Annotated in this window: 69 protein-coding genes and 1 pseudogene; 18 read left to right on the top strand and 52 right to left on the bottom strand. The window is 66.3% G+C overall.

Going from position 1 to position 81,484, the window contains the following annotated elements; all coding sequences use genetic code 11:
- The 3 genes and pseudogenes from ABZW74_RS04770 to ABZW74_RS04760 form a co-directional block, all read right to left on the bottom strand.
- Positions 1 to 245: pseudogene (locus ABZW74_RS04770) on the bottom strand (nicotinate-nucleotide diphosphorylase (carboxylating)); the annotation flags it as partial.
- A complete protein-coding gene (gene nadA / locus ABZW74_RS04765) occupies positions 238 to 1,299 on the bottom strand; it encodes a quinolinate synthase NadA (RefSeq protein ID WP_240855892.1) in 1,062 nt (353 codons plus the stop codon). The pseudogene ABZW74_RS04770 and the gene nadA, both read right to left, overlap by 8 nt.
- A gap of 785 nt (positions 1,300 to 2,084) precedes the next feature.
- Positions 2,085 to 2,345: a helix-turn-helix transcriptional regulator gene (locus ABZW74_RS04760; protein WP_240855894.1), complete on the bottom strand. Its 261-nt coding sequence runs from the start codon at positions 2,343 to 2,345 to the stop codon at positions 2,085 to 2,087.
- Between the two features lie 83 nt (positions 2,346 to 2,428).
- On the opposite strand from ABZW74_RS04760, the gene map reads away from it, so the two are divergent.
- On the top strand, positions 2,429 to 3,190 hold the full coding sequence (map, locus tag ABZW74_RS04755) for a type I methionyl aminopeptidase (protein ID WP_240855896.1): 762 nt from the start codon (positions 2,429 to 2,431) through the stop codon (positions 3,188 to 3,190).
- A gap of 38 nt (positions 3,191 to 3,228) precedes the next feature.
- Positions 3,229 to 3,942, top strand: a complete 714-nt coding sequence (locus ABZW74_RS04750) for an NUDIX domain-containing protein (protein ID WP_240855897.1) — start codon at positions 3,229 to 3,231, stop codon at positions 3,940 to 3,942.
- Positions 3,943 to 3,985: 43 nt separating this feature from the next.
- Here the strand turns inward: ABZW74_RS04750 and ABZW74_RS04745 are convergent, their stop codons facing one another.
- From ABZW74_RS04745 to ABZW74_RS04715, 7 genes are read right to left on the bottom strand one after another with little or no spacing between them, the layout of a single operon-like run.
- Positions 3,986 to 4,204: a hypothetical protein gene (locus ABZW74_RS04745; RefSeq protein WP_355274405.1), complete on the bottom strand. Its 219-nt coding sequence runs from the start codon at positions 4,202 to 4,204 to the stop codon at positions 3,986 to 3,988.
- An 11-nt stretch (positions 4,205 to 4,215) separates the two neighbouring features.
- A complete protein-coding gene (locus ABZW74_RS04740; protein ID WP_355274402.1) occupies positions 4,216 to 4,875 on the bottom strand; it encodes a DUF2567 domain-containing protein in 660 nt (219 codons plus the stop codon).
- A gap of 2 nt (positions 4,876 to 4,877) precedes the next feature.
- On the bottom strand, positions 4,878 to 5,117 hold the full coding sequence (locus ABZW74_RS04735; RefSeq protein WP_240856037.1) for a hypothetical protein: 240 nt from the start codon (positions 5,115 to 5,117) through the stop codon (positions 4,878 to 4,880).
- Between the two features lie 44 nt (positions 5,118 to 5,161).
- Complete coding sequence (bioB, locus tag ABZW74_RS04730) at positions 5,162 to 6,199, bottom strand: biotin synthase BioB (RefSeq protein ID WP_355274399.1); 1,038 nt, start codon at positions 6,197 to 6,199, stop codon at positions 5,162 to 5,164.
- Entirely contained in the window at positions 6,196 to 6,945 is a 750-nt protein-coding gene (gene bioD, locus ABZW74_RS04725; protein WP_355274396.1) for a dethiobiotin synthase, read from the bottom strand. Before bioD ends, bioB begins: the two co-directional genes overlap by 4 nt.
- A gap of 11 nt (positions 6,946 to 6,956) precedes the next feature.
- Positions 6,957 to 8,222 carry an 8-amino-7-oxononanoate synthase gene (locus ABZW74_RS04720; RefSeq protein WP_355274394.1) on the bottom strand — a complete coding sequence of 422 codons (1,266 nt, stop codon included), beginning with the start codon at positions 8,220 to 8,222 and terminating at the stop codon, positions 6,957 to 6,959.
- Complete coding sequence (locus ABZW74_RS04715; RefSeq protein ID WP_355274391.1) at positions 8,219 to 9,520, bottom strand: adenosylmethionine--8-amino-7-oxononanoate transaminase; 1,302 nt, start codon at positions 9,518 to 9,520, stop codon at positions 8,219 to 8,221. The genes ABZW74_RS04720 and ABZW74_RS04715 overlap by 4 nt, the downstream gene beginning before the upstream one ends.
- 148 nt (positions 9,521 to 9,668) lie before the next feature.
- On the opposite strand from ABZW74_RS04715, the gene ABZW74_RS04710 reads away from it, so the two are divergent.
- From ABZW74_RS04710 to treY, 4 genes are all read left to right on the top strand, one after another.
- Positions 9,669 to 10,247: a TetR family transcriptional regulator gene (locus tag ABZW74_RS04710; protein WP_240855913.1), complete on the top strand. Its 579-nt coding sequence runs from the start codon at positions 9,669 to 9,671 to the stop codon at positions 10,245 to 10,247.
- Positions 10,248 to 10,373: 126 nt separating this feature from the next.
- A complete protein-coding gene (locus ABZW74_RS04705) occupies positions 10,374 to 12,569 on the top strand; it encodes an acyltransferase family protein (RefSeq protein ID WP_240855914.1) in 2,196 nt (731 codons plus the stop codon).
- 343 nt (positions 12,570 to 12,912) lie between these two features.
- On the top strand, positions 12,913 to 15,366 hold the full coding sequence (glgX, locus tag ABZW74_RS04700) for a glycogen debranching protein GlgX (RefSeq protein WP_240856044.1): 2,454 nt from the start codon (positions 12,913 to 12,915) through the stop codon (positions 15,364 to 15,366).
- Between the two features lie 3 nt (positions 15,367 to 15,369).
- Entirely contained in the window at positions 15,370 to 17,694 is a 2,325-nt protein-coding gene (treY, locus tag ABZW74_RS04695) for a malto-oligosyltrehalose synthase (protein WP_355274387.1), read from the top strand.
- A 46-nt stretch (positions 17,695 to 17,740) separates the two neighbouring features.
- Here treY and ABZW74_RS04690 read toward each other — a convergent pair whose 3' ends face one another.
- From ABZW74_RS04690 to ABZW74_RS04650, 9 genes are all read right to left on the bottom strand, one after another.
- Positions 17,741 to 18,700, bottom strand: coding sequence for a hypothetical protein (locus tag ABZW74_RS04690; RefSeq protein WP_355274384.1), 960 nt, complete (start codon positions 18,698 to 18,700; stop codon positions 17,741 to 17,743).
- A 95-nt stretch (positions 18,701 to 18,795) separates the two neighbouring features.
- Positions 18,796 to 19,968 carry an MlaD family protein gene (locus tag ABZW74_RS04685; RefSeq protein WP_240855925.1) on the bottom strand — a complete coding sequence of 391 codons (1,173 nt, stop codon included), beginning with the start codon at positions 19,966 to 19,968 and terminating at the stop codon, positions 18,796 to 18,798.
- Positions 19,965 to 21,128, bottom strand: a complete 1,164-nt coding sequence (locus ABZW74_RS04680; protein ID WP_355274381.1) for an MlaD family protein — start codon at positions 21,126 to 21,128, stop codon at positions 19,965 to 19,967. The genes ABZW74_RS04685 and ABZW74_RS04680 overlap by 4 nt, the downstream gene beginning before the upstream one ends.
- Positions 21,125 to 22,234 carry an MCE family protein gene (locus tag ABZW74_RS04675; RefSeq protein ID WP_240855940.1) on the bottom strand — a complete coding sequence of 370 codons (1,110 nt, stop codon included), beginning with the start codon at positions 22,232 to 22,234 and terminating at the stop codon, positions 21,125 to 21,127. The genes ABZW74_RS04680 and ABZW74_RS04675 overlap by 4 nt, the downstream gene beginning before the upstream one ends.
- Entirely contained in the window at positions 22,228 to 23,208 is a 981-nt protein-coding gene (locus ABZW74_RS04670; protein ID WP_355274377.1) for an MCE family protein, read from the bottom strand. The genes ABZW74_RS04675 and ABZW74_RS04670 overlap by 7 nt, the downstream gene beginning before the upstream one ends.
- A complete protein-coding gene (locus tag ABZW74_RS04665; protein WP_240855944.1) occupies positions 23,205 to 24,239 on the bottom strand; it encodes an MCE family protein in 1,035 nt (344 codons plus the stop codon). The genes ABZW74_RS04670 and ABZW74_RS04665 overlap by 4 nt, the downstream gene beginning before the upstream one ends.
- A complete protein-coding gene (locus tag ABZW74_RS04660) occupies positions 24,236 to 25,555 on the bottom strand; it encodes an MCE family protein (RefSeq protein ID WP_240855945.1) in 1,320 nt (439 codons plus the stop codon). Before ABZW74_RS04660 ends, ABZW74_RS04665 begins: the two co-directional genes overlap by 4 nt.
- Positions 25,556 to 25,562: 7 nt before the next feature.
- Complete coding sequence (locus ABZW74_RS04655; RefSeq protein WP_240855946.1) at positions 25,563 to 26,429, bottom strand: ABC transporter permease; 867 nt, start codon at positions 26,427 to 26,429, stop codon at positions 25,563 to 25,565.
- A 1-nt stretch (position 26,430) separates the two neighbouring features.
- Positions 26,431 to 27,255 (bottom strand): ABC transporter permease, encoded by an 825-nt coding sequence (locus tag ABZW74_RS04650; RefSeq protein WP_240856046.1) that lies wholly within the window; start codon positions 27,253 to 27,255, stop codon positions 26,431 to 26,433.
- 381 nt (positions 27,256 to 27,636) lie between these two features.
- On the opposite strand from ABZW74_RS04650, the gene treZ reads away from it, so the two are divergent.
- Complete coding sequence (treZ, locus tag ABZW74_RS04645; protein ID WP_355274372.1) at positions 27,637 to 29,418, top strand: malto-oligosyltrehalose trehalohydrolase; 1,782 nt, start codon at positions 27,637 to 27,639, stop codon at positions 29,416 to 29,418.
- Here treZ and ilvA read toward each other — a convergent pair.
- A complete protein-coding gene (gene ilvA, locus ABZW74_RS04640) occupies positions 29,406 to 30,782 on the bottom strand; it encodes a threonine ammonia-lyase IlvA (protein ID WP_240855950.1) in 1,377 nt (458 codons plus the stop codon). The two genes, treZ and ilvA, sit on opposite strands and share 13 nt — an antisense overlap.
- 165 nt (positions 30,783 to 30,947) lie before the next feature.
- On the opposite strand from ilvA, the gene ABZW74_RS04635 reads away from it, so the two are divergent.
- Positions 30,948 to 31,916, top strand: a complete 969-nt coding sequence (locus ABZW74_RS04635; protein ID WP_240855951.1) for a hypothetical protein — start codon at positions 30,948 to 30,950, stop codon at positions 31,914 to 31,916.
- Between the two features lie 21 nt (positions 31,917 to 31,937).
- Here ABZW74_RS04635 and ABZW74_RS04630 read toward each other — a convergent pair whose 3' ends face one another.
- The 6 genes from ABZW74_RS04630 to lspA all read right to left on the bottom strand — a co-directional run bounded on the left by ABZW74_RS04630 (position 31,938) and on the right by lspA (position 40,986).
- Positions 31,938 to 32,201, bottom strand: a complete 264-nt coding sequence (locus tag ABZW74_RS04630) for a hypothetical protein (protein ID WP_355274368.1) — start codon at positions 32,199 to 32,201, stop codon at positions 31,938 to 31,940.
- Between the two features lie 97 nt (positions 32,202 to 32,298).
- Positions 32,299 to 33,996 carry an NAD-binding protein gene (locus ABZW74_RS04625; protein WP_240855953.1) on the bottom strand — a complete coding sequence of 566 codons (1,698 nt, stop codon included), beginning with the start codon at positions 33,994 to 33,996 and terminating at the stop codon, positions 32,299 to 32,301.
- Between the two features lie 51 nt (positions 33,997 to 34,047).
- On the bottom strand, positions 34,048 to 37,590 hold the full coding sequence (dnaE, locus tag ABZW74_RS04620; protein ID WP_240855957.1) for a DNA polymerase III subunit alpha: 3,543 nt from the start codon (positions 37,588 to 37,590) through the stop codon (positions 34,048 to 34,050).
- A 292-nt stretch (positions 37,591 to 37,882) separates the two neighbouring features.
- A complete protein-coding gene (locus ABZW74_RS04615; protein WP_355274364.1) occupies positions 37,883 to 39,376 on the bottom strand; it encodes a serine/threonine-protein kinase in 1,494 nt (497 codons plus the stop codon).
- Positions 39,377 to 39,416: 40 nt separating this feature from the next.
- Entirely contained in the window at positions 39,417 to 40,343 is a 927-nt protein-coding gene (locus tag ABZW74_RS04610; RefSeq protein WP_355274361.1) for an RluA family pseudouridine synthase, read from the bottom strand.
- Entirely contained in the window at positions 40,336 to 40,986 is a 651-nt protein-coding gene (lspA, locus tag ABZW74_RS04605) for a signal peptidase II (RefSeq protein WP_240855962.1), read from the bottom strand. The genes ABZW74_RS04610 and lspA overlap by 8 nt, the downstream gene beginning before the upstream one ends.
- Before the next feature lie 24 nt (positions 40,987 to 41,010).
- Here lspA and ABZW74_RS04600 point away from each other — a divergent pair, with 24 nt between their 5' ends.
- On the top strand, positions 41,011 to 41,955 hold the full coding sequence (locus ABZW74_RS04600; protein WP_355274359.1) for a hypothetical protein: 945 nt from the start codon (positions 41,011 to 41,013) through the stop codon (positions 41,953 to 41,955).
- Between the two features lie 256 nt (positions 41,956 to 42,211).
- Here the strand turns inward: ABZW74_RS04600 and ugpC are convergent, their stop codons facing one another.
- From ugpC to ABZW74_RS04575, 5 genes are read right to left on the bottom strand one after another with little or no spacing between them, the layout of a single operon-like run.
- Positions 42,212 to 43,318 carry a sn-glycerol-3-phosphate ABC transporter ATP-binding protein UgpC gene (gene ugpC / locus ABZW74_RS04595; RefSeq protein ID WP_240855966.1) on the bottom strand — a complete coding sequence of 369 codons (1,107 nt, stop codon included), beginning with the start codon at positions 43,316 to 43,318 and terminating at the stop codon, positions 42,212 to 42,214.
- Positions 43,319 to 43,368: 50 nt separating this feature from the next.
- Entirely contained in the window at positions 43,369 to 44,250 is an 882-nt protein-coding gene (locus ABZW74_RS04590) for a carbohydrate ABC transporter permease (protein WP_240855967.1), read from the bottom strand.
- The gene (locus ABZW74_RS04585; protein WP_240855968.1) at positions 44,250 to 45,209 is read right to left on the bottom strand and encodes a sugar ABC transporter permease; all 960 of its coding nucleotides are present in this window, start codon (positions 45,207 to 45,209) and stop codon (positions 44,250 to 44,252) included. Before ABZW74_RS04585 ends, ABZW74_RS04590 begins: the two co-directional genes overlap by 1 nt.
- A gap of 2 nt (positions 45,210 to 45,211) precedes the next feature.
- Positions 45,212 to 46,603: a sugar ABC transporter substrate-binding protein gene (locus ABZW74_RS04580; RefSeq protein WP_355274355.1), complete on the bottom strand. Its 1,392-nt coding sequence runs from the start codon at positions 46,601 to 46,603 to the stop codon at positions 45,212 to 45,214.
- Positions 46,600 to 47,640, bottom strand: coding sequence for a sugar-binding transcriptional regulator (locus ABZW74_RS04575; RefSeq protein WP_355274353.1), 1,041 nt, complete (start codon positions 47,638 to 47,640; stop codon positions 46,600 to 46,602). The genes ABZW74_RS04580 and ABZW74_RS04575 overlap by 4 nt, the downstream gene beginning before the upstream one ends.
- Before the next feature lie 128 nt (positions 47,641 to 47,768).
- Here ABZW74_RS04575 and ABZW74_RS04570 point away from each other — a divergent pair, with 128 nt between their 5' ends.
- From ABZW74_RS04570 to xylB, 3 genes are read left to right on the top strand one after another with little or no spacing between them, the layout of a single operon-like run.
- On the top strand, positions 47,769 to 48,809 hold the full coding sequence (locus ABZW74_RS04570) for an NAD(P)-dependent alcohol dehydrogenase (protein ID WP_355274421.1): 1,041 nt from the start codon (positions 47,769 to 47,771) through the stop codon (positions 48,807 to 48,809).
- A complete protein-coding gene (locus ABZW74_RS04565) occupies positions 48,806 to 50,272 on the top strand; it encodes a mannitol dehydrogenase family protein (RefSeq protein ID WP_355274350.1) in 1,467 nt (488 codons plus the stop codon). The genes ABZW74_RS04570 and ABZW74_RS04565 overlap by 4 nt, the downstream gene beginning before the upstream one ends.
- On the top strand, positions 50,269 to 51,642 hold the full coding sequence (gene xylB, locus ABZW74_RS04560) for a xylulokinase (RefSeq protein ID WP_355274347.1): 1,374 nt from the start codon (positions 50,269 to 50,271) through the stop codon (positions 51,640 to 51,642). Before ABZW74_RS04565 ends, xylB begins: the two co-directional genes overlap by 4 nt.
- A 3-nt stretch (positions 51,643 to 51,645) precedes the next feature.
- Here xylB and ABZW74_RS04555 read toward each other — a convergent pair whose 3' ends face one another.
- Positions 51,646 to 52,317, bottom strand: a complete 672-nt coding sequence (locus ABZW74_RS04555) for a GntR family transcriptional regulator (protein WP_240855978.1) — start codon at positions 52,315 to 52,317, stop codon at positions 51,646 to 51,648.
- A gap of 123 nt (positions 52,318 to 52,440) precedes the next feature.
- Here ABZW74_RS04555 and ABZW74_RS04550 point away from each other — a divergent pair, with 123 nt between their 5' ends.
- Genes ABZW74_RS04550 through ABZW74_RS04535 form a run of 4 tightly spaced genes read left to right on the top strand, consistent with a single transcriptional unit; the run spans position 52,441 to position 56,834 of the window.
- Positions 52,441 to 53,622, top strand: a complete 1,182-nt coding sequence (locus ABZW74_RS04550; protein WP_240855981.1) for an acyl-CoA dehydrogenase family protein — start codon at positions 52,441 to 52,443, stop codon at positions 53,620 to 53,622.
- A gap of 44 nt (positions 53,623 to 53,666) precedes the next feature.
- Positions 53,667 to 54,413: a 3-oxoacyl-ACP reductase FabG gene (gene fabG, locus ABZW74_RS04545; RefSeq protein WP_355274343.1), complete on the top strand. Its 747-nt coding sequence runs from the start codon at positions 53,667 to 53,669 to the stop codon at positions 54,411 to 54,413.
- Between the two features lie 35 nt (positions 54,414 to 54,448).
- Positions 54,449 to 55,675: an acetyl-CoA C-acetyltransferase gene (locus tag ABZW74_RS04540; RefSeq protein ID WP_355274340.1), complete on the top strand. Its 1,227-nt coding sequence runs from the start codon at positions 54,449 to 54,451 to the stop codon at positions 55,673 to 55,675.
- A 16-nt stretch (positions 55,676 to 55,691) separates the two neighbouring features.
- Positions 55,692 to 56,834: a CoA transferase gene (locus tag ABZW74_RS04535; RefSeq protein ID WP_355274337.1), complete on the top strand. Its 1,143-nt coding sequence runs from the start codon at positions 55,692 to 55,694 to the stop codon at positions 56,832 to 56,834.
- 72 nt (positions 56,835 to 56,906) lie between these two features.
- On the opposite strand, the gene ABZW74_RS04530 is transcribed toward ABZW74_RS04535, so the two are convergent.
- On the bottom strand, positions 56,907 to 57,428 hold the full coding sequence (locus ABZW74_RS04530; protein ID WP_355274418.1) for a hypothetical protein: 522 nt from the start codon (positions 57,426 to 57,428) through the stop codon (positions 56,907 to 56,909).
- 178 nt (positions 57,429 to 57,606) lie between these two features.
- Here ABZW74_RS04530 and ABZW74_RS04525 point away from each other — a divergent pair, with 178 nt between their 5' ends.
- Entirely contained in the window at positions 57,607 to 58,575 is a 969-nt protein-coding gene (locus ABZW74_RS04525) for an asparaginase (RefSeq protein WP_355274334.1), read from the top strand.
- A 245-nt stretch (positions 58,576 to 58,820) separates the two neighbouring features.
- On the opposite strand, the gene ABZW74_RS04520 is transcribed toward ABZW74_RS04525, so the two are convergent.
- Both ABZW74_RS04520 and ABZW74_RS04515 read right to left on the bottom strand, forming a co-directional pair.
- Positions 58,821 to 60,248 (bottom strand): DNA polymerase IV, encoded by a 1,428-nt coding sequence (locus tag ABZW74_RS04520; RefSeq protein ID WP_308221004.1) that lies wholly within the window; start codon positions 60,246 to 60,248, stop codon positions 58,821 to 58,823.
- A 23-nt stretch (positions 60,249 to 60,271) separates the two neighbouring features.
- Entirely contained in the window at positions 60,272 to 60,718 is a 447-nt protein-coding gene (locus ABZW74_RS04515) for a nitroreductase/quinone reductase family protein (RefSeq protein ID WP_240855987.1), read from the bottom strand.
- A 128-nt stretch (positions 60,719 to 60,846) separates the two neighbouring features.
- On the opposite strand from ABZW74_RS04515, the gene ABZW74_RS04510 reads away from it, so the two are divergent.
- On the top strand, positions 60,847 to 61,539 hold the full coding sequence (locus ABZW74_RS04510) for a TetR/AcrR family transcriptional regulator (protein WP_355274331.1): 693 nt from the start codon (positions 60,847 to 60,849) through the stop codon (positions 61,537 to 61,539).
- A 140-nt stretch (positions 61,540 to 61,679) separates the two neighbouring features.
- Here ABZW74_RS04510 and sigJ read toward each other — a convergent pair whose 3' ends face one another.
- The 17 genes from sigJ to murG form a co-directional block, all read right to left on the bottom strand.
- Positions 61,680 to 62,576, bottom strand: coding sequence for an RNA polymerase sigma factor SigJ (sigJ, locus tag ABZW74_RS04505; protein ID WP_240855991.1), 897 nt, complete (start codon positions 62,574 to 62,576; stop codon positions 61,680 to 61,682).
- Positions 62,573 to 63,763 (bottom strand): FAD-dependent oxidoreductase, encoded by a 1,191-nt coding sequence (locus ABZW74_RS04500; RefSeq protein ID WP_240855992.1) that lies wholly within the window; start codon positions 63,761 to 63,763, stop codon positions 62,573 to 62,575. Before ABZW74_RS04500 ends, sigJ begins: the two co-directional genes overlap by 4 nt.
- 90 nt (positions 63,764 to 63,853) lie before the next feature.
- A complete protein-coding gene (locus tag ABZW74_RS04495) occupies positions 63,854 to 65,305 on the bottom strand; it encodes an MFS transporter (protein WP_355274328.1) in 1,452 nt (483 codons plus the stop codon).
- Positions 65,302 to 66,543, bottom strand: a complete 1,242-nt coding sequence (locus tag ABZW74_RS04490; protein ID WP_355274325.1) for an alpha/beta hydrolase — start codon at positions 66,541 to 66,543, stop codon at positions 65,302 to 65,304. The genes ABZW74_RS04495 and ABZW74_RS04490 overlap by 4 nt, the downstream gene beginning before the upstream one ends.
- Positions 66,544 to 66,608: 65 nt before the next feature.
- A complete protein-coding gene (locus ABZW74_RS04485; RefSeq protein WP_355274322.1) occupies positions 66,609 to 66,791 on the bottom strand; it encodes a hypothetical protein in 183 nt (60 codons plus the stop codon).
- 78 nt (positions 66,792 to 66,869) lie between these two features.
- Positions 66,870 to 67,616 carry a hypothetical protein gene (locus ABZW74_RS04480; RefSeq protein ID WP_355274319.1) on the bottom strand — a complete coding sequence of 249 codons (747 nt, stop codon included), beginning with the start codon at positions 67,614 to 67,616 and terminating at the stop codon, positions 66,870 to 66,872.
- A 219-nt stretch (positions 67,617 to 67,835) separates the two neighbouring features.
- Entirely contained in the window at positions 67,836 to 70,997 is a 3,162-nt protein-coding gene (gene ileS, locus ABZW74_RS04475; protein ID WP_355274415.1) for an isoleucine--tRNA ligase, read from the bottom strand.
- A gap of 333 nt (positions 70,998 to 71,330) precedes the next feature.
- The gene (locus ABZW74_RS04470) at positions 71,331 to 71,972 is read right to left on the bottom strand and encodes a hypothetical protein (protein WP_355274316.1); all 642 of its coding nucleotides are present in this window, start codon (positions 71,970 to 71,972) and stop codon (positions 71,331 to 71,333) included.
- A 32-nt stretch (positions 71,973 to 72,004) separates the two neighbouring features.
- Complete coding sequence (locus tag ABZW74_RS04465; protein WP_355274412.1) at positions 72,005 to 72,823, bottom strand: DivIVA domain-containing protein; 819 nt, start codon at positions 72,821 to 72,823, stop codon at positions 72,005 to 72,007.
- A 341-nt stretch (positions 72,824 to 73,164) separates the two neighbouring features.
- A complete protein-coding gene (locus ABZW74_RS04460) occupies positions 73,165 to 73,497 on the bottom strand; it encodes a YggT family protein (protein ID WP_240855998.1) in 333 nt (110 codons plus the stop codon).
- Positions 73,498 to 73,979: 482 nt separating this feature from the next.
- The gene (gene sepF, locus ABZW74_RS04455) at positions 73,980 to 74,735 is read right to left on the bottom strand and encodes a cell division protein SepF (RefSeq protein ID WP_240855999.1); all 756 of its coding nucleotides are present in this window, start codon (positions 74,733 to 74,735) and stop codon (positions 73,980 to 73,982) included.
- Between the two features lie 102 nt (positions 74,736 to 74,837).
- A complete protein-coding gene (locus ABZW74_RS04450; RefSeq protein ID WP_240856000.1) occupies positions 74,838 to 75,605 on the bottom strand; it encodes a YggS family pyridoxal phosphate-dependent enzyme in 768 nt (255 codons plus the stop codon).
- Complete coding sequence (gene pgeF, locus ABZW74_RS04445; RefSeq protein ID WP_355274311.1) at positions 75,598 to 76,350, bottom strand: peptidoglycan editing factor PgeF; 753 nt, start codon at positions 76,348 to 76,350, stop codon at positions 75,598 to 75,600. Before pgeF ends, ABZW74_RS04450 begins: the two co-directional genes overlap by 8 nt.
- Positions 76,351 to 76,356: 6 nt before the next feature.
- The gene (gene ftsZ / locus ABZW74_RS04440; RefSeq protein WP_240856002.1) at positions 76,357 to 77,529 is read right to left on the bottom strand and encodes a cell division protein FtsZ; all 1,173 of its coding nucleotides are present in this window, start codon (positions 77,527 to 77,529) and stop codon (positions 76,357 to 76,359) included.
- Positions 77,530 to 77,745: 216 nt separating this feature from the next.
- Positions 77,746 to 78,444, bottom strand: a complete 699-nt coding sequence (locus ABZW74_RS04435) for an FtsQ-type POTRA domain-containing protein (RefSeq protein WP_240856003.1) — start codon at positions 78,442 to 78,444, stop codon at positions 77,746 to 77,748.
- Positions 78,441 to 79,925: a UDP-N-acetylmuramate--L-alanine ligase gene (murC, locus tag ABZW74_RS04430; RefSeq protein WP_355274410.1), complete on the bottom strand. Its 1,485-nt coding sequence runs from the start codon at positions 79,923 to 79,925 to the stop codon at positions 78,441 to 78,443. Before murC ends, ABZW74_RS04435 begins: the two co-directional genes overlap by 4 nt.
- A gap of 144 nt (positions 79,926 to 80,069) precedes the next feature.
- Positions 80,070 to 81,299, bottom strand: coding sequence for an undecaprenyldiphospho-muramoylpentapeptide beta-N-acetylglucosaminyltransferase (gene murG / locus ABZW74_RS04425; protein WP_240856004.1), 1,230 nt, complete (start codon positions 81,297 to 81,299; stop codon positions 80,070 to 80,072).
- Positions 81,300 to 81,484 lie beyond the last annotated feature (185 nt).

Genomic DNA, 81,484 nt, shown 5'->3' with positions numbered 1-81,484 from the left:
GGGACAATCACCACGTCGAAGACGGCCATGACCACCAGCACTCCCGCGAACACACCTTCGCCGCCGCTCACGAAGGCGCCGTCGGTCACCGCATCGGCGGGCACCGTGGCGGCCGATGTGACGTCGGGTCCGTAGCGGAGATCCTCGTCGAGCGCGGTGCGGATCAGCGCCCGGACCTCGTCGGTGATCGGAAGGTCGAGGGTGTCGCCGGCGACGGCCTGGCCGACGAAACCGACCTCACTCACCGGAGCCGGGGTTGCCGATCGCGATCATCCGCTCGACGCTGCGTCGTGCGCGTTCGGCGACGTCGTCGGCGACGAATACCTCGTCGCGACCCTCGCGAAGCGCACGCAGCAGAGCGGCCGGCGTGATCATCTTCATGTAGGGGCACGACGCGCGGTCGTTGACGGCCTGGAAGTCGATGCCGGGCGCGGCCTTACGCAACTGATGCAGCATGCCGACCTCGGTCGCCACCAGGACCTGCTTGGCGCCTGTCTCGCGTGCAGCGTCGATCATGCCGCCGGTGGAGAGGATCTTGACCCGGTTGTCGGGCACCGCGCCTTCGCCGGCAAGGTAGAGAGCCGATGTGGCGCAACCGCATTCGGGGTGGATGAACAGGTCGGCGTCGGGGTGGCTGGCGGCCTGCTCGGTGAGTTCGTCACCGTTGATGCCCGCGTGCACGTGGCACTCGCCGGCCCAGATGTGGATGTTGTCGCGGCCGGTCTCGCGCTTGACGTGGGCGCCGAGGAACTGATCCGGCAGGAAGAGCACGTCACGGTCGGGGTCGATCGAGGCGACCACGTCGACGGCGTTCGACGACGTGCAGCAGATGTCGGTGAGTCCCTTCACCTCGGCCGTCGTGTTCACATACGACACGACGACGGCGTCGGGGAACTCGGCCTTCCACTCGCGCAGGTCGTCGGCGGTGATCGAGTCGGCCAGCGAGCAACCGGCCCGCGCGTCGGGGATGAGGACGCGCTTGTCGGGGCTCAGGATCTTGGCGGTCTCGGCCATGAAGTGCACACCGCAGAACACGATCTCGTCGGAGTCGACCTCGGCGGCGATGCGCGACAGTGCAAGCGAGTCACCGACGTGGTCGGCGACGTCCTGGATGGCGGGCAGTTCGTAGTTGTGCGCGAGCAACGTGGCGTTGCGTGCCCGAGCGAGTCGTCGGACCTCGTCGGCCCACTCCTGGGTTGGCTCCACGCCGGCATAGCCGGCCGGGGTGTCGTACCACTGCGCGTCCAACAGTCCCGGGGTGCTGGTCAGCCCGGCCGGGCGGTCGCTGATGATGCTCATTGCCACTCCTGTCGCCTGCCCCGGATTCCGGGGCGGGTTCCCGGTACACGGTCCGCATCCCGGGAGGTTTTCGACTGGTGATCGAAAACGCTGTTCATCGTAACACTCGCCACACTTGGGCCATTCCCGGCAACCGCGGCGGTCGTGCAAATCGGGAGACGTACGGCCGCGTCGCGCAGAAACCGCGGGTGTGGCCAGAAACCGCTGGTGCCCCTCGGGTTTCTGACCAGACACGCGGTTTCTGAATCGCGACAACCAGTGCCGAGTTGGAGAACGCGAGTGCTGCAGCACTCGCGTTCTCCAACTCAACTCGAGTTCTCGCAGCTCGACGCGCGAAGTGACCAGACACAAGCCCAGGCCGCACCCGACCTGGTGCCGGCCGAGCATTTCCCCAGGTCACGACGTTGGTCACCCTAACTCTTCGAGTCAGCGTTTCTCCGTCGGCGTTGCCGACGATCGTGGAGGCGGGAAGGTTTGGAGGTTGGGCCGGTGGCCAGGATCGGGCCCCTGACGGTGGTCCTCCGGGTATATCCCGGAAGCGGACGCTGACGGGCCCGATCTCAGTCACCGATTGCCGGTCGCCACATTCCGCCGACGGCGACGCCAGGAACATACGCCCACAAAAAGTCGGGGAAGAAACTTCGTCCCCGACCCTTGGTGTCTTCCCCCCGAAATTTGTAGGGGACGACCGTGAACCTCGGGGAAGAAACTTCTTCCCCTAGAGATTTTGCGGGCACAGTATCGTGTTTCCCCAGGTCAGAAGGCGGGTCACTGAACTCTTCGGATCAGACAGCTGCCGCGCGATCCCCGTCGAGGACGCGAGCGAGATCGTCCAGCGAGGCGTCGAGAGCCCGAGCGAGAGCGGCGATGGTCGCGAACGCGGGTGTCGGCATCCGACCGGCCTCGATCTTGCGAAGTGTCTCCGGCGAGATGCCGGCCGCCGCAGCGACCCCGCTCAATCCTCGATCACCGCGCAGTTCTCGCAATCGGGCGCCAAGTCGTCGGCCGGCAGCCTTCTGTTCAGGCGTCAGCGGATTGCGAACCATGACCACAACGTAGTCGGTCTGGTATATAAATACCAAGCAGTGTCGGTATTTTTATACCGCGCCATCGTCGAGAAAGGAACCACATGGTCGAGCTGAAATCCCGCGACGAGGTCGCCGCCATGGGCGTGACCGGTTCCTTCATCTCCGACCTGCTCAGCGACCTGGTCGCAAAGGCCGACGTCGGCGTCAACCTGCTCGACCTCGAGCATCGCGCGCGCGACCTGATCCGCGACCGCGGCGCGGTGTCCTGCTATTGGGACTACGCACCGTCCTTCGGCCGCGGCCCGTTTCGCAACGTCATCTGTCTGTCGGTGAACGACGCCGTGCTCCACGGCTTGCCGCACGATCACGAACTACGCGACGGCGACCTCCTGTGCATGGACATCGCCGTGTCCATCGACGGATGGGTCGCCGATTCGGCACGCAGCGTGATCGTCGGAACCCCGCGACCCGAGGATCAACGGCTCATCGACGCGACGGAGCAGGCACTGACCGCGGCCATCGACCATGCCCGCGCCGGAAATCGCCTCGGCGACATCTCCGCCGCGATCGGAGCAGTTGCGGCGTCGCATGGGTACCGGGTGAACAACCAGTTCGGCGGACACGGTCTGGGTCGGACGATGCATGAGGATCCACACGTCGCCAACACCGGGCGAGGCGGGCGAGGAATGCGGCTGCGCCCGGGTCTCACCCTTGCGCTCGAGCCGTGGTTCACCTTGGGTACCGATCGCATCACTTACGACCCCGACGGCTGGACCATCCGCTCGGCCGACGGCTCACGCGGCGCCCACAGTGAACACACCATCGCCATCACCGACGGCGACGCGCTGGTCCTCACGCGCTGACGCTCATCTGACGACCGGTCACCCCTACAATCGACGCCATGTCCGCCGAGGGATCCGATTCGTCAGCCGGCGACGGATCCGTGGGGCTTCGCGTCGAAGTGCTCAGTGTTGTCTTTCAGGTCCGCGAGACGCAGCCGGACACCGCGCCGGCGCTCTGCGTGCTCCTGACGAAATCCTCCGACGCCTGGGCCCTGCCCGGCGGCGACGTCGGTGCCGCGGAGACGCTCTCGGAGAGTGCGCGACGACTGCTCGCCGACAAGATGGACGTCCGCAAGGTCGCCCACCTCGAGCAGCTGTCGGTGTTCTCCGATCCTCACCGAGTACCCGGGATCCGGACGATTGCCTCGACATATATCGGGCTGGTCCCCACCGACGCACCCGCTCGTCTCCCGGCAGAGGCCGCCTGGCACGAGGTCGACGCACTACCATCGCTGGCCTACGACCACGCCGACATCATCGCGGCGGGCCGCCATCGCGTGGCTGCCAAGCTGTCGTACACCAACATCGCCTTCGCGCTCGCACCGGCCCGCTTCCCGATGTCAGAACTGTCAGAGATCTACTGTGCAGCACTGGGTTACGCCGTGGACACGACAAACCTGCTGCGCATCCTGAGTCGACGGGCCGTGGTGGTGTCGACCGGCACCGTCGGCAAGACCGGCCGCACCGGCGGACGCCCTCCGGCACTGTATGCGTTCGCCGACAACGAATTACGCGTCACCGACGAGTTCGCGACGCTACGTCCGCCGATGTGACCCGTCGTCGAACGTCCGCCGAGTGATACCGAAGCACAGCGAATCACGCAGTCGTCGTCGTCACCAGGACGCGTCCCTCGGTCGCGGCCATCGCACGGTTGAGGACATCCCGCGACTCGTCGATCGTGTTCGGACCCCAAGCGGTGAACTCCACCACGCGCGGATCGGAACCGATGACATGCACAGCGTCGAGGTCGTCGAAGGCGAAGTCGGTCAGGCGAACCCGGGGTCCGCGCGCATGGACGATCTCAGTGGTCGGCATGCACGCGGATGCTACCGAGGCCCGCGCGTCGGATCACCCGGATTTCCCGAGGGACCGATCGCGTCCTGTGGGCCGGTGGGCTGTGCATAGGCGACCCGATCATTCGTCGCGTCGGCTGCGATGTATTCGTGTCGTCGGTCATCGAGATCCCCGACACCCAGATCGGCTGTGCGCGAGGAGAGTACGCAAACGAGGTAGACCAGGGTGAGCGCAAACGGCGCGCAGATCAGCAATGTCCACGGCTCGGCGGCGCCATGTGCGGTACCGCCACGCAGCCACAACCGCGGAACGAGTTCGACGGTGTCCCCCAGCGCAATTCCGGTCCGATCGCCGTATAGCCAATCGGTGATCCACATCCCGACCTCGATGGCCAACGCCGACCCGCCGATGGTGGCCGCCAGTACCGCGCCATAGCCCAGCAGTCCGCGCCATGTCCGTGCGACGAACCAGGCGACCAGTGCCGCGATCAGCCCGTACACGGCCATCGTCAGGCCGAAGACGGCCACACCGCTGAACGCCTTGGCCGTCTGCTCGGCGGGGAGGGTGAAGCCTCCGTCGACGCGTGTCGCGGTGACGGTGGGCGTGATGGCCGCCCACGTTGCACCCGCGACCGCACCTAGCAGGACCACGACACCGACGACGGCGAGCAGAACCCCCAAAGGTCGGCGCACCCTCACCGTCGGCCCAGTTCGGTGGAATCGACGACCCCGTGCCGAGAACAGCGCGCATGCCAGCCGTCGGGCCGTACCTGAACGACCATGCGCCGACCGCACTGACCGCAGAACCGCGGTGGTTCCAGGCCCAGGCGGGCCGCAGGTGGGATCGCGTCGGGCGACTGCAGTTCCAGCTCGAGTCCGGTGTACACGCCGTAGCGGCATGGCTCGGCAAGCGGGCCGGGGACGGTGTCGATCATGTCGGGCACGCCTTCGATGGTGTCACGCACGCGGTGGCGGCGTGTCAGATGGTGTCGTTGAGGGTCTTGATCGGCATCGACAAGTCGGTCAGCAGATCGAGATCGTCTTCGGCAGGGCGACCGAGAGTGGTCAGGTAGTTACCGACGATGACGGCGTTGATGCCGCCGAGGATGCCCTGCTTGGCGCCGAGGTCACCAAGGGTGATCTCACGGCCACCCGCGAACCGCAGAATGGTCCGCGGCAACGCCAACCGGAACGCGGCAACCGACTTCAGCGCCTCGGAGGCGGGCAGCACGTCGAGGTCGCCGAACGGGGTTCCCGGACGCGGGTTGAGGAAGTTGAGCGGCACCTCGTCGGGCTCGAGAGTGGCGAGATCGGCGGCGAACTCGGCGCGCTGCTCGAGGCTCTCCCCCATGCCGAGGATGCCGCCGCAGCAGACCTCCATGCCGGCCTCGCGCACCATCCGCAGCGTGTCCCAGCGCTCCTCCCAGGTATGGGTGGTGACGACGTTCGGGAAGTGACTGCGCGCGGTCTCCAGGTTGTGGTTGTACCGATGCACACCCATGTCGCGGAGCTGGTCGACCTGTTCCTGGGTGAGCATGCCGAGGCTGCAGGCGATCTGGATGTCGACCTCGTTGCGGATGGCCTCGATACCCGCCGCAACCTGGCTCAGCAGGCGCTTGTCGGGACCACGGACCGCGGCCACGATGCAGAATTCGGTGGCACCGGTCTTCGCGGTCTGCTTGGCCGCCTCCACCAGTGACGGGATGTCGATCCATGCACTACGGACCGGCGAAGCGAACAGGCCCGACTGCGAGCAGAAGTGGCAATCCTCCGGGCAGCCACCGGTTTTCAGCGAGATGATGCCCTCGACCTCGACCTCCGGCCCACACCACTGCATGCGCACGTCGTGCGCGAGCTGCAGCAGTTCGGTGAGTCGTTCGTCGGGAAGCCGAAGTACGCGCAGGACCTGATCCTGGTCGAGCCCCTCGCCTCGTTCGAGAACCTGCTCACGCGCGATGGCGAGAATGTCGTCGGAATCGCGAACGCGGGTGTCGGCGGCGACGGTTGCCTGGGTCACGAAAGCACTCCTTGCTTGATGTTGTTCAAAGTTTGGCCAGATTGCGACAATTCGGTGCGCAGCCACTGGGCGTCCAGCCATCCGGGTGCGGCCGCACGGAAGTGCGTGGCGTCCAGCGCGCTTGCGCCGGAAGGGATCACGCCGACGACCGGTACGCCGGTCAGGCGCGGCAGATCGTCGCGATTGCAGCGCATCGCGAGATCGGGATCGGCCGGCCACCATCCGATCACCAGACCGGCCGGTCGCAGGCCGCGCGCCCGAAGGGCATCGACGGTGAGTTCGGCGTGATTGAGCGCCCCGAGGCCGGGCTGCACCACCACGACGACGCCTGCCTGCGTATCCGCGGCGACGTCGGCGATCGTCAACGACGGTGCGAGACGGACCATCACGCCGCCGGCACCCTCGACGAGAGTCAACTCGTGGGTCATGGTGAGGGCATCGACGGCCGCCGCGATGTCGGCGCGGTCGACGCTCGGCAACCCGGCGCGACGGGCCGCGGTTTCCGGGGCCAGCGGTTCGGGATACCGCGCACATTCGACGGTGGTGAGGTGACCCGCGAGGGCGACGATCGTCGCGAGGTCGCCGGCCTCACCGGGAGCCACACCAGTCTGGACCGGCTTGCAGACTGCGACATCGGCGCCGAGAGCTTGCGCCGAAACAGCCAGCGCCGCAGTGACAATCGTCTTTCCGACGTCGGTCGAGGTTCCGGTCACCGCGAGGACGGCTCCGCTGGTCGGTGAGCTCATCGGGCCCGTATTCATCGAACACCGACCTCGCGCAGTGCGGCATCGACGACGTCGGCCACATGATCGACGGTCGCGTGGTCGAGGTCGGCCCGCACGGTGATACGCAGTCGAGAGGTGCCCTCGGGCACCGACGGTGGACGGAAACACCCGATCAGTACGCCGCGATCCCGGCAGGCCGCCGCGGCAGCAACCGCTTGCTTCGGGTCGCCGATGATGATCGAGATGACCGCTGCAGCCGGTTCGGCCGCGCCGCAGCGCTGCGCAAGGCGACGCGCGTTGTCGCCCAGCGTGATCGGAAGGTCGGGGTTCGCGCTCAGCAGGGCGAGTGCCGCACTGGCCGCGCCGACCGCAGCCGGATTGAGCCCGGTGTCGAAGATGAAGGTCCGCGCGCAGTCGATCAGATGCTCGCGTACGGCATGCGTGCCGAGCACCACTCCCCCTTGGGCACCAAGGGATTTCGACATCACCGCGGTGACCACCAGATCCGGCGCGCCGGACAGGCCGGCCTCGGCGACCAGACCCCGACCACCGGGGCCGCGCACCCCGAAGGCATGCGCCTCATCGACCAGCAGCACGGCACCGTGTGCGCGTGCCGCGTCGTACAACTCTGCGACGGGCGCAGGCTCACCGTCGATGCTGTAGACCGAGTCGGTGACGACGAGCGCGCGCTGCTCGTCGCGGTTGGCGAGTGCATCGCGCACCGCTTCATGATCACCGCGATCGACCACGACGACCCGAGCACGGGACAGGCGGCAGCCATCGATCAGCGAGGCATGTGTCCCGGTGTCGCTGACAATCAGGTCACCGCGACCGGCGAGTGCACAGATGGCACCGACATTGGCCAGGTATCCCGACGAAAAGGCCAGCGCTGCATCGAAACCCAGGAAGTCGGCGATCTGGTTCTCGAAGTCGACATGGAGTTGGGTGGTACCGACGACCAGCCTCGACGCCGTCGACCCTGCACCCCATTCGGCCAGGGCGGCCTGCGCACCGGCCACCACGTCGGGATGCGTCGACAGGCCGAGATAGTCGTTGGAGGCTAGGTTGATCAAGCCGTCGGCGGACTGCCGCACATGCGGCTCGCGGTGCAGCCCGGCCGACTTGCGCGCCTCGGCCGCGTCGGCCAGCCAGGCGAGACCCGTGTCGTCGACCGCGGGACGCACGGTCAACGGCCCTTCGAGGCTCGCGGCTAGCGCTCCTCGCACCTCAGGGAGCGGTAGGTGCTCCTCGGCGAGCGGCGAGCGGCGCCCGGACGTGCGGGGGTGAACGGTGGTCATGAGTTTGCTCCCACGGGAATCGGGGTCGAGACGGTCGCTGCCACCGCCGCGCGAACACCGTCGACGACCACCCCGATGTCGTCGGAGGTGCAGACGAACGGCGGCATCACGTAGACGAGATTGCGGAACGGACGCAGCCACGCGCCGGCCTGCACCGCCGCGGACGTCGAGGCGGGCATGTCGACGGGACGGTCGAGTTCGACCACGCCGATCGCGCCGAGGACCCGCACATCGACCACACCGTCGACGTCGGAGAGCGGCGCGAGTCCGGAGCGCAGTTCATGCTCGATTCGCCTCACCTGCTCGCGCCAGGTTCCGTCGGCGAGCAGGTCGATGGAGGCAACCGCAATCGCGCACGCGAGCGGGTTGGCCATGAAGGTCGGGCCGTGAGCGAGTCCGCCGGCCTCCCCGGCGCTGATGACCGCGGCGATCTCATCGGTGCACAGGGTGGCGGCCAGCGACAAATAGCCGCCGGTCAGCGCTTTGCCAACACACATGATGTCGGGTGCGACGCCGGCTTGTTCGGCGGCGAACATCGTCCCGGTGCGACCGAACCCGGTGGCGATCTCGTCGAAGATCAGCAGCACGCCTCGTTCGTCGCAGATGCGACGCAGGTCCGCCAGGTAGCGGGGATCGTGGAAGCGCATCCCGCCGGCACCCTGGACCACCGGCTCGACGATCACGGCAGCGAGCTCATGTGCGTGCCGGGCGATCGCGTCGTCGAGGATCTCGACGTAGCCCTCGCGGTACTCCGACGGGGGCGCGGGCACGAAGATCTGTTCGGCGAGCACATCGGTCCACATCGAGTGCATGCCACCGTCGGGATCGCAGACGCTCATCGGGGTGAATGTGTCGCCGTGATAGCCGCCCCGCCAGGTGAGAAGCCGGGTGCGTCGGGGTTCCCCGCGGCCCCGCCAACACTGCAGGGCCATCTTCGCGGCGACTTCCACCGACACCGACCCGGAGTCGCAGAAGAACACCTTCTGTAGCGGCTCCGGGGTCAATTCCACCAAGCGTTGCGCCAGCTGTGCCGCGGGCTCGTGCGTGAGTCCGCCGAACATGACGTGCGACATCTGTCCCAGCTGCGCGACAGCCGCGGCATCGAGCACCGGATTGCCATAGCCGTGGATTGCGGCCCACCAGGAGCTCATACCGTCGACCACCTCGCGCCCGTCGGCGAGCGTCAGCCGCACCCCGCGCGCCGAGGACACCACCAGCGGTTCGGTGCTCGGCGGCATCGCACCGTAGGGATGCCAGATGTGCTCGGCATCGATACGGGAGATGGTCTGGTGATCCACGGAACATTCCTCATCGAACGGTTTCGGGCTGTGTACGCGTGCCGATGGGCATGAAGGCGGCACGGTTCTGCCTGGACACTGTACAGGCTTCCTGGACGGTGTACAGGCCGGTGCGCACGAACAACCAGCGGCTCACTATCGTGGGGCCGTGAGCAACAGCCGCGCCGATGTCCTGCGAGCCGCCCGCGGCATCCTCGTCGAACACAGCCTCGCGGACCTGTCCATGCGGCGATTGGCCACCGAACTCGGCGTGCGACCCAACGCTCTGTACTGGCATTTCCCGAACAAGCAATCGCTGCTGGCCGCGCTCGCGGACGACATCCTCGATCACGTGGTGATTCCCCCGCCGACGCAGCGCTGGGATGACCGCCTGGCGTCGCTGGCGATCGGGATGCGCGGCGCACTCCTCGCCGTCCCCGACAGCGCCGAGGTCGTGTCGTCGAGCTGGGCGTCGGGCCTCGCCACCAAGGCGATCACCGCCGACATCATCACCGCCGCCCGCGCCGGCGGCCTGCCGATACGGGATGCCGAAGCGGTCACCACGGCGGTCTGCCAGCTCGTCATCGGCCTGACCATCGAAGAACAGACGCGAGCGCAGATGGAACGTCTCGGCGTCATCGAACCGTCCGGGCGCGACTTCGGTGGCGAGTTCACCGACGGGCTCGCAATCATCCTCGACGGCGCCCGCGCGCGGGCCACCAACACCACGCCTGCACCCACTAAGTAAAGAAAAGTAAAGGTCAGCGCCGCGTGTGTCGCTGCGGACCGAGTCGATTTTTCACAGGTTCGACGGGTACATTGCTAGCCGATCCCACCGACCGATCCCCACCGACGAAGGAAGAAAACCGAGCCCTTGGCAGCCCCGACCCGTGTTGAACTCGCGCCGAAGACGAACTCCACGTCAGCGGCGCCGCCGGTCTATCGGACCGATCTCGACGGGCTGCGGGGTATCGCGATCACTCTCGTCGCGTGCTTCCACGTCTGGTTCGGGAAGGTGTCCGGCGGCGTCGACGTCTTCCTGACGCTCTCCGGCTTCTTCTTCGTCGGGTCGCTGCTGCGTCACGCCATTCACAGCCAGGCGCCACACACCACGTTCCGCGACGCGGCCAACCCGTGGCCCCGACTCAAGCGGCTGATCAAACGACTGCTGCCCGCGCTGCTGACCGTACTCATCGCCGTTGCGGTGCTGACGGTGCTGATCCTGCCGCAGGTCCGGTGGTCCAACATCGGCAACGAACTCGTCGCCAGCGCCACCTACTGGCAGAACTGGTATCTGGCCTGGAACTCCCAGGACTATCTCGCCGCGAGCTCGGCCAACAGTCCGCTGCAGCACATCTGGTCGATGTCGATGCAGGGCCAGTTCTTCCTCATCACCCTGCTCACCGCCCTCGGGATCACCGTGGTCATCAAGCTGGTGTCCCGCGTCATCTCGGGTGTCGCCGACCCCCGGGTGATCCGGGTGATCGTCGGCGGATCGGTTCTCCTGGTCGCCCTCGCGTCGTTCTGGTGGGCACACCGCGGACTACAGATCAACCAGCCGTACAACTACTTCGACACGTGGTCGCGACTCTGGGAACCCCTCGCCGGTGGCCTGCTGGCCATCTGGCTGCCACGCTGGCGGATCCCCAATTGGCTGCGCAACGTCGCCACCGCGGTGGCCTTGGCGCTCATCGTGACCTGCGGTTGGTGGATCGTCGGTGTCGAGCAGTACCCAGGTCCGTGGGCGCTGGTACCCGTGGGCGCGACCCTGCTCATCATCTGGGCCGGCGCCACCGATCTACAGCGTCGCCGACCCGACCAGCCCGACGGCACCGAGCCCATGCCGCTACTCAACCGTGCTCTGGCGAGCCGGTGGCCGGTCTGGCTGGGCACCATCGCCTACAGCCTGTACCTGTGGCATTGGCCGCTGCTGATCTTCTACCTGGCCTGGCGTGACAAGCAGCACGCCTCGATCCTCGAGGGCGTCGGGATTCTGGCCGTCTCCATCGGCCTGGCATGGACGACGAAGCGCTTCGTCGAAGATCCGCTCCGTGGTGGCGACCGGTCGAAGTTGACCCGCGGCACCCGGACCGGGCGCAGGCGCCTGATCACGTATGCATCGGTGATGACCAGCATCTTGCTGGTCGGGACGATCGCGGTGGGAGTCGGCATCAAGATGTGGGACCGGCACGTCTCCACCATCACCGTCGACACTGCAAACCTCGACCCGCGCGACTACCCGGGCGCACGCGCGTTGCTCAACAATGCGCCGGTACCGAAACTCGACCCGGTCCCCGAACCGCTCGCCGTCATCAAGGATTTCCCCGAGACCTCGACGGACGGTTTCACCAGCAACTTCCAGGACGGCAGCATCCATGTCGGCGTCTACGGCGATCCGACCGCCAAGCGCACGATCGCCCTGGCCGGCGGCTCGCACGCCGAGATGTGGATCTCCGCGCTCAACCTCATCGGCCAGCGCAATCACTTCAAGGTGACCACCTACATCAAGATGGGTTGCCCGCTGTCCACCAATCCGGTTCCGCGCCAGCAGGGTGAGCCGTACCCGCAGTGCTACGAGTGGGGTCAACGCGTCATCGCCGAGATCATCAAGGCGAAACCCGATGCGGTGCTCACGAACTCGACACGCCCGCGGGACTATGAGAACGGCGACTGGACGCCACCGGACTACGTGCCGATCTTCGATCAGTTCATCGCGGGCGGTGTGCCCGTGCTCGGCATGCGTGATACTCCGTGGCCGATCCGGTCACGGATCGACACCCCCATCTGCCTCAACGACGGCGGGACCGCAGAGAGCTGCGGCACCAAGCGGTCTGTTTCGATGTCGCCGACCGACCCGGCTCTCGCGCTGACCGCGACCCGTCCCGACTTCCACCCACTCGACCTCACGAACGGCATCTGCACGGCCGATTTCTGCCCGGCCATCGTGGGCAACATCATCGTCTACAAGGACCCGCACCACCTGAGCGCGACCTACATCCGCAGCCTCGCCGACGAACTCGAGCGGCAGATGAGGATCCAGTTGCCGTGGATCGGTCAGCCGACCCGGTGACCTGGGAAAACTGATCGACGAAAGTGGCGCAGGCCACTTTGGCGCGCAAAGGCGGCTTTCGAGATGAAGGCTTGGCACAACGCGGCTAGTGTCGTTCCATGACCTCAGGAAGGTGGGTATGACCGTACCGCCAACCACCGGCGACCAGCCCCCGTCAGCCGCCGATGCACCCGGAACCCCACCGGTTCCCCAAGCCCCCACTGGTGACGTGCCGACTGCGCAATCCGGCTCGGAACCCACCCCCAGCGACGCGCCGGGTGCGGCTTCGACCGACACCACCACGGCCGCGCCACTGAGCAACGACGACGCCACCTCGGCACCCGTCACCTTGCCGTCGACTCCGATGCAGGCCGACGCCCTGGTGGAGCCCGAACCGGCACCGATCCCGGTCTGGCCGGGTACCGCGTTCCCTCTGGGCGCCACCTACGACGGTGTCGGCACCAACTTCTCGCTCTTCTCCGAAGTCGCCGAAGCGGTGGAACTGTGCCTCATCGACCGCGACGGTCGCGAACGCCGTATCCGCCTCGAAGAGGTCGACGGCTACATCTGGCACTGCTACCTGCCCAACGTCGGGCCGGGCCAGTTCTACGGCTTCCGCGTCCATGGACCCTACGATCCGGCACGTGGACTGCGTTGCGACGCAAGCAAATTGCTGCTCGACCCCTACGGCAAGGCATTTCACGGGGACTTCGACGGAGACGCGTCCCTGTTCTCCTATCCCCTACCCGACAAGGCTCCCGCTGAGCCACCTTCGGATGAGTCGCCGGTCGATGTCGAGCCTGACGAGGTCGCCGCCGTGTCGGCGGAGTCCACCCCGGTCGAAGCCGAAGCGGTGAGCGCGACGACGGCCGACGCAGGGTCTGCGCCGGAGGTCGTGGACTCGCCGGACACCCAAGCCGTCACCGACGCCGAGGGCGCCGGCGACGAGGTTCCTCTCGATCCGACGCCGCCGGACACAGTCGAGGCCCAGACTGCGCAGGCGGAGGAGACTTCGGACGAGACTCAATCGGAGACAACCGATTCGGATTCGAGTAGCTCGATGCCGCAGCTCGATTCGCTCGGGCACACGATGGTGTCGGTGGTGATCAACCCGTTCTTCGACTGGCAGAACGACCGGTCACCCAAGCGTTCGTATCACAAGACGGTCATCTACGAGGCCCACGTCAAGGGCATGACCGCGACTCATCCCGATATTCCGGAACGGCTTCGCGGCACCTACGCCGGCCTGTGTCATCCGGTGATCATCGAGCACCTGAAGTCCCTCGGCGTGACCGCGATCGAGCTGATGCCGGTCCACCAGTTCATGCAGGACTTCGTGTTGCGTGACCAGGGACTGCGAAACTACTGGGGTTACAACACCTTCGGCTTCTTGGCGCCGCACCTGGAGTACGCATCCAACCCCGAACAGCCCGCCAGCGCGGTCACCGAGTTCAAGGCCATGGTCCGCGAGTTCCACAACGCGGGAATCGAAGTCATTCTCGACGTGGTGTACAACCACACGGCCGAGGGCAATCATCTCGGTCCGACGGTCTGTTTCCGCGGCATCGACAACGCCGCCTACTACCGCCTGGTCGACGGACAACCCGAGATGTACATGGATTACACCGGGACGGGCAATAGCCTCAACGGTCGGCATCCTCACACGCTGCAGCTCATCATGGATTCGCTGCGGTACTGGGTGCTGGAGATGCACGTCGACGGGTTCCGTTTCGACCTTGCTTCGACCCTGGCCCGCGAACTCCACGACGTCGACCGTCTGTCTGCGTTCTTCGATCTGGTGCAACAGGATCCGGTGGTCAGTCAGGTCAAGCTGATCGCCGAGCCATGGGATATCGGTGAGGGCGGATACCAGGTCGGCAACTTCCCGCCGCTGTGGACCGAGTGGAACGGAAAGTACCGCGACACGGTTCGGGATTACTGGCGTGGCGAACCGGCCACCCTGGGCGAGTTCGCTTCTCGCCTCACCGGGTCGTCGGACCTCTACGAGGCGACCGGTCGCCGACCGCTGGCCAGCATCAACTTCGTCATCGCCCACGACGGATTCACGTTGCGAGACCTGGTGTCGTACAACGAGAAACACAACGCGGCCAACGGCGAGGACAACCGCGACGGCGAGAGCCACAACCGGTCATGGAACTGCGGCGTCGAAGGGCCCACCGATGATCCGGAGGTACTCGCCCTACGCGCCCGCCAGCAACGCAACATCCTGGCGACCCTGTTCTTGTCGCAGGGCACGCCGATGCTCGCACACGGCGACGAGATCGGCCGAACCCAACAGGGCAACAACAACGTCTACTGCCAGGACTCCGAACTGGCGTGGATGGATTGGTCTCTCGCGGAGAAGAACTCGGATCTTCTCGAGTTCACCCGCAAGGCCATCGCGCTGCGCACCAAACACCCGGTATTCCGTCGTCGGCGCTTCTTTGAGGGCAAGCCCATCCGATGGGGCCATGACACCCTGGACATCGTGTGGTTGACACCCTCGGGCGAAGCGATGACGACCGACGATTGGGGCAGCGGCTTCGGCAAGAGTCTTGCCGTGTTCCTCAACGGCGCGGGCATCGGTGAGAAGGACGAGCGCGGCGAGGCCATCGTCGACGACAGCTTCATGATCTGCTTCAACGCCCACTACGAGGACATCGACTTCCGCATGCCGACCGATCAGTTGGCGCTGGAGTGGGAGGGCGTGCTGAACACGACGCACCCGACGGGCGACTCGGACGTGGTGGCCGCCAAGTGCGGGAGCACGGTGACCATCGGCGCGAGATCGCTACTCGTGCTGCGCAAGACGCGCTGATCGATGACCACAGGGGGCAGTGACCACCGTCGGGAGCCACACGCGACCTATCGTGTGCAGTTGCATGCGGACTTCGGATTCGCCCAGGCTGCAGGGATTCTCGACCACCTGCGCGAGCTGGGTGTCAGCCATCTCTACCTGTCGCCCATCGGACGTGCCGCCGAAGGCTCGACCCACGGGTACGACTGGCTGCCCCCACCGGCGGTCGCACCGGTCCTCGGTGGCATCTACGGACTACGCGAATTGCGTGCGGACGCAGCAGAACGCGATATCGGCGTCATCATCGACATCGTGCCGAACCACACCGGCGTCGCCGATGCACTGGCCAACCCGTGGTTCGCCGATCTCCTCGCCAACGGGGCACGTTCGCCCTACGCCAAATACTTCGACGTTGATTTCTCCGCCGACAACGGCGCCGACGGTGCCATCGCGCTGCCCGTCGTCGCCGCCGACGGTGACCTGTCACCACTCGAGGTCGATGACGACGGGCATCTCTGCTACTACGACCACCGGTTCCCCATCGCGGCCGGGACTCTCGGTGGGACACCGCAAGAAGTGCACAGTCGCCAGCATTACCGGCTGGTGCCGTGGAACAGCGGACTCATCGGCTATCGCCGCTTCTTCACCGTCAACGAACTCGCCGGCCTGTGTCAGGAAGACCCGACCGTCTATTCCGCCACCCACGCCTGGCTGCGCGAGCTCATCGACGAAGACCTCATCGACGGTGTGCGCGTTGACCATCCGGACGGTCTCTGGGATCCCCAGGGCTACCTCCGGCAGCTCCGCGCCGACGTCGGCGACCACCGGTTGATCTACGTCGAGAAGATCCTCGCCCCCGACGAACCCTTGGAACCGACTCTGCCGGTGGAGGGCACCACCGGCTACGACCAGATGCGGGTGATCGACGCCCTGTTCGTGGCACCGTCGGGAGTCATCGAACTCGCGGAGGTCCACGAACGCGTCACCGGCGTGCCCGGCGACTCGCACTGGATCGAATCCACCGAGCGCGAACGCAAACTCGCGACCCTCGAGAACTCCTTCCCCACCGAACACCGTCGGCTCGTGCGTGCGCTGACCCATTCGGACCCCGACGTCGACCCGTCCCTCATGGCCGAGGCCAGCGCCGAACTGATCGCGGATCTCGGGGTATATCGAGCCGACTATCCGACGTTGCGCACTCGCCTCGTCGACACCGCAGCGGAGATCGCGCGCCGTCGGCCGGCGCTCGCAGAGTCCCTCGATCTGATCGTTCGCCGCACGGCGTCGCCCGGCGCGGCGACGTCGCGACTCGCCCAGACGTGTGGCGCGGTCACCGCAAAGAGCGTGGAGGACAGCCTCTTCTACCGCACGGCGCGGTTGGTCTCGGCCCAGGAGGTCGGCGGCGATCCGGCCAACCCGGCAATGAGTCTGGCCGCCTTCCACTCGCACAATGCGACCCGTGCGGCCGAATGGCCGTTGGCGATGACCGCGTCGTCGACGCACGACACCAAGCGCGGCGAAGACGTTCGTGCGCGTATCGCTCTGCTCGCCCAGGTGCCCGAGCGCTGGTCGCTGGCAGTGGACCGCATTTGGCGGGCGACCTCGATACCCGATTCGCTCAGCTGCTACTTCCTGCTGCAGAACATCTTCGGGGTGTGGCCGCTCGACGGTCGAGTCTCCGACGCATTGCGGTCCCGCCTGTACGACTATGCGCAGAAGGCGATGCGGGAAGCGGGTCTGCGAACGACGTGGACAGAAGTCGACGAGCAGTTCGAAACCGCCATCCGCGACTGGATCGACGACGTCACCACCGGACCCATCGCCGACATCCTGACCGGGCTGGTGTCGCGAGTATCCGACTCCTGGAAGCAGGAAGCGTTGGCCCGCAAGGCCATTGCCATTCTCGGCCCCGGCTTCCCAGACATCTACCAGGGCACCGAATGGTGGGACGACTCACTGGTCGACCCCGACAACCGCCGACCGGTCGATTTCACCCAGCCGAGTGACCATCCGAAAACCGCTGTTGTGCGTGCGGGATTGCGTCTACGCGCCGATCACGCGGCCGCCTTCGGTTCCGAAGGAACCTACCGATCTCTGACGGCCGCCGGCCCCGCCGCCGACCATGCCATCGCCTTCTCCCGCGGCGACGGCCGGGTGGCACGGGTCGTGCTCATCACGGCCCGCTTCACCCACAGCCTCCGTGCCGACAGCGCCCGCGCCACCGCGATCACGCTGCCCACCGGCCGCTGGCGCAACGCGTTGAGCGGTGAGATCCACACGGACGCCGTCGATCTCGCCACCGCTCGGGCACGAGGCCCGGTGGCCATGCTGGAACTGCTGGACACCTGAACCTTGGATCCGTGAAGGGAGCGGAGGTGGCTCGGTCCGCAATCGGCTAGCCCCCGGGAGCGGGCGCCGGGGCCGGGGTGGGTGTGGGAGACGGAGCGGGCGTCGGAGTTCCGTTCGGCGGAACTCGGGTCCCGTCGCCGAATAACACACCCGTGTCGGGCGCAGTGCCGAGCTTGGAGACCAGCCACTCGCCATCCACCTTCTCGAGGTTGATCAGGTAGAAGAACGTCGCCTTCTGCGGCGTCGCGGCCATCGCACCGGAGGCGGTGACTTCCACCTGCAGCAGCGTCGTGGCAGTGTCGGAGGTGAACTGTTCGACCGTGGCGAGTTTGATGTTGGCCGACGCGTCGGTCACCTTGATGTCGCGGGTCTGCTGCTCGGTCGCGGTGCGCTCACGCGCCAGCGTCTCCTTGAACTCACCGGTGCTCAACGGACCGAGTCGATCCTTGTACTGGTCGGCCGCGTTTGCCGGCATCGTCGCCACGAGTTCGTTGATGAAGTGCTTCGACGCGGCGATGCTGTCGTCGAAGGCGGCCAAACGCTCGTTCTTCTCGTGCAGTCGCCAACCGAGGAAGCCGATGCAGGCGAGCAACGCGACCACGGCCAGCACTGCCGCGGCGCGGAGTAGCCCGCTTCTGCTGACGGTGAGCGTGAACTCCTTCTTGGCCCCGTCCTTCACGCCGTCCGACTTCACCTGCGCAGGCTTGGTCTTGCGCTCGACCGGCACCGTATCGGCGGTATCGATGACCTCCGTGTCATCAGCGCCTGAGTCCTCGGCGTTCGAATCCTCGGCCTTTGATTCCTTGGCGGCCGATTCGTCGGCGTCATCCGCCGACGTGGAGACGGAAACCGACCCCTGCGACCGCCGACGGGATTTGCCCGTCGGGGTGCGTGGAGCAGTTGCCTCTTCTTCGACGGTGACGTTCTCGGCGTCGTCCACCGTCGTGAAGTCGTCGGTCACGTTGTTGTCGGCCACTGTGTCATCGGTCTTGTCAAGATCGGTCATCTGAAGTCATTTCCTAGCGCACCGCAGATGGGCGTCGTCGCAGGGCGACACCCATGTCGGCGTGGTGTCGAACTCATGCTCGTGCGAGCAGAGAATCACTTGTCCATCGGCACGGTACGTGCGTTCGGGTCGTATCCCGGCGGCGGTCCGGCGGTGTCGTCACCCGGGGGTCGGGGTGCGTTGGCCGAGCCACGGATCTGCTGGTTCGGATCCTCCGTCACACAGTACAGATTGACCGGCACCGCGAGTTCGAGCACCTGCGTCGGTCGACGCGGAGTCACCGGGTAGTTGCAGGCCGGGCGTGGAAACACCGAACCGAACGCCCACCATGCCCCGCCGTGGAACATTGCGAGGCTCTTGACACTGGCGTCCCGGATCGACGGCAGCAGGTTGGCGATGGCCGGCGCGCGCAGAGCACCCTGACGGGCGATGTCGAGAACCTGTTTGAGTACGTCGGCCAGCGGGTCGTTCAGCTGGTTGAGTGAACCCGTCAGACTCGTGAGCTGTGTGGGCCCACGGTTCAGGAGGGTGCGGATCTCTTTGTCCGACGCGACCGTCGCGTTGATGACCGCACTGATCGAGGCCACCGTGGTGCCGAAATCTGGCTGGATCCCGGCGGTGGTCTTGAGGATCGTGCCCGAATCCTGGATGAGCTTGGTGGTCTGCGGGAGAACACGGTACAGGCTCGCGAAAATTGTTCCGCCCGAGGCGAACAGCGCGTCGAGCTGGTTGTTGCCGTCGTCGCTGCCGAGCGCGACGTCGAGGTTCTCGATCACCGAGCGAAGCTTCACCGGGTCGATCTGTTCGATGACGCCCAGCGACGATTCGAGCAAATCCGGGAAGGGTGCGGTGACGTGTGTCTGGTTCGCATTGATGGTGTCACCGTCCTCGAAATACGGACCGTCGGCGGTCGGCGGCTGGAAGTCGACGTACTGTTCGCCTGCGGCCGACAGACCCAGCGCGGCCACCATGGCGTTGCGGTTGATCTTCACGTCCTCGTCGATCGAGACCTTCACCTCGACCGAGTTCGGCTGCACCTGAATGCTGTCCACATCGCCGATCTGGGAACCCCGCAACGTCACCCGCGAGGTGTCCTGCAACCCGCCCGAGATCGGGAAGTTGATCGTCAGGTGATATTTGCCGGTGAGTGGCTCCCAGCGCAGGATTCCGAACGCGAGGTAGGCCAGACCGACAACCATCACCATCACCAGGGCGAGGTTGCCCAGGATGACCGAGTGTTTCTTGAGGAAGGCCAGCATTGCGGTCATCCGCAGCACCCCTTTGTCCCGGTCAGTCGCGCCAACAGCCTGGTGAGGGTTTGTTGCAGCGCGGCCGAACCCGCATCCACGTCGCCGAGTTCCGGTAGGCGGCTTGCGGAGTCGAAGCCGACACCCGGATTGAGCCAGTAGACCTTGGCCGACAGCGCTGCCGCGCTGCCCTGGGTCGTCTTTGCCCACCTCGGCACCAGGATGTGCAGGTTGTCGGCGAGAGATCCCAGCGTGGGGGCCGCCTGCTGCAAGCCGATGACGACAGTGTTCAGATGCCCGATCAGTTCCACCAGGTTGTTCCCGTTGGAGTTGAGGAAGTCGTTGGTCGCCGCAGTGACCTGTTGCGTCTTGTTCAGCGTCGTCAGCACGGACCCGATCTGCGAGTTCACCGCATTCACGGCCGGCCCGATCTTGTTGATGGAGGCCATGATCTGCGCGCGTCCAGCGGCCAGCTGAGCGGTGAGCACCCGCGTGTTGGCCATCGCCCGGTCGACCTCGCCGGCGTTCAGGTTGAACTTCCGGATGGCGGTGGTGAGCCCTTCGATGGAGTCGTTGAGTTCGTTGGGATGGGGCGACACCGCAGCACTCAACTCGGTGAGAATGACCGTCAACGAGTTCAGCGAACCGCTGTCGACCACACCGCTGACGCTGATCAGGAGATCCTCGACGGTTGCCGCGGCCGACGTCGGGCCGGTGAGGGTGTCACCGTCGGACAGATACCCCGTCGGCTGGCCGGGTGGCGGCAAGAGCGCCACGAACACATCGCCGAGCGGCGTGGCCTGGCGCAGCTCCGCGCCGGTGCCGACCGGCAGCTTGGTTGCCTTGCTGACATCCATCTTGACGATGGCCTTGTAGTCCTTCACCGAGATGTCGGTGACCTGGCCGACGTCGGTGCCGTTCAACTTCACCTTGGCCCGGGTCGGGAGGTTGAGCGCGTTGTCGAAGTTCGCGGTGAGTTCGATGGCCTCACCGATTCCGCCCGGTGCCGGCAACGGGATCTGTTCGACGGTGAGCCCGGGAAGCACCCCGCATCCGGTGAGGGTCATGAGACCGGCGACCACCACGGCCAGCAGTCCCACCCGACGGCGAGTCGACGGACGGCGAGATTCTCCGCGCGAGGCGCGCGGACGGTCCAGTGCAGTGCGGGTGACTGTTCTCATTTCGCCAACTCCAACAGTGCGGAGTAGATGCCCAGGTCGGGTCCGAAGTCCTTCAACTTGCCTGTCCTGCAGCCGTCCTTCTGGAGGTTGATGGTCTCGCAGAACTTGGCGAGCAGTTCGTTGTCGAGCAACGACTTGTCGAGCAACACCTGGGCACGCCAGGCGCCCTGCTCTGCGGACACCGAGTTGCTGAGGTTCTGGAACAGCAACGGTCCCAGGTCGATGGTCTCGACCACCTGCCGTGAGTAGTCACCGAGATTCGCTGCGAGTGCCGCGAGCCGTCCGAGCGAACCGCTGATGGTCCCGGTGTTGTTCTGCAGGAAGACCGTCGTGTTCTGCAGGGCGGTGTTGAGATCGCCGAGCGTGGCGACGAGGCCCGGTGACTGCGCCCGAAGCATGGTCGCGACACCGTTGATCGAGTTCGAGAACTCCAGCATTTTCGGATAGTTGGCAACCAGAGTCGTCGTCAGGCCCTGAATCGTCTTCACCAGATCCATCAGGACGTTGCTGTTGCCGGACACGACCTCCGATGCAGAACCCAACTCGTTCAACGCATCTCGAATGGCCTGCCCGTTACCCGACGCGATTCCCGAGGTGATGTCGATCATGTCGGCAAGCGGTCCAGCTCCGTTGCCGTCGCCACCGAGCGCGACCACCAGGTGATCGAGTGAATCGAACAGCTCGCCGACCGACACCGGCGCCTTGGTCTGCTTGAGGACCGCACCATCCTCGAGTTTGGGCCCACCGCTGTAGGCCGGACTCAGTTCGACGTGGCGGGTCGTCACGATCGACGTGTTCACGATCGCCGCGGTCGCGTCGGCCGGTACCGGCACGTCCTTGTCGATGGTGAACGTGACCTTGACACGATTGCCCTGGGGTTCCACCGACGTCACCTGTCCGACCGGCATCCCGAGGACCGCGACGTCGTTGCTCTTGTACAGCCCGGCCACGTTGTCGAAGTAGGCGGTCACCTCGATCGCCTGGCCGAAGGTCTTCTGCCAGCTCGCCGGGATGAACGAGCATCCGGACAGCCCGACCACGCCCAGCAGCGCAAGGCCGACGAGCCACACCGACCGTTTGAGATTCACCTTCTGCGCGTTCAGCATCCGTCCACCACCCGTGCCAGGCACAGCCAGTTGTCCGGGAAGATGCCCCAGGGCAGGTAGCTGTTCGCGTACGGACCGTCACCGATGACGTTGTTGGTCAGTCGTGCGGTGACCGGCAGGATCTCGAGGATCTTGCGCAAGTTCTTCCGGTTCTTCTCCAGGCCCTGCGAGACCGTGTTCAGGTTCGTCATGATGGGCGCGAACTGGTTGGCATTCTCGCCGGCGACGGCCTTGGCCTGCTCGGACAGCGCCGCGATACCGTCGAGCATCCGGGTCACCAATGCCTCACGCGCGGTGATCTTCTGGGCGAGTTGCCGGCCCTGGCCGACGATGATCGCCAGTTGCGCCTGGTTGTCGGTCACGATCCCCGTCACCGTCTGGGTGTCGGCCAGCAGTTGGTTGATCTGGTCTTTGCGGTTGGTGATGACCTTGGACATCGCCGTCAGGGCGTCGATGGTCGGCTTGGTGATCGCCGGCGCACCGGCCAGTTGCTTGTTCAGCGTCCGGATGCTCTGACTGAGGCTGTCGCTGTTCAGGTCGTTCAGGATCGGGGCACCGGCCTCGATGGTGCGCTGCAGATCGTAGGGGACGCGCGTCTGCTCGATCTTGCCGTCCGGGGCGGGCTCGCTGGAGTCGCCGAGCGACAGATCGATGTAGCGCTGGCCCAGCAGCGTCGACATCTTGATCTCCGCCGACCCGTTGGCGGTGACGTCCACATCCTGATCGACCTTCATGGTGATGGTGATGTGGTTGCCTTCGAGTTCGGTGTCGGTGACCTCCCCCTTGTCGATTCCGGCAACGCGCACCTTGTCGCCCGGTCGGATGCCGCCGGCCTGCGCGAAGTCACCCGTGTACGTCTTCTTGCCCAGGTGCGCGTTCGCGAGCGCAGTCACCCCGAGTAGGAGCGCGACGATGACGACGGCGCCGATGAGCCCGTACCAAAGTCGTTTGTTGTTGCGGAAGTGGTTCTTCATCGGCACACCACCGAGTGCTTGGTGCCGCCGATCTTGTTGATCAGCCCGGGTGGCAGGAGTACGTCGCCGATCGCGATGTCGAGGTCACACGCGTAGATGTTCAGGTAAGAACCCTCTCCGAGGACGAGCGGGAAGTGCCCGAGGAAGATGGGCAGGTCGACCGCCAGCTGATCCAGTTTTGCGCCCTCGCCGATCAGGGTGTTGGTGGCCACTCGCGCATTCGTGGCCGCCGATGCCAGATCGGCCCGACTCTGGCTGAGGACGTTCGCGAAACCGGTGGCGGTGTTGCCGATGTCGGTGACCGCCCGGCCGAAGGTCGCCGAGTTCTTGTTGAGGTTCTCGATGATGGTGCCCAGACTCGAGATCACCGTGCCGACCTGGCCGCCCTGGCGAGCGAGGTCGCGCATCACGCCACTGAGGTTGTCGATGATCGCGCCGATCACCGCATCGCGGTTCGCGGTGTCGTCGGCCAGCTTGCCCACCTGCGCGATCGTGTAGCTCAGGGACACGTCGCTGCCTTGGAACGCGTCGATCAGACCCTGCGACAGCGCGTTGACCTGCTCGGCGTCGAGCGTCTCGAACACCGGCTGGAAACCGGCGAGGAGTTTGGTCACGTCAAAGGAGTCCTCGGACGGCAACTTGAGTGTCGAACCCGCGGGGAGTGGCTGGGACGCGACCGCCTTGTCCAGCGTGAGATTGAGGTAACGCTGCCCGATGAGGTTCTGGTACCGGATGGCCGCCTTGGTGTTGGTGTACATCGGCTGGCTGTCCTGGACCTCGAAGCTCACCTTCGCGCGACCATCGTCGAGGACGATCTCGTCGACTCGGCCGACCCGGACTCCGGCCATCCGGACGTCGTCGCCGGTGGCCAGGCCCGAGGCGTCGGTGAAGTAGGTCGTGTAGGTGTTCGTCGGTCCCGACACCGACCGCTCCAGCGTGGAGAAGATGATGTAGGTGAGCAGCAATGCCACCACGCCGAAGATCAAGAACCCGAACAGCGGCTTGCGGATTGACGCCTTCCCCGAGCTCATCGTCCCCCTCCCGGTGTCTGTGCGGTGGTCGGGCGTGCCTCGACGCTTTGCACGAGCGGCCCCAACATCAAGGCGTCGGCAGCGTTCGGCTTACGACGGAGCGCCTGGCCCAGCGTCCGGGCATCGTCGCCCGTGGTCACCATGCCCGCGGGCGAATTGCGCCGCATGCCGTCGGACGGATAGATCATCAGCGGACCCGAACTCGTCGGCCCGGTCCCGGTTCCCGGTCCCACACAGCCCGGCCCGCGTGTCTGGCCATATGGCCCGCCGTTGTACACGGGGCAGTTCTGCCGCGTATATCGCTGGAAGGCGCCGAAGCTGACGCCGATGTTGAGTTGGGCATGCCCGTTGACACCGGTGAACACCGTGAGCACCTTGGCGGCGAGAGTATTGAGCGCGCTGAGTGCCTCGGGCAGTGAATTGGGTTCGAGCACAGCCGCACCGACCATGCGGTTGAGGTCGGTGACCAGACGCTTGCCGCCGTCACCGTTGCGCGCGAACAGAACCTGGGTCTGGTCGAGGATGCCCTGCCCAGCCGACAGCAGCGCCGCGAGATCCTGCTGCTTTTCCGCGATCGTCATCGCCGGGATGACACTGCGGCCCAAGGCGTCCAACAGTTGAGGCGTCGACTGCGCCAATCCCTGGACAGCGTTGTTGAAGTTGTCGAAGCCCGACGGTGCGCCAGGCGGGAACTGCGCGTTGATCGTCTTGAAATAGGTGTCGAGCACGCCGACGAATGAACCGAACACCGCACCGCCGCCCTTGAGCGCGTCGGAAAGCGTTCCGAGGAAGCTGGCCAGTTGCTCCGGCGGTATGGCCTTCAGCAGGGTCCGCAGTTCGTTCTGCGCGTCCTGCAGCCGAATGGTCGGCAGCGACGTATCGGCCGGAATCTGTGCACCGTCGCTGATGCGGGCGGTCCCCGGATCTGCGGGTGGGATCAGTTCCACCGAGTTCACGCCGAACAGGTTGGACGGCACGGTTCGGGCCGTCACGTTCGCCGGGATGCCCTCGGCCTGTTGAGGCTCGAGATCAATGTCGACGAGCTTGAGCTGCGCCGTCCCGGTGGCATCGGAATCGTCGAGCTCGATCGTCTTCACCGATCCCACGATCAGACCGTTGTAGCGGACGTCCGCGCCGGGGAGAAGACCATCGCCCACGTCGTTGAGTTTCGCGGTGACCGGAACCGTCGAGCTGAACACACCCTGATAGCGCATGGTCAGCAGGACCGCGATGATCAGCATCACGATCAGGAAGGCGACGCCGCGCAGCACGTACTGCAGGAGCGAGGGATTACGTCCGTCGGTTGCGATGTTCATGAGTCCCCTACCCCGAGATCTTGATTCCGGGCGAGGTGCCCCAGAACACCAGCGTCATGATCAGGTTGGCGAACACGATGACGATGATCGCGAGTCGGATGGCATGTCCGGCGGCCACACCCACGCCTTCGGGACCGCCCGAGGCGAAGTAGCCGTAATAGCACTGGATGAACGTCGTCAGCAGCACGAACACGATCACCTTCAAGAAGGAGAAGACCATGTCCCAGGACACGAGGAACTGACTGAAGTAGTACAAATAGGTCCCGGCACCCTGACCGCTCTGGAACTGGAACATCACCTGGCAGGCGATGTAATTGGCGGCCAGCGACACCGAGTAGAGCGGGACGATCGCGAGCACCGCGGCGAGCATCCGCGTGGTCACGAGGTACGGGAGCGGGCGGATCGCGATGGCCTCGAGCGCGTCGATCTCCTCGGCGATGCGCATCGAACCGAGCTGAGCGGTGAACCGGCAACCCGACTGTGCGGTGAAGGCCGTCGCCGCGAGCAGCGGCGCGATCTCGCGTGTTGTCGCGAACGCGGACAGGCCGCCGGTGACCGGCGCCATGCCCAGCAGGTTGAGGGCGGTATATGCCTCGATGCCGACCGTCGCACCGCCCATGATGCCGAGGATCACCATGACGCCGACGGTGCCGCCACCCACCACGATCGCGCCGTTGCCCCAGGCCACATCGGAGAGCAGGCGCCAGACCTCTTGGCTGTAGTGCCGGAAAGCCAGGGGTACGGCGCCGATCGAACGAACCAGGAAGGTGATGAGGTGCCCCATCGCAGCGAGCGCGTTGCGCGGACCGCGGTACAGCGATTTGGCCGCCTCGACCGGCCGCAGCGCGGGGGGTATATACCGAGAAGCAGTCACGTCACACCACCTTTGCCGGGACGAGGATCGCGAAGAGCTGGGTCAGGATGACGTTCACCGTGAACAGCAGCAGCACCGAGTTCACGACCGCCGCGTTCACGGAGTTCGCCACACCGGCCGGACCGCCCTTGGTGGACAGCCCGCGGTCGCAGGCGACGATCGCCACGATCGCACCGAATATCACCGCTTTACCCAGCGCGAACAACAAGTCCGACGTCGAGGCGAAAGACGCAAAGGTGCCCGTATAACTGCCGGGCGTACCGCCCTGGAAGTAGACGTTGAAGGCGTAGCCGGTGATGAAGCCGACGAAACAGACGAAACCGCAGAGCAGGAAACTGACCACCATCGTCGCCAGAAGACGGGGTGAGATGAGCCGCTCGATCGGGTTGACGCCCATCACTCGCATCGCGTCGATCTCGTCGCGGATGGTGCGCGAGCCGAGGTCGGCGGCAATGGCCGATCCGACCGCGCCGGCGAGAAGCAGGGAGGTGACCAGGGGCGCACCTTGCCGGATGACACCCAGACCGGTCGCGGCACCGGAGAACGACGTCGCACCGATCTGTCCGGCGATGTTCGACACCTGGATCGAGACAATCACGCCGATCGGAATTGCGACGAGCAGCGTCGGGAACACCGAGGTGCTGGCCATGAAGGCGCACTGACGGATGAACTCACCAAACGGGAACCGACGCTTGAAGATGTCCACGAACAGCGTCTTGAACACCTCGATGAACATCCCCAACTGACGACCGAAGGTGTCGAAGGATGCCACCACGTGGCCGTTGAACCACGACCGAAGCACCCCAGGCCCCCGCCGTGAATCCACTTCCTCGTCGTCGGAGGTGGTTGTGTTTGTGCTCAATCCCTACCCTTGCGTCCGAAAAAATCCGTACCGATGGTTCGCAGCCGTGTCGATGGTCAGGTGACCTCGAAATCGAATATGAAACATGCCCCCCGGGCAGGTGCGTGGGTAATATACCTCGCTTCGTCGGTGTGCTGTGCCTCGCCTCACAAGTTCGCCGGTCTGCGCCCCGGTTCCGTTCGACATACCTTGTGTCAGGTGACCGATTCGGAAAAGGCCGCCGACCACGATGTGACGCGCAATACATCTGGTGACGATTGCACCATAACTGGGACGGTCGACCAGCGCTCGCAAAACCCCCCCTTTTCGGCGTCGGCGAGTCGCTTTCACAGCCCACGGAGTCTCATGGACCTGCGGGTCTGGGCACCCGACGCCTCATCTGTCCAACTCGAGACCGGCAGCGACTCTCCCGCCGGTCCAATCCGGGTATCGATGACGGCGGGATCGGGCGGATGGTGGACCGTGCCGGAGTCTGCCGTCGAACTCGTCGAATCAGACGGTCCGGGGGCGCGGTACAGCTTCGTCATCGACGGCGCCGATCCTCACCCCGACCCCAGATCGGTCCGGCTACCCGACGGCGTGCACGCACCCTCGGCCCTGTTCAGGGTCGACGACACGCTGTGGACCGACGACGACTGGCCGGGGCGTGGGGTCCATGGCTCGGTGATCTATGAACTTCACCTCGGAACCTTCACTCCCGACGGCACCCTGGACTCGGCGCTCGAGCGTCTCGACCACCTCGTCGATCTCGGAGTCGACTTCGTGGAGCTGATGCCGGTCAACGCGTTCAACGGCGTCTACAACTGGGGCTACGACGGCGTTGCGTGGTACGCGGTGCAGGAGGCCTACGGCGGGCCGGGCGCCCTGGCCCGATTCGTCGACCGCTGTCATGCGCGCGGCCTGGGCGTGATCCTCGATGTCGTCTACAACCATCTGGGCCCGTCGGGCAACTATCTGCCCGAGTTCGGCCCCTACCTCACCGAGGGCACCAACAGTTGGGGATCGTCGCTCAATCTGTCCGAGCCGGACTCCGACGAGGTACGGGCGTACATCGTCGACACCGCGCTGCGCTGGTTCCACGAGTTCCACGTCGACGGACTGCGCCTCGACGCCGTACACGCTCTGATCGACCACCGGGCTGTGCACATCCTCGAAGACCTCGCGACGGCCACGGATGCGTTGTCGGCCGAACTCGGCCGACCGCTGTCGTTGATCGCCGAGAGCGACCTCAACGATCCGCGGATGATCCTGCCCCGGACGGTCGGCGGCCACGGCTTGGCGGCGCAATGGGACGACGACATCCACCACGCCATCCACACCGCGGTCTCGGGCGAACGCCAGGGCTATTACGCCGACTTCGGAAGCTTCGAGTGCCTCGCGAAAGTGTTGCGCGGCGGCTTCTTCCACGACGGCACGTACTCGTCGTTCCGGCGTCGGGGTCATGGGCGGCCGATTCCCACCGAGCAGGTGTCGGCGTCAGCGTTGGTCGCCTACACGTGTAATCACGACCAGATCGGCAACCGCGCCATCGGCGACCGACCAGGCTTCTACCTCGACGACGGCCAGCTGGCGATCAAGGCCGCACTGGTCCTGCTCGCCCCCTTCACACCGATGTTGTTCATGGGCGAGGAATGGGCCGCGAGCACACCGTTCGCCTTCTTCACCTCTCATCCCGAACCCGAACTGGGCGAAGCAGTGCGGACCGGCCGACGCGGAGAGTTTGCCGAACATGGTTGGGACACCGAGGATGTCCCCGACCCGCAGGACCCTGCGACCTTCGAGGCGTCGAAGCTCCACTGGTCCGAACTCGACGACCCGGCCCACTCGAGGGTACTCGACTTCTACCGCGCGCTCATCGCACTGCGGAAATCCCAACCGGAACTCGGTGCCGAATCGTTCGATTCGGTCGACGTCACCTACGACGCGGAGGCCCGCTGGTTCGCGATGCACCGCGGCTCATGGTCGGTGGTCGGGATATTCGGCGAGAACGAGACGGCCGTACCGATCGCGCTCGACGTCGAACTGTCCTGGGAACCCGTGACGCCCAACGACTCCGGCTTCGCCTCCCCCGGCCACAACGTGGTCGTCGGGCGACGGACCGAGGCGAATGGAGATCAGGTCAGGTAGTCGTAGGCGGGTGTTCCCGGTTCGAGTCGCTCGCAGCTCAGACGCGAGTGCGACATCCGGTCCATCAGTTCCGGCAGCCCGTCGGGCGAGCCGAGTTCGACGCCGACGAGCGCGGCGCCGGTCTCGCGGTTGTTGCGTTTCACGTATTCGAACAGCGTGATGTCGTCGTCGGGCCCGAGCACCTCGTCGAGGAAGCGCCGCAGCGCGCCGGGTTCCTGCGGGAAGTCGACGAGGAAGTAATGCTTGAGTCCCCGATGGACAAGTGAGCGCTCGATGATCTCGCCGTAGCGCGACACGTCGTTGTTGCCACCGGAAACCAGGCTCACGACGCTCGCACCGGCCGGTAGTTGCAGCCGCGACAGCGCGGCGGTGGCCAGCGCGCCGGCGGGTTCGGCGATGATGCCTTCGTTCTGATAGAGCTCGAGCATGGCCGAGCAGATCGCACCCTCGTCCACGTGGGTGATGTGCGTCGTCCCGGGTCCCACCTCGATCGGACCATCGGGCAGCACTTGCGTCGATGCGTTCACCGGAACCTCGGCGAGTGTCGGGTGGTCACTCACCGACGACGCCATCGCCGAGAGCACGCCGTGCCCGATCGAGCCGATGCGCTTGACCGCTGCGCCGTCGACGAACGGATCGATGGTCGGCAGGGTGTATGGCCCGCCGTAGACCAGGGCAGCGGTCAGCGACACCGCGCCGGTGGGTTCGACACCGATGATCGCGACGTCGGGGCGTCGGGCGCGAAGGTATGTCGCGATGCCGGCCAGACATCCGCCACCACCCACGGGCGCGACCACGACGTCGGGAACCTCGCCGAGTTGGTCAACGAATTCGTGCGCGATCGTGCCCTGCCCCGCCGCTGTTCGCGGGTCGTCGAAGGCGTGAATCCAGGTGGCGCCCGTCCGCAGCACATCGGCCTGAGCAGCCGCCGCGGCCGCGTCGTAGGTGTCGCCGACCGCCAGCAACTCGACGAATTCGCCACCATGCCAACGGATTCGGTCGCACTTCTGCTTTGGCGTGGTGGTCGGCACGTAGATCCGACCATGTACCGCCATGGTGCGGCACGCGAACGCCACCCCCTGCGCATGATTGCCTGCGCTGGCGGCAACCACTCCCCTGGCCAGTTCGGGCTGGGTCAGCTGGGCCATCACATTGAACGCACCGCGAATCTTGTACGAGCGAACCGTCTGCAGATCTTCCCGCTTGAGATAGACCTGCGCTCCGACATCCGAGGAGATGCGTGGGCAGGCTTCCAACGGGGTGCGGGCGATCGCGGGCTCGATGCGGCGCGACGCCGCCTCGATCGCCTCGGCGGTCAACGCCGGTTCGGACACCATCGCGGATTGGGTACTCACGACGTCCATGGTCTCACTGCGTGGTCGAGCCCGACGAATCGCGGTATCGCGACAAAGTCCGGCGCCTACACTGGCAACGGTCATGGGTTCTTGTCGGCGACTGAAGACCGCGGCGCCACCGAAGCCCGTCACGGACCAGCAACTTCGGGTCCACCCGACAACGCTTGGAGTGTCATGACACACCGGCCCACCTCCCTTCGCACACGTCTCGGAGCCATTCTCGCGGGCGTCACGGTGACCGCAGGTCTCGCCGCCGCAGTCGTTTCGGCGCCCGCATCGGCCGCGCCCTGTCCCGGCGCCACACCACCACGACTCGTGGGCAGCGTCCCGGGAGCCGCCCTCGAAGGGCTCACCGTCGACGCCGGCGGACGGCTCTACACCACAGATCTGTTCAGTGGCCGCGTCTATCGGCTCGACCGGCCCGGCGCACCGGCGATCCCGATCGCCCGCGTACCCGGCGGAAGCGGAGCCGGCGCGCTCGCCTGGACTCCCGGCGGCACGCTGCTCGTCGGATATGGAGCCGACCCCCGTGTGATCGTCGGCGACACCCTGCGACACGCCGGCATCGCGCGACTCAACATCACCGATCTCGCGATCCGCCCCTGGGTGGGCGGCCTGTCCGCGGCCAATGGCATGGACGTCTCGGCGCGCGGAACCGTGTACGCCACCAACGACTTCGGCAACCTGATCGGCCGAGTGTTCCCGAACGGATTCGTGCAGGCCGGGTGGGCGACATTTCCCAGCGCCAACGGTGCAGTTCTGAGCCGCGACGATCGCTGGCTCTACGTGTCACGCACCTTCGTCAACCCCGGCGTCAGCCGCATCTCGACAACGAATCCGCGAGTGGTGCAGAGCCTGCTGTCGGTCGGCGGCAACGCGACACCCGACGGCCTCACCCTCGACGCGCGCGGCCGTCCGATCGTCCCGTTCAATGCTGCTGGTGAGGTCGTCCGGATCACCTCACCGGGTCGCTATTGCGTACTCGCGTCAGGAATGCCGCTGTCGAGCGTCGTCAGCTACGGACGCGGCGATCGCGGCTTCTCGTCTGGACGACTGTTCCGCGCAGGCTTCGACGGTCGGATCTACGAGATTCCGGGCGGGTTCAGCGCAGGCGCTACGGCGGCGATACCCGCCACCCGCTGACCGGGCGCGGAATTTGGGGTGCTACTCCGACGGTCGGAACCGGACGGCCAACGCTGCGACGGCGGGAAGTCGGGTGCCCCACCAGACGGCCAGGACGGCAAGAGCGGTCACCCACATCGTGGCCTGACCCGATTGCGTCACGATCAGGGTCATGAGTGCCGCGACAATACCCACGACGACGGCAGCCACCTTGTGAAACGGCCACTGCACGCCGGCAACATTCACGGTGGGCGCATCGCCACGACGTCCGACGACCGGATTCACGATCTGGATGAGCGTGGTCATCGACGTCTCCTTGGATGCGGCGGGCTAGAACACCACTGTAACCGATGTCGAAAAGAAATGTTCGGCTACCCGAAAACTATCCGTGGATGTTCGGAGATCACACGCCGTGAGCGTCGGCGGACCTGGTGCCGCGCTGCAGGGTGGCCAGCAGCTCGTGGTACGGACCGACCAGGTACGCGGTGTCGCCTGCGGCAAGACGATCGTCGCGCCGAGGATGCTCGACGACCTCCCCGTTCGCGCTCTCGATGGCGATCACCCGCGTCTGCGTCGGCAGATCCGACATCGACGCGCCATCGAGCGCACTCCCGGCGCGCACCGAGACCCCACCCACCATGAATGACCGCTGCCCCACCGAGAACGTGCCGGAGACGTCGAGGCCGAGTGCGGCGCCGATGAACCAGGGTGCCGCCAGTTCCACGGTCGACCGGACATGCGCGAAGCCGAAACGCCGAGCCACCGCGTCGCCGAGCGCGTGGTCGAATACCCGCAGCACCACGGGCACACCGGGTGCGTCGGCCGACCCCGACCAGCGCACGCCGAGCGCTTCGCGCGCCGCGATGCCCGTCTCCACATTGACCATGTCGTCTTGCGTCAGAACCACGACCGCCGACGCACTCGAGATGCGCGCGTCGTCGAGGGTCTGGCGTACCGTCGCGTCGCCGAAGATCACCGGAACACCGAGATCGGCGGCAGTCGACAGATAACGGTTGGACTGGTCGCGTTCGACGACGGCGACGTCGTATCCGAGCTGCCGCAGGTCGGCGGCGACCCGAATGCCGAACGATCCGAGCCCGACGACGATCACATGACCGGTGAACTGTCGCGCCCGACGCCGACCCGCGGACTGACCCAACCTCCGAGAGAGCAGGAGATCGGCGACGAAGGCCATCAGGATCGCGGTGGTCCCGACGCCGGCGAACATGAGGACGATGGAGAACAATCGCAGCCACGTCGGCTGATCGACAAAGCTGAAGTCGCCGTAGCCGACCGTGGCAATCGTCTCGGTCGAGAAGTACAGGGCGTCCACGAAACTCATGCCCGGCTTGTCGTATGTGTAGCGCAGCAGCAGGGTCGCACCGATGAGCAGGGTGAACGAGACCCCTAGTGCGCGAAACAAATTCGGGTTGACGTCATCGCGGAAGTCCCGTACGGCCTGTGCCACGCGCATCGGACCGCGCGGCCGATGATGAGCGGCCCGCAGCGGATGCTCGGTCGAGATGCTCTGTCCGGCAAGCTCTTCTGCGGTACCGATCATCGCAACCCAGTCGCCTTCGGCGACCATCAGGTCGCGGCCCGGGCAGGCCACCACAGCACCCGGAGACGCAGCGAACTCCCCGCGGATGACCGCGACCGGCGCAAGGTCCCCGTAGAGCTCACGTAGCGTCCCGGTGCGCGGGGCACCCGCACCGGACACCACGAACTCCGTCCCGGCCACCGTGATCGAGTGGGTGGTGCGCGCCAGAGCGGCCTCGAGGACTGACGGAGCGGCCAGTTCGGCGACGTCGAGCACCGCACCCGGACCGTTGCCGTGCGCCACCGCTTCGCGCAGCACTCGATTCGACAGATGGGTCACCACCCGCACCTGCGGGTTGAGTTGTCTTGCCAGCAAAGCGATCTCGAGGTTCACGGCATCGTCGGAGCCAGCGCATACCACTGCGGTCGCGGCCTGCACATCCACCGCTGCGAGGTCGGCGGCTGCGGCGATCATCGTGGTGGCGCTGCCCGCACTCGACAGCTCTTCGACAATCCGCCTGGTCAGTGCGTCGTCGCCGTGCACGATGACGTTCGCGTCCATCGGTAGAGACTACTCAGCGGACGGGTCGTCGTGCATGGTGAACGACACGCCCTAGCTGAGGCAGCTAGGCCCGAGCAGCGCCTTGAGATCCCCCATCAGCGCCGAACTCGGCGTCACCCGCAGCGACTCGGTGAGCCGCAGCTGTGTTTGACGTTCGTCGCTGATCAGCGTCACGTGAACATCGGCCGTGCCCGGATGCCGAGTGAGTACCTGCTTGAGTGCCTGGACCCGGTCGGGGGTGCACAGGCGAGCGGGCAGCGTCAGCGCGACCGGCTTGCTCGCGCCTGCGGCACTGAGATCCGGCACGGCCAGATCGTTGGCGCTGATCATCATGCTGTCGTCGCGCAGGTTCACCCGTGCCTTGATGAGCACGATGTTGTCGGCGACGATGTCCATCCCGTACGCCGCAAAGGCCCGCGGGAAGAAGTACACCTCGACGCCACCGACCATGTCCTCGAGGGTGACCGCAGCCCACGGTTCGCCCTTCTTGTTGACCCGTCTCGTCACCGACGAGATGATGCCGCCGATGGTGATCTGTGCCCCGTCGGCGATGTTGCCCTCGAGAAGGGTGGTGATCGACGTGTCGGTGTGCGCGGCGATGGCATGTTCGACGCCGCTCAGCGGGTGCCCGGAGACATAGAGTCCCAACATCTCTCGTTCGATGGCGAGTTTGTGCTTGGAATCCCATTCCTCGTCGGGCACCTTGACGGCGAAGACTTCCGCCATGGTTTCATCGGCGCCGCCGGCATCGCCGAAGAGATCGAACTGTCCGATCGCCTCGGCCTTCTTGGTGCCGAGCACGGATTCGACCGCCTCGCCATGCACCAGGAACAGCCCCTTGCGGGGATGCGACAGCGAATCGAAGGCACCGGCCTTGATCAGCGACTCCGTCACCTTCTTGTTGCAGGCGGTGACGTCGATCTTCCCGAGATAGTCCGAGAAGCTGGTGAACTTGCCCTTGTCGTCGCGCGCGGTGAGGATCGAGCCGACCACGCCGCTTCCGACGTTGCGAATCGCCGCGAGCCCGAAGCGGATGTCGGTGCCGACGGCGGCGAAGTTGCGCTGCGACTCGTTGACGTCCGGGGGCAGCACGGTGATCCCGAGCTTGCGGCAGTCCGAGAGATAGATGGCGGCCTTGTCCTTGTCGTCGCCCACCGACGTCAGCAGACCGGCCATGTATTCGGCGGGATAGTTCGCCTTGAGGTAGGCCGTCCAGAACGATACGAGTCCGTAGCCGGCGGCGTGCGACTTGTTGAACGCGTAGCCGGCGAACGGGAGCACCGTGTCCCAGAGCGCGGTGATGGCTCCCTGGGAGAATCCGTTGGTGCGCATGCCCTCCGCGAAGCCGTCGTATGCCTCGTCGAGGATCTCTTTCTTCTTCTTACCCATCGCGCGACGGAGCAGGTCGGCCTGTCCGAGCGAGTAGCCCGCGACCTTCTGCGCGATCTGCATGATCTGCTCTTGATAGACGATCAGACCGTAGGTCTCGGCGAGGATCTCCTTCAACGGCTCCTCGAGCTCGGGATGAATCGGCTTGATGTCTTGCAGACCGTTCTTACGCTTGGCGTAGTCGGTGTGCGCGTTCACGCCCATCGGACCCGGGCGATACAACGCGAGCACGGCCACGATGTCCTCGAAACCGGTGGGCTGCATCAACTTCAGGAGTTCTCGCATCGCCGCACCGTCGAGCTGGAAGACGCCGAGCGTGTCGCCGCGGGCCAACAGCTCGTAGGTCTTGGTGTCCTCGAGCGGCAGGGCGTCGAGGTCGAGGTCGACGCCGCGGTTGGTCTTGATGTTCTCCAGGGCATCGCCGATGACGGTCAGGTTGCGCAGACCGAGGAAGTCCATCTTGAGGAGGCCGATGTCCTCACACGACGGGTAATCCCAGCCGGTGATGATCGCGCCGTCCTGAGCGCGTTTCCACACCGGGATGGCATCGGTCAACGGCTCCGACGACATGATCACCGCACACGCGTGGACACCCGCGTTGCGGATCAGCCCCTCGAGTCCGAGTGCCGTGTCGTAGATCTTCTTGACGTCCGGATCGGTTTCGATGAGGGCACGAACCTCGGCGGCCTCGTTGAACCGCTCGTGCTCGGAATTGGTGATGCCCCACACCGGGATGTCCTTGGCCATGATGGGTGGCGGCAGGGCCTTGGTGATGCGGTCGGCGATGGCGAATCCCGGCTGGCCGAACTGGACTCGGGCCGAGTCCTTGATGGCGGCCTTGGTCTTGATGGTGCCGAAGGTGATGACCTGGGCGACCTTGTCGACTCCCCACCGCGTCGTGGCGTAACGCACCATCTCGCCGCGACGACGGTCGTCGAAGTCGATGTCGATATCGGGCATCGACACACGTTCGGGATTGAGGAATCGCTCGAACAGCAGTCCGTGCGGGATCGGGTCGATGTTGGTGATGCCCAACGCCCAGGCGACCAGCGACCCCGCCGCCGAACCGCGGCCCGGGCCGACCCGGATACCGACTTCCTGCGCATGCCGGATCAGATCGCCGACCACTAGGAAGTAGGCGGGGAACCCCATCTGGATGATGACATCGAGTTCGTAGTTGGCGCGTTCGGAATAGTCCTGCGGCACCGGCTGTCCGGGGAACCGCCGTTCGGCGAGGCCCTTGGCGACCTCCTTGCGCAGCCAGGTCTGCTGCGACTCCCCCTCGGGGACGTCGAAGACCGGCATCCGGTCGCGATGGGTGAAGACGTCGGAGTAGCTCTGCACCCGCTCGCCTATTTCCAGGGTGTTGTCGCAGGCACCGGGGACCACCGAATCCCACTGGTCGCGCATCTCCTGCGCCGACTTGAGGTAGTAGCCGTCGCCGTCGAACTTGAACCGGGTCGGATCCGTGAGCGTCTTGCCGGTCTGCACACACAGCAAGGCCTCATGCGCCGCGGCGTGGTCCTTGGTGACGTAGTGGCAGTCGTTGGTGACGATCGGTTTGATGCCTAGCTTGCGGCCGATCTCCAGCAGCCCTTCGCGAACACGACGCTCGATCTCGAGTCCGTGCTCCATCAGCTCGAGGTAGAAGTTCTCCTTGCCGAAGATCTCCTGCCACTTCGCGGCCGCCTCGAGCGCCTCTCGCTCGTGCCCGAGACGCAGGCGGGTCTGCACCTCGCCGGACGGGCAGCCGGTGGTGGCGATGATGCCCTCGGCGTATTGCGCGATGAGTTCGTCGTCCATCCGGGCCCACTTGCCGAGTTGACCCTCGATGGACGCCAGCGACGACAGCTTGAACAGGTTGCGCAGCCCCGTCGCATTCTCGGCGACCATCGTCATGTGCGTGTAGGCACCGCTACCGGAGACGTCGTCACCCTTCTGGTCGCGGGTACCCCAGGTCACGCGCTTGGTGTCGAATCGCGAGCCGGGAGCGATGTAGGCCTCGATACCGATGATCGGCTTGATGTCGTTTTTGACCGCGGTGTTGTAGAACTCGCTGGCGCCGAACATGTTTCCGTGGTCGGTCATGCCGATCGCGTTCATCCCCAGCCGTTTGGCCTCCGCGAACAGCGGCGACACCTTGGCGGCACCGTCGAGCATCGAGTACTCGGTGTGGTTGTGCAGGTGAACGAACGAATCGGTCACGGTGCCCCTTCTGCTTCGTCGGACTGCCAGTGTTCCAGGTCGGGTTTTCCGGATACGACGGCCCCGCGGAGCGCGGCGTCACGGAAAGCCTGGTCCACTGTATGTCCTCGTGCCGACACTCACGGACAGGCGCGGCGGGCCGTGACAGATGTGGCCACCGTGACGTTCAATCCGGGCCCGAAACCGAGTCGGCTCGCGACAACCGGTGCCGAATTGGAGAACGCGAGTGCTGCAGCACTCGCGTTCTCCAATTCAACTCGATTCCTGGCGCGGTGGTCACCGACTCTTCGGATCAGAGCACGACACCGAGCACGATCGCCGTCACCAGGATCAGCAGCACGACCGCGACGATGGCGATGATCACCCCCGGATCGGGTCCGGTGGACGGTGGGGCCTGCGGTGCGCGCGGCGGTGGGGGTACCGCCGGACGACGATCGAGCGGGCCCGAGGAGGCACCAGGAATGGTCGGCGGCGCACCACCACGATTCGGTCCGGCGTGCAGCGGGCCAGAAGGGTTCGGTGCAGAAGGGTTCGGTGCAGAAGGGTTCGGTGCTGAAGGGGGCGGCCGCACCGGGTCGCGCGGTGGGGCACTCACATGGTCGTCGGTCTGCCGACGACGAACCGGGTCCGACGGCACCGCGTTGGGCGACACCTGGGTCTGCTGCCACGCCGTCAACTCCCCACGGCGAGGATCACCAGTGCGGGGAGCGTCGCGATGTCGAGATCCGTCGCCGGGTCGTGGGCCGGCGGGCGGCGGTTGCCGTCGCGGCGGCGGCCCGACGCGGGGTGGACCCGGGATCCCCGGAGCTCCGGGGCGACGCGGGCCGTGCGCAGCGGGTTGCGGAAACCGGGGCTCATGTTGCCGGGGCGCCGGATGCGGTGGCCGCGGCGCGGGCCTCGCCGGCCGTGGCCGCACGGCGACTGCGAGGGCGTCGGCGAATTCCCGGCACGTCCCGAACCGGGCACCGGGCGACTTCGCCATGGCCTTGGCGATGACGGCGTCGACCGCCGGACTGACACCGCTCGTCGCGTCCGACACCCTGGGCACCGGGGATTTCAGGTGAGCTGCGATGACGGCACCGGTGTCGCGGTCGTCGAAGGGAACCTTGCCGACCAGCAGGTGGAAAGCCGTGGCCGCCAACGAGTACTGGTCGGTGGTGCCGTCCAGGGTCTCTCCGGACAATTGATCTGGTGACGCATAGGAGAGCGTTGCCAGGACCGTGCCGACGGAGGTGAGTCCCTCGACATCGTCGGTGATCTTGGCGACACCAAAGTCTGCCAGCACCACCCGCTGCTCGTCGGCGTCGTCCTCCGGCTCGCTGGTCGACAGCAAGATGTTGGCCGGTTTGATGTCGCGGTGCAGGAGATTGCGTCGGTGTGCGTAGTCAAGCCCATGCGCGATCTCGGTCACGATGTGCGACACCCGCCGCGGATCGAGTCGGCCTTTGGCGGCGACCTCACGCGCGGCGTCGGTCCCGGGCACATACTGCATCGCAATCCAGAGCAGATCCCGACCGGCCGCCGAGTCGCCGGTCGGAACGGAGGCGCGTCCGCGGTTGTGCACGGTGACGATATTCGGATGATCGAGAGTCGCCGCGACCTCTGCCTCGCGCAGGAATCGGCGCCGGAACTGCTGATCCGACGCGCCGCCCGACGCGGACAGGACCTTCAGTGCATCCGACCGCGGCAGTTCGGGATGGCGAGCCAGGTAGACAGCACCCATCCCGCCACTGCCGAGTACCCGCTCGATGCGATACCCGGCGACGGATGTTCCCGGCTCCAGCACCCTCCAAGGCTACCGAGAACCCCCGTCAGGTTTCATCTCATTAGGTCGCCCGGAGGACGTCGAGCGCGTGTTGCAGATCGGCCGGATAGTCGCTTGTGAACTCGACACGCCGGCCGTCGGCCGGGTGAGCGAAGGCCAGCGAACGGGCGTGCAGCCACTGTCGTTCCAGGCCCAGGCGTTTGGCGAGGACCGGGTCGGCGCCGTAGGTCGGGTCACCGCAGCACGGATGGTGCAGCGCCGAAAAATGCACCCGAATCTGGTGCGTACGACCGGTTTCCAGATGCACGTCGAGCAACGACGCCGACGCGAACATTTCGAGGGTGTCGTAGTGGGTGATGCTCGGTTTGCCGTTCGCGGTCACGGCGAAGCGCCAGTCGTTGCCGCGATGGCGGCCGATCGGTGCGTCGATGGTGCCCGACGGCGGATCGAGATGGCCTTGTACGAGCGCGTGGTATCCCTTGTCGACGGTCCGCTGTTTGAATGCCCGCTTGAGGATGGTGTAGGCACGCTCGGAGACCGCGACCACCATGACACCGGACGTGCCGACGTCGAGTCTGTGCACGATGCCGTGCCGCTCGTGCGCGCCCGACGTCGAGATCCGGTAGCCGGCCGCCGCGAGAGCGCCGATGACCGTCGGGCCGCTCCACCCGAGCGACGGATGTGCCGCCACCCCCACCGGCTTGTCGACGACCACGATGTCGGAGTCGTGGTAGATGACCTCGAGATCCTCGACCGGTGTCGGTTCGATCTGCAGCGGCTCGTCCGGCTCCGGAAGCGTCACGTGCAGCATCGTGCCGGCGGCGAGGCGGTGTGATTTGCCGACCGCGATCCCGTCGACCGTCACGTCGCCGTCGTCGGCGAGACCCGCGACGACCGTTCTGGACAGTCCGAGCATCCGGGCGACCCCGGCGTCGAGCCGCATCCCGTCGAGACCGTCGGGAACCGGCACCAACCGTGACTCACGCATGGCTGCCGTCTCCTGTCTGGGCATCTTTCTCCGACGGTGAGACGTCGCCGCCGTTCTCGTCGCCGCCGTTCTCGTCGCCGCGACTGTGCCGCGCCGCCCAGCCGGTCCGCGTGCCGTCGTAGTCGTACCCGAGGGCCGAGAGCACCACCAGCAGGATCGCGCCGCACACGACCGCCGAGTCTGCGACGTTGAACACCGGCCACCAACCGACCTTGACGAAGTCGACAACGTGGCCTTGCAGTGGTTGTGGCGCGCGGAAGATCCGGTCGATGAGGTTGCCGATCGCGCCGCCGAGCACCATGCCGAGGCCGAGGACCCACCAGGCCGATCGCAACCGGCCGCTGTATCGCACGATCACGACGACCACCACGAGCGCGATGATCGAGAGAATCCAGGTGTAGCCGGACGCCATCGAGAAGGCAGCGCCGCTGTTGCGGACCAGCCAGAGTTCCACGTTGTCGCCGATAACCTGCACCGCAACACCCGGTTCGAGCAGTTCCACGGCGAGCGTCTTGGTCAGCAGATCCAGACCCACCACGGTGAGCGCGACCGCGAGCAAGGTCAGCATCACTCGCCTCGAACGGCCGCCGCGAGTGTCGGCGGAAGGATCTGGTGCAACGTCATCCACCACCTCATCATCCATGATGGGTCGCATACGCTGGCTGCCGTGTCCCGCCGCCACCGCCCCACACCGCGTGTCCTCACCACTCTCACGGCCCTGATGACGGTGGGCGTCCTGCTCGCGGGTTGCGGTTCCGACGGCGACGACGACACCTCGTCGGCCTCCGATGGTGGCTGTGCGACGGAGAACACCTCCGATCGAGACAAGGTGAACCTGATCCCGATCCCGCCGGTGAAGGTCACCGTGACCGGTTTCGGGAACGGCGAACGGCGGGTACCCGCGGCCACTCCCGATCGGGATTCGGCCCAGCAGGCGACGGTGGTCACCACCTCGTCGGTCGCCTCCGCGGGTTCGGCGCAGGCCCAGACCGTCGACCTGCCGCTCACCGCACGATTCCACTGCACAGATCCCACCGACCTCGAGATGGACCTGGGGACGGTGACCTCTCCCGATCCGACTCTCAACGATCAACTGGCGCCGGCCGCGGGCGGCCACGCGGGAATGGCGATCGCCCCCGGCCTGGTGCCGATCTCGCTGCGTCTGATGCCGACCGACTCGTCGGGCCCCGAAGCCCGCCTCGCCATCGAGCAGGCGATGATCGGGGCGTTCACCCGGTCGGTTCCCTTGCCGACGGTGCCGATCGCCGTGGGCGCGACCTGGCGCGCCGAGCGGGTGATCAGCGCCGCCGCAACCGTCACCCAGACGATCGAGGCGAAACTGACCGCGTGGGAGGGCAACCGGCTCACGGTCACCTACACGGTCGACGAATCACCGATCAACTCGGTGTTCGCGATCCCCGGCGGCAATCAAACGCTGACGATCGCGCGCTACAGCTTCACCGGGAATGGCACGGAGACCGTCGACCTGACGCGCGGTCTCCCCGTCGACGGCGCGGCGACCTACCGCGGGGCACGGGAACTCGTCGGCGCCGACGCGTCGCAGCGACTGCTTCAGCAGACCGGGTTCACTCTCACCTGGCGTTCGCGTTGACTCGACGGTGCGAGCGGAGCGAGTTTTCTCCGCTCCCTGAGGTGTGAGGAGCGCAAGCCGCCGGGCTGAGGAGCCCCATGCGAGGTACGAGCAGGGAGCGTCTCGAAGTCGACGAGCCTCGAAGGGCCTGGTGAGACAGGGCAATTCCGAGACCAAGTAGCTACGGTCACCAGCCCTTCGAGGCTCGCAAGCTCGCACCTCAGGGAGCGGGGGCGAGCTCAGGGAGCGGATTGGACCGGCAGGCTGACGACCGACGTCACACCAAGCGTTCGCCGCTCTCCGGGTGGAACAGGTGCACCGCACGGTCGGACTGGTGCAGACGCACGCCATCACCGCGCTTGGCCGGCGCACGCTCGTGCGACCGCGCAACCAGGATCATGGGCTCCCCGTCGAGGTTGCGGATCGACTGATCCGCAACAGATGCATACACATAGGTCTCGCTGCCGAGTTCCTCGAGCAGTGCGACGTCGGCGGCGAGTCCGCGGCCTTCGTCGGACAGTTCCAGGTGCTCGGGGCGGATGCCCACGATCACCGAGGAAATCCCCGAATTCCGCAGCGCGGCTTTCGATTCTTCGTCGACGTGGATCACCGAACCGGAGATGGAGATCTGGCCATCGGTCACGGGTGCGGTGAACAGATTCATTCCGGGCGATCCGATGAATCCCGCGACGAAGGCGTTGACTGGTCGATCGTAGAGCTCGGTCGGAGTGGAGAATTGCTGCAGCACGCCATGTTTGAGAACAGCAACCCGGTCCCCCATGGTCATCGCCTCGACCTGATCGTGGGTGACGTAGACGGTGGTGGTACCCAGGCGACGCTGCAGCGCGGCGATCTGGGTGCGAGTCTGCACGCGCAGTTTGGCGTCGAGGTTCGACAACGGCTCATCCATGCAGAACACCTGCGGCTCGCGAACGATGGCCCGTCCCATGGCGACTCGCTGACGCTGACCGCCGGATAGTTTCGCCGGCTTCCGGTCGAGAAAGTCGGTGAGGTCGAGGAGCTTTGCCGCGTCGGCGACCTTCTTGGTGCGCTCTTCGGTCGACACGCCGCGCATCTTCAACGCGAAACCCATGTTCTCGCCGACCGTCTTGTTGGGATAGAGCGCGTAGTTCTGGAAGACCATCGCGATGTCGCGGTCCTTGGGTGCGACGCCGACCATGTTGTCGCCGCCGATGCGGATCTGACCGGAGTCGATGTCCTCGAGGCCCGCGAGCATCCGCAGGGCGGTGGACTTGCCCGACCCGGACGGCCCGACCAGGACGACGAACTCGCCGTCGTTGATGTCGAGATCGAGTGAGTCGACGGCCAGTTTGTCGGCGCCGGGATAGACGCAGCACGCTTTGTCGTAGGTGATGGATGCCATGGTGACTGCTCCTGTGAGTGTGGGGTGTGAAGGGGAAGGTCGGGCGTCGATTACTTGATGGCGCCGAAGGAAAGGCCGCGGACGAGTTTGTTCTGTGCGATCCAGCCGCAGATGACGACCGGGAGTGCAGCGAGGACCGAGGCCGCGGACAGTTGGGCCCAGTACAGGCCCTGCCCGGACATGAATCCGGTGAGGAACACCGGCATCGTCTGCGCGTTGACCGCGGTCATGTTGACGGCGAAGAAGAACTCGTTCCACGAGAAGATCACGCAGATGAGCGCTGTCGCAGCGATTCCCGGTGAGATGAGCGGCAGGATCACCTCGCGCACCGAGGTCCAGAGACTGGCACCGTCGATGCTCGCGGCCTCGAGCAGTTCGCCGGGCACCTCGAGGAAGAACGAGCGCATCATCCACACCGCGATCGGCAGATTCATTGCCGTGTACAGGATCACGAGGGTCCAGATGTTGTCGAGCATGTCCATCTTCCCGACGATCACATACAGCGGGATGATGGCGGCGACGATCGGCAGCATCTTGGTGGAGATGAAGAAGAACAGCGCGTCCTTGGTCTTGCGCACCGGCCGCAACGACAGCGCGAACGCCGCCGGCACGCCGAGCAGCAACACCAGGATCGTCGAGACGATGGTCGCGAACAGCGAATTCAGCAGCGGCGTGGCGATTCCCGCGTCGAAGACGTCGCGGAACTGTTGCAGGGTCGGAGCGAAGATGAAGGTCGGCGGATTGGTCGCCGCGTCGCTCTCCTGTTTGAAAGCGGTCAGCACCATCCACAGCACCGGGAAGAAGAACCCGATGGCGAGAATCCAGGTCACCGCGGTCAGTGCCATCTGGCGCGGGTTGCGCTGCTTCTCGATGTCCTGCGGCCGCACGTGCGCGGTCGTGGTGGGTGTGTCGGGACGGATGTCGGTGCTCATCAGGCCGGCTCCTCTGTTCCGGTGAATGACTTGAAGATCAGGCGCAGGGCGAGGGTGGCGACGACGATCGTGCCGATCACCGTGACCACACCCATCGCGGCCGCCTGCCCGATGTCGAATCCGAGGAAGGCCCGCTGGTAGATGTAGAAGGACAGGTTGGAACTCGACACCCCGGGTCCGCCGGAGGTCATCATGTAGACCGCGTCGAAGGTGTTGACCAAATAGATCGCGCCGAGGACGGTACCGAGTTCGATGAAGCGTCGCAGGTGCGGCAGCGTCAGCTCACGGAAGAGCCGGAAGCTGGTCGCCCCGTCCACCCGGGCGGCCTCCTGGATGTCGCGAGGCATCGACTGGAGACCGGCCAGGATCAGCAACATCATGAATGGCGTCCACTGCCACACCAATTCGGCCATCACGCTCATCAGCGGGAACTCCGAGAGCCAGTCGGTGTGGATGCCGAACGGACTCAATGCCCAGTTCACCAGACCATTGGTGGGTGAGAGCAGGCTGGTCTTCCAGAGCAGGGCCGATGCCACCGGGGTCACCAGGAAGGGTGTGATCAGCAGCGTGCGAACCACACCGCGGCCCAGGAACTTCCGGTCCAGCAGCAGCGCGAACATCAGTCCGAGCAACACCGAGACGATGACGGTTCCGACGATCAGCACGATCGTGTTCGCGGTGACCCGCCAGAACTGGCTGTCGGCGAAGACCGCGGCATAGTTGTCGAGGCCGACGAAGGCCCGCGAACCGGGCCGCACCAGATTCCATGATTGCGTGGAGTAGTAGAGCGTGAAGACGAACGGGATCTGGGTGACCACGATCATGAAGATCAGGGCCGGAAGGAGCGGACCGCGCCTGCGCCAGCCCTCGGCGCGGCTGATGTGGTCGCGCCGCGAGGTCAGCGGCGCCTGATCGGCGGGCGGGACCTGCTCGTCGCGGGTGGATACTGCGGTGGCCATGTCTAACGCTCCCTCTGGTAGGTCTTGCCCACGACCTCGGCATACTGCTGCGCCTGTTCGAGGGCGTCATGGACGCTGATCTGACCCGCGATGGCAGCCGAGATCTGTTGGCTGACACGTGTTCCGAGGTCCTGGAACTCCGGGATGGCCAGGAACTGGATGCCGGTGTACGGGACCGGGTCGAGCGTCGGCTTCTGTTGGTTGGCCGCCTGCATGGCCTGCAGGGTCGGCTCGGCGAACGGACCCGATATCTTCTGATACGCCGGGAGTTGGTAAGTCGAGAGCCTGCTGCCCGGCGGGATGTGGCTCGCACCGAGTTTGTCGGCGACGTGCTCGATGTAGTTCCGGTTGGTCATCCAGTTGATGAACTTCCAGGCGTCGTCCGGGTTTTCGCTGCTCGACGGGATGCCGAGCGACCAGGTGTAGAGCCAGCCGTTGTCGTTCTTGGCCATGCTGGGCGCCGACAGGTAGCCGACATCGCCTGCGATGGTGGAGGTGTCGGGACTCTCGAGCACCGACACCGCCGACGTCGCGTCGTACCACATCGCAACCTGGCCCTGCGACATCAGGTTTCCGCATTCCTGGAAGCCCGACGACGACGCACCGGCCTCCCCGTACTTGCGAACCGTGTCCACATAGAACTGCACCGCGGCCTCCACCTGCGGACTCGTCAGCTGCGCGTTCCAGTTCTCGTCGTACCAGCGGCCGCCGAAGGCGTTGATGACCGTGTTGAGCGGTGCCAGCACCTCGCCCCAACCCGGCTTGCCGCGCAGGCAGATTCCCGCCGTGCGGTCGTTGGTGAGCCGCGCCGCCGCCTCGGCCACCTGCGGCCACGTCGGTTGGGCGGGCAGCGACACACCGGCCTCGCGGAACAGCTTCTTGTTGTACATCAGGAACGACGACTCGCCGTAGAACGGCGCCGAGTACATCGAACCCTGATATGACAGTGCGGTTTTGAGGGTCGGGATGAAGTCGTCGGCGGCATAGGTCGGGTCGGCGTTCATGTAGGGCGTCAGATTGACCAGCCATCCGTACTCGGCCCACATCGGGGTTTCGTAGTTGCTGATCATGACGACATCGAACTCACCTCCGCCGGTGGCGACGGACGCCGTGATCTTGGCGCGCGCCTCGTTCTCGGAAAGGGTGACGAAGCGGACCTTGAGGCCCGGATTCTGCTCCTCGAACTGGCTCGACAACGCGACCGCGTCCTGCATCTGAGAGTTGGAGACCATGGCGACCGTGACCTCACGCCCGCCGCCTCCGGTCAGCGAACCCGCGCCGGCACACCCGGTCGCCACCAGGGCGATGGCCGCACACAGCGCGACCAAGGCGGTCCGGCCGTTGTGGAGAATGCGGCGCGGCAATTGCGTCACCTGCCGTCGTGGAGATCTCATAGCTGACCTTCCTGTTGTGAGACAAGCCATTCCGCGGTCGGTTCGTCCGTGACCAGAATGGTCGCGTAACCGCCACGAAGCGCACCGAGAATGGACTCCTGCCGGTGAGCGCCGCCGGAGACGAGAATGGACGTGGGGCACGCCCGGATGGCGTCGAGCGACACCGACACGGTGCGTTCGACCAGAGTCGAATCCACCGGGTTGCCGTCCTTGTCGTAGAACCGCCCACCGATCTCGCCGACTGCACCGAGTTCGACGAGTTCGTCCAGCACGATCGCGTCGATGTAGGCACCTTCGAATAGCGTGGTCGAGGTGGACACCGATCCCACGCCGAACAGCATCACCTGTGCACCCCGAGCCGCGGAAAGTGCTTGGGACAGAATCGAATCACGATGCAGTGCCGCCACGGTCTCCGGGTCGACGTACAGCGGTGCCACCAAGCGCAGCGGCTGAGCATGCAGCCGCTCGGAGAAGCGTGCGAGAGCATGGTCGACGCCGGTGTGGTAGTCGACCGAGGTCATCGAGCCATCCATCTGCACCACCCGCTGGCAGCTTGCCGCTCCCCCCATCGCGTCGGCGACCGCCACCTGCTCTGGGCCCCAGGTGAATCCGAAGGTGTCGGTGGGCTGGATACGTCGTGCGAGCACGGATGCGCCCGCGCGGCCCAATGCGGCGTTGCCCGACGCAGTACCGTCGGCGGGTTCGTCCATCACGAGCACCTCGTCCAGACCGAAGAGTCGTTCGACCTGGCGCTCGAGGTCGGTGTGGATCGAGGAGGACAGGTGGGCCGGAGCCGTCACCGAGACCTGCACCAAGCCCTGCGCGCGGGCCCGTTGGATCAGGCGCCCCGCCGTGGGCCGGGACACGCCCAGCCGCCCGGCGATCTCGGCCTGCGTCAATCCCTCGAGGTGGTACATCGTGGCCGCTCGGACGAGCAGGCGAAGGTCCTGTCCCGTGTCGGCGCCGCCGCGGGCCCCTGGCTTGTGTCCCGCCGGTCGAGACGGGGACTCCTCGGCCATCTGCTCTCGCGCTGCCACGTGCTGAGCTCCATCCACTTGAACTGGTTGAGCATTTGCTCACTAGCGGTTCATATGCTCAGTACGCTAGCATTCGCCGTGTGAGCTACGCAACAGTCGATCCCGAATGTGACGCCGAGCAGCAAACGATGAAGGCGGCGGTCCTGTGGCCTGATCTCCGCCTGGAGGTCGAAGAGCGACCCGTGCCGACACCAGGCCATGGGGACGTGTTGGTGCAGGTCAGCGCCGTGGGTGTCTGCGGATCCGATACCCATTACCTACGCGAGGGCCGCATCGGCGACCACGTCGTCCGCAACCCGCTGGTCCTCGGGCACGAGGCCGCAGGCGTGATCGTCGACGTCGGAGAAGGCGTCGACGCAGCGCGCATCGGCGAGCGAGTGTCCATCGAGCCGCAGCGCCCGGACCCGATGAGCGCCGAATCGATGCGCGGCGACTACAACCTCTGCCCGCACATGCGGTTCTTCGGCACTCCCCCCGTCGACGGCGCCCTCGCCGGCTTCGTCACCATCGGGTCGGCCTTCGCCCACGCCGTTCCCGACGACGTGACCGACGAGGCCGCCGCACTCTTCGAGCCGTTGTCGGTGGGGATTGCCTCCGTGGCGAAAGCAGCAGTCGGGCTCGGTGGCTCCGTGTTCATCGCCGGGGCCGGCCCCATCGGCCTGGTGTGCGCGCAGGTGGCTCGCGCGGCGGGCGTCTCCCGTATCACCATCAGCGAGCCCGATCCCGACCGCCGTTCGCGTGCGTACGATTTCGGTGCCACCGAGGCGGTGTCCCCGACCGACTCGGTCACCGGATTCGATGCGTTCATCGACGCGAGCGGGGTTCCCGCCGCGGTGCGCGGCGGCCTGGCGGCCCTACGTCCAGGAGGGCGGGCCGTGCTCGTCGGCATGGGCGCCGACAGCATGGACCTCCCGGTGTCGCTCATCCAGAATCGCGAGATCGTCCTGACCGGCGTCTTCCGCTACGCCAACACCTGGCCGATTGCCCGAGCGCTGGTGACCTCGAAGGCCGTCGACCTCGACGCGATGGTCACCGGGCACTACGGACTCGCCGACGCCGCGGCGGCCCTCGAATCAGACCGCGTGCCCGGGATGATCAAAGCCATTGTCCACCCGCAACTCTCGCATCACCCCGACACCCCGCCAGCCGCTCGAAAGGCCGTTTCGTGAACACCCCGCTGTCCAACGCCACCCTCCCGTCGATCACCGACATCCCCACCCCCGGCTACGACCGCAGTCAGGTTCGGCCGACCATCGTGCACTTCGGCGTCGGTGGGTTTCACCGCGCCCACCAGGCCATGTACCTCGATCGTCTTCTGGGATCCGACCCCGCCTGGGGGATTTGCGGCGTCGGCGTACGTCCGGCCGACGAACGGATGCGCGATGCGCTGCTGCCGCAGGACGGTTTGTACACACTGACGCTCAAACATCCGGACGGGGCGGTCGAGACCTCGGTGATCGGGTCGATCGTCGACTACCTGTACGCCCCCGACGATCCGGAGGCCGTGATCGAGCGATTGGCCGATCCCGGCACCCGCATCGTGTCGCTCACCGTCACCGAGGGCGGCTACAACTTCTCCGCATCGACCGGCGAGTTCGACGCCGACAACCCGGAGATCGTCGCTGATCTCAGCGAAAACAAGCCTCCGACATCGGTTTTCGGCCTGGTGACCGAGGCACTCTCCCGCCGACGGGACCGTGGCATCGAGTCGTTCACGGTGATGAGCTGCGACAACATTGCCGGCAACGGCCACATGGCCCGGGCCACCTTCCTCGCCTACGCCCGATTGCGCGACGCCGAACTGGCGGCATGGATCGACGATCACACAAGGTTTCCGAACTCCATGGTCGACCGGATCACCCCCGCCACGCCGGCGGACCTGGCCGACGAGGTGACGGCGCGGACCGGCATCGTCGACAACTGGCCGGTGGTGGCCGAACCGTTCACCCAATGGGTCCTCGAGGACGACTTCTCCTGCGGGCGACCGGCTCTGGAGCAGGTAGGCGTGCAGGTGGTCGAGGACGTCACGCCGTACGAGCTGATGAAGCTCCGGCTGCTCAACGCGGGGCATCAGGCACTCTGCTACTTCGCCCATCTGCTGGGCTACCGCTACGTGCACGACGCCGCGGTCGACGACGACCTGCGAACCCTGTTGCGCCGCTATATGACCGAGGAGGGCAAGCCGACCCTGCAGCCACTGGCCGGTGTCGATGTGGACGACTACATCGACACGCTGCTGGAACGCTTCGCCAATCCGGCCATCGCCGACACCATCGCCAGGCTGTGTCAGGATTCGTCGAATCGGATTCCCAAGTGGCTGGTCCCGGTAATCCGGGACCGGCTCGCCGACGGCGGCTCCGTCGATCTCGCTGCCGCCGTCGTCGCCAGCTGGACCCGGTACGCCGAGGGCGTCGACGAGAGCGGTAACGCCATCACGGTGGACGACCCACTGGCCGATCGCCTGGTGCCGCTGGCCCGGCAGTCGATCACCGAGCCGCTGGCCTTTGTTCGCGAGCAGTCGCTGTTCGGCGACCTGGCGGACCACGATGCGTTCACCACGCCTTACCTGTGGGCGCTGGAGTCGTTGCGTACCAAGGGTGCTCGCGCCACCTTGGCCGAGTTGCTGTCATGACGCTCGTCGCCGGAATCGATTCGTCGACCCAGTCCTGCAAGGTGGTGATCTGCGACGCCGACACCGGCGCCGTGATCCGGACCGGCAGCGCACCTCATCCCGACGGTACGGAGATCCATCCCGACCGATGGTGGGTTGCCCTGTGTTCGGCCATCACCGCGGCCGGTGGTCTCGACGACGTCTCGGCACTCTCGGTCGCCGGACAGCAGCACGGCATGGTGTGCCTCGACGACGCAGGCCGTGTGGTCCGAGACGCGTTGCTGTGGAACGACACCCGATCTGCGACCGCCGCCGACGATCTCGTCTCCGAATTTGGCGGGCCATCGGCATGGGCGAAGGCGGTCGGCGTCGTCCCCGTCGCCTCGATCACCGCAACCAAGCTTCGCTGGCTCGCCGACCACGAACCCGAGCACGCCGACGCGACCGCCGCCGTGTGCCTGCCGCACGACTGGCTGACCTGGCGTCTGTCCGGCAGCGGCGACATCGCGACGTTGACCACCGATCGCAGCGACGCCTCCGGAACCGGCTATTACAGCGCCGCGACCGGACAGTACCGAACAGATCTGCTGCGCATGGCCTTTCGCGATCGTGAACCTCTGGTTCCCCGCGTCGTCGATGCCGGGGAGGCGGCCGGTAAAACACCCACGGGTCTCGTCGTCGGAGCAGGCGCCGGCGACAACGCGGCTGCCGCGCTGGGTCTGCATGCCGGGCCCGGCGACGTGATCATCTCGCTGGGCACCTCCGGGGTGGTCAGCGCCGTCACCGACGTCGCGCCCGCTGATCCGTCCGGCATCGTTGCGGGTTTCGCCGACGCGACCAGACGACATCTACCTCTGGTCTGCACTCTCAACGGGGCGCCGGTGCTGGCCGCCACCGCCCGCGCACTCGGCGTCGACCTCGACACCTTTGCACAACTGGCCCTGTCGGCGCCTCCGGGCTCCGATGGGCTGACCCTGCTGCCCTACCTGGCCGGCGAACGCAGCCCCAACCTCCCCGACGCCACCGGCACACTCTCCGGGATCACCGCCGCCAACTTCAGCCCGGCCCACGTCGCACGCGCGGCGGTCGAGGGCTTGCTCTGCTCGCTGGTGTATTGCCGGGAGCAGATCGAGGCGCAGGGTGTGTCGGTCGAGCGATGCACCATGGTCGGTGGCGGCGCGAAATCAACTGCGGTGCGCGCGATCGCACCTGCCCTCTTCGGCGGTGAGATCACTCTTCCCGCCGACGGCGAGTACGTGGCGCTCGGCGCGGCTCGTCAGGCCACGTGGGCGTTGACCGGTGACCTCCCGGAGTGGAAGGTCGAGACCACGACACTGACAGCCACACCGACACCCGAGGTGTACGAGCGCTACCGGGCCGCCATGGGGTGACACCTACGCCCAGAAACCTCGCTCCTCCAGCTGCGCCACCGCTCGATGCCCACCGCGAAGGAAGTGCCCCTCGGTCAAGGTGCGCACCATACCGGGCGAGCGGGACGCGAGCGCATCGACGATCTCGCGATGATCACGCAACGACGACGCGACCGACTCCGGATGAGAGTCGAAGAAGCCCAACGGAATCGCGCCACTGAGCAGCTTGAGTTCGGCGACCAGGCGACGCGATCGTGCGCCCAGGTTGATGAGCCGATGGAACTGAAAGTTGAGTCGCTCCATGGCGAGGAGATCATCGGTCGATTCCATCCGATCGGCCAAGGCCGTGAGTTCAGCCAGTTCCTCATCGGTGAGGTTGACCGATGCCCGCTCGGCAGCCAGTCCGGAGATGACGCCCAGCATCCAGTAGTGGTCCCGAATGTCCGCGCGCGTGAGGTCGGCAACGAATGCCCCTCGACGCGGGATGGTCTCGATGATGCCCTCGCCGGCGAGAGCGATCAGCGCCTCCCGCACCGGCAGCTTGCTCATGCCCAGTCGCTCGGCCAGGGCGTCCTGGTCGACCTTGGCCCCCGGCTTCATCTGTCCGGAGAAGATCTGCCGACGGATCTCCTGCGCTGCGGTCTGCTTGAGCACCGCGGAACTCGCATCGCCGACAAGACGGCCCGCATTGCTCATGAGACTGTCTCCGATCCTGAAACCATTGCGCTAATTTATCATCTTCTGGCCCTATTGCGTCCATATGGTGGACTTTTGCTGGCACTTCTAGCCAGAGGGCTCATTTTTTGATAATTTCGAGCCATGCCCGCTTCAGCACTCCCCCACACCCCCGTCGTCAGCGCGGACGACTTCGACCAGATTCGCACCGTCGTCCACGACTTCATCCGGACCAAGGTCGTCCCGCGTGAGACCGAGATCATGGAAACCAACGCCATCCCCGACGACCTGCGTGCTCAGGCTGCCGAAATGGGCCTCTTCGGCTACGCGATCCCCCAGGAATGGGGCGGTCTGGGCCTCGACCTCACGCAGGACGTCGAGCTGGCCATGGAGTTCGGCTACACGACGCTCTCCCTGCGGTCGATGTTCGGCACCAACAACGGCATCGCCGGGCAGGTGCTGGTGAACTTCGGCACCGACGAACAGCGCACCGAATGGCTGGAACGCATCGCCTCCGGCGACGTCGTGGCGTCGTTTGCGCTCACCGAACCCGGCGCAGGCTCCAATCCGGCAGGCCTGCGGACCAAGGCGACCCGCGACGGGGACGACTGGGTGATCGACGGCCAGAAGCGGTTCATCACCAATGCCCCCATCGCCGACCTCTTCGTCGTGTTCGCGCGCACCCGCCCGGCCGACGAATCAGGCACGGGTATCGCCGTCTTCCTGGTTCCGGCCGACACTCCCGGGGTCGAGGTCGGCGTCAAGGACAAGAAGATGGGCCAGGAGGGCGCCTGGACCGCGGACGTCTCCTTCGACGGCGTGCGAGTCCCCGCCTCGGCCCTCGTCGGCGGCGACGAGGACACCGGCTACAAGGCCGCGATGACCTCCCTGGCTCGGGGCCGTGTGCACATCGCCGCGCTCGCCGTGGGTGCCGCGCAACGCGCACTCGACGAATCGGTCGAGTATGCCGCGAGCGCGACTCAGGGCGGAAAGCCCATCGGCTCTTTCCAATTGGTTCAGGCGATGCTGGCCGACCAGCAGACCGGGGTCATGGCCGGGCGAGCGTTGGTGCGCGACGCCGCCGCGAAGTACGTGTCCGGTGAGGATCGACGCACGGCGCCGTCGGCGGCCAAACTCTTCTGCACCGAGATGGCCGGCAAGGTCGCCGATCTCGCCGTCCAGGTCCATGGCGGTACGGGCTACATGCGTGAGGTCCCCGTCGAACGGATCTATCGCGACGTCCGGCTGCTGCGCCTTTACGAGGGCACCAGCGAAATCCAGCGACTCATCATCGGCGGCAACCTCATTCGCGCTGCATCCAAATAGAGCCGCATCCAAGTAGAGCCGCATCCAACCAGACAGGAATCACCATGCCCGGACCTCTCCTGAAAGACCAGACCGCCGTCATCACCGGCGCCGCACAGGGAATCGGCTGCGCGATCGCCCAACTCTTTGTAGACGAAGGCGCGCGCGTGATCATCGGCGACATCAACGCCGAGGCCGCCGAGAAAGCCGCCGTCGAACTCGGTGGAGGCGGCGTCGCTGTCGGAGTGCGCTGCGACGTCACCGTCGGCGACGATGTCGACGCTCTACTGGCCGCGGCGGCAAAACATTTCGGACCCGTCGACGTGATGGTCAACAATGCCGGCATCACCCGCGACGCGACGATGCGCAACATGACCGAGGAGCAGTTCGACCAGGTCATCAATGTGCACCTCAAGGGCACCTGGAACGGCACCCGCAAGGCCGCGGCCATCATGCGCGAGCGTAAGAGCGGCGCCATCGTCAATCTCTCGTCGCTGTCCGGGAAGGTCGGGATGGTCGGTCAGACCAACTACTCGGCAGCCAAGGCCGGGATCGTCGGCATGACCAAGGCGGCCGCAAAAGAGCTGGCGCACCATGGTGTTCGGGTCAATGCGATCCAGCCCGGCCTCATCCGCTCGGCGATGACCGAGGCCATGCCTCAGAAGGCGTGGGATCAGAAGATGGCCGAGATCCCGATGGCCCGGGCCGGCGAGGTCACCGAGGTCGCATCCGTCGCACTGTTCCTGGCCACCCACCTGTCCTCCTACATGACCGGCACCGTCATGGAGGTCACCGGCGGCCGGTTCATGTGAACCGCACAACGATTGAGCACCAAAGGAACACCATCATGACCCCCACTTCCCTGCGCCGGGCCGCGATCGTCGCACCGGCACGCACTGCCGTCGGCACCTTCGGCGGCGCACTGCGCGACGTGCCCGTCGAGGATCTCGGCGCCGCGGTCGTCAGGGCCGTCGTCGCCCGCTCCGGCATCGACCCCGAGCGCATCGACGACGTCGTCTTCGCCCAGTCTTACGCCAACTCCGAGGTTCCGTGCGTCGGACGATGGATCGCATTGCACGCCGATCTCCCGATCTCGGTCGGCGGCATGCAACTCGACCGCCGCTGCGGTGGCGGACTCCAGTCGCTGGCCACCGCGGCGATGATGGTGCAGACCGGCGCTGCCGACGCCGTCCTGGCCGGCGGCGTCGAGTCGATGAGCCGAATCGAGTACTACTCCACCACCAACCGGTGGGGTGCGCGCTCGGGGAACGTCACCATGTACGACCGCCTCGACCGCGGACGGGAACGCTCCCAACCGGTCTGGCGGTTCGGCGAGATCTCCGGAATGATCGAGACCGCCGAGAACCTCGCTCGCGATTACGGCATCACCCGTGATGCGGCCGATGCCTACGCCGCGCGCAGCCACCAGCGCGCCGCCGCAGCCTGGGACGCCGGGCGGTTCGACGACGAGATCGTCGAGATCAGTGTTCCTCAACGCAAGAAGGACCCAGTCGTCTTCGCCCGCGACGAAGGCGTCCGGCCGGACTCCACCGCAGAATCGCTGGCCAAGCTCCGCACCCTGATGCCCGACGGCACCGTCACCGCGGGTAACGCCAGCCAGCAGAACGACGCCGCGGCAGCGTGCCTCATCGTCGCCGAGGACGCCCTCGACGAACTGGGCCTCGTGCCGATCGGGTATCTCAACGGCTGGGCGGCGGCCGGGTGCGACCCCTCCCGGATGGGGATCGGCCCGGTTCCGGCCACCGAGAAGCTGGCCGCGCGATCCGGATTCGACTCCGCTGCCGAACTTCTCGACTCGATCGATCTCGTCGAACTGAACGAGGCGTTCGCCGTGCAGGTGCTGAGCGTCCTCGAGGGATGGAAGTGGAATGATCAGGATCGGTTGAACGTCAACGGCTCCGGTATCTCCCTCGGACACCCGATCGGGGCCACCGGAGTCCGGATGACCACCACCCTTCTGCACGAACTGCACCGTCGCGGTGGTGGAACCGGATTGGTCACCATGTGTATCGGCGGCGGCCAGGGACTGGCAGCCGTCGTCGAAGCGGTCTGAACGAAAGGCTTGGGACATGGGTTCACCGAGACCGCTCGACGGGATACGCGTCGTCGAGATCTCGAGTTTCGTGGCCTCGCCGTTGTGTGGGCTCACGCTCGCGCAGCTCGGTGCCGAGGTGATTCGCGTCGATCCGATCGGCGGCGCGGCCGACATCAATCGGTGGCCGCTCACCGACGACGGTGAGACATCGATCTACTGGACCGGCCTCAACAAGGGCAAGAAGTCGGTCACCGCCGACCTGCGCGCCACCGAAGGTCAGGCGTTGGTGCAGCGTTTGGTCACCGAATCCGGTCCTGGCGGCGGCATTCTCGTCACCAACTCCGGCGGACGCGAGTGGATGAGCCACGACACCCTGGCCGCCGTGCGCGCCGATGTCATCACTCTCGAACTGCTCGGCGGTTCCGACGGCTCACCGGCTGTCGACTACACCGTCAACGCGGGACTCGGCTTTCCGATGATCACCGGTCCCCTCGATCACAACGGACCGGTCAATCACGTCCTGCCCGCCTGGGATGTGGTGTGCGGACTGTATGCGGCACTGGCCATCACGGCGGCGATCCGACGACGCGAGCAGACGGGCGCAGGCAGCCGTATACGACTGCCGCTCGAGGACACCGCGCTGTCGATCGCGAGTGCGTTGGGTTATCTCACCGAACCGCAGGTCAATTCGTCGTCGCGGCCGGCCACCGGAAATGACGTATACGGCACCTACGGCACCGATGTGGTCACCGCCGACGGCGATCGATTCATGCTCGTCGCACTGACCCCAAGACACTTTCGGGATCTGGTGCGCATCACCGAGACAAAATCGGTGATCGACGCGCTCGCGGGTTCGCTCGGCGCCGACTTCACCCGCGAATCCGACCGGTACACCCATCGCCACGTACTCAACGCGTTGTTCCGCAAGTGGTTTGCCGATCGCTCCACCGACATCGTCACCGCTGCGCTCGACGAATCATCGGTGCTGTCGGAACGCTACCGCTCCTTCGACGAGGTCGTGTCGTCCGGCGTTCTTGCCGACAACCCGATGTTCGCCGGGCTCGACCAACCGGGGATCGGAACGTACCTCGCCGCCGGCCTGCCCGCGGCCTTCGACGGCGAGCACTTCTTCACCGGCCCCGCCGCCGACCTGGGAGCCCACACTCCGCAAACATGACAGCGCACACATGACATCGCAGACATGACACCGGCCCGGCGTTCACCAGAACGCCGGGCCGAGTATCTGCGGTCAGTTCGAGGGCCGAGCCGCGCTACTGCGTGACGAGGTGCTCTTACCGGGGCACATCGCGCTCTTGACCTGATACGCCGACAGCAGGGTGCACACCGTCGCGTTCGAGAGCTTCCAGCGGCCGTCCTCGTAGACGATGGTCGCCTCGATCGGGGTGGGCGGGTTGCCCTCGGTGGTCACCTCGACCGACACGCGCGCCTTGTTCGGCCCCTGACGGATCGGCGGGTTGGTCACCTTGTAGGTGATGCCCGGATTCTCGTTCTTGGCCTCCACGAGCTTGTCGAAGATGTCCGGGTCCTTCTCGGCGCCCTCGACGAGCAGAACCTTCTGCGAGTTGGGGACGTTGGGGTCGAGGGCCTCGTTGATCATGGCCTCGATGGTCGCGGCCGATGGCGGCTTGCTGCCATCCGTGCGCTGATCAGCGGCACCGGTGCTGGCGGCCGACGATGTCGCCACAGTCGGCGGCGCATCACTGTCGTCGCTGCCGCAGGCGGCAACGCCCAGCAGTGCACCCGCGATCATGGTCGCGCTTACGAGTTTCGAAAACTTCAACGATCTCCCTCACTGTCGTGGTCTGCGGGTGGGTCCGTCCACCTCGGCGAGAGCCCACACCACTATGCCAAAAGTTCGCGAGGTGCCCAACAAACGCGGCCGCGCGGACCTCACCGCAACCCTTGACCGCAGGTGGATGATGATCTCCATGTCGAAGGAAAATCCGACCTTGCCCGACGAGACCGCGAATCCCGCAATCGGGACGATTGTGCTGATCAGCACGGGTGGAACGATCGCGTCGCAGGCCACCGCAGACGGCGCGGTCCCCACCCTCGACGCCGACGACATGCTGGTGGCCACCGACCTGTCGACGCCGGTGCGCACCGTCGACCTCATGTCGGTGGATTCCTCGGCACTGCGTGTGGCCGATCAGTACGCGATCGTCGCGGCCATCGTCGATGCGCTCGGCGACCCCACGGTGCGCGGCGTCGTGGTGACCCACGGCACAGACACCATGGAGGAGACTGCCTTCCTCGCGGATCTGTACGCCACCGACGAGCGGCCCGTGGTCTTCACCGGCGCACAGCGTCCGGCCGACCACCCCGACGCGGACGGACCGGCCAATGTCGCCGCAGCGCTCGCGCTCGCCTCGGACCCCGCCAATCGGAGTCGCGGTGTGCTCATCGCTCTGGGCGGCCATGTGGTCGCCGCGCGCGGAGCCTTCAAGGTGTCGACCACCGACCCCGTCGCCTTCGACACCGTCCGCGCCGACCTGCCGCGCCCAACGTTGGCGGGACCTGTCCCGTCGGGTCGGTTCGCGCGGGTCGACGCGTTCACGCTCTATCCCGGGGTCTCCCCAGGTTTGATCGCGGCCGCGGTGGCGCAGAACGCCGCCGGCATCGTGCTCGGCGGGACCGGATCGGCGAACTCGCATCCCGACATCACCGCCGAGGTCGCGCTGGCCGTGCAGCGTGGCGTCACCGTGGTGGTGACCTCACGAGTCCCGTACGGCGAGGTTCACGCGACCTATGGCGGTGGCGGCGGTGCGGTGGATCTCGAACGCTCCGGCGCGATCGTGTCGCCGTGGCTGCGCGCACCTCAGGCACGAATGGCGCTTGTCGCGTTGCTGACCGCACAGGTTTCCCCGGCCGGGATCGCCGAGTTCTTCCGCAACTGATGCGGTCACCGAATCAACCCCGATGCCTGCGAAGGCAACCCGTTGCCTGAGCCTGGATCCGTGGAAGCGGAGCTAACCTTCGCTGCCTGAGGTGCTCGAGGCGCTAGCCGAGAGCACCTCAGGGAGCGGATGGGGGCATCGGCCAGCGCCCCGAGCACCCCGGGGAGCGGAAGTGGGGAGCGGAGGAAAGGCGGCCCGGTCACCGAACCATGGACGACCTGGCCCAATCAGGTTGCCGCCGAGCGCTATTCAGACTCCGCCACATCCGGCCAGTCGAGACTGGCCAGCGGGTCCCCGAGCGCGAGCGATTCGTCATCGAGCGTGAAGGTACGGGTACGGCCCGGACCGGTGGTGCGTGTCTCGAAGCGCACCGTGACCACGCCGTGGCCACTGCCCTGCACCCAACCGTGCCCGTAGTCGACGTGGAACACGTCTCTGCCTGGAACGAGATGAGCTGCGCGTGAGGTGTTCTCGGCCGACGGCTCAGCCGGCGGGTCCGCACCTTCCGGGGCAGCACCGTTCGGGGCAGCGTCCGACAGTGTGTCCTCGGCGTGGATCTGATCACCGTCGGCCGGGTCGACGAACAGTGCGTACTGCTGAACGTCGCTGAGTCCGGAATAGCCGACGCCGACGAGCCGGATCGGACCCACCGAGCGCGGATCGAGCGCCAAACGCTGTGCGGCACGGCCGAGTTCGTCGAGGTCGGTGGTGGCGGCGGAAAGAGTGGTCGAACGCGTCAGCACGGACATGTCCGACCGCTTGAGTTTCACCACGATCGTGCGCGCACCGCGTCCGTCTGAGAGCAATCGTCGGTGGGCATCGGTCGCGGCACGATCGATCGCATGCCGGAGATCGGCGAGTTCGACGATGTCGGTGGCGAAGGTGGATTCGGCGCTGATCTGCTTGGCCGAGGACCGTTCCGCGACCGGGCGGTCGTCGATGCCCTGTGCGAGCCGATGCAGCGCCGGACCCACCGTCGCACCCAGCACCGAGGACACCTCGATCGGCGACATCGCGGCAAGGTCGCCGATGGTGGCAATGCCCAACCTCGACAACTTGTCGCCGGAGACCGGTCCGATCCCCCAGAGCTTGCGTACCGGCAGCTCGTGGAGAAAGTCCATCTCCTTCGACGGCGGAATGACCATCACCCCATCGGGTTTGGCCAGCGTCGAGGCGATCTTCGCGATCTGTTTGCCGCTGCCCAGCCCGACCGACGCCGCCAGCCCGACCTCGGCCCGGATTCTCGCCCGGATGTGTTGGGCGAAGGCGGTTGCCGTCTGTGCGGTCGCGCCGATGAGCTCTTCCGGTTCGGCGAATGCCTCGTCGAAGGACAGCATCTCGATCACCGGAACCGCCTGGCGCACCAGAGCGAAGATGCGCGCACTGACCACCCGATACACGGCCCCACGCGGCGGAACCACCACCGCAGTCGGACCGACCAGGCGTCGGGCCTGATGCATCGGCATCGCGGACGACGCCCCGTAGGCGCGGGCCTCGTAGCTGGCACCGGCGACCACACCGCGCCCACCGGTTCCGCCGACCAGGACCGGACGTCCGCGCAGTGTCGGCCGGGTGAGTTGTTCCACCGAGGCGAAGAACGCATCCATGTCCAGGTGCATCACCCAGCGCGCGCTCCGCTCGTCGGGGGCGGTCGGCGATTCGTCGGGTGGCACCCCAGCATCGTATGACGGGCCTCTCAGCCCGCAATCGCGAAGACCGGCAGCTGGTGGGCATGGGCAGCGAGCTCCTCGTCGGTGGCGTCGACGGTGAGACCTTCCGGGAGGAACCGCTTGACCTCCCAGCCCCACTTCTTCAGGTACGCACGCAACACCGGCACCCGCTGGGCGGCCTCGATCTCGTGCAGGGCCACCGTGCGGCGCTTGCGGCCGCGACGCAGCTCCGCGGTTGCCGCCGCGCGCGCATTGCGGACCCACTGCGCCTCACCGCGAACCGCGACGAGGTACTCCCCTCCGTCGAACGTCAGCGGATTCACCGGCACACGCTGCGGTTGCCCGCTGACGCGTCCGACGACGGTAAGGGTTTCCGCGCCGGCCAGATTCACGCCACGGTCGGCGAGCCAGCGCACCGCGCGGCTGAAGGTGCGGTCGGAGCCGGCGGGCGGGATGTAGTGCGTGTCGTTCATGTCTGCCCCCTTGTGAGGTCGAAGTACTATGTCGAGAAATTGGAGAGCACCGCTCTCTTTTCCAAGTGTGCACCACGTGTCACGGCAAATCAAGAGCAGTGCTCTCGCTTTTCTGGCAGGATCTCCTCATGGGCACCACGACGAGAAGCAAACGGGCCGAGAACCGCGCAGCGATGGAGGCGGAGATCCGTCGACTCGGTCGCGAGCAGCTGACCACGTACGGCGCGGCAGGGTTGTCGCTGCGGGCCATCGCGCGCGATCTCGGCGTCGTCTCGTCCGCGGTCTACCGCTACGTGCCGTCCCGCGACGACCTGCTCACGCTGCTGGTCGTCGAGGCCTACACCGACCTGGCCGACACGGTCGACGCCGCGGCAGCGGCCGACGGGACCAATCGCGAGCGAATCCTGGCAATGGCTCTCGCGGTTCGGCGATGGGCAGTGGCCGATCCTGCCCGATGGGCGCTGTTGTACGGCAGCCCGGTTCCCGGATACGCGGCTCCGGCCGAACAGACGGTCGGGCCGGGCACACGTGTCGTCGGCGCGGTTCTCCGCCAACTCTCCGATGCGTACGACGCAAGTGCCCTACGGACTGACATCGATTGCCCCACAACGGTATCCACTGCGGAAATGGACGCCATCGGGACAGAATTCGACCTTCGCCTGCCACCCGGCCAGATGCTTGCCGCCACCACCATCTGGGCAACGCTGATCGGAGCGGTCAGCCTGGAGGTCTTCGGACAGTACGGTGCCGACACCTTCACCGACCCCGAATCACTGTTCGCAGCACAGATCGACCTCGCCCTGTCTCACCTGTTCGCCTGACCCACCTCAGTTCGCCGTGCACCCGAGCCGAATCGGAGAACGCGAGTGCTGCAGCACTCGCGTTCTCCAACCCAACTCGATTCCTGGGCACGTGGATGGTGTTGCCGCAGTTCAGGAGGCCGAAGGCAGTACTCTTCGAGTCAGCGAGCGATCTCACGACGGTGCGCCAACCCCGCCAGCTTGTCCGGATTGCGCATCGCGTAGATCTCTTCGATCCGGCCGTCGACGACGTGGAACCAGAACACTCCGGCCAACTCACCGTCGAGGTGGACGACCAGCCCGGGCAGACCATTCACTGCCACGAGATCGGTGTCAAGGTCATGCTGCGCGCCTACGCGTGACATCCCTACCAGCAGTCGTGCGACGGCGTCGGCCCCATGGATCGGGCGACGAGCGGCGGTGGCCTTGCCGTCGCTGTCGGCGGTCCAGACCACGTCGGGTGCCAACACCTCCATCAACGGCCCCACCTCGCCGGTGGACGCCGCCATCAGGAAGGCCGCGGTCACATCGCCGACGACGGCAGCATCGGCGGGCTGATACCGGGGACGACGCGCCTCGACATGCTTGCGCGCCCGATGTGCCATCTGCCGCACCGCATCCGACGATCTGTCGAGCATCGACGCGATCTCGTCGTGGGAGAACCCGAAGACCTCACGAAGGACGAACACGGCACGCTCGTCCGCCGACAGCGACTCGAGCACCACGAGCATCGCGGTCGAGACCGATTCTGCGAGAACCACATCACGAGACGGATCGTGCTCGTCGAGCAGGATCGGCTCGGGCAGCCACGGCCCCACGTAGTCCTCCCGGCGGCGCGACCGGCTGCGTACCGCGTTGAGCGCCTGCCGAGTGACCACCTTTGCCAGATAGGCCTTTGTGTCCTGGATGCCGGACAGATCCGCGTCGGCCCAGCGCAGATAGCTCTCCTGCAGGACGTCGTCGGATTCCGTTGCGGTTCCGAGGATCTCGTAGGCAATCGTGAACAGAAGGGGACGCAGCTCGACGAAGAGACGAGCGTGCTCCTCGTCGGATGTCATGCCCTCACCTCGGAGGTGAGCGGCTCCCCGACCACGCGTTCCTGCCCACCGACCGACGGCATGAATCCCGGTCGGCGTGCCTCCATCCGAAGACCCCAGGCGACACTGCGGCACACCATCTCCTTGACAGCCGCACCGGTCCGCCCGGAGATCACGGTCCGACGTGGGGTGTCGTCACGGCGGGTGAGTTGTACGACCGCACCGTGGCGGCCGAGTGACATGCACTGCCCGACGAACGCGACCGACACCGGTGCCGGCTGCTTGCCGCGCAGCCGCGCGAGCACCGTGTCGGCGGCGTGCGGTCCGAGCTGGTTGGCCGCCTGGCAACTCATCCGAAATGGCTGCCCCGACGGTGCCACCGCGTCGCCGGCACCGACGATCCGCGGATCGTCGACGCTGGTCAGCGTCTCATCGGTGATCAGTCGGCCGAGCGCGTCGGTGGTGAGACCGCTGGCTGCCGCGATGCCGGGGACCCCGAACCCGGCAGCGAGGATCGTCGTTGTGCTCGGCAGGATCTGCGCTACGCCGTCGTCACCCACGATGGTGATCGTATCGGCAGCCACCGACGCGACGCGGTGTTCTTCGATCAGCTCGACACCGAGCTTGCGCAGCTTCGCCCGGGCGCGGCGTCGCGCGCGCGGCCCGAAGGACGTCGCCACCTCGCCGCGGCAGACCAGCCTGACCTGACGACCAGCCTCGCCCAACTCGGCGGACATCTCGATCCCGGTCAGTCCGCCACCCACGACGGTCGTCGGCGCATCCGGCAACGTTCCCTCGAGCCGACTCCGAAGTGCCTGTGCCGCTTCCCATTCACCGATGAGATAGCCGTGTTCGGCAGCTCCGGGAATGGTCGACGGCGCGACGCCCGTGGAGCCCACTGCATAGACAAGGTGGTCGTACGGCAACGCATCGCCCGACTCCAACTCCACCCGCCCGGCTGCGACGTCGATACGCGTCACCGCGTCGACGACGAGCCGCACCCGCTCACCGAGTACCGTGCCGTAGTCCACTGCGGCGTCGCCGGTACCGGTGGCCCACTGGTGCAACCGGATGCGATGCACGAACTGTGGGCGCGGGTTGATCAGGATGACCTGGGCACCGTCGTGGCCGGCGATCCGATTGGCGGCCATCGTGCCTGCGTAACCACCACCGACGACGACAACGGTGGATGACTGCGGTGTGCTCATGGTTGCTCCTCTTCTCGGCTGAGCGTGACAACCTCAAGACACCGCTACTCCATCGAATGTGACATCGAGCGGTCCAGATCACATATCCGGTCAGACGGCCGGTTCCGGAACCGGCGCCTCCCCCGCGGTGATCCGCTCCTTGGACAAGAAGGCAATTGCGCACACCAGCGCGAGCGCGAACACCGCGGTGGCGAGCCAGAATCCGACGGTGATGGCATCGGCCGCGTGCTGCGGGATCGGTGTGCGGGTTGCCTGATGTTCGACACCGAGCACGATCGACCCGATGATCGCGACGCCCAACGTCCCACCCAGTTGGCGGATCGTCTGCACGATGCCCGACGCCTGGCTCCGTTCGTCGGCGCTGACGCGGGACAGCGCATCGGTATTGCTGGGCGAAAACACCAGTCCGAGACCGAATCCCGTGATGATCATGCCCGGCACCTGGGCCGCGTAGTCGAGATGCGGGAGGGCCAGTGTCCAGCAGAGCATTCCGACGGTCGCGATCGCCAGACCGGTGATCACCGGCGGCCGGTTGCCGGCACGGTCGTACCACCGCCCGCCGATCTGGGCGGCGACGGTGATCGGCAGGATCAGCGGCAACGACGCCAGGCCGGCCTTCATCGGGCTCATGTGCAGGAGGTCCTGCAGGTAGAGAGTCGAGAACAGGATCGCCGACAGCAGCGAGAACTGGACGAGCCCGAGCGTCACGAGGTTCGCACTGAACGCACGACGCGCGAACATGCGGACCGCGACAAGCGGTGCAGCGCTGCGCCATTGAGTCACCACGAACGTGGTGGTAAGAACGAGGCCGGCCACCAGTGAGCCGATGGTCGCCACCGAGGTCCAGTGCCACGTGCTGCCCTGCTGCAGACCCAGCACTGTCAGCGACAGGCCGGTGACCAGCAGCACGCCCGCGCCCATGCTGACTTTCTCATCGCCGTTGCGCGTGTCGTCGGGGCGGGCGACGGCGACGAGGATCAGGGCGGCGACCCCGACCGGCACGTTCAGCCAGAACACGGCCCGCCAGCTGATCCACTCGGTGAGCGCCCCGCCGAGCAGCGGTCCGATCGCCAGAAAGATCTGCGACACACCGGCATACACCGCCATGGCCCGACCCCGCTCCGACACGGGAAAAGCGTCCATGACGATCTTCGCCGACACCGGCATCATCAGTGCGGCACCAAGACCCTGAACGGCGCGTGCGACGAGAATCCACGCTTCCCCACCGCCGCCTGGTGCGAGACCGCAGAAGATCGAGGCGACAAAGAAGACGGTCACACCGAGCCGGAAGCACGTGACCGCACCGTAGCGGCTGCCGAGTTTGCCGCCGAGGGCGACGCACGCCGCCATGGCCAGCACGTAGGCGTTGACCACCCACTGCTGCCCCGACGACGACAATCCGAGATCCCGGGTCATCGAGGGCAACGCCACGGTGACGACCGTCTGATCGAGCATGATCATCGACAACGCACCGGTCATCGCCAGCAGCGTCAGCCACCGGTTCCCGGCGAGTCGGGTGCGGCGTGGTGACAGGGCGCTCATCGCACACCGCCGACCACAGAACCCGTGCGGTTGGCAGCATGCGCCAGAACCCCGTCGAGCCAGTCGTAGACGACCGCGTCCCAGACCCGTTGTCCCAGACCGCCACAGTGACCGTCGACCCCCGACTCGGGGTCGGGCGCAAAGAGTTCCTTGGTGTCGACGGTGAGTGCGTCGAACAGATCCCGGCCCTGCCCACCGACCGGATCGTTCGGCGATTCGACGATCAAGGTGGGACAGCTGATCTCGGCGGCCCGGTCGATCATCGTGAAGCGCTTGAGTTCGTCGAGGTAGTCGGCGATGGTATCGAGACCGTGGCAGGCCATGCGTGAGGTGAAGAACTCGCGACGTTCGCGGCTGACCTTGCTGATCAGGGTCATCAGCGGTGCGGCGACGCGTTCCTTCCAGCCGCCGGGGATCTTTGCGCCCATATCCGGCTGCGCCGGATCGCACACCATCGCGGCCCACCGCGACTCTCCTGCGACACCGCGCGGGACGAGGTAGCCGGCAAACGAGCGGCCGACGGCGACCAGCCGATCGGTGTCGACGCCGGGAAGCGTCACCACCCGGTCGAGGATCTGGCCGAGCACCGATTCGTAGTCGGGGCGGAAATAGACACGGTCAAGGATGAGACTGGCACCCTGGCCCGGCCCCTCGACGCTGAGCACGTTGTATCCGCGAGCCAGCGCGCCCTGCGCGAACCCCCAACCCGACTCGGCGGTCGAATCGTAGCCGGCAGGCATGACGATCGTCGGGCGCGGTCGTTCGACGTCGGCCGACAGCCGGAACAGCCAGGCATGGATGTCGGTGCGTCGACCGTCGATGCCCGTGTAGGCGATCGACACGTTCTCGGCGACAATCGGGTTCGCGGTGTGCGGCAGCAATTCCATCGCCCGGCCGAACGTGGTCCGGTGCGCCGCGAACGCATCCTGTAGTCGTTGGTCGTCGAGGTCGGACCGCAGGTAGAAGAACGCCTGTCGGTAGTACTCCGACGCCCGCAGGTAGGCAAGGTGCGCGGTGACGAGGTGGCCCGCGGTGTGGGCGGTCTCCGCGGCGTCACGCACCGACTCGGCGCGGGCGATCCATTGCGAGTACCAGCGCTCCGGCCGGTACTTGCCGCCGATCGCGTGCGCGGTCGAGTAGGCCTCGCCGAGGTCGGCGGCGCCGACGGCGGAGGCCTGCAAGGTGCGGCTGAACTGTCCGTCGAACTCTTCGTTGGCAAATGCCAGTCTCGATGTCATGGGAATCTCCGTGGTTGTGGTGGTTGGCGCTGAGACCAGGACACCGCGGAGTCCTCACAAAGTGCTCACATGCCGACGAACCGCTCGTGATCGCCAGTGCGCATCGCCTCGCGAGCCGCCGCCGAGCCGGTTCGCCACCCCGCTTCGAAACCGGCGTTGTCCTTATCTCGGCAGCCTCGGATCGCGTCGTGGGTGAACGGAAGGCGCGGCCAGTCCATGCCGGCGTCGGTGGCGTAGGCGCGCGACACCGCGAACGAGTGGGCGGCGCGCGTGATCTCACCGCCCGCCGCAAGGTGATTTCCGCGTTGTTCGACGGTGTCGCAGATCTACACGCCGCCCGCGTCGAGGTAGGCACGGAACGCCTGGTCGTTCCAGCGCAACCCCATGCGGGGGTCTCCGTCGAACAAGGACCCGATACCCATGACCACTGCCGCGAGATGCATCGCCAGCGGGTCGGCGCGTTCGGTGCTGAGTGCCAGCGCGGTGTGCGCGTGCTCCAGGCTCGCCGCCATCTCACCGGCCACCAGCTCACACAAAGCCGACGTCGCGGTGACGAGCGCGACGATTCCGTCCGACGCCGAGCTGAGCGAAGCGGCAGCTCGCGCGACGTAGTCTCCCGCGAGTGCGTGGTCGTCACCGACCCACGCGGCCAGGGCCAGGGATGCAAGTCGGATCGTTCTTCTCTCCGGGTCTTGGTCGCCGGCCACGACGATTCTCTCGACGTCGTCGAAGGTGTAGGAGGTCAGCAGCTCGTGCGCCTCCTCGGCGGATTGGCTGTAGGCCAGCGCAGACCCCAGCGACAGGGTGACCACCGCAGTCGTACGCGGTGTGCACGCACCGGTTGTACAGGTGGCGGCAGCGTGCCGAAGAAGCCGGATGCCGTCGGCCAGCCGACGCCGGAGGAACCAGAACGGGCCGAGCGACTCGAGCAGGTCAGCGTGCTCGTCGAGACGACCGGGGGCGGCGACGACGCTCTCCAGAAAGTCGAGAACGGTCTGCATGTCGATGTCGACCCGTTCGAGGTCTGACGCCGAGGCAGGCATGCCGGTCAGCAGCGGCGTCTGCGCGAGCATGGTCGCTATGCACGACAATTCACCGGACCATCTTCCGCCGGCTGCGCCCCCACCCGCCGGCTGAGGCGCGAGCCTGCGAGCCTCGAAGCCCGTGGTGAGATGACAATGTCGTCTCACCAGGCCCTTCGAGGCTCTCGGCTAGCGCCTCGAGCACCTCTGGGAGCGGAAGAACGGCTCGTCGCCAGCTGCTCCTCACACCTCAGGGAGCGGAGGGAGCAATCAGGCCTTGGTGACGTCGGCACTTACGTCGTCACCGAGTTCGATTGCTCCCGCACCGGACTCGGCGGCGTCGGCCACGTCGAACCGCACGGCAAGCACCTCACCGGCGATCAGGTCGGCATGGCGCTGCGCCCACGCGAGGCGCTCGGTGGGCACAACGAGTCGGACCTCGATGCGATCGGACACGTCCAGGCCGAGGGTGCGTCGGGCGTCCTGGAGTTCGCGGACACGGTCCTTGGCCCAGCCCTCGGACTCCAGTTCTTCGGTGACGGCGGTGTCGAGCACCACGAGACCACGTCCGCCTGGAAGCTCGGCAGTCGAATCTGGTTCGACCGCAACGAGTTTGCGCGAGTACTCACCCTCGACGAGGTCGATGCCGTCGGCGCTGACCACGTCCGTGCCGTCGGCATCCGCACGCACCGACCAGTTTCCGGCCTTGACCGCCTTGATGACCCGCTGCACATCCTTGCCCAGACGCGGGCCCGCCGCGCGCGCGTTGACCACCAGCTCGAATCGCCCGTAGTCGGCGGTGTCGGTCGAGAGAGTGACGTCCTTGACGTTCATCTCGTCGGCGATGAGGCCGGTGAACGGGCGCAGCCGATCCGCGGTCGGCGACGCAACGGTCAAGCGCGGCAAGGGAAGCCGCACCCGCAGCTTGTTGGCCTTGCGGACGCTCGACGCCGTCGAGCACACCTGCTGCACGTCGTCCATGGCCGCGACGAGGTCGGCATCGGCGGGCAGTTCCTCGGCCGAGGGCCAATCCGTCAAGTGGACCGACCGCTGCCCGGTCAGCCCGCGCCAGATCGCCTCGGTCGCCAGCGGCAACAGCGGAGCCGCCAGCCGGCAGGCCACCTCGAGCACCGTGTACAGCGTGTCGAAGGCATCCGGATCGGCGTCCTGACCCGACCAGAACCGTGAACGGGAGCGTCGCACATACCAATTGGTCAGGGACTCCACCAATTCGCGGAACGACTCGCACGCACCGGCGATGTCGTAGACGTCGAGCGCCTCCGTCATGGTGTCCCGGGTCACCGCGAGCTTGGCCAAAATGTAGCGGTCCAGCACATGCGTCGAATCCGTCCGCCATGTGGCGGGACGCTCGGCGTACAACTGCAGGAAGCTGTAGCTGTTCCACAACGGCAGCAACGCCTGTCGGACACCCTCGCGGATGCCGCGTTCGGTCACCACCAGGTTGCCGCCGCGCAGCACCGGCGAGGCCATCAGGAACCAGCGCATCGCGTCCGAGCCGTCGCGGTCGAAGACCTCGTTGACATCGGGGTAGTTGCGCTTAGACTTCGACATCTTCTGTCCGTCGTCACCGAGGACGATGCCGTGCGCGATCACGCTCTTGAACGCCGGGCGGTCGAACAGCGCGGTGGCCAGGACATGCAGGTTGTAGAACCAGCCACGCGTCTGACCGTTGTATTCGACGATGAAGTCGCCCGGGTTGTGCGCCGGGGTGAGGTCATTCCCGTGACATTCCCCCGTCGCTTCGCTCGCCCCGTCGAACCACGCCGCATTCTCGAACGGGTAATGCACCTGCGCATACGGCATCGAACCGGACTCGAACCAGCAGTCGAGCACCTCGGGCACCCGACGCATCGTCGACCTGCCGGTCGGGTCGTCGGGGTTGGGCCGGGTCAGCTCGTCGATGTACGGGCGATGCAGATTGGCCGGACGCACGCCGAAGTCGCGTTCGAGGTCGTCGATCGAGCCGTATACGTCGATGCGGGGGTACTCGGGATCGTCGGAGATCCATACCGGGATCGGCGCTCCCCAGAAGCGGTTACGGCTGATGTTCCAGTCCCGGGCACCTTCGAGCCACTTGCCGAACTGCCCGTCGCGGATGTGTTCCGGAGACCAGACGATCTGCTTGTTCAGCTCGATCATCCGGTCCTTGATCGGATCGACCGCGACAAACCACGACGGAACCGCCATGTAGATCAACGGCTTTCCCGATCGCCAGGAGTGCGGATAGGAGTGCTCGATGGTCTCGTGGCGCACGATCTTGTCGGCACCCTTGAGATCCTTGATGATCACCGGGTTGGCGTCGAAGACCATCAGGCCCTCGTACGGCGGCACCTGCGCGGTGAAGCGTCCGCCCGGATCGAGCGGCTGCACCACCTCGATGCCGTTGGCGGTGGCCAGCTCCATGTCCTCTTCACCGAAAGCCGGTGCGAGGTGCACGATTCCGGTACCGCTGTCGGTGGTGACGTAGTCACCCAACAGGGTCCGGTGCGCGTTCGTATGACCCGTGAAGAAGTCGAACGGCGGTTCGTAGGAGAGGTTCTCGAGGTCGCGACCCTGGTACGTCCCCAACACTTCCGGTTCGGCGATCTCCTTGGCGTAGCTGCCCAGCAGCGCCTCGGCGAGCAGATACTGCTGTCCGTCGGCGGCCTTCACATGCACGTACGTGATCTCGGGATTGACGGCGATGGCGAGGTTCGACGGCAGGGTCCACGGAGTCGTCGTCCAGATGAGGGCGTTGACGCCGTCGAGCGGCGAACCGGGCGCACGCAAGGGCATCCGCACGGTGACGGCCGGGTCCTGACGCATCCGGTAGGCGTCGTCGAGCTTCGATTCCTGGTTGCTCAGCGGCGTCTGCTCATACCAGCTGTAGGGCAGCACCCGGTAGCCCTGATAGATCAATCCCTTGTCATGGAGTCGCTTGAAAGCCCACATCACCGACTCCATGAAGTCGATGTCGAGCGTCTTGTAGTCGTTGTCGAAGTCCACCCAGCGCGCCTGCCGGGTCACGTAGTCACGCCACTCACCGGTGTAGCGCAGCACGGAATCGCGGCAGAAGTCGTTGAACTTCTCGACGCCCATCTTCTCGATCTCGGCCTTGTCGGTGATCCCGAGTTGACGCTCGGCCTCCAGTTCGGCCGGCAGACCGTGGGTGTCCCAGCCGAAGCGTCGTTCGACGCGCTTCCCGAGCATGGTCTGGTAGCGCGGGACGACGTCCTTGACGTAGCCGGTGAGCAGGTGGCCGTAATGCGGGAGTCCGTTGGCGAACGGCGGGCCGTCGTAGAACACGAACTCTTCGGCGTCGGCACGATTCACGATCGATGCGGCGAAGGTGTCGTCGGAATCCCAATAGCGCAGGACGTGCTGCTCGACGTCGGGGAAGGACGGAGCGCTGCGTCCGGTGCCGTCGGTCATGTCGACCAGCGGGTACACCCGTTGGGATTGTGCTGCGTTGTCCGCATGGGGGCTGTCCGCGTCGCTCACGGTAGGTCTCCTCGTGCCAGTCGTATCGGGCACGGGGACGCACACCTGAGGTCTGCGCGGTACCACCCCGCTTGCGCCGGCCGGGGCCGACGCCGCTCATGAACCATCATGGTTCGGTGGCTGTCACGGGCCACTCCCGCCTGGTTCTACTGGGAATCGCGAAAATCAGCCGCGAGTCTGTTCTTCCAGGTGCTCCCCGGTGATGGCCGGATCAATGCGCAGTCCAGTGTAGCGACCGCTCGCCGTCGGTAGCCAATCCATCTATCAGTCGAGTGGCGGACGCCAATTGGGATCGAGCGGGTCGAACTTGGGCTTCGGTTGAGGTTGCTCTGGGCGCCGCGGCGCGGACCCCGGAGACATCGGGGGCATCTGGGGCGGCCCAGATCGGTTCCCCGGCGGCCGAGCGCCCGGCGGAGGACCATAACCGCCCGCTGGACGAGGCGGCGGTGGAGGTGTCCTCTGGGGAGGCAACTCGCCGCCCACGGATCGCAGGTAGTCCTGCAGTCCACCTTCTCGGGGAGGTTCGGGACTCGGCTCGGCCGGCAATGCTGCGTGTCGGCCGCTGTCGGTGCGTTCGTCTCCGCGGATTCCCGCTGTACCGGGCGACGCCACATCCGGCTCGGATTCGACCGGATGAGAATCGCCGCGGTCCGAGTCGTGCGGTTCGCGGCTCTCGCCCCCATCGCGATCGTCTTGATCCGGTTCGTCGTCCCCGGCGCCCGGCACCATCTCTTCGATGGACCGAGACCCACGGCGACCCGAACCGATCACATCGACCAGCAGGAAGGCCAGCCCGACGAGGCAGATGACGATACAGGCGACGGCAAGCCACACCTGACCGGTGATCAGACCGAGGACGAGCAACACGAACCCGACGAGGGTCGCGGCCAAAGCCAAGGTCAGCACGTCACCTGCCTAGTCTGTGTTTCGACGCGAGCTCAGCTCGGCGAGTAACTGCTGTACCCACCGCTGCCCGGGTCACTCGAGAACGACGCGTCGGGACGTCCGTTCTCCACCGGCGCGGCGCTGCCACGCTGCTGCAGCTCTTCGAGCTGAGACTCCAGGTAGGTCTTCAGGCGGGTACGGTACTCGCGCTCGAACGTCTTGAGCTGCTCGATGCGGCCTTCGAGAACACCACGCTGCTGATTGATCGTGCCCATGATCTCGCTGTGCTTGCGCTCGGCGTCGCTCTGCAGTGCGTCGGCCCGCTCTTGAGCCTGTCGGAGCTGAGCCTCCGACCGGGTCTGCGCGTCGGCGAGGATCGCCTCGGAGCGCTGGCGCGCGTCGGCCAGCATGCTGTCGGACTTGGTCTGCGCCTCCGAGACCATCGCGTCGGCCCGCGAGTGGGCGTCGGCGAGCAGTGCGTCGGCGTCGGCGCGTGCGCTTCCGGTGAGACGATCTGCGGTGTCCTGGGCCAGCGCCAGCACGCGCGCGGCGCGGACGTTGGAGTCGTCGTCCACCGGCGCGACGGGTGCTGCGACCGGGGCCGGAGCAGGAGTCGGTTCGGGGGTGGCGACGGCGAACGCCTGAGTACGGTCGTCGGTCGTCGGCGTACCGCCCGACGACTTGGCGTCGGCCAGCTCGCCTTCGAGCTCTTCGACGCGCTGTTTCAGATCCGAGTTCTCCTCGATGAGGCGCGCCAGCTCCGCCTCGACGAAGTCGAGGAACTGGTCTACTTCGTCCTCGTTGTAGCCGCGCTTACCGATAGGCGGTTTGCTGAACGCGACGTTGTGCACATCAGCTGGTGTCAGCCGCATGTCGGTTCCCCTCATGTCGTTTGGAGCTTGTCTTCAGTTTGCGGGACGCGCAGCCCGGGCGGGCCGGGTCGCCGGATCCATGTGTCCGGTCTCTCGACCCATTCTCCAGGCTGCACTACTCATACATACCAGTCAAAATCTGTAACTGGCGTCCCATCCTGTCACATCCGAACCGTTCGTTGCAGTGCTTCGATGCGCTCTCGCAATGAAACGGTCACTCGATGATGACATTTAACGGTAGAACATCACACCATTCGCACGATAGCCACCTGGGATTTCGAGGTCGACCAATCGTGGTACGGGAGTACCGATCGTCGGCATGAATGTGCCGACAGCAGGTTTCAGATCAGGCCGGTTGCCATCGCAAGAGCCGACGCCATTGCTTGATTGCGCAGGCCAGACACGATGTTCATGGCGATGATGACGACGATCATCACGATCATCAGGGAAAGATCGAGCCGGACCGGGCCCAACGGAATCGGGGGCAGTACGCGGCGAAGCGCTTTGATCGGCGGGTCGGTGCTCGTGAAGATCACTTCGAGAATGATCACCGTCACACCGGTCGGGCGCCATTCGCGAGCAAAAGTTCGCACCAGTTCCACCACGAGCCGAGCCAACAGGAGCAGCCAGAAGATCAGCAAGAGGAAATACAAGACACCCCAGATAACCGCCACACGTCAAGATTGCCTGAAAAGTCGGACAGAGGGCGAATCGGCCACGTCGTCGCAGGTCAGTACTCACCAGAAGTCGGGCGACTGTTAGGGCGCGGCCGCGCGTGAGGTCACCTTCGCTCACGGGAGGCCGATCTCCGCCGGCACAAAAGTAGGGGAAGAAACTCGTCCCCTACTTCTGGAGTCCTCCCCGCGAATTTTCTCGCGGACGACTCAACAAGCAGGGGCAGAAAGTAGGGGAAGAACCTTTCCCTACCCTTGGTGTCCTCCCCTAGAAGATCCTCGCGGACGACTGTGAACCTCGGGGAAGAAGTTCTTCCCCTAGATTTTGCGAGCACGGCACCGACGCATTTCCCCAGCTCACGGGGACGGTCACCGACCTCGTCGAGTGAGGCCGACGGAAGTCTGTACGCACCAGGCCGGCCAAGTGGATTGTCCACTTGGCCGGCCTGGTGGGTACAGATTGCGGAGGTCAGGGACCCGAGTCAGCTGTGGTTGTAGAAACCGGTCTCGGCGATCTTTCGACGATCCTCTGCCGAGACATCGACGTCGGCCGGCGACAGGAGGAACACCTTGGTGGCGACCTTGTCGAACGATCCGCGCAGTGCGAAGGCCAGTCCGGCGGCGAAGTCGACGAGGCGCTTGGCGTCGTCGTTGCTCATGTCGACGAGGTCCATGATGACGGGGTTGCCGTCGCGGAAGCGCTCACCGATCGTGCGTGCCTCGCTGTAGTCCGACGGGCGCAGCGTGGTGATCTTCTGCAGCGGGCTGTCGGCGAACACCCGCTCGAGCTCGGCACGCTGTTCGGCGCTCATCGGCCGCGATCCGGCGGCGGAGCGCAGCGCCGAGTTGCTCGAACGCTGCAGCGGCTCGAGGCGGCCGCCGCGCATGTCGGCGGTCGGGCGGACCCGATCCATGGACTCGGCGGTCGGACGTGCGCCGGCATAGGCGTACTCGGGTTCGTATCCGCCGGCGAAACGACGGTCCTCGACGTAGGCGAGGTCGGCGTCGCGGTATCCGACCGCCCGCAGCGGCTCACCGTAGCCGGGTTCATAACCGCCGTCGCCCGCGTAGTAATCGTCGCGGTAGTCATCCCGGTAATCGTCGGCCCCGCGATAATCGTCCCGGTAACCGCGCTGCGAGCCGCGCATGGGCGGAACCGACTCGTCGAGGTAGTCATCCTCGTACTCGCTCGGCGGCACCATGCCGAAATATGCCTTGAACTTCTGCATCGTGGTCATGTCGGCCTCCCTGTCGTGCGACTCCGCTGCGCAGCCGTGCCTGTGTTGCTTGTGTTGACGATGTTTTGTTTGTGCACTTTGGTTCTGTTGTTACCAATGTGATTACTGAGAGAGTAGCGGCCGTTCCCCCATGATCGCGGTTCCGACACGCACGCATGTCGAGCCATGTGCGACGGCGATTTCGAGGTCGCCCGACATTCCCGCCGACAGCACTCGCGCGTCGGGGAATCGCGCAGTGAAGTCGTGCTGGATTCGCGCGAGCTCGGACATCCAGCGGTCCGCGTCGCCGGCAAGTGGTGCGATCGCCATCAGTCCCCGCAGGTCGAGCGCTTCCTGCTCGGCAACGCGTTCGGCGACTGCCGACAAGTCGCCTTCTACCAGGCCACCTCGGTGCGGGTCCCCGTCGAGGCTCACCTGCAGCAGCACGCCCAGCGGCGCGTCGCGATCGCCATCGTCGAGTGCCGTCGCCGCGGCATCGGCGAGACGGTCGACCAGCCTCGTTCGATCCACCGATTGAACCTGCCGGGCCCAGCGCGCGACACCGCCCGCTTTCTTGGTCTGCACAGACCCGATCATGTCGAAGGTCGGCGGCGGTGTCGCCGACGCGGCCCGCACCTCGGCGATCTTGCGACCCGCCTCCGGCTCGCGGGACTCACCGAACGTGCGGACGCCGAGTTCGATGAGTCGCTCCACGTCCGACGCCGGGAAGAACTTCGTCACCACAAGCAGTTCCACCGATCCCGGTGTGCGTCCGGCGGAGTCGACGGCGGTCGCCAATCGCTCCTGCACAAGCTTCAGTCGCTCGGCCAACTCGGTGCTTCGCGCGTCCGGACTCGGCCCGTCCCCGGCGTGATCGTCACCCTCAGGCATCGCCGTCTCCGGACTCGGCGTCACCCGCAACCGGCTCCAGGTCGGGGTCCATCCAGATCACCGACGCCAACCGTCCGGTGGGGGCGCCGCGTCGATGGCTGAACAGCGTGGGGTCGGAGATCGTGCACCGCGGGTCCACCGCGACCGCACCCACCCCGGCGTGCAGGAGTTGCCTGCGCAGACCCGCCCGCAAGTCCAGACCCGGTGTGCCTCTTGTGGTTCGGGAGGCACTGCCGGGCAGGTGCTTGTCCACATCCTGTTGCATCTCGGCCGGCACTTCGTACCGTTCGCCACTGGCCGCAGGCCCCAGGAACGCGCCGATCCGCTCGACCTGCGCGCCGAGTTCGACCATGGCACGCAAGGTGGCCGGGATGATCCCGATGCGGGCACCGACGCGGCCCGCGTGCACTCCCGCGATCACGCCGGCCTCGTCGTCGCTGAGCAGAACCGGAACGCAATCGGCACTCAACACGGCCAGCGCAAGACCGGGCGTGGTGGTGACCAACGCGTCGGTCGCGGGCACCGGCGCGGTGACCGGGGCGTCGACAACCGTCACCGTGCGGCTGTGGATCTGTTCCATCCAGACCACCGACCCCGGTGCCACCCCTATCCGTTCTGCCAGCCGAATCCGGTTGGCCGCCACAGACTTCGGATCGTCACCAACATGGTCGCCCAGATTGAACGAATCGTAGGGCGCCGCGGAGACGCCGCCGGCCCGGGTGGTGACCACACGACGCACCCGCATCGTGCCTCAGCGCTTCATGAAGGACGGCACGTCGACGTCATCGTCGTCGAGCCGTACGCTGTTGCGCCGCGGCGCTTCCTGCTCGCGGCCCGAGAACGGGTCGCCGCCACCGGCGGGCATGTCACCGAACAGCGGGTCGTTCTTGCGGGCGGTCGTGACCGCACCCGCCTGACCCTGGCCCACCGCGGTGTGGCCGGTGGCCGCCGCGGGAACCTCGGTGCGCTTGCGCGGCGCACCGCCGTCGAAACCGGCCGCGATCACGGTGACGCGCACCTCGTCGCCGAGGTTGTCGTCGATCACCGTGCCGAAGATGATGTTCGCGTCCTCGTGCGCCGCCTCCTGCACCTGCGTGGCGGCATTGTGGATCTCGAAGAGGCCGAGGTCGCTACCGCCGGCGATCGAGATGAGAACGCCACGTGCGCCTTCCATCGACGCCTCGAGCAGCGGCGAGTTGATGGCCGACTCGGCGGCCTTCTTGGCGCGATCCTCACCGCGCGAGGAGCCGATGCCCATCAGTGCGCTGCCCGCGTCGCTCATCACGCCCTTGACGTCGGCGAAGTCGACGTTGATCAGGCCCGGCGTGGTGATCAGGTCGGTGATGCCCTGGACGCCGTTGAGGAGGACCTCGTCGGCGCTGCGGAAGGCGTCCATCAGGCTCACCTGGGCGTCACCGAGCTGCAGGAGCCGGTCATTGGGGATGACGATCAAGGTGTCGCAGGATTCGCGTAGCGCAGTGATGCCGTTCTCGGCCTGATTGCCGCGGCGCTTGCCCTCGAAGGCGAACGGCCGGGTCACCACACCAACAGTGAGCGCTCCGAGCTTGCGCGCGATCTGGGCCACCACCGGTGCGCCGCCGGTGCCGGTGCCGCCGCCCTCGCCCGCGGTGACGAAGACCATGTCGGCGCCCTTGAGGAGCTCCTCGATCTCGTCGCGGGCATCCTCGGCGGCGCGGCGTCCGACCTCGGGGTCGGCGCCGGCGCCCAGGCCGCGGGTGGAGTCGCGTCCGACGTCGAGCTTGACGTCGGCATCGCTCATCAACAGCGCCTGCGCGTCGGTGTTGATCGCGATGAACTCCACCCCCTTGAGGCCCTGCTCGATCATGCGGTTGACGGCGTTGACGCCGCCGCCGCCGATGCCGACGACCTTGATCACGGCCAGGTAGTTGTGCGGTGGCGTCATGCGCTCGCCTTCCTTGTTTTCGATCATCGAACTGTCTCGGTCGTGCGGTTGTCTTCACCTACCGTCGAAACCCTAAACCTGAACCATAGATTTAGAGTTATGTCAAGTAGTTCTGTGTTGGTCGCAACGCTAGGCATCGACGGCCCGGGTAGCCAGGTTCATCGTCGGCGTGTCGTGAAGTCGGCCGCAGAAATCTCCGCGCAGCGGCGACGCGGATCACTTGTAGGCGGGGTACTCCGGGCTCGACACGTTGTACATCGACGCCTTGCGCGTCAGCAGATCTCCGAGTGTGCGCGCCTTCTCGTCCCCGTGGTCGCTGTCCCCCCACACCACCGTGCGCTTGCCGGTGAGCGTGAACTCGATCGCGACAGGCGATGTCGCGGTCACCCGGATCACCTGCCGCAGCAACGGTTCCGGCAGGCCGGCAACCGCCGCAAGAGTCGCCTTGGTGGTCGGATCGGTCGGGCCGGGATTGGAAGTGACGAGTTCCGGAAGCTTGAGGACCTCCGGCGGAACACCTTCTCGCCGATCGTAGTTCAGGTAGGAGACCCCGGTCCGATCGAGCACGTGCACCTTGGTGTGGTCGTTGATGATGACCCTCGGCGTGCGTTCGGTGACCGTGATCAGCAACGACGACGGGTACGAGCGCTGGACCCGGACCGATTCGACCGATGGGATCGCGGCGATCCGCTGGGCGACGGCCCGGGTGTCGACCTGCAGGAGCGGAGTGCCGTCGGACACCTGGGCCACCCGCAGGATCTCGTCGGTGGGCACCACCTTGTTGTCCTGCACGTCGGTACTGCGCACCGACATCAGGGGCGTGAGATAGGCGATGAGGACCAGGCCCACCACGACCGCCACCACCATCGTGGCGGCGTAGAGCCGGCGCAACCGAGGAGACCGTGCGGCCATCATGAGACGCGTCCCGGTCTGCTGCCGGTATCCGGAATCGTGTCGGTATCCGAGTCTCCCAGGGCCGCAAGGATCTCCGGCCCCTGCATGGTGATGTCACCCGCGCCGAGCGTGAGGACCACGTCGCCGGGCCGGGCGATGTCGGCGACCTGCGCCGCGAGTCGGGACAGATCCGGCGCGAAGACCGCGGGAACATGCAGGCGGTCGGTGATGATACGACCGCTGACCCCCGGGATCGGCTGCTCACGCGCGCCATAGACATCGGCCACCACCGCGGCGTCGGCGAGGTCGAGGGCGGCGGCGAAATCGTCGGCGAAGTCGACGGTCCGCGAATACAGGTGGGGCTGGAACACGGCGATCACCCGTCCCTTGCCGCCTTCGTTCGCCGGCCGCGACGCGATCATGTCGCGCGCGGCGGTGAGTACGGCCGCGACCTCCGTCGGATGGTGGGCGTAGTCGTCGATCACGTCCACCCCACCGCGATGGCCACGGAACTCGAAACGCCGGTGGACGCCGCCGAAGGCACCGATCCCGCGGACCGTCTGGTCGAGATCGGCACCGAGCCGGACGCACCCGACGACCGCACCGATCCCGTTGAGCGACATGTGCTTCCCCGGAAGCGTCAGCGTGAGCGTGTGTTCGGACGGCTGTGCGACGAGCGGCTCGGTGAACCGCACCCGCGCCTGCCCGCCGATCCCGCGCGCCTGCCAGGACAGCAGTTCCGCGGCGTGGACCACGCCTGGCGCGCTCGACGCGAACTCGCCTGCGCCGTAACCGAGGACGGCGACGCCACGCTCGTGCAACCGGCTCGCCACCCGTCCACCGAGGGCGGCAGCACCCGGATCGTCGAGGCAGACGACCAGGGTGCCACCGTCGGCGACCCGGTCGGCGAAGTCGTCGAACACCGCCACGTAGCGTTCGATGGTGCCGAAGAAGTCGAGATGGTCGACGTCGATGTTGGTCACCACCACCACGTCGGGCGTGTACTCGAGCAGCGATCCGTCACTCTCGTCGGCCTCCGCGACGAAGAGTCCGTCGCTGCCGTGGTGGGCGTTGGTCCCCGACTCGTTGAGTTCGCCGCCGATGGCGAAGGATGGGTCGTGTCCGCCGCGCTGCAGCGCGACCACCGACATCGACGTCGTCGACGTCTTGCCGTGGGTGCCGGCGATCAGCAGAGTGCGGTGGCCGGCCATGAGCTCGGCGAGGACGTGGGGACGCAAGAGGATCGGGATCCCGCGTGAGCGGGCTGCCACGAGTTCGGGATTCGTCTTCGGGATCGCCGCGTACGTGGTGACGACGACCGACGGGCCGCCGGGCAGCTGGTCGAGGGCCGAGGGGTCGTGGCCCACCTGAATCCGCGCGCCACGAGTCCGCAGTTCGAGGATGGCGCGGCTGTTCTTGGCGTCGGACCCCGACACCTGGCCTCCGCGCGCCAACAGGATGCGGGCGAGCCCGGACATCCCGGCCCCGCCGATCCCGACCATGTGCACGCGTTGGAGCTGTTCGGGCAACGGTCCGACCACACCGGTCACCGGTCCGTTCGTCACGTCGTCACCTCCCACCTCTCCTCATCCGCCCACCAGCGGACTCACCCTGCGCCTGCCTGTCAGGAGCACCGCTCTCAATTGTCACCGTCGATCGCTGGAACCGTGTGAGCGAAACGCCCCCAGGAGCCGGGTGCGGTGCTCGCCGGCACGGAATTGTGCCGCCAGCTCGAGCGCTGCGGACGCGACCGCAGACGCTGCGTCACGATGCCCGGTGCCGGCGGCCGCAACCGACATCGCGGCCAGTCGGTCGTCGTCGGACAGCAGTGCGGGGATCTCGCGGGACACCCAGTCGGGCGACACGTCGTCGTTGTCGACCAGGATGCCTCCCCCGGCCTGGACCACCGGCAGCGCATTCAGTCGTTGTTCGCCGTTGCCGTGCGGCAATGGCACGTAGACGGCCGGCAGTCCGGTCGCCGACACCTCGGCGACGGTCATCGCACCCGAACGGCACATGACCAGGTCCGCGGCCGCGTAGGCGAGGTCCATCCGTTTGAGGTATCCGACCGCACGGTAGGGCGGGGCGCCGTCGGGCACCGTCGGATGAATCGAGTTCTTGGGGCCGTAGGCGTGCAGGACTCCGATGCCCGCATTGCCCAGGACGGGTGCCGCACCTGCGACGGCGTCGTTGAGCCGCTGGGCTCCCTGCGAGCCACCGAAGACCAGCAGTGTCGGCGCGTCGTCGTCGAGTCCGAAGTAGTGCCGTGCCTTGGCGCGCAGTTCGGCCCTGTCGAGTTCGGCGAGCACACCCCGGACCGGAATCCCGACGACCTGTGCGTCGGGGAGGCCGGACCCGTCGACCGCAGCCATCACGCGGTCGGCGAATCGTGCACCGACCTTGTTGGCGATCCCGGCGCTCGCGTTGGCTTCGTGGATGACGATCGGAATCCGACTGCGCCCCCGGAAATGTGTCTGTGCGGCGAGGTAGGCGGGCAGCGCCACGTATCCGCCGAAGCCGATGACGACGTCGGCGGATACGGCCGCCAGAACCTTGCGCGTCGCCGTGACCGAGCGCAGCAACCGGCCGGGCGTACGGGCCAGTTCCAGGCCGGGCTTACGCGGCAGGGGCACTGGCGGGATCAGCTCGAGGTCGTAGCCGCGCTCGGGTACCAGCGTCTGCTCGAGACCCTTCGTGGTCCCGAGGGCGGTGATGCGGGCGGTGGGATCGAGGAGCCGTACGGCGTCGGCGACCGCGAGCGCGGGTTCGATGTGACCGGCCGTTCCCCCGCCCGCGACGACCACCGACAGCGGCCTCGGCGACCCTGCCTGTGCTATATCACTATGTCCTGCAGCCGAATTCACTCGCGCTTCCATCCGTCTCTATCGAGTCCGTGCGCTCGGACGATACGTCGCGCCCGATCCCCCGAACCGCCCGGCACCTGCCCCATCCGGCCGCGCTGCGCGACGCGCAGCGGCACCCGGATTGCCGGAGCCCCGCGCACTCCCCGAACGAGGCGGCACCCAGCGCGCCGAGGCCGCGGTGGCGTAGCGCGTGCCGT

It is taken from the genome of Gordonia sp. NPDC003585 (assembly GCF_040610755.1).
Taxonomy (GTDB): domain Bacteria; phylum Actinomycetota; class Actinomycetes; order Mycobacteriales; family Mycobacteriaceae; genus Gordonia.
Note: the sequence above shows the minus strand (reverse complement) of the source record. Positions and strands in the feature narration are given on the sequence as shown.

What these genes read in the sequence shown, in the direction of transcription:
- ABZW74_RS04535 (WP_355274337.1), top strand. Translation starts at nt 55,692, where the DNA reads ATGGGTTCACCGAGACCGCTCGACGGGATACGCGTCGTCGAGATCTCG.
- ABZW74_RS04570 (WP_355274421.1), top strand. Translation starts at nt 47,769, where the DNA reads ATGAAGGCGGCGGTCCTGTGGCCTGATCTCCGCCTGGAGGTCGAAGAG.
- ABZW74_RS04690 (WP_355274384.1), bottom strand. Translation starts at nt 18,700, where the DNA reads ATGACCGATCTTGACAAGACCGATGACACAGTGGCCGACAACAACGTG.
- ABZW74_RS04585 (WP_240855968.1), bottom strand. Translation starts at nt 45,209, where the DNA reads ATGGCCACCGCAGTATCCACCCGCGACGAGCAGGTCCCGCCCGCCGAT.
- ABZW74_RS04625 (WP_240855953.1), bottom strand. Translation starts at nt 33,996, where the DNA reads ATGGACGCGAACGTCATCGTGCACGGCGACGACGCACTGACCAGGCGG.
- ABZW74_RS04675 (WP_240855940.1), bottom strand. Translation starts at nt 22,234, where the DNA reads ATGCTGAACGCGCAGAAGGTGAATCTCAAACGGTCGGTGTGGCTCGTC.
- ABZW74_RS04500 (WP_240855992.1), bottom strand. Translation starts at nt 63,763, where the DNA reads ATGAGCACACCGCAGTCATCCACCGTTGTCGTCGTCGGTGGTGGTTAC.
- ABZW74_RS04745 (WP_355274405.1), bottom strand. Translation starts at nt 4,204, where the DNA reads ATGCCGACCACTGAGATCGTCCATGCGCGCGGACCCCGGGTTCGCCTG.
- bioD (WP_355274396.1), bottom strand. Translation starts at nt 6,945, where the DNA reads ATGAGCTCACCGACCAGCGGAGCCGTCCTCGCGGTGACCGGAACCTCG.
- ABZW74_RS04630 (WP_355274368.1), bottom strand. Translation starts at nt 32,201, where the DNA reads ATGACCACGCTCATCCAGATCGTGAATCCGGTCGTCGGACGTCGTGGC.
- ABZW74_RS04555 (WP_240855978.1), bottom strand. Translation starts at nt 52,317, where the DNA reads ATGAGCAATGCGGGCCGTCTTGTCGGCGATGCGAGTTCCGCGGTGCTC.
- ABZW74_RS04670 (WP_355274377.1), bottom strand. Translation starts at nt 23,208, where the DNA reads ATGAAGAACCACTTCCGCAACAACAAACGACTTTGGTACGGGCTCATC.
- ABZW74_RS04590 (WP_240855967.1), bottom strand. Translation starts at nt 44,250, where the DNA reads ATGAGCACCGACATCCGTCCCGACACACCCACCACGACCGCGCACGTG.
- ABZW74_RS04665 (WP_240855944.1), bottom strand. Translation starts at nt 24,239, where the DNA reads ATGAGCTCGGGGAAGGCGTCAATCCGCAAGCCGCTGTTCGGGTTCTTG.
- ftsZ (WP_240856002.1), bottom strand. Translation starts at nt 77,529, where the DNA reads ATGACGCCACCGCACAACTACCTGGCCGTGATCAAGGTCGTCGGCATC.
- treY (WP_355274387.1), top strand. Translation starts at nt 15,370, where the DNA reads ATGACCACAGGGGGCAGTGACCACCGTCGGGAGCCACACGCGACCTAT.
- ABZW74_RS04680 (WP_355274381.1), bottom strand. Translation starts at nt 21,128, where the DNA reads ATGAGAACAGTCACCCGCACTGCACTGGACCGTCCGCGCGCCTCGCGC.
- ABZW74_RS04465 (WP_355274412.1), bottom strand. Translation starts at nt 72,823, where the DNA reads ATGCGGCTGACACCAGCTGATGTGCACAACGTCGCGTTCAGCAAACCG.
- map (WP_240855896.1), top strand. Translation starts at nt 2,429, where the DNA reads ATGGTCGAGCTGAAATCCCGCGACGAGGTCGCCGCCATGGGCGTGACC.
- ABZW74_RS04580 (WP_355274355.1), bottom strand. Translation starts at nt 46,603, where the DNA reads ATGAGATCTCCACGACGGCAGGTGACGCAATTGCCGCGCCGCATTCTC.
- murG (WP_240856004.1), bottom strand. Translation starts at nt 81,299, where the DNA reads ATGGAAGCGCGAGTGAATTCGGCTGCAGGACATAGTGATATAGCACAG.
- ABZW74_RS04635 (WP_240855951.1), top strand. Translation starts at nt 30,948, where the DNA reads ATGACACACCGGCCCACCTCCCTTCGCACACGTCTCGGAGCCATTCTC.
- sepF (WP_240855999.1), bottom strand. Translation starts at nt 74,735, where the DNA reads ATGACCACGATGCAGAAGTTCAAGGCATATTTCGGCATGGTGCCGCCG.
- ABZW74_RS04720 (WP_355274394.1), bottom strand. Translation starts at nt 8,222, where the DNA reads ATGACCACCGTTCACCCCCGCACGTCCGGGCGCCGCTCGCCGCTCGCC.
- ABZW74_RS04760 (WP_240855894.1), bottom strand. Translation starts at nt 2,345, where the DNA reads ATGGTTCGCAATCCGCTGACGCCTGAACAGAAGGCTGCCGGCCGACGA.
- murC (WP_355274410.1), bottom strand. Translation starts at nt 79,925, where the DNA reads ATGGTCGGGATCGGCGGGGCCGGGATGTCCGGGCTCGCCCGCATCCTG.
- ABZW74_RS04510 (WP_355274331.1), top strand. Translation starts at nt 60,847, where the DNA reads ATGGGCACCACGACGAGAAGCAAACGGGCCGAGAACCGCGCAGCGATG.
- ileS (WP_355274415.1), bottom strand. Translation starts at nt 70,997, where the DNA reads ATGACCGACGGCACCGGACGCAGCGCTCCGTCCTTCCCCGACGTCGAG.
- fabG (WP_355274343.1), top strand. Translation starts at nt 53,667, where the DNA reads ATGCCCGGACCTCTCCTGAAAGACCAGACCGCCGTCATCACCGGCGCC.
- treZ (WP_355274372.1), top strand. Translation starts at nt 27,637, where the DNA reads ATGGACCTGCGGGTCTGGGCACCCGACGCCTCATCTGTCCAACTCGAG.
- ABZW74_RS04495 (WP_355274328.1), bottom strand. Translation starts at nt 65,305, where the DNA reads ATGAGCGCCCTGTCACCACGCCGCACCCGACTCGCCGGGAACCGGTGG.
- pgeF (WP_355274311.1), bottom strand. Translation starts at nt 76,350, where the DNA reads ATGCGGGTGCGTCGTGTGGTCACCACCCGGGCCGGCGGCGTCTCCGCG.
- ABZW74_RS04480 (WP_355274319.1), bottom strand. Translation starts at nt 67,616, where the DNA reads ATGCTCGCGCAGACGCCGCTGCTGACCGGCATGCCTGCCTCGGCGTCA.
- sigJ (WP_240855991.1), bottom strand. Translation starts at nt 62,576, where the DNA reads ATGACATCCGACGAGGAGCACGCTCGTCTCTTCGTCGAGCTGCGTCCC.
- ABZW74_RS04750 (WP_240855897.1), top strand. Translation starts at nt 3,229, where the DNA reads ATGTCCGCCGAGGGATCCGATTCGTCAGCCGGCGACGGATCCGTGGGG.
- ABZW74_RS04735 (WP_240856037.1), bottom strand. Translation starts at nt 5,117, where the DNA reads ATGATCGACACCGTCCCCGGCCCGCTTGCCGAGCCATGCCGCTACGGC.
- glgX (WP_240856044.1), top strand. Translation starts at nt 12,913, where the DNA reads ATGCAGGCCGACGCCCTGGTGGAGCCCGAACCGGCACCGATCCCGGTC.
- ABZW74_RS04435 (WP_240856003.1), bottom strand. Translation starts at nt 78,444, where the DNA reads ATGATGGCCGCACGGTCTCCTCGGTTGCGCCGGCTCTACGCCGCCACG.
- ABZW74_RS04660 (WP_240855945.1), bottom strand. Translation starts at nt 25,555, where the DNA reads ATGAACATCGCAACCGACGGACGTAATCCCTCGCTCCTGCAGTACGTG.
- ABZW74_RS04610 (WP_355274361.1), bottom strand. Translation starts at nt 40,343, where the DNA reads ATGCGTGAGTCACGGTTGGTGCCGGTTCCCGACGGTCTCGACGGGATG.
- ABZW74_RS04515 (WP_240855987.1), bottom strand. Translation starts at nt 60,718, where the DNA reads ATGAACGACACGCACTACATCCCGCCCGCCGGCTCCGACCGCACCTTC.
- lspA (WP_240855962.1), bottom strand. Translation starts at nt 40,986, where the DNA reads ATGGATGATGAGGTGGTGGATGACGTTGCACCAGATCCTTCCGCCGAC.
- ilvA (WP_240855950.1), bottom strand. Translation starts at nt 30,782, where the DNA reads ATGGACGTCGTGAGTACCCAATCCGCGATGGTGTCCGAACCGGCGTTG.
- ABZW74_RS04685 (WP_240855925.1), bottom strand. Translation starts at nt 19,968, where the DNA reads ATGACCGCAATGCTGGCCTTCCTCAAGAAACACTCGGTCATCCTGGGC.
- ABZW74_RS04530 (WP_355274418.1), bottom strand. Translation starts at nt 57,428, where the DNA reads ATGATCGCGGGTGCACTGCTGGGCGTTGCCGCCTGCGGCAGCGACGAC.
- ugpC (WP_240855966.1), bottom strand. Translation starts at nt 43,318, where the DNA reads ATGGCATCCATCACCTACGACAAAGCGTGCTGCGTCTATCCCGGCGCC.
- ABZW74_RS04450 (WP_240856000.1), bottom strand. Translation starts at nt 75,605, where the DNA reads ATGCCTGAGGGTGACGATCACGCCGGGGACGGGCCGAGTCCGGACGCG.
- ABZW74_RS04490 (WP_355274325.1), bottom strand. Translation starts at nt 66,543, where the DNA reads ATGACATCGAGACTGGCATTTGCCAACGAAGAGTTCGACGGACAGTTC.
- nadA (WP_240855892.1), bottom strand. Translation starts at nt 1,299, where the DNA reads ATGAGCATCATCAGCGACCGCCCGGCCGGGCTGACCAGCACCCCGGGA.
- ABZW74_RS04525 (WP_355274334.1), top strand. Translation starts at nt 57,607, where the DNA reads ATGTCGAAGGAAAATCCGACCTTGCCCGACGAGACCGCGAATCCCGCA.
- xylB (WP_355274347.1), top strand. Translation starts at nt 50,269, where the DNA reads ATGACGCTCGTCGCCGGAATCGATTCGTCGACCCAGTCCTGCAAGGTG.
- ABZW74_RS04540 (WP_355274340.1), top strand. Translation starts at nt 54,449, where the DNA reads ATGACCCCCACTTCCCTGCGCCGGGCCGCGATCGTCGCACCGGCACGC.
- ABZW74_RS04550 (WP_240855981.1), top strand. Translation starts at nt 52,441, where the DNA reads ATGCCCGCTTCAGCACTCCCCCACACCCCCGTCGTCAGCGCGGACGAC.